This is a genomic window from Paraglaciecola sp. (genome assembly GCF_039943935.1).
Lineage (GTDB): Bacteria > Pseudomonadota > Gammaproteobacteria > Enterobacterales > Alteromonadaceae > Paraglaciecola.
The window spans coordinates 1-88223 of sequence record NZ_JBDUZQ010000019.1 but is presented as its reverse complement, the minus strand read 5'-3'; the positions used below and the strand labels follow the sequence as shown (position 1 = coordinate 88223).

The window sequence follows — 88223 nt, the reverse complement described above, 5'->3', positions numbered from 1 at the left end:
AATGGCAAAGCACTTGGAAATTCAGCCCTCGCAGTTGCGTTTTCAGGAATTTATTTTTCGGGTACTGGTGAATTTAATCAACTCATCAGTTTTGCACCTGCGGCTCTAATCCTAGTTGCTTTGTTATTGAACATCTACCCGTTTTTTTCTATCGCAATAATTTTATTTTTGATCAGTTTACTAGTTGCGATCTCGGTGGGTTTAAAGTCATCGATTACTTCAATTGATATGATTTTTCTGGTGAGTTTAATTTTCTTTAGTGGCTCGACAGTATTCTTCAGTTATAAAATACGGCAAGCCAGTTTTGCAAAAACTCGCAACTAACAAAAAAATAATAGTCGACGCGCAAACAGCGCGCGCGTCATATTCGAAGCGTTAGGTTTCAAAGGGCATTCTGGTGAAAATCAAATTACAGAATAAAACTCAGGTAGAAAAAGGAGTTATCAAATCATATTGGTTTGAAAATGAAAACATAGGATTAGCGAATACGCTTTTTCACAGAATAACTCTTCCTCTTAAAGAGTTCGATTCAGGGTTAGATTATGAAGAACAACCTGTTCAAACTGAAATAGTTTTAGATTGGTATAATTTGGGTTTATCTGAACCTTCAGAATTGGATGGCTTAAATTTGAGCCATTCAAATTATTCAGATGCTGAAGGTTCTGTTTATATTGGTTGTTCTCATAATTGGTGTGATGTTAAAAAATTAAATATTGTCAAAAATATAGACGGTAATTTTGATGTTTCTGGCTCCATATTAATTGAGTTTGAAAACGAGGGGGTAGGCGAAAATGAAGAGTTCACATTTCAAACAAGTTGCGAGTATATTGAAACCTAACAAATGCATTATGGTGGGAATTTTACTCGCTGAAAAAGCGCTCCTAAAATCCCCATATGTTAAGCGTTATGCGTAAAAATCAGACTTCAGGTTATATCTATGCGTCAAAGGGATTTATATCTAGCTAAGTTAAAATCAAAATTGATTAGTTTTCTTAATAGATTTAAGAATAAAATTCAAATAGGTACAAAAATCAAATTAAGTGGCGGCTATGATTTTCAACCAAAGCGGTTGAATGGAGTTGATCATCACTTAGGTACAGTGAGTAAATTCATTTCTGGGCAAAACTCGCAAAAAGCGATGGTGGTTATTCTAGATAAACCTATCAATTTTAATGATGTTAGTGGCAATGTCGTAGTATTAGAGTTGCGGCACCAAGGAGCTTATTGGGTTCACTCTGGCGTTGTACATATTGAGCTTTGTAGTTTTACACCAGAAAATGTAGCATGGAAAAATCGCAAGCAAGGTGTGTGGGTTGAGTCGCACGCATCTTATGACTGCATATAGTTTACGCATAACAAGAGACTATGGCGTCAATAGCTAAATTTAAGATTTTGGCGCTTCCCACATTACCCCATCTCTTAGCATCGAATTTAGTATCACCACCATCTTTCTAATGCAGGCGATAATGGCTACTTTTTTAGGTTTTCCTGCGGCGACTAATCGTTGATATGTGTCTTTAAATACTGGATTACTTTGTATCGCAGACATCATAGCCATGTATAAAACGGTTCTGACTTGATGCCTACCTCCTTGGATTTTTCTTAGTCCCTTATAGCGTCCACTTTCTCGATTTATGGGGGTTACGCCGACTAGCGCAGAGGCTTGTTTGTTGGTCATATATCCTAAACATAATCAAGACACCCGTTTTTAAAGTTAGCTTAATCACAGTTTTGTTCTAAGCCTTGAGGTACTCAAACAACTAAGGATGGTGTGTTATGCCTCAGTCCCGCAAAGCCAAATTAGTCTTGTAGATACTCCCTCTTACCATTGTGTTTCACGTTGTGTTCGCGGTTCTGTTTTATGTGATGAAGGTAAAGTGACGGGACAAAGCTATGAGCACAGATGGAGTTGGGTAGAAGATAGGTAACTGTCGTAATCACCCTTGTTAGAAAAGCTTCCCACTAATGAATACTTAAGTGTCACCTTAGCTCTGTTGGTTTAGAAAAATAATAACCTTGTGCATAGTTGACTCCTAGCTGTTGCAGGGCATCTTTTGTTGCTTCATCTTCTACATACTTTGCAATTACGTCCTGATTAGCTGCCTTAGCTAAATCACAAATAGATTTAACAGCAATGTAATCTAGGGAGTTATCCATCATATTGGAGATTATTGAGCCATTAATTTTTAATGTTTGGGTTGGGAGTTCTTTAAGATTGGTAAACGAAGAATGCCCACTTCCAAAATCATTTAGTGCAAAACTACACCCTAAAGAATTAACTTTATCAATAAATGATCGAGCGTGTTTCATATTGGTAATGGCTACAGTTTCTGTAATTTCGAAGTTTAATTTTTCAGGGGGAATATGCCCATTCTCAATTTTATCTACTAAAAACCTTTCTAACTCACCATCATTCATTGAGTGTCCAGAAATGTTAATAGAAACCTTATAAACATTTTGTAAGTGTTCTTGGTGGGTAAAAAAGTGTTGGAAAACTGCGTTAATTACCCAGATATCTACTCTGCTAGAAAGGCGATAGCGTTCAATTGTTGGGAAAAATTTTGCTGGGCTGATTATTTTGCCATCAGTACTTTTCATGCGTAATAAAATTTCAAAATATTGCCCTGTGCTGTCACTTTGCAGGGCGATAATATCTTGTTTGTATAATACAAAGTGGTTGTTATCTAGTGCATTATTTACTTGATGTATGGGCAGTATATCAATCTGCTCAATTGTGCCTTTTTCATCAGATTTATCGTATACATGAACGGTATTTCGTCCTTCACTTTTGGCTAAAGAACATGCTACATCAGCCGAATGTAACAGCTCAGTGGTAGTGGTGTTATTTTGCTTTTGTGCTATTCCTATGCTGGCACTCAAATGCAGTGTATCTCCATCATGATGGTACGTTAGGCTATGTATACCTTCTCTAATTTTGTGCGCCGTTTCTAGAGCATTGTTAATTGAGGAGTCTTTAATCAAAATTGCGAACTCATCACCGCCTAAACGGGCAGCAATATCTTTTTGACTGACACTGTTATTTAGAATGCTGGCTACCTTAATTAAAATGTCATCGCCTGCTGCGTGCCCACACGTGTCATTTATGGTCTTAAAATAATCTAAATCGACAAAACATAGAAAATAACAATATTCACGGTCTTCTATAATACGGTTTAGATTGAATTCGAAGGCACGTCTATTTTTTAGCTCTGTTAAAGGATCATGAGATGCTTGGTGGAATAGGTTTTCAGTTAAATGTTTAAAGTCGTTACTTAATTCTATTATCTCTTTTGGAGCTTTATCTGGAGCATCAAATCTATGACCAGACAAAACCCCGTTAGATGATTTGACCAAGCCATTTAATGGTTTGCATATACGGTAGTTAGCCCACCACCAAAGAATAATGATTAGCAAAAAGAACACTAGTCTTGTTATCCAACTTATTTGCTTCATCCCTTGTTTTTGTTCACTTAAGAATAGTGATTCTTGTTGAATAAACGTACTGGTTTCTTTAGATAAAATCTGAATATTTCGAGAGAGCTTTAGACTAACTGGATCGTATTCAATTAATAGTTTACTCAGACTCTGCTCTAATTTATTTGAGGGTATGTCGGCAATCGTATCTAGTATTTTATTGATGTTTGAAACTGATGATTGTGCTTCTTGTATTTTAGGTTTGAGTGAGGGAAATTGATTGCTAGCTTCAATAATAGCTAATTCGTTTGCTAGGGAGTCTCCTATATTTTTGGCCCCAAAAATAAGGTAAGTGTTACCTGAGCCAATAACTAAATCAGACGAAATTAAGTACTGCGAAGCTGTGTTTTCTATACGTTGCAAATCTTTAGCCCATAACAGGCTTTCGTTGTGTTTTTCTGCAAGAATTTGGACGCTAGTGAAACGGTACGCTAATACTTGCTCCATTGTGTATGCCCCTAACAAACACGCAAATACTAATAATGCTAAATAACTCCTTATACGCATTTGTTCGTCCTATTAGTGTAGAGATAGGTTTTGAATGTCTTTTTCCCAGCTAATATCTGTAATGGCCAGGGTTTTTAAAGCTGAGCGCAAGGTCAATAGAGCTAAATCTGGGGCCATAGAAAAAGAGTCTCGGCCGAGTTCAGAAAGTTGCTCACCATCCTCACTTAGTAGACTTTTTAATTCTGCAAATGATTTGCCCTTAATCACTTGGCTGATATTTTCAGCCACAACATCGTTACATTGAGGGCTTCTACAGCGCTGAAAATAAAAGCCTTTAAGGGTTCTATCTACATTAATTGCCCAAGCAATTTCAACCAACCCCCATTTGGCCCATTCAGATCTAGCTTGCATAAAGCCGCCTAGTTCATCTTTTGTAAAGAGTACATACAAGGTATGTTTACTAACTTCACTTTGATGGATAGTGAAAGGTAATTCTTCTTTCAGTTGTGCTCTGTCAGCTTCGGTGACATCGGTGACGACAGACTTAAACTGATAGTCTTCAGAGTATAAGGTTTGAATTGCAGATACAGGATCTCTTAACGAGCAAAAAGCCGCTTCAGAACCGAAAGATACTATGAGGAACAAAACACTCGATATCTTAAAGTAAGCTATGAACTTAGATGAATATTTTATGTGCATTATAATCTGTACCTCACTTGCATACTAAAATCGGGCTCTGCACCTAGAGTATCTGTATAACGTTTATATTGTGCACTTAATTCTAACGCATTGTTGTGGTTCCAACTTAGTCCAATAGCCCAATAGGTTGTATTTTGCTTACCTTGGTCTACTTCCAAGCTTTGATGACCTAATTGTAGGTAACTTTTGAATCGTTCTCTTGATTCAAGCCATGAGGCTTCAATAAAACTATTGATGGTGTCGTTTCCTGCGGTTTGCCCAAACGATGATTCAAATAAAAATTGCCACTGATAATAGTAAAACGATGTATCAACACCAATTTTTTTCCGCTCTATCACTCCGTTTTCTGTCAAAACGTCGCCATAAAAGAAAGACAATCCGCCCACTAAGTTTTTATGGCTTGATGTGCCTAAACGCCCAGAAAAAATATACGGATTATGAGTGTTAAGCAATTCGTTCCCAGACCCTTGTGTTAGAGCAACTTCATATTCAAGTTTAGAATAAACTCCATTAATAGACACCCCCCAGTCAGCTTTGATGCCTCTGTCAGAAAATGTGAATTGTCGCAAGGTTCCGTTTGTATCTTCATTTAATTCTAAACCAAAAGGTATTAGAAAGTGCCCTATCTTAATATTCAGTTTACCTTGAGAAAGTGCTGAGTAATTAAAATTTGCAATTCGCCAATTGAGTTGAGTGTCATCACCATTGTCAAAGAAAAAAGGTGGAGCCGATACATTTTTTAATTTTACTACATAGGGTTGAAATGTAAGGGTTCCGATATCTCTTTTATTGCTACTAAAAACTTTGTGAATATCTAATCCAAGAGCATAAGTGTACGCGTTACTGTTAGTCTCAGTTTCATGATTTACTCTAGCTGAAGTGTCTAGAGACCAGCGGCTATTATCTCCTAAAAGTGGAGAGTTTAGAGACTGAGCTAATCCTATGCTTGGAGCGATAAGTATTGCGAAAGCAAAAAATAGTGTAATTGGCAGAAAAATAGCGTTCATTAATTGTTTTGTCTTTTTCTAATTTTATTTAAAGAAGCTTTTGGCTGAATCAATAAGTAAACAAAGGGTTGATTAAATATAGAGATTTATTGTACTACTAATATTCAGTCATAAATTTATGAAACCAGTGTATTTGAAATATCAGAACTTTAAATTATCCCTTGCGATACATAAGGATGGCTTATTGTATCGTGACGATTGGGATAAACGATTTTTCTATAAGTCGCCGTTTTTTAGATTGAAAATTTTATAGCTCTACCACAGACATTTAGTGTCTCGATCTAACAATCTGATGTAAGGATATAAATTTTGCATCCTACGTGGATGTAAATACCAGTTTCTGTTTAAGGGGTATAAACAATCGGTTCGCCGGTTGCGGCATCAATTCTATCTAAAGACGGCCCTTCATAACTATTGTTCAGTAGTTCAACTACCGCATCACCGTATCTAGAAAACCAAAAGTCTCCTAAAGATTTTAAGCGCTTAATATTGGTTTTACTTATGTCGTCCATGGCATCGTCTGGCGCGGTTGTTAGCCCCGGTTGATTGCGCATTTCGGCGTTGACTCTTATGTAGTTTCCGGGCTGGGTAATGGTGATAGCTTGGTATGCCACGACTTTTTCGTCAGATAATAAATCAATCAGTTGGCCTTTCAGCATCCACTGTACTGCACCCCATTTTTGAGAATCAGGGCCATTAATTTTACGAGTGTGCGTACCGGTGCCTATGGTTAACACGCGCTTGTCGAAACTTGGCCACAAGCGGCTTGCTTCAGCATAAGCACACATGGTTGGGTTGTTAGCTACTACTCCACCATCAATTAGCCAGTTTTCTTCGTTTTCGGGCGGTAGTGATAAGCCTTTAGTAGGGAAATAAGTAGGTGCAGCACTCGATGAGTCTGCCACTTGGTAAGACAGTAGTTGTTGGTACTCAGGTTTTGTTGACTTAATCACAAAGGGGCGGCGTTTCTCTACACCATAGGTGACCGCAAGTACGTGTTTCCCGTTAGGTACATCACCTAATTTAGCTGCGCCTAGCTTATCTTTTAAGGTCGAGGCTTTGCCTTTGGCTTCGTATTTTGGGGCATTAATACCATCTAGCTCGAACACGCCTTTGTTGTCGGTAAATATCTTTTTGGCATTGGTGACGTTATATAAATTATTGATATCGTCCATAGACATATCTGTGGTGGCTAAGGCCAAAGCTATGATGCTACCGGTACTAGTGCCTGCATAAAAGTCGACACAGTCACGAACCGACTTTTGATACTTGGCCTGTAGTTGGGTTTCTACACAGCTTAAAAATTGTGTTGTGGCGGCACCGCGAATGCCGCCGCCATCGAGTGATAAAATAAGTTTAGACATACTGAAATCCTTTTAGTAATTAGGTGGTGATTGATAAAGATTAACAGCAATAATAATAGTCAAAAATTAGAAGACTAAAAAGATTGTTTGTTTTTCGTATGCTCAATCCTTGAGCTTTGTCTTAAATTTGCTGTAACCGTTGGGCTATTTCTGGTTCGATTAGCGCTATCACTTCATTTTTTAACTGGTCGCTTTGCTCCGCATAGCTTAGTTGCCCTTGTTCATCTGCTTCTATTAAGCCGTTTTCTTTTAAAGCGTTGATAAAAGTGGCGAGTACTTTTTTGTCGAAAAACTCGGGGGAGTTAATTCCATTTAAAGCCGATAAACGCGCTGCAAATTGAGCGCTTTGTTTTTCTAATTCTTTACGGTTTACTTGCTCTTTTTTGCATAACAAGGTTAACACTAGTGCATAGCGTTGCAGGGTTTCTTGAATGCTGCGGTTTAGTAAATACACAGAATAAAAAGCGTGAGTTGATGGTGAGGCATGTTGAATTTTTTCAGTATGACTAACTAATAACCCCGTACTTAACATTTGTTCTATTAATGATTCGGTATAGATTTGAGCTTGTTGTTGGTCCATGTAAATGAAAAGCTCTTGCTTAAGCAGTGGGTATAGCTTGCTGACTAGATCGACTATTTGTGCTTTGCTCATATTATTATGAGCAAAAACAATTGCCGATATCAGTCCAGGCAGCGCAAACAAGTGCAAGATGTTGTTTCTGTAGTAGGTTTGGGCAACGGCAGTGCTTTCTTTTAACGATATGATTTCACCAAAACTATCTTTGGTAATGTTTAGTTTATTTAGCTTTAAGGTACTTTCGAGGAGTTCTGCTCCTGTGCATTCAGGAATAGTGACTAGCTCACTAAAAGGTGAGCCTTTGAGTAAGGTCATGAAATGATCTATGGCGGTTTCTAACTCTGATCTTGCCATGGCATGTTTATTAGATGACAACAAACATAAAGAACATAAGGCCATACCGTTTACTGCGGCTGCTTGATTTATTCGCCCCATTATCTCGGTAGCAAGGTTATTGACCACAGGGGTTAACCATTGAGGTTTTTTATCGGTGTTAGCTTGTTGCTCATCTCGCCAATCTGGGGCTTGCTGGTCTAAAAAATTAGTCAGATTAATTGGCTCTCCAAAGTTTAAAAAGCCAGTGCCGTAATTTTTAAGCTTTTTGATGGCCGAAAATACTTGGAAGAATGACTCTTTTTGCTTACTTTTACCATTTAGTTCTTTAACGTAACTTGATACCTCCATTACATGTTCGTAACCGATATATACCGGCACTATACTTACTGGACGGTTGATACCTTTTGCCAACGCTTGCATGGTCATAGCCAACATCCCAGTTTTAGGAGGCAGTAAACGCCCTGTTCTGCTGCGGCCACCTTCTGGGAAGTATTTAACTGAATTGCCTTTTTTGAAAAGTAATTCAAGGTATTCACGAAACACAGCCGTATATACTTTATTACCTGCAAAGCTGCGGCGTAGATAGAATGCTCCTGCTTTACGTAAAAAACCGCCCACTGGTGGGAAATTAAGATTAATACCTGCAGCTATATGAGGGGTTACTAATCCTTGGTGATAAATTACATAGGTTAGTAATAGATAATCCATGTGGCTACGGTGACATGGCACGTAAATGATTTCGTGGCCATTTTGAGCTAAGTGTCTGACCTTTTCGGCATGGCGCACTTCAATACCGTTATAGATTTTGTTCCATATTCTGGTGAGCAGCTTTTCACTAAGGCGTATTAGCCCTGGTCGGTAGTCTGCGGCAATTTCATCCACATATTTTTTCGCTTCTTGTTTAGCTTTTTGATGGCTTATACTTTTTGTTCGCGCGCGCTCAACGATTGCTTTTTTTACAGTATCAGAGCCTAAAACCCCGTTGTAGAGTTCATGCTTTTGTAAAATGTTTGGGCCAGTTAATGTTTGCTGGCGACGATGAAAGTGAGTGCCCGCTACCCTAATTAGCTTATGAGCAATAACTTCATCATCACCTTTAAGTTGCGCCATGGCTCTAGAAGAAACGGCCTTGCTATAACAAACAAAGTTGTCTCTACCCAAAAACAACACAATAAAGAATTTTCTTAGCCAACTAGGTGATACTTGATTGGCTATAATGTCAGACCAACTGGATAGAGTTTTGTCGGGCGCGCGACCCCAAAGAATAGAAACGGGTACTATTTGAATGTCTAACTCGGGATTTTCTCTGTGTAATCTAAATAATTCTGTGGCGTCTTCAAGAATATCAGTACTGCTTTTTTTGCGGCTCAATACCGAACGAGGTTTTTGAAGGAATAAGCAAGAAGGGTGAATCTGACCTGCAATTTGTGTTGCATCAATCGGATTCGGTAAGCCAAGGTTTTTAGCTGACATTTTCAACGCTAACTGATCGGTAATCGAGTGTGTACGCAATAAATAAACAATGGTTTTGGACTTATTTATGCCAAGCTCACCTTCGATATCTGTTGGTGTACTGTTGGCTTTTACTAGCCATTTAACAGGAACCGCTATCACTGCAGATAACAATTTATGCAGCCACATTTTTTCTTCTCAACTAATAAATTTTAGGACCGCCAAAGGATATCACAGAGCGTAAGTGGTTGGCTTTTTCTGATTACAATACACTGCAAAAAAATGAGTGGTGCCACTTTATCTTAAGTGAGCCGTGTCTATCGCGTTCTATTTTTGTTTGTATTGTTTGATATACCTTTGTATGCATTAAAATTACTACAATGTAGTTATTAGTTTTGCAATGCTCATCTTTAAAAACTACATTGTAGGAAATATTAGGAGGGTGTGATGAATCAGAAAATGTTAGGTGAATTTGAACAAGTGGTTTTACTCGCATTATTGCGCTTAGAAACTAATGCATATGGTGCGGCTATTCGTCAGCTTTTACAGCGCGAAATAAACAGAGATGTTGTCTTAGGTGCGTTGTACTCAACACTAGAGCGAATGGAGAAAAAAGGTTTAGTCGTCTCTAAACTTGGAGAGGCCACCGCGCAACGTGGCGGTCGACCTAAGCGCTTTTTTTCGGTAACAGCTGAAGGTAAAGCTGCACTTAAACACGCTAAGCAAGCCATGGAAATCATGTGGCAAGACATTGTACTTAACGTAGGGGGTGAGCATGCTTAATATTCATTCATCTCAAAAGCAGCACGCGTTCATGCCCAAGTTAGCGACTTGGTTATTGTCTCGATTAGCAAACCCTGCCTATCGTGACGAGCTGATTGGCGATATGGAAGAAGAATACACAGAGCGCCAAGAGGCCAATCAAGAGGCAAGCTACTGGCTGCTAAGACAAACAACACTGGCAATTTGGGACGGGCAAAAAGCGATGATTAGAACAACAGGTTTTGTAAAAGCATTGAGCATTATTTTATGTGTTCTGGCGTTGCCAACTATTGCCTTATTCGTAGGTTGGCTTTCAAACATGCATATGCCTTCAGAGCATTTGTGGCAGCTTTTGATGGCGGGTGAGGTACATTTTATATTGTTTAATACCGAATACTGGGAGATTGCATGGAACGAAAGTGGTGTGTCTCACCTTGATGTTATGATGTTTATTCATGTTCAATCTATACTCTGGGCTATGGTGTACGCGGTATCAGCCTACTTGTTCTTGAAAAAAATAAAGCCATCAGTTTGGATATTCAGTGCTTTTAGCATGGCTTACATATTAGTGCCTTATCTGTTTGGATATGGGGTGATCAGCCTGTTCGAATTACCGCCTCGAATAGTGGGGCCGATTTTAGCCTTTATGATGCTGGCACCTTTTTTCACTTTACCTATGTCTGTTGGTTTTTTGTTTAAGGGGTTTGCGAATTGCAGTACTTAAATAATTGGGCAGTTCAACGTAGTTAATTCTTATGCTGGAGACAGGCAAGGGCTTTCTAATCGAAGCTGGCGTCAATAACTTTATGCTCGTTAGCGACGCCGTGGTTTCTTGATTAGGGGTTAATCCAGTACATAGTGCTTGAGGTTGAAAGCAGTAGTTGAGCCCCATGTTCTTCTGAGTAAGAGTACCTCATCCCTCTGTGGGTGGGGGTTCCGATAATCGGTGTTCCTTTCCACAACAAGTTAAAGTTTGCATCCAATTCTGTTAGCACATATTGGCAATCGTAGTAGCAATAAGAACTGTATGAGTCTTGGCTCATTAGCACAAAAATAGACTGCTCAGAACTGCTGGATGTATTTACCACAAAGTCCTTTAACTCGTTGCTATAGTCCCTACGATTACCTTCTTGTAAGCTATCGGTGCCTACTGCAAAACTAATAAGACTGTTGTCGTCCAGACATATCAACTCCTGTGTGTTTTCTTGATCCAGGTTTGCAAATTCAACTCTGCCACATTCTTGTTCAATATAGGCGACTTCTGAAAAGGTCGAGCCATTTAGTTGAAGCAAATGCAGGTTATTGTTCGTAGAAACTGCGACAAAATACTCGTTGCCAATTTGAGTAATCGCAAAATCAGTTATCCCATAGTCGAAGCTGTAGTTGGCAATGAGCAACTGATTTTGTACGTCTACAGACTGTAATGTGTTGCCATTGACGTATACGGCATCTTCATATTGATCATTGTTGATGTCATAGGCTTGAATCACACCTATGTCGTCATAGTAGTCACCATCTATCCCCCAATGTAGTGATAGGTCTGAGAGCTGATATACACCAAAAGAACCATTATATGTTTCAGACGTTGGAATGAACACATCATCCATTCCGTCCTTGTTAAAGTCGGCAATGTCACCGTGGTAGCTGTTGTCCCAGTTGGAGGAAATTTCATCTGTTATGGTGACACTGCCTTCTGGGGACAGAGTGGCAATGACACTGCCATCATAGCTACTGCCAGAAGAAGGCACAAAAAACACACCTTCAACGGTGTCGTTATCGTTGCTCCAGCCAAGAGTAGAGAAACTATCTAGTTGCGGGCTGACACTGCTCTCTTTTACTATCATTTCGTCGCTATCATAGTCAGCTACAACAAATGAGTTTTCACCGCTATGGCTTTGTCCTGTCCCCCAATGCAGCTCTAACTGACCATCATTGTCAGAGTCTCCCATCATTACAGACTTAGAACCATGGTCTTGCATGTCTACTTGCCATGCTTCTTCTAGCGCGCTATCAACTAGGTTATAACCGGTGATATTTCCCCATTGGCAATCACCGACTAAAATTTCATCAACGCCATCGTTATTTGAATCAGCAGTATTGAGGGAGCATGTGTTGAAATTATCCATGCTAGTGAGTTGAGCTTTGGTCACTGCAGAATAAACCTTAATGTCCCCCCAGTTATCCGCACCAATAATTTCATCAATATTATCACCATCAAGATCGCCTGCCGCGACCAAAGACGATCCAAATGTAGTACCACTAAACCACTGATTACTCCAGTCACTGCCGTCATATACCAGCCCGTTATTGGTGATTAATTCGAGAGACGAGTCGGCGTCCACATTGGCAAATATTATTTCGATGGCATCACCCACTGAACTATTGATTTCAGTTATTTCACCGGTCGCTGTATCAAACACTTTTAGTGAGTAATCAGAAGAAGAGTACTCACTTGTCGAAGACAGGTAGGCTATTTCAATATTTCCATCTTGGTCACTGTCTGCTGCGGCAATACTCTTTATGTAGTTAGTTTCGGTAAGTAGCTCAGAGGCAATGCCATCGAGCCCATCAATTACACTTATGCCTTGTTCGGTAGCAACCAAAATTTCTTGTTGAGCGTCATTATCAATATTTAACCCAATAATTTGCATTATGCTACCTAGTGTTGGCATGGCGAATGGATACATCCATGATTGCTCGTAACTACCATTATTTTCTTCAAGCAAAAATACGCGCTGGTTTGAATCGGTAGATGCCACTTCATTTAAACCATCGTTATCGAAATCTCCGACCCACATTGAGTAATTGGACGTAGGGACTTCAATACCTGATCTGGCTAGCGGCATTCTGGCATTTGACGTGACGTTAATATCTACAGAAAGTTGCTCTTGGGTATCGTCTTGACTGGCAAAGGTAAAGATAAACATCTGTTCAGGTAACAAAAACTCATGATTGGCGGTATCCCAAGTCACTAAACCATCAGCGTCGATACTTGCGCCAGCAGGCGCAGATGTCATGATAGGAATTTGCTCTTCGTCATCGCCTAGGTCAGCGTCTTCAATAGTTACATTGAATTCGACCAGCTCACCAGCCGTTGTATTTGTAGGAACATTTTCAGTCGATAACTGAGCAGGTGAGTCTAATATGACAACCGATATACTAGAGCTAGCAACCTGATTTATGCCGTCAGATACCAGCATAGTTACACTAATTTTGTCGTCATAAACGGCCAGCTCCGCGGGCAATGATGTACCTGTCACCCCTTCGACTAGCTGACCATTGATAAACCATTGATAAGTAACTATGAGGTCATCATAGTCAGTGTCGGGATCACTATAGCTGCCTTGGTATATTTCAATTGTATCAAGTGTGGTGTAACCAAAATCAACAAAAGAAGGACTGTAACCAATATCTGGCGGCAGAGATAACTGGTCAAGCTCATCTAGAGTTAACTCGCTCCAATTAATGTCATAGTAATCGTAGTCATAACCTAAGTAAGCACCTTGGTCGAAATTACCGTCTCCATCATTATCCACTTGATACAAGACATATCCGCTCTCATTTTCTTCAATATTGACTGTATTTAACGCGCTAAGGGTTGTCGTCTCAAAATAATCATAACCTTCAGTAAAGTCGTAGCTCCAAGTATGGGAGACGTCTACAACGCCATGTTCAGATAAATAAAGTTCTCCAATATGCTCTGCCTCGTAATAATCATTGCCACCTACGAAGCTATACTGATTTGAATTAATAATTTGTGAGTCATCTGATAAGTCAGTTATCAATAGTTGATGTGAAAAAACGGACGTTCTCTCACCTGTTGATTCGGAATTGTCGACAGATATTAATTTGAAAAATCCGGTAACTTCGTAAAGATTCCCATTATAGGAAACTTGAATGTCATCAAAGTAATTGGTCAGATCGCTACTATACTCAGAGATTTCGAATATTTTTGTCGTGGCTTCGCCATCAATTACTACATTTCGCCAAGTAGAATATTCACAGTTATCGTAACTTACTGTATAGGTCGACTCCTCTTCTGTAACTACTCCAGCTGAAATAGTGACCGTTCCACCCGAGAGGCAGGAATGTGTATCGCTAAGATTCGAGGTGTAATCTAACTCGGCTATGAAGAAAGGATTTATTTCGTAAAAGTTCAAATCCAACTCACCAAATAATACATCAAACACTTTCTGACTGATGGCTGGTGTAAGCTCAGGTTCAGAGGTCAACCCAGAATAGCTTGAAAGTATTTTTTCTCTGAGTGCTGTTTCAAGTTCTGTTGCTGTATATAACTCAGGGGAGTCAATAATTTGTTGCGTAGTTGGCCCTGATGATTGTGGCGGAATGTTGCTAGAGCTGCCACCGCCTCCACAGGCAGTTAAGGCCAGGGCAAAAAAAAGAGAAACAGATTGGCGTAACGTCGCTGCCATTATAATCCTTCCTTGTATATTTGATTTTGTTATATAAATGCAACGGCAGAATAACAAAAGTTATTTGCTTAGCATAGAAAAACCAACGTTTTAGGAGGGTGCCAAGGTGGGGCTGTTATCTAGTCTCTAATATCTGGGGTCATAGTAAACTTTAGGTCATTTGGCGGCTGATATTTTAATTACACACATACAAGCAAGCGGATACGGCTTTGTGAAAGCCGTTTTAAATATTGTTTGGTAGAAGCTGACGAATACCTAAAAGTAAATTTTAAGTTGAAAGATCCATTAGGTTTGTAGAGGTATGTAATAGATTTTATATTACATTGTAGAAGTTTTTATCCTAGATATTTAAAATTATCAAAGCGTAATGTTACCCCGCCAGCCAATAACTAATCATCCACTTTAGTTCACTTTAACCATCACCTGCCCCCCGATTAACCCCCTTAAATATCTTCACCTAAATAACCTCTCACTGCTTGCTTAACAATCTCTACTAACTCTTCATCCATATATTGATACTCATCTGGGATATCGAATACGTGAGTCGGTTTATGGTCTAACAGCCTTGTAAATTGCGCCTTGAGTCTGCTTTTGTGTTTTTCTTCCATTACAAAAATTATATCAGCCCATTGAATGTCTTTGACACTTACCGTTCTTTTCGCTTTTGGGCTTGTACCTGCGGACCTAACGTTTAACTCTGGGTGATTCTTCCAAACCTTTTCAGCGGTTGGGCTGCGCCATTGATTACGACTACATATAAACAATATATTTTGCATTTAGAGTTCCTATATGGGCATTTCATTTACTAAATCATGGATAACCTTTATAGATTTCCAATGAGGAATATACCGAGGGAGAGTGTAGGTTGTAATTAATAGCAGGTGAACTCAATGTAAAACAAATTTGAGGTTTATTCATAACTGTATATACTAACACTAACTGTATAGATAAACAGGCTGGTTATGCGTCCATTAACGAAACGACAAGAAGAAGTTTTACAACTCATAAAAGATACTATGGTGGATACGGGCATGCCCCCTACCCGAGCCGAAATAGCGAGAAATTTAGGCTTTAAATCTGCCAATGCTGCTGAAGAGCATTTAAAAGCCCTGGCCCGCAAGGGGGTAATCGAGATTTTACCTGGTACTTCTCGAGGCATTAAGCTTAATACGCCTATTGAAGATCAACTTGAAGATCTTGGTTTGCCTTTGATTGGACAAGTTGCTGCTGGTGAACCTATTTTGGCCCAAGAGCATGTAGAGGGGCATTATCAGGTTGATCCGAGTTTGTTTAAACCTAGTGCTGATTTTTTGTTGAGAGTCAACGGCATGAGTATGAAAGACATAGGTATTTTAGATGGTGACTTGCTTGCTGTGCATCGAACCACTGATGTCCACAATGGTCAGGTTGTTGTGGCTCGTGTAGATGAAGATGTCACTGTAAAACGCCTAGAGAAAAAAGGCAGAGAAGTATTATTGCATGCCGAAAATGATGATTTTGCTCCCATTAAAGTGGATTTAGCGAATCAGCCTTTTAACATAGAAGGCATTGCTGTGGGTGTTATCCGTAATGCCGATTGGATGTAATACTTAATTAATTTTAACATTTATTAAAGCGCAGTTGTCCTGATTGCGCTTTCTCTATCTCATTATCAGCTATTCTATAATCCTTCGATTTAATTAAGCGTAATAAAATCATTTAACATTCAATTGGTTAAAAAATAACCATTAGTTTGTATTTTATACAAAAAAGCTAGACTAAACCCTATTGAATGGTCCATTCTTAACATTAGTGTATCAATATGTAACAATAAATTAACCTTTCATTTACCATTGTTCCGGGTGATTTTTAGCTCATGATGTTTTGGCAATGAATAAATAGAAATACGTTTCCTGTTTGAGAGGTGTCAAAGTGAAGAGAATTTTACCCATGGCTGGAGTATTGCTGTCCTTATTAATGAGCACTCCAGTGTTCGCAGAAGCCACGGAGAACATTGAGCAATATCAGTTAAATTTGACTAAAGGCGTGACTGATATAAGCGCTGAAGTTTATGACATGCATATGTTGATGTTCATTATATGTATCGTTATTGGTGCTGGCGTGTTTATCGCCATGTTCATATCAATGTACTTTCACCGCAAGTCCAGAGGGGCTATACCCGCTAATTTTCACGAAAGCGTGAAGGTTGAAATAGCCTGGACAGTTATCCCTTTTATCATCTTAATTGCGATGGCAGTGCCTGCCATGAAGTTATTAATAGACATGGAAGATGCGAGTGAACCTGGTGTGACGGTATTGGTAACCGGCTCCCAGTGGAAATGGCATTACAAGTATATGGATAATGATGTTGAATATTATTCTAAAATGGCTACCCAAGCGGAACAAATATCAGGAAAGTTTGCTAAAGGAGAAAATTATCTGCTTGAGGTTGATAGGCCTTTAGTCATCCCAACTGGTGAAAAGGTTCGTTTTTTAATTACCTCTGATGATGTTATTCACGCTTGGTGGGTTCCTGACTTTGCTGTTAAACAAGACGCTAACCCCGGTTTTATTAATGATGCTTGGGCGTTAGTTAATGACCCCGGTATTTACCGTGGTCAGTGCGCTGAGTTATGCGGGAAAGATCACGGCTTTATGCCCATTGTTGTGATTGCAAAAGAACCAACCGAGTATAAAAACTGGATAACAGAGCAAGAAAACATTCAGTTAAAAGCAAAACAAGAAGAGCAAAGATTATTGGCCATGAATATGACTATGGCCGAGTCTATGTCCTTGGGTGAAAAAGTATATAACGCTAACTGCGCGGCCTGTCACATGCCAAATGGTGAGGGGTTACAGGGCGTATTTCCTGCTTTAAAAGGCAGTCAAATTGCTATAGCCGACCTACCTAAACATATCAGTATTGTTCTCAATGGCGTATCTGGGACCGCCATGCAAGCTTACGCAAAGCAATTAACCATGTCTGAGCTGGCCGCTGTTATCACCTACGAGCGTAATGCTTGGGGTAACAATACGGATGATTTGGTGCAAGCCAAAGATATTAACGCTGCAATGAACGGACAATAGGAGAGGTGACCATGAATGCAAAAACTAATGACACTCATCATGATGATCACCATGATCATCATATTCCAACAGGTATAAAGCGCTGGTTATACACCACCAATCACAAAGATATAGGCACTTTGTATCTGTGGTTTGCGTTTATTATGTTTTTAACCGGTGGCGCTATGGCTATGGTGATCCGTGCTGAATTATTTCAACCCGGTTTACAAATTGTTGAGCCAAACTTTTTTAATCAGATGACGACTGTACATGGCCTGATCATGGTGTTTGGTGCGGTTATGCCAGCTTTTACCGGTTTAGCTAATTGGTTGATTCCCATGATGATAGGTGCGCCAGATATGGCATTACCTAGAATGAATAACTGGAGTTTTTGGATTTTACCTTTTGCCTTTGCAATTTTGCTGTCTTCATTATTTATGGAAGGTGGCGGACCTGCATTTGGTTGGACATTTTATGCACCACTTTCTACGACATATAGTAGTGATGGTACCGCTTTATTCGTGTTTGCGGTTCATATAATGGGCGCATCGTCGATTATGGGTGCTATTAATGTAATAGTTACAATTTGGAATATGCGTGCGCCAGGTATGACCTGGATGAAAATGCCTTTGTTTGTTTGGACTTGGTTGATTACAGCCTTTTTGCTCATAGCGGTAATGCCGGTTTTAGCAGGTGCTGTGACTATGGTACTTACAGACAAGTTTTTCGGTACCAGCTTCTTTGATGCCGCTGGTGGGGGTGACCCTGTGATGTTCCAGCATATCTTCTGGTTTTTTGGACACCCTGAAGTGTACATAATGATATTGCCTGCCTTTGGCATTATTTCGCAAATCATTCCCACTTTTGCTCGTAAACGATTATTTGGCTATGCCTCTATGGTCTATGCCACTGCCTCTATTGCATTGTTGTCGTTCATCGTTTGGGCTCATCATATGTTCACAACCGGTATGCCGGTGGCCGCTGAGTTGTTCTTTATGTTTGCCACTATGTTGATATCAGTACCAACAGGGGTGAAAGTTTTCAACTGGGTTGCCACTATGTGGCGAGGTTCAATGACATTTGAAGTGCCTATGTTATTTGCCTTGGCGTTTATTGTGTTATTCACAATTGGTGGTTTGTCTGGGTTGATGCTGGCCATTACCCCCGTGGATTTTCAATATCATGATACCTATTTTGTGGTGGCTCATTTTCATTACGTACTAGTTACTGGTGCGATTTTCTCGATTATGGCGGCGGTTTATTATTGGCTGCCGAAGTGGACCGGTAAAATGTTTGATATAGGGTTAGCCAAATGGCATTTCTGGTGTTCGCTTATTTCAGTCAATGTATTGTTTTTTCCTATGCATTTTGTGGGGTTAGCTGGTATGCCTAGGCGAATTCCTGACTACGCCTTACAGTTTGCTGATTTTAATAAATGGATAAGTATCGGAGGCTTCGCTTTTGGTTTATCACAGCTGATCTTCTTAGCCTTATTGATTAAAGCCTGTAAGAAAAAAGGGGAGCCTGTATCAGATCAAGTATGGGAAGGCGCTGAAGGGTTAGAGTGGGAAATTCCCTCTCCGGCACCTTATCACACCTTTGAAACTCCCCCGAAAGTGAAGTAATAACATTAGGGTAATTTTCTATGGATAAGCAGCAAGCACAAAACAAGAACAACAAAATGGTAGTGAAGTTACTCGCTATTGTGCTGGGGATGTTTGGTTTTGGGTTTGCTTTGGTTCCCCTCTATGATGTTTTGTGTGATGCATTGGGTATAAACGGTAAAACATCTGAAGTCGCTGCGGTTTACGAGTCGGTTGAGGTTGATAAAAGTAGACTTATTACCGTGGATTTTATAACTCGTATTAACACTGGCATGCCTTGGGAATTTAAAGCTGAAACCAAACAAGTGAAAGTTCACCCTGGTGAGATGAGCCAAGTGAATTTTTATGTTCGAAATCCTGCTAATTCTTTAATTGTAGGACAGGCTGTACCTTCGGTCTCTCCCGGGCCAGCGGCACTTTACATGAATAAAACAGAGTGTTTTTGCTTTGAGCAACAAACCTTGCAGGCGGGAGAAGAGGTCTTTATGCCAATGAAGTTTTATGTTGATCCACAATTACCAAAAAATATTACTTATTTTACCGTTCAATACACCCTATACAACGTCACATCTTCAGTAGAAGTTGTGGCGATGAATTAAGAGGTTAGGAGAGGAAAATGTCAGAAAAATATGAAAAGTATTATGTACCGGCAGAAAGTCCGTGGCCGTTTATGGGCGCAGTTGCATTATTTCTAATAGCCGTTGGGGCTGGGAATTTTGTCATTGAAATTACCCGAGATAAAGATGGATACGGAGGTTATATTTTAACTGCTGGGTTAATCACCTTGGCGGTGATGCTATTTGGTTGGTTTAGAAATCAAATACATGAATCAATGAGTGGTATGTATAGCTCGCAATTAGGGCGCTCTTATCGTCAAGGAATGGCGTGGTTTATTTTTTCTGAAGTGATGTTTTTTGCCGCGTTCTTTGGCGCATTATTTTATGCACGAGTTATTGCGGTACCTTGGTTAGGAGGGGCATCTAATAATGACATGACGGGTGAAGTCTTATGGCCAGCATTTAATGCAGTTTGGCCATTGATAGAAACTCCAGGAGGTACAAAAACAGAAGCTATGGGCTGGTATGGTTTACCTCTCATAAATACCATTATATTGATGGTGTCTTCAGTGACGTGCCATATGGCCCATGTTGCCTTAGAAGAAAACAAACGAAAAAACCTCAAAATTTGGTTAAGTCTTACTGTCATTTTAGGCTGTATTTTTTTAGCGTTACAAGTTGAAGAGTATGTTCATGCTTATACAGAAATGGGGCTTACTTTAGATGCGGGTATTTACGGTAATACTTTCTTTATGTTGACTGGGTTTCATGGATTCCACGTAACACTGGGAACTGTCATCTTATTTATCATGCTGCTAAGAGTCTTTAAAGGGCACTTTACCCCAGATAATCATTTCGCTTTTCAAGCGGGTAGTTGGTATTGGCACTTCGTAGATGTGGTGTGGGTGATATTATTTTTCTTTGTTTATATCTTGTAAATTGAAGGCTTCGTTAAAGCCAGCTTACTTGGTGTTTTTAATAAGGTGATGGGTTTGGTGTAATCAAACCTGTTGCCATCGCCACTAAAATTAACAGAATGATTAGCGCTGATATCATGACTCTACGGCCAATAAATTTTGTCATTGAAGGTTGCTTAGGATCGTTTTTTAACATGATCATCATTGCTTTGAATAGGTTGAACAACATAAACAACAATAATGCGCCAATGAGAATTTTGATGATCATTCAACTACTCCTAAACATTGATTATTAAAGGGTATGAAAAACGCTAAATTAAATTTTTTATCGGTTGCTAGCTTAGTAACATTTTTTGCAGTTGTCATTATGTTTACGTTAGGTGTATGGCAATTACAAAGAGCACAAGAAAAAACAGACAGGCTGTTATCAATTCAAAAAGCTGAAAACGCAGGTCAAATGACGTTACAGAATCTGCTAAAGGATCACAGAAACAATATGCTAGATATGCCGATTTCAATGAAAGGTGAAGCAGACAGTATTCGGTACTTTTTAGTGGATAATAAAATTCATCAAGGTCGGGTTGGGTATCACGTTTTAGTTCCAATAAAAACTCAGCAGGGTTGGGTTCTGACTAACTTTGGTTGGACTGCCGCTATGAATAGTCGCGAAACTTTGCCACTGGTAAAACTGCCTTCTGAATTAACAGATTACTCTGGGATGATAGCCAATCCAACTAAAAATATAATGGTGCAAGAAACCGCAAAACTTGATGGTGAATGGCCAAAGCTTTTACAACAAGTCGACCTAGAAATTATGCAGCAACATTTGCAACAGGACCTTTTACCTTTTGTAGTGTTGTTAAACCAAGCGCTAGAGTCAGGCTTTGAGCGACATTGGCAAAGGGTTGTTATGGCACCAGAAAAACACCTTGCTTATGCTGCGCAGTGGTTTTTACTAGCCCTAGCTGCAGTTGTAGTATTTGTCGTGGCACATCGTAAAAAACAACAGAGGAATAGTTATGAATCCCGTTAAAAAATCAACGAATAAAAGTACGATTTTTATTTTTATTACAGCTTTTGTATTGCCAGTACTGTTAGCAAAAGTAGCCCTAGATAATAATTGGTTTAATCAAGCTGCTACTAATAAAGGTGAGTTAATTCAGCCTGCCCTCGATATGGCCAGCTTACAAGGCGGAGTTCCAGAGCCTAAATGGAAATTACTCTATGTGATGCCAGAGCAGTGCACCGAAGTATGTGAAAATGCCTTGTATAGTGTTGCTCAAGTTCATAGTGCCTTAGGTAAAGAAAGTGATCGAGCAGAAGTGGTGGTACTTGCTTATGCCCAGAGTGATAAAGAACAGCTTGCATTAATTAAAGAGCAGTCTAATTATCGATTGCTAAATACTAACTTAGACACCTTAAACCAAGTGTTTGATGGTGCGAGTACTCAAGGGGTTTTTATAGCCGATACGTTAAACAATATTATTTTACGCTACCCCTTATACATAAGTACTGAAGATGCCATTTTACATAGTCGTGATATATTGTCTGATATGCGTAAAGTGCTTAAGTTATCCCGTATTGGATAAGAGAGGTATGATGAAAAAGCTAGTAGTTGTGAGTATTTTTTTAGCTTTCGTTGTTATTGTCCTAGGGGCTTATGCTCGTCTTACTGATGCTGGCTTAGGTTGTCCTGATTGGCCTGGATGTTATGGGCATTTAAGCTTTAGTAAAACCACAGAAAACATAGAGATAGCTCAACAAGCTTTTCCTGATAGGCCATTTGAAAAACATAAAGCCTGGAATGAAATGATTCATCGCTATTTTGCTACTGGCCTTGGTTTTATGATTTTAGTTATCTTTGTGACCAGCTTATTTAAAAGAGCAGAAAATACCCCTGTTAAACTCCCCTTTTTCTTGCTGTGCTTGGTGTGCTTTCAAGGTGCATTAGGAATGTGGACTGTGACCTTGAACCTATTACCAGTTGTCGTTATGGGGCATTTGTTAGGTGGGTTTACCTTACTTTCCGCTTTATTTTTACTATATTTGAAACTGAGCTCATATCGAATACCCGGTGGTGACCAGCGTGTCAGAGCGTTTCGAAAGTTTACTATTTTGGGCATTGTTATTGTGACGGTTCAGATTGCTTTAGGAGGTTGGACGTCGGCCAATTATGCCGCTCTAGCATGTACTGAACTTCCAATATGTGAGCAAGGTTGGCTACAAAGATTGGATTTTTCAGGCGCCTTTAGCATTCCCGATGTAGACAATTATGAATATGGGGCACATGACTACAATGAACGAATGACAATGCACATACTGCATCGATTCGGCGCTTTAATTACTTTTTTGTATTTATGCTGGTTTGGCATGCGGCTGTTTGCTCTGGCAAATTCTAAATTGATTAAAAGGTTATCAGTAATAATGGTGTTGGTGTTAGGTGCGCAAGTTATTTTAGGTGTAAGCAATGTGGTTTTCAGTTTACCTGTCGTTATCGCGGTCTTACATAATGCGATGGCCGCTTGTTTGCTGCTGTCATTGGTGGCCATCGCATATACCTTATATCGTAAAATATAGGAGAAGGTTATGAGTAAAGTTATGACTTGGGAACAAAGAATGGTGACATTCAATTTTTATAGTACATGTAAAGATTACTATGAAATGACTAAGCCTAAGGTGGTTTTATTACTGCTGCTTACTGCATTAGTTGGTATGTGTTTAGCTTCTGATTCTTGGGTAGGTTGGCAGGTCTTTACTGCAGGATTAATCGGTATCGGTTTTTTATCTTCGGCAGCGGCAGTAGTTAATCACGTGGTAGACCGCAAAATTGATAGTCAAATGGCTCGAACTTTCAACAGGCCAGTAGTTAAAGGAAAAGTCACTCCCCAAAAAGCTTTAATCTTTGCAGCCCTACTAACAATGGTAGGTTATGTCATTCTAGAATTGTGGGTGAACCGACTTACTGCGGTGTTAACCTTCGCAGGCTTACTCGGCTATGCCGTTGTTTATACTATGTATCTAAAACGAGCGACACCTCAGAATATTGTTATTGGTGGGTTGGCTGGGGCAATTCCCCCCCTCCTTGGATGGACAGCAGTTACCGGTGAGGTTCATGCTAATGCTTTGTTATTAGTTCTAATTGTATTTACTTGGACCCCGCCCCACTTTTGGGCTTTAGCTATTCATCGTGAAAAAGACTATGCGCGAGCACAAGTTCCTATGTTACCTGTTACTCATGGTATAGCGTTCACGAAAACGTCTATATTGTTATATACGGTTTTATTGGGTGTGGTGTGTTTATTGCCCTATTTAATAGGGATGGCTGGCCTAATTTACTTAGCTGGCTCCACTATTTTAAATGCGGGCTTTTTGTATTACGCTTTGAAACTCAAGTTTGATGCTAATGATAAAACTGCCATGGATACTTTTAGATTCTCCATCATTCATTTAATGGTATTGTTTGTTGTGTTATTGGTTGATCATTATGTGCAATTTTAAAAATAGAGTAATGTATAAAGATGAGTAAAATTCAAGCAGGAGTAATTGCCTTAGTCGCTTTGGTAGTGGGGTTGGTCGCTTCTGTTTTTATTGCACCGCCACAAGTGGGGCTGCAAACCCAACATGTTAGTTTGTATCCCCAAGCTCGAGTATTACCTGACTTTGAACTAGTGGCAAATAATGGTAAAAAAGTGACACCACTCACATTAAAAAATCACTGGAGTTTAGTTTTTGTAGGTTACACCTATTGCCCAGATATTTGCCCTACTACATTGGCAGAATTAAAAGGTATTTATCCAGATTTGAAGAAAATCCCTACGGATAACCCCATTCAGATTATATTTATTTCAGTTGATCCTAGACGAGACACCATTGAAAGGTTGAATGAATATATTCACTTTTTTGAACCAGAATTTATTGCAGCTAGTGCTGAGCATGTGCAACTGTTTCCGTTAGTCAGAGCGATGGGGATGATGTATTCAATGTCAGAGAGTACAGACAACCCTAATTACTTAGTAGACCACAGCTCTTCGGTTGTAGTGATTAATCCAAATGCTCAAGTCATTGGGCGCTTTAAACCAGACTTTGAAGTGGGTAAATTGCCAGTTAGTGAAGGCCAAAAAATTCTCGCAGATATGCCGGCGATTATTGCTGGATCCCAATCGTAATTATGAGGAACCGTGGTAATCTAAAAGCAAATATAAAGTGAACATCAGGCAAGCTGCACAATTTGATGCGCAAGCGTTAGCTCCTCTTATTCTTGCTTCTGGGCCTGAAACTCTTGCTGCAATCTTAGATATTAATACCGACCTAACCGCTTTAAAGTTTTTAGCTAAAAGTTTAACTGAGCCTGAGGGACAATATGGTTACCTTAATCATTGGGTTGCTGTGGCTAATCTAGAAACGGTAGCTTGTGTATCTAGTTGGCATAACAAACTTAGTGGGGCTTTTCACCAAGCCACTCTTAGTAGTTTATTGGATTTCTATGGGACTCATCATGTCCATAATATTCTTCGAAATAGTTTAATTACCCAAGATTGTATCCCCAAGCCAGCTGCAAATGAATGGTGTGTTGGTCACTTATCTGTGACACCTAAATATCAAGGCCAAGGCTATGGAAAAGCGTTATTAGACTTCGTTGAGAAACAAGCTGTAAATGCCAATAAGACTTTTTTAAGTCTAGATGTGGCGGTTAATAACACCCAAGCTTTAGAGTTTTATGAACGCCAAGGCTTTGTAAAAAGCACTGAGTCAGGTATCACACCAAGAATGCTTAATTTAGGTCTTGGTGCACATTGGCATTTGATAAAGGAACTTAAAGGTTCTTAATCTAACCATTGTCCATCGGGTGTGGCCATAAATAGAGGCTTTGAAAACCAGTAATATCTTGATGGGGATTTTTTACTAGGTGCAGTACAGTTTATTTTATGTCTGCCTGCTGTGTCTATTGGGTTTTGGGTTAGGATAATGTGCTTATCAATTACGCTTTTAGGTAATACCTTATTGTTTTGAAAGCAATTAATCTGATGAGTATTTAGGTCTGTGATGTCTACGTTAAAGGTTATGCTTTTAGGAGAGGCAACAATAACAGAGTCACTAGGAAATACTTGAGAAACAGGCATGGCTAAGCTATTTAGCTTAACCTTGAGTGTTTTTAGGTTGCTATAAATACCCGCCGCAGGGAATCGGGGTAGTGCTGAAAAATCACTATAAGATGCTATAGCTCCGCTATGCTGAGCAAATCCCACATACCCGAGCTCTGCTAACCCTGTTTTTAACCTGTTATTAAATTCACCATAAGGGTAAGCAAAATATTTAAGGCTATAACCCAACTTTTCAGTTAGGTGTTGTTCGGCTTTTTGCACGTCCTCAATTGATCTTTTTAGCCAAGCGTCTTCAGTTTCATTGATTTCACGGGTCAACATATGAGGATGGTGATTACCATGATTCGCAAAGCTAACACCTTGTGAGGCCATTTCTTTTACTTGTTGCCAATCTAATTGATAATGGGCCTTGCCGATCAGTGGTGGGTTCACAAATATGGTGTAAGGAAACTTAAATTCTTGCATGATTGGGTGAGCATTATCATAAATATTCTCGTATCCATCATCAAATGTAATGGCCACTGCCTTATCGGGTAATTGTTGATTGTTTTGTAGACTCTCTACAATTTGCTGAAGTGGCAACACTGTGTGGTGTTTGTGTAAATAACTCATGTGCTCATGAAACGTTTCAGGCGAGACAGAGGTCACGGGTGGTGTTGAGGTACTGACATGGTGATACACCAAAATGACTGCGTTATCATTTGCCCATAACTGTATGCTAAACAAAGTGAATGTTATGCTGATTAAGAATGATCTTATGTCCATAAATGGGCCCGTAACAAAATGGTGTAAAAATTAAAGCACGTATTCTATCAAATTTCTGGCAGCTAAGCCTGCATAAGCAGATTTTGCTTATCGCGTTTCCGATGATCCTCAGTAATATCACCACTCCATTAATGGGGCTAGTAGATACAGCTGTCTTAGGCCACATGCCGGGTAGTCACTTTTTAGCTGGGGCATCAGTAGCGACTCTTTTGATCACACAAACTTACTGGGTGTGTGGTTTTTTGCGAATGACGAGCACTGGTTTGAGCGCGCAGGCGAAAGGCACTGCTAACGTCTCTAAAATAAACCAATCTTTATTTCAAAGTATCTTAATTGGGCTGATATTAGGGGTGGGGATACTTGCATTACAGAACGTGATTTTAAACCTTGGTTTGAGGTTTTCTGAAGCCACTGATTTAGTTAAGCAGGCAATGACAGAGTACTTTAAAGTACGTATTTGGGGAGCGCCTGCAGCGATGTTAAATCTTGCGCTTGTAGGGTGGATGATAGGTCAACAAAAGACTAAGCAAGTATTGGCAATTCAAGTTCTTGGCAACTTAGTCAATGTGACGCTAAGTCTAAGCTTTGTGTTTGTGTTTAGCTGGGGTGTCGAAGGCGTGGCACTGGCAACTGTTATAAGTGAATATACCATCACTGTGGCGAGTTTATGGCTGGCGGGTAAGCAATTACCTAATTTAGAACTGGATAGACATTGGTTAACTTTTTCACAATTGAAGCCCCTGCTCAATTTGAATGGTAATACATTTTTTCGAAATTTAGCATTACAAGCATGTATTGCATTTTTGATTTTTAAAGGGGTAGGGTTCAGTACTACTAATGCTGCTATTAACGCCATTCTTATGCAGTTTTTCACCTTAATTGCCTTGGGATTAGACGGTGTGGCTTTTGCTGCAGAAGCATTAGTCGGTGAACAAAAAGGCCGTGAATCAAGTGAAGGAATAAAGCAAGTCACCTTACATGGCTTGATTTGGTCTAGTTTGTTAGCGGTTGTTTATAGTTTGATTTTTATTATGTTTGGAGAAGAAATTGTTCGGTTACTGACAGACCAAGAACTTCTGCAAACCGCTATCACCGATTACTATTGGTTTATTTTTAGCTTACCCATTATTGCCCATTGGTGCTTTTTCTTTGATGGGATTTTTGTTGGTTTAACCCGAGCGGCAGCTATGCGAAATAGTATGCTATTTTGTGCATTGGTTGTGTACTTTCCGTCCTTTTATATTTTTTATGAGTGGCAAAATCAAGGGTTATGGATTGCTATGTCTTTGTTTTTATTAGCAAGAGGGCTGAGCTTAGGAGGTTACTTTATTTATCTTTATCGTAATGAGTTTCAGAGTGACCAGGTGGTGATTTAAAGCTGGCTGTCATGCGGTGCGCTAGCATACCAAGGTATCCTTTTATAGCATATAGGCAACCGACTGAGAGGATAAACAAACCCGGAATTTGAACGAGGGCATTATATTTTGCCCCCACTAATATCAATATTGCGCCTACACAGAAAATTCCTAAACCCCGCTTAAACTCATTCCAGCTTTTAGTGGGGTTATTAGCTAGCTGTCGTAACCAGTTAATTGGGATTTCCTTTGGTTATGTGTATTTAGTAATATGAGTGTTCGCCAGCTTGATGTTCTGTGGCATCTTTAACTGCGGTCAGCTCACCAGGAAACTGATCAAGCATTTGTTTTTCTATGCCGTCTTTCAACGTAACGTCAACTTGGGCACAACCATTACAGCCGCCGCCAAATTCAAGAATAGCTTCTTTGGCTTCTGTGATTTCAACTAACATAACTTTACCGCCATGACTGGCTAGTTGCGGATTGATTTCTGATTCAATCATGTAAATCACACGTTCGTTTAGTGGTGCGTCACCGTCGACTTTTCTGGCTTTTGCATTAGGTGCTTTAAGGGTAAGTTGTGAGCCCATTTGGTCCGTCACAAAATCGATTTCTGCTTCTTCAAGGAATGGCGCACTTTCTAAATCGACTACTGCATCAAAACCGTTAAACTCTAAAACAGTGTCAGATGCTTCAACTGCATCTGGTGGGCAATACGATACCCCGCATTCTGCACTAGGCGTACCTGGATTGACCACAAATACACGAATATTGGTGTCTGGTTCTTGTTTCTCAAGAAGTTTGCCAAAATGGACTTGAGCTGTATCAGAAATTGTAATCATCGTACAAATACCTTCAAACTATTAATGATAAGAGGATAACAAAATTACTTGACTAAAACACTCGGGTAATAGCATTTCCTTATGTTAATTTTAACTAAAACGTGCGACCCTTTTCTAAAAACTTCTGCTTTTTCATCGGATCGAACGTTATGAATTTTATACTGCGACTTTTCGCGTTTTCCTTTTTAGTTGTTAGTCATTACGGTTTTGCCGTTGCTGATAATGCCTATTTACCCAGTGATACAGAGTATAACCCTAGTGTTACTTCACCCACACATGCCTTGGGAGCCGAAGTAGGTGAGTGGCATGTTCGCCATGACCAGCTTGCTAGTTATATGAAGTTGTTAGCGAGTCAATCTGACCGCGTGAGTATCGTTGAAACTGGCAGAACTCATGAAAATAGACCGTTGTTCTTACTTGCTTTTACATCACCTGAAAATCAGAAAAACCTGACAGAAATTCAATCTCGGCATATAAAAAATTTAGGTTCTTCATCAAATGCGAATGATCCACTTGTTTTATGGATGGGTTATAGCGTTCATGGCAATGAGCCATCTGGAAGTAATGCCGCTTTACTGATCGCCTATTATTTAGCCGCCGGAAAAAATGAAAGAATAGATAACCTATTAAATAATAATATAGTGTTGCTAGACCCTAGCATCAACCCCGATGGGTTATCACGTTTTGCACAATGGGCAAATATGCATAAGGGTAATGCCTTAGTGTCTGATCCTCAGCATCGAGAGCACCAAGAAGCTTGGCCATCGGGAAGAACCAATCATTACTGGTTTGACTTAAATCGAGATTGGTTGTTGCTTACTCACCCTGAATCAAGAGCAAGAATTACCCAGTTTCATCAATGGCGCCCTCACGTACTAACTGATTTTCATGAAATGGGCTCTAACAGCACCTACTTTTTTCAGCCGGGTATCCCATCAAGACAAAATCCGTGGACACCAAGAAAAAACGTAGAGTTAACGGCTAAATTAGGTGATTTTCATGCTGCAGCTTTAGATAAAACTAAACAATTCTATTTTAGCGGGGAGTCTTACGATGATTTTTATTATGGTAAAGGCTCAACTTACCCAGACGCACATGGCAGTATTGGCATTTTGTTTGAACAGGCGAGTAGTCGTGGTCATGTGCAAGATACAGTAAATGGTGAGTTGTCATTTTCTGATACTATTCAAAATCAAGTGACGACGTCTTTATCGACGTTTGAGGGGGCGTTAGCGCATAAGCAAGCTTTGTTAGACTATCAAGTGGAGTTTCTTGAGCAGACAAATGACTTAGTGAAAGATGATGATTTGGCAGGTTACCTATTGCAGGAAAAGCTTGATAATACCCGCCTAAAGAAGATGCTATCAATATTGGCGGCCCATAAAATTGAATATTGGCCACTGGCTAGAAACACCAAAATAGATGACCAAACGTTTGAAGCACAACATAGTTATTTTGTACCTTTAAATCAACCCCAATACCGATTGATTAAATCCTTGTTCTCGACTCGTAAAAGCTTTGATGACAACACTTTTTATGATGTGTCAAATTGGAATTTACCACTGGCATTTAATATTCAATATGCTGAAGTAGAAAGGGTGCCAAGAGTTAACAAACAAAGTGCCATTGCGTCGCAAACTATTTTTCCTGAGTTGCAACCAAGTGCTTATGCCTATGCATTTTCTTGGGATGATTATAATGCCCCTAAATTGCTACAGCGACTACTTGCTAATAGTGTAAACGTTAAAGTGGCGGGTGCGGCCTTTTATGCTAAAACAAACCAAGGTGGCACAAGTTTCTCTGCTGGTGCGATTATTGTGCCTATGGCACTAAAACAACCAGATAATGTAAAGACTATTATTGAAGAGCAAAAAGAGGGTTTAGGAATTTCGGTTCATTCTATTGCATCAGGTTTAACCACTCAGGGTATAGATTTAGGTAGCCGTAAAATGCTCACTCTACGCCAACCTAAAGTCTTGTTAATTGGTGGAAAAGGTACGTCTCAATATGAAGTTGGGGAGATATGGCATTACCTTGACCAGTATGTTGACATGCCAGTGACCATTACAGATGTATACGAACTTGATTCATTTAACTTAGAACCCTATACCCATATGATCTGGGTTCAGGGCGCATATAATAGCCTATCTGACCGAGTAACGTTAAATATTGATACTTGGCTTCGTAAAGGAGGAGTACTGATTGGGCAAAAATCGGCAGCGGCTTGGTTTTCTAACAAAAATTGGCTTCAAGTTGCGGTAAAAAGCAGTAGCGAGGTTAACTCAGCATTCGCAACAGATGATTTAAGTTATAAAGATAAAGATGCTTTATTAGCTAAGCAACGTATTGCTGGTGCGGTGTTTGAAACACAATTAGATTTAAGTCACCCTCTAGCGTTTGGTTATCATTCTAAAACCTTACCTGTTTTTCGCAATAGTACGTTAGTGTTTCGTCATCCACCCAAACCTTTTGTTTCAGTTTCTAGCTACCCGCAAGCGCCGCTTCTGGCAGGTCATACCGCCAAAGAAATACAAAGTCAAATAGGTGGGAGTGCTGCAGTTGTGGCTCACAATGTTGGTAAAGGAAAGGTGATTGCCTTTGCTAATAACATTAATTTCAGAGGTGTTTGGTATGGCACAAGCCGGTTGATGACGAATGCTATTTATATGGCACCCTTTATCGATGCGCAAGGGTGATACAGATGCACCAGATGTCGATTCGCAAATGCGGATAGGCTGTTTTAAGAGCATGGTAGGCGTAGTTCATTGTGGTACCTGTGGTAAGTACGTCATCAAATAATGCTACATGCTGATATTGAAAAAAATCAGGTTTAGTTGCTATTTGAAAAGCATTTTTTAGATTCTGCCGTCGTTTAGCAGCGCTAAGATTCGTTTGTGCTTGGGTCGCTTTGCTGCGGTACATAATTGATGTCGTTATAGGAATATTTGTTTGTTTATTGATTTGTTTAGCCAACTCTATACTTTGGTTATACTTTCGCTGTAAATATCGATTTTTATGAAGTGGAATGGGCAGTATAAGTTGGGGTAAATTCGTTTGCTCTTTTATACAATGCTCAACAAACAAGTTGGCGAGAGCCTTTGCATTAGGTATATAAGCTGAAAATTTCAATCCTGTAAGTAATTTTGAAAGTGGCCACTGATAATCTCCCAAGGCTACTAGGTGGCTGAAATCTACTTTGGTTAATCCCTTTTTCACTTTTGGGTACAGCATTAAATTAAAGTCAAAGTTTGTCAGTTCAAATAACGCTAAGTCTTCTTTACAATAATGACAAATAAGATTGGTAGACGATTGTTTGCATATAAGGCAATGTTGCTCAAATGGTATTAACATACGGTAACCATCCTTGGTTAATATTTTTAGACTTGAGTTCAGATAACCGCTCTAAACCGAGGCTTCAGTTAAGTTCTAAGTAAGTGTAGAAGAAATATGTCGATTAATTTAAATGTGACAAAGGTTGGGCAAGGCCCTAACTTAGTATTTTTACATGGTTGGGGTGTAAACAGTGGTGTATGGCAGCCTTTGATAGACATTCTTGCTAATGAATACTGTATTACTACTATCGACCTTCCTGGATATGGAAAAAATCACCAGGAGCTACCAGAGCCTTATGATATAGGCTCTGTGTCTAAGCTTATCGCGGCTCATTTACCTGCTGATTGTGTGTTAATTGGTTGGTCTTTAGGTGGGTTAATTGCGCAGCAGGTTGCTTATGATTTTCCTGATAAACTCCAGCGGTTGGTTCTAATATGTTCAAGTCCAAAGTTTGCGAAAGATCTAGGTTGGCCTGGTATTGATAAAGATGTACTGATGCTATTTGCACGTCAGTTATCTTTAGATTTCTCGAAAATGTTAGAACGCTTTTTGATGATCCAAGCAATGGGCAGCGAAAATGCTAAGTTTGATGTAAAAACAATTAAGCAAAATGTTCAACAATATCCGAACCCCTCTGAAACCGCATTGCTGGCAGGCTTGAAAATGCTTGAAAACGTCGACTTAAGACAGCAACTTAGTACGCTAGCGATACCCTGCCATTTGTTTTTAGGGCGCTTAGATAGTTTAGTGCCGGCTGCAATATCTGAGCATCTAGCTGAGTGTTGTCCAGGCGTAAATATTGAAGTAATCGCACATGCTTCACATGCTCCTTTTATTTCTGATACAGATGGCTTTACGAAGCAATTAAAAGCGGTCTTACATCGTTAGATATTTGGCGAGCTATAACTGCTTGATATAATCAGGAACCCTTTCATTTAAACTTAGGCTAAGTAAATACTTTAATTAAAGTGCAAAATGATTAATAATTACACGATTAAGGTTGAGTTGTGGGGACGCACCTGTGAATGTAAGTAACAATATTAATTCTGCTATTGTAAGCGGTACATTAGGTATTCAGACTGCGTCTGATAATATCACGCAAAATGCTTATAATTTGGCCAGTCTTTCGGTTCAGACGCCGTCATCTAGTACACCGCAAGAATTTTTAGCAAACGCTACCATTACTCAATTAAGTAGTGTCAAACAGCTATTGCCAGAGACCTCTTCAGGTATTACTTCAGACCTAGTTGGTATGTCTGTCAGTGCTAGTAACGCACAGGCTTCGGCTAACGTTTTAGACGTTGCGAATGGCACTGTGGGTACTCTTCTAGATATATTCGCTTAGTTAGTCTATAAACTTACAATGAATATTATCCCGCCGGTCCCTACCCCTACTATTTTTAGTGCAGGTACAGTTAATACTGAATCTGTTCGTAGAGATAATGCCCAAAGAGAAACAGTTCCAGCTCTAACTTCAGCTGAAAACTCTGCCGCTGAAACAGGCGTGGGCTCTGAAAAAGATAAAGCTAAAACACCCGGCCAAGCACCACAACCTCTTACCTATGAAAAACCTAGCATACAAATTAGTCAGCAGCTAGATAGTCAAACTAGTGCTAATCAAGATAACGCCCGAGATGAAAGCGCGGGTAAAGAAACCGCAGAAGAAAAACAAAAACAGCAAGCAGAACAGCAAGAGGTTGCAGAGCTAAAAGAAAGAGATGCTGAAGTTCGCACTCACGAACAGGCTCATGCTTCTGTTGGTGGTCAGTATGCAGGTTCACCAAAGTATGAATATGAGATAGGCCCAGACGGTCAGCAATATGCGGTAAGTGGTGAGGTGTCTATAGATGTATCTAAAGAGTCCACACCCGAAGAAACTATTCGTAAAGCACAACAAGTAAAAGCAGCAGCTTTAGCGCCAGCAGAGCCTAGCCCTGCAGATTTACGGGTAGCGGCAGAAGCAGCACAGATAGCCTTAGAAGCTCGTACCGAAATAGCCGCAGAAGGTTCTGAGCAAGCACAGGTAGCCTTTAGGCAATCATCATCTGTAGTTGGTAGTGAAAACAGTGTAGCTGATACGCAAGGCCCTGAGTTAGAAGATATTGTTGATGGTATCGATACAGGCACGGCAACACGCTCACTACAAAATAGTACTTTGCTTGCAGATAATGAAAGTGGCCAGCAAACGTTTGATTTTATTGCCGAGCAAGATAATCAAGCGTTACAAAATAGAAGTTTAGAAATGACTCGTAGAGTATCTGTGATTGAAAGCTTCTATCAACAATCTACTACTCCAAAAGAGCAAGGCTTACAGCTTTCGGCTTGATATTCTTGAATAATAAAAAAGCCCTTTAAAAGGGCTTTTTTACGTTTAGGAAGAGTAAATTAATCCGCCTTATTTTTTGGCCTTTGCAAAAGCGTCAGCAAATGCGTTCCCCATCATTTGATTACCCTGCTTGGCAGGTTTAGAGGAGGTATGATTACCACTTGCTCTGTGATTATTTGGCTTAGGCTTATTGGGTTTAGGTTTGTTATTTTGGTTTGGAGTGTCGCCCATGCGCATAGTGAAAGACACTCGTTTACGATCTGCGTCTACTTCCATCACTTTGACTTTAACTATGTCGCCTGCTTTCACAATCTCACGAGGGTCAGAAATAAACTTATCTGTCATCGCGCTAATATGAACCAGCCCATCTTGATGCACGCCAACATCTACAAACGCGCCAAAATTAGCCACGTTACTTACTACGCCTTCTAAAATCATGCCCACTTTTAAATCTTTAAGCGAATGTACATCATCTTTAAAGTTGGCAGTTTTAAACTCAGGACGAGGATCTCGTCCTGGTTTGTCTAGCTCTTTAATAATATCGGTAACTGTGGGTAAACCGAACTTGTCGGTGACAAAGGCTTCGGGTTGTAATTTTTTAAGTACATCTGAATTGCCCACAATATCGTTTACTGCAATTGATGCATGCTCAATTATTGAATTTACCACAGGGTATGCTTCTGGATGCACAGCTGAGGCGTCGAGTGGGTTGTCGCCATCCATAATTCTTAAAAATCCAGCGGCCTGCTCATATGCTTTAGGGCCTAATCGCTCTACTTTTAGTAAGGTTTTTCTGCCGGTAAAGGCCCCGTTTTTATCACGAAACTGCACTATATTATTTGCTAAGGTGCGGTTTAAACCAGATACATGACTAAGTAAGGCACTAGAAGCGGTATTAATATCTACTCCAACGGCGTTTACGCAGTCTTCAATCACGGTATTTAGAGATTTACCTAAGTTGCTTTGACTTACGTCATGTTGGTACTGCCCTACACCAATGGCTTTAGGTTCTATTTTTACAAGCTCTGCTAGTGGATCTTGTAAGCGTCTAGCTATAGATACTGCCCCTCTTAAAGACACATCCATATCTGGCAGTTCGTTTGATGCAAGCTCAGAAGCAGAATAAACTGAGGCCCCAGCTTCGCTTACTACAATTTTACTTACACCAAGATCTGGATGAGCTTTAATCATTTCAGCAACTAACTTATCGGTTTCTCTTGAGCCAGTGCCATTGCCTATACTGATAAGTTGCACTTTATGCTGTTTGCACAAAGTGGCGATAGTGCGCATTGATTTATCCCACTGGTTTTGGGGAACATGGGGGAAAATAGTACTAGTCGCTAATACCTTGCCAGTTGAGTCAACAATGGCTACTTTTACCCCTGTCCGTAAACCTGGATCTAAGCCCATAGTGATCTTAGGCCCAGCGGGTGCAGCCATTAACAGGTCGTTTAAGTTTTTAGCAAATACGTTGATTGCATCTTGCTCGGCTTGCTCTCGCACTGCACCAAACAGTTCATTTTCCATATGCAGTAAAATTTTCACCCGCCAAGTCCACTGGACAACTGAGCCAAGCCATTTATCGGCAGCTCTATTAGCAAATTTTATATTGAAGTGCTCTGCTATGATTTGCTCGCCGTAAGAGCTTCTATCGTTTTCGTCTTTTTCAGGATCGGCATCTAGGCTAACTTGTAGAATGCTTTCGTTTCTACCTCTGAACATGGCTAGTGCTCGATGAGAAGGCACTTTTTTCAATAATTCAGTGTGAGAAAAGTAATCTTTGTACTTGCTACCTTCTTTTTCTTTGCCTGCGACTAGTTGGCTTTTAATATGTGCCTGCTTATTAAGGTATTGGCGAACTTTTTGTAATAGTTGAGCGTCTTCAGCAAAGCGCTCCATTAGAATATATTTAGCGCCATCTAGGGCTGCTTTTGTGTCAGCAACAGTATCTTTATTTACAAAATGATTGGCTTCAATTTCTGGGTCTAACTGTGGATCATTAAATAATTTGTCGGCTAAGGGTTCAAGCCCTGCTTCAATAGCAATTTGTCCTTTAGTGCGACGCTTGGGTTTGAATGGCAGATAAATATCTTCAAGCTCAGTTTTGTTGTCAGCGGCGAGTAAACTCGCCTTTAAAGCAGGTGTCATCTTTTCTTGATCTTGAATCGATTTGATGATGACCTTTCTTCTGTCTTCTAAATCGCGCAAATAGGTTAGGCGTTGTTCTAGCTTTCTTAAATCTGCGTCGTCTAAACCGTTGGTGGCTTCTTTTCTATAGCGTGCGATAAAGGGAACGGTAGAGCCTTCATCTAACAAAGTTACTGCTGCGCTTACTTGTTGTACTTGCACCTGTAACTCTTGTGCGATTTTTTCCAATATCATATTTGATGACCCTAGTTGCCATTCATTTTTATCTAGGCACTTATATAGGGTTTGCATCGGCAAATTACCAGTATTAAACCGATAAAAAGACAATTTTTACTAACTTAGCTGGGCTTGGGAGGTGTTATTACTCTAATTGTTAGATTTATTGGTAAACGCATCTTTATATTCTATAGAATTGATAAACCATTCTTTTGTTCCGGCTGGAGTGTTAACTTCAAAGATATCGTCTACCGATTTTTTAAGTAATGCTCTAGCCATGGGGGAGTCAATGGATATCGCATTTTTCTCTTCACCATATATTTCTTCTGGCCCAACTATACGGAAAAACATAGTTTCGCCCACGTCGTTTTCGATTTCTACCCAAGCGCCAAAAAACACCTTGCCATCTTGTTGAGGTGAATGATGCACCACCTGCAATTCAGGAAGTAATTTTCGAAGAAAGCGAACTCGTCTATCTATTTGCCGTAATAAACGCTTATTGTATTGGTAATCAGCATTTTCTGAACGGTCGCCTAGGCTGGCAGCCCATGTTACAACCTTAGTTATTTCTGGGCGCTGTTTAGTCCACAAATACTCATGCTCATCATGGAGTTTCTTGTAGCCTTCTGGCGTAATTAATTTTGTTTTCAATATAGTGGTGTTTACGTTAATTGAATTATTGCTAGTGATTCTCTAACGGTTTTGCCATGGCTTCAAGAGGTATCGAGCAGTAGCTTCAAACTGTTAACAATATCCCTAGTTAATATTTTAAAATTTGTAATATTAAGTTGTCATAAGTACTACTTTATTAGCACAATTTATTACAAGAAATGTTGTCATTAAAATTGGTATTAATGGATTGCTCGACTAATCTTTAGAGTAACAAATAGGGGTGGTGAGCAAGTAAATGGTTAAGCTGCCACATGTAGCCAACTCCAACTTGAGGTAAAGTCAGTTATATCTAAAAGATTAGTTTTACAACAGACAAATAGTTGTTTTGATTCACCCGGTTTACTCGGGATTAAATGTCCATTTAAGGGCAATAGTACTGAAGGAATAAGGTTCAGCAAGGAGACTAGCTGATATATCATTGTGATAGTAGTAAGCCGAACATGGCAACATGTTCGGCTTTTTTATTAGGTGCGCATTAGGTTAACCGGCTGGAGTAATTTCTAATAATTCCACTTCAAATATTAAGGTTGAATTACCCGGTATTTTACCAGTACTACGAGCACCATATGCCAACTCTGAAGGTACATAAAACTTAAATTTTGCCCCTTCTTTCATTAGCTGCACCCCTTCAGTCCAGCCTTTGATTACACGGTTTAAAGGAAAACTAGCGGGTTTATTTCGCGCATAAGATGAGTCGAATTCAGTACCGTTAAGTAAAGTACCTTTATATTGGACTTTAACAGTATCAGAGACGAGAGGTGAGCGACCTTCACCTTGCCTAAGTATCTCATACTGCAGTCCAGATTCTGTTTGAATAACCCCAGCACGTTCAGCATTCTCTGTTAGAAAGGCTAGCCCCGCGGTTTTGTTCTCTGCTGTTTGTTTTGCCCTAATCGCTTTGTTTTTCTCTCTCACTTGAGCATCGATTAATTGGTTTAGTGATTTTACTTCTTTATCAGGTAACTGAGATTTACCCTGCATGCCAGCAATAAAACCTTGCACAAGTAATACATGGTCTAGCTCAATTTCTACTGCTTTTTGTTTATTAATCTTATCCTCTACAATATGACCAATGCTGGCACCTAGTGCGTAAGAGCGTTTTTCCAGATCTGACTCAAGGGGAAGCATTTCAACTTCTAACGGATCTCTGGGTGGTTTGGACTGTGGCTGACACGCACTCAAGATGACAAAAGATAGCGTTAGCAGGGTGAAAATAGACTTTTTCATTATAATTCTCGCAAATGTGAATGATTCGCTTAGGTCATGAGCATATACTATGTGCCTCACTAAAAAAGAGAAATCCATTGAAGAAACTCCTTCCCAACCCAAGTGTTATGTTTGTCGTCATTATGTTGTTCATACTGGGTTGCAGTGGGACAAATGATACTCCTGTAAGTTCAGTTAGCCATGCTTCTGGCGGGTCTCATGCTGCCAACATTTCACCTGATAGCAGCCTTGCTGTGGTTTCGAGTATTGATAACGGCATTACCGTTTGGGATTTAACAAACAATAGCCAAAAATATGTGTGGCGTCATCAAGACGACGGTAATAATTCAGTGACCAATATTCATATTGCTTATGATAACTCTTATGTAGTGACTTCAGATAGAGAAGCCTTTGCTTTATGGAATATGGAAATTGGTGAGCCAGAAGGTTTTTGGCGAATTGATGAAGCCAGTATTCGAGACATTGCGGTGTCTAATCAAGGCCGAGGTGTTTTAGTGGGGCGGGGTAATGGAAAGGTTATGTTTTTTGAGCCAAAAACCGGTCGCAGGCTAGAATTTTTAGGTCATCAAGAAAAAATCAACAGTGTAGATATTTCACCTAATGGCTTTTATGCGTTAACTGGCGGTAATGATTATGTCGCTTACTTATGGGATACCCGTACCGCACAAGTTATTCATAAATTTGAGCATTCTAGCCGTGTAACTGAAGTCGCACTTGATGACGAAGGTCGCTATGCTTTTACGGCAGATAGCAAGCGAGCAGCCAGAATTTGGGACTTATCAACCGGAGAAGAGGTCAGCAGCTTAAAATACTTAGCGAGACAAAGAATATTCACCACTGTGATTTTTTCAGCAGATGGAAAATACCTATTAACAGGGTCTCCATCCAGAAGAATTAATCGTTGGGATGTAAAAACAGGGGAAGAATTAAATGAATGGCGCGTTACCCCCAGAGAAGGCAGCAAGCCTGCATCAGCAGTGGTGCACAGCGTTGGTTTTCTCAATGCGACTGAGATTATCTCCGAAAGCAGTAATGGCAAATTAGAAAAGTGGAATACGGAAAATTAATGAGTATATTAGAAGCAGATATAGAACAATTACAAATGAAAGTGGCGTTTCAAGAAGACACCATAGAAAGCTTAAACCAAGCGTTAATTGAGCAGCAAAAACAAATAGACTCCCTGCAGTTTGCCTTCAAACGCCTAGACTCAAAAGTCAGTGCCATAGAGCCAAGCAATATGGCGTCAGAAAAAGAAGAAGCGCCACCTCCTCATTATTAACCCCCCCAATTTTGGCCAGTAAATAGAGTTTTTGTTGAAGTAGTGAGGAGTGTCAAAGTGGTAACCTGTTATCTCAGATATGTAATTGATCCAGAAAAATTAACTGAATTCGAAAAATACGCGAAAATGTGGATCCCATTAGTGAATAAGTTTGGTGGCATTCATAATGGGTATTTCTTACCTTCAGAAGGGGCGAACAACATAGCTTTAGCTCTGTTTACCTTCCCTAGTTTGGCTGCTTACGAGCAATATCGTAACGATTCATTTGCAGATGCAGATTGCATGACGGCATTTCAATATGCAAAAGACACTAGGTGCATTATTAGCTATGAACGTAGTTTTTTCAGGCCGGTTTTTGAGTAGTACTATAAAACAAAGTACCAGTCTGGCTGTTAACTTTACTAAAAACGATATTATATGAATCATAATAACGGAGTTTTTTCGTTTCAATCTAAAAATTAAGGAGTCAGAGTGGATATAAATAACCTCATCACTTTTATTGCAGTGGCGTCACTATTGGTGATATCTCCGGGGCCTAATGGCTTTTTAATCGCTAAAACCGTCCCATTATTTGGGCAAAAAGCAGGGTTTGCCAATGCAGCAGGATTTGTAGGAGCTTTATATATTCATGGAACGCTTTCTATATTCGGCATATCTATTTTACTTGTGCAGTCGGGAACCGCCTTTTTTATCTTTAAAATGCTCGGGGCGGCATATCTAGTATGGATTGGTATTAAAGCGATAAAAAGTGCATTTAGCCAAACACACACAGTGCCCGTTGAGGAACCCCAAGACATTCCAAAAAGTAGTTCTATTCACAATGCGTTTCTTGAAGGGCTGCTCACAAATACCCTTAACCCCAAAGTGTCTATGTTTTACTTAGCTGCCTTTCCTCAGTTTATCTCTCATGGTGACAGTGCCTTAAATGCGTACGTGCTTGTGTCGGCCCATGCCATCGTTAATTTCATATGGTTTTCGACTATGGTCATGGCGCTGGCTCGTGTTAAAAATGTTGCTAACAGTACACGATTTAAAACTTGGTTAAATTCAATCACTGGTGTGGTATTCATAGGCTTTGGTGCAAAATTAGCCTTGCTGAAAAGTAACTAACGAAACAGCTTTTAGCCTGCTGACTTTATTTTTAGGGTTGTAATTTTGGTATTGTTTTTCTATTGGCTAAAACCTTTAACTAATTACGCGTTTGCTACCCTATTTGTTGTAGCATGATCTCTATATTGTCTTGCTGGTTACTACCTTATGAATATTACCCCGTCAGAGCGTTTACATTATAAATTGATGACTAAAGCCGATGCTGAGCTTTTATTTCAGCTTGACCAAGATCCAGAGGTAATGCGCTTTATTAATGGCGGTAAGCCTTCTTCGATGCAGACCATAGACGAGGTGTTTATCCCGCGAATGGAAAGCTATGCCAATGTTCAAAAAGGCTGGGGTTTATGGCAAATCAATATCAGTGCAACCAATGAGTTTATCGGGTGGATATTAGTGCGGCCCATGCAGTTTTTTTCTGATGCTCCAGAGTTTGATAATTTAGAACTAGGCTGGCGGTTTTTGCAATCATCTTGGGGTAAGGGTTATGCCACAGAAGCGGCACTGCATATTAAAAATACCTTAGCTAAAAACAAGGATATTACGCACTTTTCTGCCATTGCCGATGAAGACAACTTTGGCTCGGTTGGGGTAATGAAAAAAATAGGTATGACTTACGTTAAACGCTACCTGCACCAAGACCCGTTATTTGAGTGCGAAGTTGTTTACTATCAAGTAAACAACTGAGCCTGTTAGAATTGAGTTAAGGGGCTTCTTTTAACACGGTTAATCACTGTGAGTAAAAGCGAAGGTTGTTAAAACGTGCTTAATTTTGCTGTATGGCGATGCGGCCTGCTTTAACGGCTTGTTTGACTAGTTTGACTTCGGGAGCGAGTTTAAATAAATCGCCATTTAGACCTGTTAGGCAACGAGGTACATGGCTTTGGCTAGCAATATCGGCATTGGCTTTTAAGTGCTGTGCTTCGCCATGTGTAGGAACGGCTATGTCGGGGCGTACCCAATTGTACATTTGCTTGAGCTCTTCTTGGCATGGGTGCCCAGATGCATGAATTGGCAAAGGGGAGTCTTCGGCAGTTAAGGTGTGAATTTTTCGGGCTTTAAACGCTTTCAGTAGGGTTTCGATGGGCTTTTCGTTACCTGGGATAACAATAGAGCTAAATACAACTAAGTCGCCTTCATCTAACGACACGTCTCGGTATGTGTCTTTTGCCAACTGGTTTAATGCGGCTCGTGGCTCACCTTGGCTACCGGTTGCCACTGCAAGCACTTCTTCGGGTAGTAAGTACCCAGTGTTGAACGCGTCTAGTACAGGTAAATCGTCTGGCCAGTGCCCCGTTGCTTTAGCTGCGCCTACAGTGTTTTGTAATGAGCGACCCAAAAGGGAAAAGTAGCGCCCTGTTTCTTTAGCTATTCTGGCTAAAATAATCAGCCGTGCAATATTACTACTAAAACACCCCACCACCACACGACCCGTTGCCTTGTCTATGGCTTGTTTTAAGCCTTGGTAGCAGGCTTGCTCAGACACCGAATGCCCTGCCTTAGTAGCATTGGTTGAGTCACACACCATGGCTAATATATTTTGTTTAGCTAATGACTTAAATGGATGGGCGTTAAAGGGTTTATCTGTAACTGGGGCTAAGTCTATTTTCCAGTCGGCAGTGTGAAACACATTGCCTGCCTCGGTTCTTATTACAAATGCATGGGGCTCGGGCAGTGAATGGGTAATCAGCATCCACTCTAAGTTAAAAGGGCCAATATCAATGCGCTGACCGCTGTCTATTTCTATAATAGGTATGTTGTCGCCTAGGCCGCCTCTTGATAACTTACGGCGCAGTATTTCAGCCGTGTATTTAGTGGTGTATACCGGGCATTTAAAACGTCGCCATAAATAAGGTAATGCCCCTAGGTGATCTTCGTGAGCATGGGTAATGACTATTCCGGCGAGGTCTTCTTTACGCTGGCTAATGAATGCAGGGTCAGCCGCTACTACATCATGCTTATGTTGGCCCGGTAAGTGGGCCTGGGCCTCTGGGCACAATGGGCTATTAAAGGTAATACCGCAATCTAACATTAACCACTGCCCAGCATGGCCGTATAGGTTCATGTTCATGCCTATTTCGCCTGTGCCGCCTAAAGGCAGAAACCACAGGTCTTTAGCGCTGGGAATGAGAGGTTGAATACTTAACTCCGAAAACTAAAATTGACACCACCGTAGCGGGCGCTTTATGGTTTATTCTGGCTTAAAGACACCAATGACACTTTCGCTGGTACGCGTGGCTTGGGTAACACTTTTTTCAGTTTGAGATTCTGAATAACCACATTGTACACATTCTAGTTTTTCTACATTATTTTCAAAATACAGCATGATAGTGTCTAAGGCTCGGCACTTGGGGCAAGTGGCTCCGGCCACAAAGCGTTTTTTTGTTTTGTTAACCATTGATTTTAACCATATTAGGGATTTTTTCGTGTTGTCATCTTGCTATGATACTCGCAATTAAAATGTAGTGTTATCTCTTGTTTTGACAAAGCTCACATATATTTACGAGCAAAGTAAGCACAAGGACCAATCTTAAACAGGTTTTCATGATTCAATTTTCTGATGTTTCTTTAATGCGTGGCAGCAAAGTGTTGCTACAAGACGCAAATGCTGTGGTGTATCCGGGCCACAAAGCAGGCCTTATTGGGGCCAATGGCTGCGGCAAATCTACCTTATTTGCGTTGATTAAAGGTGAGTTACATACCGAGCAAGGTGATTTTAATATTCCCAAAGATTGGCAGATTGTATCTGTAGCCCAAGAAACCCCAGCTGTTGAACGCTCAGCGCTCGATTATGTAATAGACGGAGACAAACAATACAGGCGATTACAAGCCCAACTGGCTGACGCAGAACAAAGCCATGATGGCGAAAAAATTGCCATCTTACATGGTTTACTCGAACAAGCTGGTGGCTACGATATAGACTCTCGGGCAGCCACTATAATGGCAGGCCTAGGCTTTGCTAACACCGCCATGAAAAATCCAGTCTCAGCGTTTTCGGGTGGCTGGCGTATGCGCTTAAACTTAGCCCAAGCCTTGTTGTGTCATTCTGACTTATTGTTATTAGATGAGCCCACTAACCACTTAGATTTAGACGCGGTTATATGGTTAGAAAAATGGCTACAAAGATATACAGGCACCTTAATGTTGATATCTCACGATAAGTCTTTTTTAGATAGCACAGTTAACGAGATTATCAGCGTAGAGCAGCAACAACTCATTAGTTACACGGGTAACTATGATGCTTACGAAAAACAAAAGGCTGAGCGCTTGCGCCTACAAAGCTTGCAGTATTCAAAGCAACAAGACCAAATTGCTCATTTAGAGTCGTTTATTAATCGCTTTGGTGCCAAAGCCAGTAAGGCCAAACAGGCTCAAAGCCGCGTAAAACAATTAGCCAAAATGGAAGCTATTGCTCCAGTGATGGCGGCATCTGAATTTAGCTTTGCTTTTTTTACTCCTCCTAAATTACCTAACCCTTTGGTGAAAATAGAACAGGTAAAAGTAGGGTACGACAGCACCATCATTTTAGAAAAACTTCACCTAAATCTAGTGCCCGGCAGCCGCATTGGGCTACTAGGTAAAAATGGAGCGGGTAAATCTACCCTTATCAAATTACTCGCCGGCGAAAAGTCACCCATGGAAGGTATTTACGAAACCTCCGCAGGGCTGCGAATTGGGTATTTTGCACAGCATCAATTAGAGTTTTTACGGGGTGACGATACTGCCCTTGCCCATATGCAAAGGCTAGACAACAAAGCCACAGAGCAAAGCTTACGGGATTATCTAGGGGGCTTTGGCTTTAGGGGCGACAACGCATTAAGTAAAGTCGCGCCTATGTCTGGGGGTGAAAAAGCAAGGTTAGTATTAGCCATTACCGTGTACCAAAAACCTAACCTGTTACTGCTTGATGAACCTACCAACCATTTAGATTTAGAAATGCGCCACGCTTTAAACATGGCATTACAAGGCTTTGAAGGCGCCATGGTACTGGTATCTCACGACAGGTTTTTATTAACCTCTGTGTGTGACGACTTTTATCTAGTAGACAGCGGCCAAGTGCAACCCTTTAATGGTGACCTAGACGACTACAAAGACTGGATTTTAAAAGGTGATAAAACTAAAGACAGTAGCGATGAAAAGCCCGCCGCAAAAGTCGATCGTAAAAATATAAAGCGCCTAGAAGCAGAGTTTAGACAAGCCACTAAACCAATACGCAAAACCATAGAAAAACATGAAAAAACCATGGCAGACGCCCAGAAAAAGCTCGCCACACTCGAAGAACAGCTAAGCGATACCGAACTGTATAACGCAGACAACAAAGAGCAACTTAAACAAGTTCTTGCTGACCAAGCCAAGCAAAAATCAACCCTAGAAGATGCCGAAATGGAATGGCTTGACTTACAAGAACAGCTTGAGCAAAAGCAACAAGACTTCGATGCAAGCATGGCCGAATAACTTGGCAAGCTATTAGTCATAAAAAAGGTAAACAGACCCACGCTATGGAACAGCCCATTGTTGGTTATCACAAAGACGAAGTAGATGATTGGGTGGCCAAATTAGCCTGCGGCCACTTTCAACATGTTAGGCATAACCCACCTTGGACCAACCGTCCATGGGTGACTACCAGCGAAGGCAGACAAACCATGCTTGGCCATAAACTCAACTGCAAAAAATGCGACGAAGGCCTACCACCTGATGAGGTGTAGTGACTAATAAGGGAGTGTATCCCTTTGCGTAATGTACGTTAAATCCAGAAAAAGAATCTATATAACCCGTAGATTAGGCTTTAGCCTAAGGAGTAACAAAGACAGTCATTATTAAAAAAGTAAAAAACAGCGTTTTTCATTAAGTCTTTTTCCTGATTAGTTTTAGATTTTTGGTGAGTGTTTTGATGTTTTAAAGGTTGGTTTTTCGATGCTGAAGAGTTTTCTTTGTCATTGGATGTGAAAATTCAAATTTCAGGCGAGTTTACCTCCCAACTTAAGTTGGGCGGTCGTTTTTAGTGCTTAGATAATTCAGGCACTTTTGAGTAAGGCTTTCGCCTTTGCCATCCCTCGTATTCTTTGGTGGTGGGTTTGGTGCTTAAACTGTTGAATCATCTGTTTGCTGTCTACTGCGGAAGCAAAGTGCTGTTCAAATTCTGTAAGATAACAAAGACAGTCATTATTAAAAAAGTAATAACAGCAAGATCTAGGAAATATTCCGTATTTCCCCATGTGCTGAATCAGTCAATGGTAATAAAGTTAACCTGTACAAAGGGTTGCAGGGTATGTTAGAAAAGAGTCATGTAGAAAGGCGGAAAAATTCCGTGTTTAAACACGGAATTTTTCCATCTATTAATACTGTTAGGAAGCCAACAAGGTAATGGAGTTACATATCATCTATACAGATTCAAATGTCGTACTTTCTAAAAAGAAATATGCCAAATGGATTCAAATTCAAGAAGAATTCCCTGATTATAAAGCATCATTAGGTCCTTGGAGTTTTAATGAAGTGATCGACTACCTTGAAGGGGAATACGATAATCTGTTACCTAGTGCAACGATTCAAGTGAAGGCGCTTTCAAATTGTAGTGATAATACAAAAGAATTAACATGGTCTTGAGCCATGGCATTCCTAACAAGGCGTTCAAGAGGGAAAATTTACAGTTGGCTGTTTTCACTCCGTTCAACATTATAGCCAACTTATAAATTTCCCCTTAACGGGGCGTTATACAACTAGGAAAGTTTCATGAAAACACTGTTAATTTTGGCTAGCATAATTGCTTTTTGCGCTGGCTGCTCATCAACCCAGCCACCAAAAATCACTGAATCAAAGCCCGAGTTGAGTCTAGACAAAAAACAACTTAGAAAAAGTTTTGTTGGTAAATGGGAATCTACCCAACCGACCAAAGATGGAAATTCAAAACATGCCGTAATCGAAAGAAGTTCAGATGGCAGGTATGTGGTGGAGTTTAAAATCTATTACCCTGACAAAACCCTTAAGTATCAAAGCAAGGAGTTTGGATTCTGGGGTGTGTCAGGCGGAGTGTACTTCACGATGTTTAGAGGCTGGATAGAAAATGATAACTTTTCTCCTGCGAATCCAAACAATGCTTACTACTATGATGCTTACAAAATAGTCAGTGTCCTGGAAAACGAATTAAGTTATGACAACCTGTCTTCCGGCAACAAATACCTCTACAAACGAGTACTCTAGTTGTATAACAATCGCATTAAACCTCGCTTCGCTCGTGCGGACACCCTCTCGTTGGCTCGCGCTGCGCGCAAGTTTAGCCAACAAGTACGTGCCGTTTATGCGGGTCGGTATACTCTGGTGTTACCCATATGAAGAAGCTTAGTATTTATTTTACGTCCGCAATATTGTTAATAGTATTAATTGGTAGCTTATTACGTACTGAAATAGAAGTACGGTTGCTTGGAAAAGTAACATATGTGGAAATGTCTAATCTTGATATTACATTTGACATTGAAAAAGGTAGATATTGGGAGGGCGATGCAGTGAGTAACGTTCAAAAATGCGATACAGAATCGATTCCCAATTGCATCAAGTTTAATTCAACAATTGTATTTTTACCTCCAACAGAAATATTGGAACAAGCTGACAGACTAGGAATCAGGAGACAATTCAAAGAACAAGGTTTTCAATATGACATTGCAAAATCAGAAATTAATATATTGGGAAAAACTATAAGTGGTTTTTTGATAACAGTTGATGTTCCAATTCGTGCAAAAGTGTATGGCAATTACGTACACAATGGATTTTATGGCAGTTATTTCTATTCCTACAAACAAGGTGTCTTATTCATTGATAATTACAGGAAAATCATTGATTTTAAAACTGGAAAAGAAATTGTTATTTCAAGTGTAATTTGGGCAAAAAATAGGTGTGGATTTTTTGCAAGTAAATCATGTTTAAGCTAAATGAGTAAAACAAGTCAATTTTGAAGGAAAATAATATCGAACAGCGCTACTCTGTCCTCAAATTGAAGCGTTAGGTACAAGGGGTAGGTTTAGTGGTAATTTTCTATGTAGCTCTTTTTTGTATACCTTTCTTGGCTACGTTCTTCATTAGGAAGCGCTTCGGCGGGATAGTCGGTTTTGCTTTATGTACAGTTCTTTCTTTCTCGCTCATAACTACCTCAGTTATAACTATTTGGCTAGCCAATGATTATTTTAACAGGACAGCCCCTTTAATTTCTCTTTGAGCGCCTTCTATCGCTAGTACAAATGCTATCATTTTAGAGCTTGATTTTAATCATAGTTAAGACAGATTCAGTAAGCGGTTTTAGTTGGTTCTGATTTTTTGTGGGTGTTCTCAAGGTTGTCTTTTAGATTCTCTTCAAGGGCTATTTGATTGAGTTCCTCTAGGATGTCAGTTACGTATTGCTGGTCAAAAGGCCCTTCATTTAAACGAGTTTGTGGTTTACTTATCTCCCGTTTGTTTTTGTATTTATGTGTAAACCCTATATCAGCGTTAGCGCATTGAGTGACAAATGTAATGGTCAACATGGCTAAGGGGATTAATGGTTTAGAATAATTCACCAGACCTCTGTTCTTTATTAATGACGGGATAAAAAAGTAGGCTATTGAAAGTTTGATGCCAAGAATGCAAAACATTAATATATAATTTTAAAGGGTTTTTATTGTATTTTAACCCTTTGTTTATTAAGTATATTGTTGCAATTCCATGCTGTAAGAAAACTATAAATAGGTGTAATTGGCAAACAGTGAGCAGTTACAGTGATATGCCTTTTGTATCTATACGAAGACAGCTATAGCAATGTTTTGCGGTATTCTACTTTTATGTAGTTTGCGGTAAGCTTAAGCAACCTTACTTAAACATTTTGTCATAAATGTCTGTACCAGCTCCCCCTTCCGATAAAATCCGTTTTGGTGAAATTGTTGAAAGTGATTTTGTTCCGCCTTGGTGGGCTAAAAATAGACATGTGCAAACTATTTTCCCTCGATTTTTTCAAAAACGCGCCAAAGTAGATCTTCGTAAGGAGAAGCTAACCTTGCCCGATGGCGATTTTGTTAATTTAGTTTGGCTTGGTGATGTTAAAAGGTCTTTAGGTTTAGTTGCTATGTTTCATGGGCTAGAGGGGTCGATACGTTCCCATTACAGCAACGATATGGCGGCCAATTTGGCAAAGCAAGGGTATGCCGTAGTGTTAATGCACTTTAGAGGCTGTGGTGGCGAAATTAACATTAAACCTAGGTCTTATCATTCTGGTGAAACCGAAGATGCATGGTATTTTTTGAGTTGGTTAGAGAAAAAATTTCCCGACACTAAAAAGGCGGCAATTGGGTTTTCTTTGGGGGCCAATATGTTGCTTAAATTATTGAGTGAACACCCTAAGCAACAAATTGTAAAAGCCGCAATGGCCGTGTCTGCACCATTTAAGTTAGATGTTTGCTCTACTAGTATTAATCAAGGTTTTTCAAGGCTTTATCAAGCTTATTTATTGAAAAGCATGGTCAATAACTTACAGTTGAAAATGCAAAAAGTAGACTTTAAAAACATACTCACGGTAAATGAATCTCAAATGGGGGCATTGAAGAGTTTTCGTGAATTTGATGAAAACATAACTGCGCCTTTGCACGGTTTTAAGAGTGCCGAAGATTACTATGAAAAGTCGAGTGCGAGCCGGTTTTTACATAAAATCGCGACGCCTACCTTAGTGATACACGCCAAAGATGATCCTTTCATGCATGAAAGTATTTTGCCTGATGCATCGAGCTTGTCACCCAGTGTTTGTTTAGAAGTAAGTGAAAAAGGCGGGCATGTTGGCTTTATGCAAGGAACGCCTTGGCATCCAAAAATTTGGATGCATCAACGGGCTAATCGTTTCTTCGCGTCGTTTATGTGATTCTCTTTGTTGGCAAACCCCTAGAGAACGACAAAGTAGATTAGTTAATCTGACATTGAAATTAAGCAATTAGTGACTCAGTTGAATGTCTTTCAATAAGACTACTTGTTTGATGAGTTCTTTACCTGTTTCACCTTTGGCGACCAGTTCAATACTGGTATCGAGTAATGTATCTTGCCAGTTAATGTCAATTAATCCGTAGTTGGTGGTGCGGTAAGCCTGCCCAACCCGAAAAGTATTTTTGTCGTTGATGGCTTCTTCTTTTTGAATGAGGCCGCTAGAAGTAAAATCCCACATAGGATATGGCACCTTAGAGCCTAACTGCCCTTTGTCTACCGATATTTCGGTAAAATGGCGGTCGCCACTCATAAAAATCACACCATTTGCGTGAGTGTCTGTAATCAAATCATATAAACGCTGACGTTCGTGGGGAAAGTTCCCCCAACTTTCCCAGCCATGCTGAAATGACACAAGTTGGTAGCTAGTAACAATTAGCCTAATTTCAGCGGGCTTTTGTAATTGCAGTTTTAGCCACTGCCATTGTTGTTCGCCAAGTAATGTTTTATTTGTATCTGAGTGAGGTATAAAGCGACCAGGTAGTGTTTCAACAGGTTTTCTTACTAGATCGTCACGGTGATAACGGGTGTCTAGCATGATGATTTGCACTCGCCTATCGTCGTCGCCAAATATTTTACTATAGTATATGCCCGCTTGTTGATATAGCGGGTCGTTTTTGTCTTTTAACCAAAAATCTAAGAAGGCTTTTTGACTTGCTTGTTTTAGTGGATACGTTGCACCGCCATCATTTTGGCCATAATCGTGGTCATCCCATGTTGCCAGCGTTGTGGTTTGTTCTCGTAACTTAGAAAATCCTGGGTGTTTTCTTAGCTTGTTGTAGGCTTGAGTAAAGTCTTCAGGATCAGTAACAGGGTTACCGACTTCTTTACCATTCACTATTTGCACGTCGGCATATACGTTGTCACCTATCATTAGCATTACGTCAGGTTGATCTTGTTGAATGGTTTGCCAAACAGGTTGTTTTTTTTCGTATTGCTTGGCACAAGATCCAAACGCTATACGTTCAATGGCATAGGCATGGTTAGATATCATCAATAAGAGAAATAAGAACAAGGATAAGATTAATTTCATGGGCGTTATGTAGAGTTTGTTTTCTCTATGATAACTCGCTTGCGTGACATTAATAGGTCAGCTGTTAAAATTTCGATAAAATGGTGTGGCTGGCAGGTGTTGTTTATCTGCAATTAAGCGTGATAATGACAAATTTGTAGAATAATTAGCGTGCTGATTTGGTATAACTACTTTTGAATTTTAGCATCGACGGCATTAACTAAACACTGACTATATGGGTAACGAATATGAAAAATAGCTTTAAGTATTTTCCTTTCTTTTTAGTAGGTATGTTGTGATTATCCCAATTGCTGATGTCGAGTTAGAAACGCTGTTAAATATTATTGAAAGCTTTGTGCTTCGTGAAGGTACTGAATACGGTTCTGTTGATGTGTCTTTAGACGACAAAGTGCAGCAAGTGCATAACCAGTTAAAGTCAGGTGAAGTCTTGCTGGTTTATTCTGAGTTACATGAAACGGTTAACATTATCCCCAAGCAACAGCTTGGGGAATTTGAAGCCGCAGAGGCTAATGAATCTTAGTTTGATTCAAAAATTAGGTTAAAAGTAACAGGAACCGTTAAGCCAATTCCGCTTAATCCTGCTAGCTTCTGTAAAACTTCGATACCTGGTACTAAACCAAAGTCTTTTGCTGATATAAGAATAGGTTTAGTGCTAGTGGCCACTATTCCTCCATCAGATTTGCTAGTAACTTGCACGCTAACTTGAATTTCATTGCTGTGGCCAAATAAGCTTAATGTTGCCGGTAAGCTGACTAAAATGGTTTCACCTTTAGGTAGCGCTAAAACTGCTTTTGGTAATTGTGCGATTAACTTAGCTGTTGGAAATTTGTCTACCATAAATAGTTTTTCACGCATCCGTGTATCGCGGATTTCAATACCAGAATCAATACTCGCTAAATCGATATCAATGGCTAATCTACCATCATCACCAAACGTTCCATCAAGCTTAGTGAATTTTTGAACTTCGCTTATGTGTTGGTTTTTAGTGGATACAAAGTTTACGCTGGATTCATATGATACTAGCTCCCAATTCGCATTGGCGGCGCTACAAAGAAGACTTAGGCTAATAAACGCAGTATTTAAAATTTTAGATTTCATAAGTCTCTCATTTAGCTTGGTTGTTGTTGCCAAATCCTTGCTTGACTATAGTTAGCCAATCAACGTTTTGGTCTCCTGTAATAAAAAAGTCTGGGTTAATGATACTTTCTCTTTTGTTATAGCTTAAAGGTTCAAAATCTCGGGATAAAATTTTGCCTCCTGCTTCTGTCATTATACATTGTGATGCGCCAGTATCCCATTCGCCGGTAACGCCAAAACGTAAGAAAACATCCGCTTTTCCTTCTGCAATAAAACAGGCTTTTAGCGAACAGCTGCCTGCTGGTAGAGTTTGATAAATTCGTTCTGCACTGAGACTAGAGATAACTCTTTCTCTAGGTTGCCTGCGGCTAATCGCTATAATTATTGGGTCGTTATTTGGTTCATCAAGTTTACGAACATGGATAGGTTTGTGTTCAAGTGGGCATTTTTTGAATGCACCATGACCCTTTAGAGCAGAATATAAGGTTTCACCTGAAGGCCAGTAAATTACTCCCATAATTGGGACGTTATTCTCAATTAGTGCAATATTCACTGCAAAGTCACCACTACGGGCAATAAACTCCTGGGTACCGTCTATTGGGTCAATTAGCCAATACCGCGTCCATTTTTTTCTTTGTTCTAAGGTGCCTAAGTCTGTTTCCTCAGACATAATAGGAATATCTGGGGTTTCCCGTTTTAATATATCTAAAATCACTTCATTTGCTTTGTAATCAGCGGTAGTTACAGGTGAGTCGTCGTCTTTCTGATAACTGGTGAAATCACCACTGTCATAAATTTCAAGTACTACTTTCCCTGCCTCTACGGCGGCTCGTTTGGCAATCTCTAATAGTTTTTGGGCGTTTTCGGTGGGCATTACTGTCCTCTCTTCCACTTTTCCGCTAGTAATAAGGCTGCAATACATCTTGCTTCAATAAAGTCTGCACGCGCCATCAATGTGTCTAACTCATGTATCGACCATCTGACTACCTCAAGAGGCTCTGGTTCATCACCTTTTAAACTTTCAGGGTATAAGTCTTCAGCTATGAATATATGCATTTGGGCATTAAAAAAAGCAGTGGCTAGGTTTACTTTTTGTAGTGGATGTAAAACGTTAGCACCGTAGCCTACTTCTTCTTTTAGCTCTCGGTTGGCTGCAATATCAGCCGTTTCTCCTGGGTCAATTAACCCTTTAGGAAAACCTAATTCGTAACTATGTGTACCGGCGGCATACTCACGAACTAACAAAAACTCATGGTCATTAATAAAGGGCACTATCATTACCGCCCCGCGACCACTGCCACACATCCTTTCAAATACTCGCGTTGCACCGTTCGAAAATTCAAGATCAAGTTGTTCAATCTTCATCAATGAACTTTCGGCAACGATTTTGCGTTGATGGATTATTGGTAGTGTTTTATTTTTGTCTATGTTGCTCATTTGATGTTTCAAGTAATATAGCTAACTGCTTCATCATTAAGCAGTTTTAGTTACTTGAATATACCTGTTAAATAGAGGACTTGCCACTTGTCTACGCTTGCTTGGAAAGAAATTAATACTGTTTTATTAGATATGGACGGTACTTTGTTGGACCTACATTTTGATAATCATTTTTGGTTAGAGTACGTGCCAATTAAATTGTCTAAAAAACGGGGCATTTCTATAGAAGATGCAAAAGCGTTTATGGTTGCAGAGTATGAAAAAGTAATTGGTACCTTGAGTTGGTATTGCTTAGATTTTTGGGCTGAAAAGTTAGACTTAGATATTATGGAAGCAAAGCGTGAAATTAATCACTTAATTAGTATGCGAAACGACAGTATTCCTTTTATTGATGCTTTAAAAGCATCGGGGCGGGAGGTGATTCTGGTGACGAATGCTCATCCAGATAGCCTTAGTTTGAAGGTTGAACACACTCAATTAGATGAGCATATTGATCAGCTTATTTCGACCCATGAGTTTGGGGTAACCAAAGAATCTCAAGTGTTGTGGCAAAAACTTCAAAGTAAACTTGGCTTTAACCCTGCCAACACTTTGTTTGTAGATGACAGTTTAGGTATTTTGCAGGCCGCAAAAGACTTTGGAATTAAATACCTACTTGCGGTGAGTAACCCTGATAGTAAACAGCCTAAGCGAGAGGTAACTAATTTTCATGCGGTACAAGATTATCGATATTTATTAGAAGATATCCTTGCTAATCAGATATCTTCTTAACCACCTTTGTAAATATCTGAGTTCAAAATTTAATGGGGTAATAGCCGTTTGCGTCTGGCTTGCCAAAAAAGGCGGCGGCTTGATGAACCTCTTTGGGTAAATTAGCATCAGGCTTAAAACGGCCACTAACTTTAAATTTCATATTGGCTGGAAGCGTGACTTGAGCCGATAAACCAAAACTATTGGGTTCTTTGACATCAACAATGATACTTTCGTTTACACAGTCTAAATCAGCAGTAAAGTTACCTAAATCGATAACCTCTTTTGGCCCTGTAAAGCTAGCGTTTAACCATTGCCCAGTGCCACTTATTACCTGACAGCTATTAGTATATTCAAGCTCTTGTAGTTGTACTTTAAATCGGCCATTTGCTTCTACTGGAATAGGTAAAGGTAGTGTCCGCAACACAAACTCTGTGGGAACATAAACAACTAGATCCTCAGCTTGAATGTTTTGATTAGAGACAACTACAGACCCATCAATGGATATTTGTTCTAAATCACGAATGTTTCCGGCGCTTATTTCTGCGTTAGCCTTCCCTATCAACAGTGGAAAAAAGGATAAAGACCAGCTTACATCGTTTAGAGGGATACCATTCACAATCACTTGCTGCAGTTGGCCTTTCCAAATAGTGCCAGAAACGCCATTTACTTTAATATCTTTACCTAAATCTACTCGTGAAAGCACCTGTGCTGCAGGTAATTTAACAACTAAAAAAATGACATAAACCACTAAAGCAAGGAGGCTCCACTTCAATATTGACTTCATGATTTTCCTAGTTTTAAGCGACGAATTTTAACATGGCCGGGTAAGTCTGATTCAGCGATATCGATATCTAAGATGATGATCCCCATTTTCTCTAAGCTTTGTAACCAACTCAAAACATCATTAAAAGGGGCTTGGTCAACCCAGACCTGAATCTCATTATTTTGAGGTTGCATTCGAGAAATGACAATTTTCAATCTATTAGCTGCTTGGTTTACAGCTTGCGGGAGCGAGCCTGTAAAGCCTTTTACTTGACCTGAGGAACTTCGTAATTGAGCAGCTCTATTGGCATTTTTCTGTACCCAAGTTAATAGGCTTTTTTGGCTAGTTAGTGCAGCCTGCCCTTTTTCTATTGATGTAGTTAAAGGAGACCAAACCCCCCAATAGAATATGGCTACTATTACAAATACAGTGGATAGCAGAACTAGGCGCTTTTCGCGCTCGTTAAGTTGCTGGTAAATGCTTTTTATTTTATCCATATATATTAGCTCCTAACCGATAAGGTGCCGACAACTTGATTGTCTTTTTGGTTGATGGCCCCTTGCTCTACTTCAAAACCTTGAGCTTCTGCTTGGCGCTTAAAAGTGTCTAAAGCATCAAAATTGGCCGCTACCACTTGTATCCTAATTTCTGTGCGCTTCCTATCAAATCGCATAGTTTGTGGTTTAACCTTAGACTCTTCAAAGGCAGATTCAAGTTGGCTAAGCATCACTAACATAGAGGCTCCGCCACCACCTTGTTCAAGGCTTTTCATTTGGCGTGCCATGGTTCGTCTTAAATCACGATAAGCGCCTGAGTTGGGAAACGCTCTCTTGTACTCTTGATCTGTTAGTTCTTTTAGTTGTGTTAATTCTTTAGATATTCTTTGCTGCTCAATGGTTTTGTCGATTAAGGTTGTGCTTAAAGCGATGATGGCTAATACTGCAGCAACACGCCATTTCTTCCATGTCCCAGACTTTTTGTTGTTAACCTTAAACTCACCTTGTAACAAATTAAACTTACTACTTTTAGCTTCGCTAGCAAGCACTTTCATGGGAAGTTCTAAAGGTTGGCTTATGACTTCGAGGTTATCAATATCCGTTAAATCTACGCCCGAATAATCGCTGATATGTAGTGGGCCTTCGTTACGTTTTGCTTGATGGTTTAAGGCCTGTTTTAGCCATCCCATTTCCCCTTGCAACCCTGCCCACTCGTCTTGACGAATTAACAGTTGTTCTCCTAATTGCAGGATAGACCATGTATCTTCATCTGCTCTAGGTAGGGCTAAGATATCTGGCAGCATTTGGTCGCAGTGTAGCCCAGCTGCTTCGATAATGGTCAGCCAAGCTATGATAGTGGCCTTTTGCATTATGGCTACTGCTTGTTTATCGCCTTGCTTTGGGCCTAAAGCAAAAAACTGGTCGTTAATATCGCCACTAATGTCTTCTTCTAACATATACGGGATAGCAGTAATTGCTTTACGACCTGCTTTAGCTGGCAGTGTTACCCATTTAAGTAAAATGTCACTGGTGGGCACTAATGCGCATATAGGTCTGCCTCCAGCTCTGTCAGCTAAAGTGGCAAGATGCTCTGCTGAGGGTAACTCACCCGAAGCAATAATTTCATTTTGTTGGCTGGACCACACTAGCCAATGAATTGACTCTTGTGAGCTGGCGCCTAAACGCACCACTAACTGTTCCATTTGGTTACATTACCTTTCGACTAATTGTGTTAGTTTAACAATTTGAAAATCAGATTATATACTCAAACCAATTCTAACTCGCGCGCTTTGAGTTGGCTTGGGTATATAAGCTTAAAATCCGCTAAATTCTCTACTGACAACACTTACACTGTTATCTTCATTTATTTTTAGCACACTTTGCATTGCAAATGTGGCGTTATTGAATTTGGTTCTTGTGTGCAATTTAAAATATGAAGTTGTGACATCGAACCATTCTTTTTGTTCATCACTTAGTGGCAAGGCTGTAATAGATGGCTCTGCCAAAAAATCGTTAGTGTCTTGATAACCTTCAGGCCCACGGTTTGCTATAACTGATTGGGCATCTGCTAGGCTCAGCCCTGTTGCGGCACCGATTACAGCTGCGTTTTCTTCGGTAACAGTATTGACATTGATTAAAAATAAACTGTCGTTAGGCAGCACACATACCAGTTCGAGTAGTTTTTCTAACCATTGTACTTCAACACCGTGTATTAAACGTAATTCAGATTTATGGGCTAAAAAATTGTTGGCAGGTAAATAAGGAAATTGACGGCTTTCATATTCCCCATCCTCTGCCCCTAGTTGTGTTGATTGGTCATCTTCGTCTAACCAATCCACTAATGAGTCACGGATTGTTTCTACGTTATAGGTGGGAATGTCACCTTCAACTAATTCCAATAGCCTTTGAAAAGCAACAATCCTGTCAGGTAAGTTTGTTTGAGAGTTACTGCCTGAGTTGGTGCCTGTATTTGAATTTGTGCCCGAATTTGATGTGGTATTTGCACCCGCACCTGCACCCGTATTATTATTTGATGTATCACCTGGGTCTCGCAAGGCATTTAGGTTAAAGCAACTTTGCATATCGATTAGCTTAGCTTCAATTCCTCCTCCATCAACAGGGAATACATATTCTTGATTCCAAGCTTGATCTAAATAAATTAAATCCCTGTCATTTTCGGCTAAGTCTCTTATGGACTTACGAGCATATTGTTCAGCACTCATGGCATACCAATAAGCCTGATTATTGTCTTTTATATTGGATGCACGTTTAATTTGTAATTGTAAGCGAGAGCCCATTTCTGTCGCTAGTATACTGACAATTGCGACTATCATCAGCACTATAATAAGCGCTACGCCCTTTTGCTTTGAAGGCTTATTCGTCACTATTCGCGCCCCCTACTAAAAACTCACGACGTATCTCGCCAAAGGTTTTACTCGAAATGGTGACTGATATGGCTAGTGGCAATACCTCACTTGAGTATATCTCTTCCCAGTCTTCGGCATCTTCTACTTTTTCTTCATCGGTCAAAAAGCTAACTTGAAAGTCCTCTATGTCTGACAATAACACCCTAACTTTAGGTTCATAACCAATTACATTGTCAACATAGTTACCATAGACCCGCTGCAATTCTTGTTCTTGTAAACGGTAACCGACACTTTGTAAGGTACTGCGGGGGAGTAACATCTGTGGGTTATGCCACCCTGATCTTACAAACGCTAACCCTCCTGCATCACTAGACATTACATCTTCACCGCCAGAGACGACCACACTGTTTGCTTCACCATTAACTCTCACTGAGCGGTTAGTCATTTGCATAATATCCCGCTCTATGGTTAACATCGCTCGTTGTAATTCTTCTAGCTTTGCGAACCTTTCTTCTGATAATTGATCGCTTTCGATTACCGAGTTTAAAACCCCAGTACTTGCTACCCCAATTAAAGCAAAAATCGCAATGGCAACCAGTATTTCAAGTAGTGTAAAACCTCGGTTGCGTCTTAACTTAGTAGCAGCCATGGTTAGTCTTGTTTCGCTATAAATGTGACGGCTGAGCTAACAATACTTTTGTAGTTTTCGTCTAAACCAACCGATACATCAACCTGAACCATTTCAGAGTCACTGGTTTTTTCTACTGTTTGTTGCCAATACCAAGTGCGACCAGCCATCTCTTGAGAGCCTTTCTTGTTGTTTTTGACGGGCCAAGTTTGATCGATATGCAATTGAGATAAGCGATTATTAGCCACCCAGGTGGCAAAGGTTATATCTTCAATCTGAGAAACAGTCGTTAAATGTTCACTGGCAGCTTTCATTATTGCGGTAGCGGTTAATGCAAATATAAGAAGTGCCACCATAACTTCTAGTAACGTCATGCCAGATGAGCTATGTTTATAGCTCATCTAAAGGGCCTTCCATTTCGATTGGGCTGATATCTTGACCATTCACTCTGAAGTAAACAGGTGGCTCATTACCAAAATCTGCCTCGTAAACCAATGACAAAGAAAAGGGAGTAATTTCACCACTAGAGAAAATAAAAACTTGAGGTGGGTCAAGCGGCTTGTCTTCTTCATTACCAATTTCAGTGCCATCTTCAGAAAGAGAAAAGTCTTCTTCAAATAGTTCGTCATTATTAAATAGACTGCTACTCGTGTCCCAAGGCAAATCAGTGAGAGATAACGCTATGGAAAACTCATCGGGTATAACATGATCACTTAGTACTTTGTCTAACTCGAGTTTTTGCCATGCTTGTTCTTCATCTAAATACATAAAATAATATGTATTTTCGTCTTCTTCTATTCGTAAACCCAGTTGCCTTTGGTTAAGTACAGCAAAGTCTGCAGCCATATTAAAGACGATTTGTAGCCGCTGAGTTTGTTTTTTTAATCTGTCCTGAGCGCTTTCACCAGAATAGTTTAGTACCACAGCCCCTACTGCCAAGCCCATGATAAGCAATACCAGCATTACCTCTATTAGGGTAAAACCAGTTTGCTTTTTGGTATCTATGGGAGACTGAGACATAAAGAGGCGAACTCAAACTGACTAGTTTAAGTAATCGTTTAGGTTCCAGTTACCAATATCATCATCTGTCCCTGGTTCACCGTCTGGCCCGTTTGAAAAGATATCAAATTGGCCTAATTCACCCGGGCTTAATAGCTGATAAGGATTACCCCAAGGGTCGTTAGGTAAACGTGTGATGTAGCCGTTTGCCCTGTAATTACGAGGAATAGGATCGATAGTTGGTTCGCTCACTAAAGCATCTAAACCTTGCTCAGTAGTGGGAAATACATTATTGCTTAACTTATATTGAGTTAAAGCATTTTCTAAGCTTTGAATATCAATCGCTGCGGTTTTCACTTGAGCTTCTTCTTGATTTCCTAATATCTGCGGCGCAATCATACCGGCCATAATACCGATAATTAGCAATACGACCATGACTTCAATTAATGTAAAGCCTTGAGGTTTGCGTAACGTAATGCGTGTAAAATGTTGTTTCATTAGATATTCACCATAGAGTTTAATGCCATAATTGGTTGTAAAATTGCTACGACTATTAGCAATACCACTACAGCCATAGTTACAATTAAAATAGGTTCAAATACTTTGAGTGATACACTCACTAAAGATTCAAATTGTCTGTCTTGATTATCGGCCGCACGGCCTAACATTTGTTGAAGTTCGCCGCTGCGTTCACCCGATGCAATCATATGCATCATCATAGGGGGGAACATTTTTGTTTGTTCTAAAGATGCTCGTAAGCTAGAGCCTTCTTTAACATGAACTGCTGCTGCTTTAATTGCTTCTTTGATATGTAAATTTTCTAACACATCTCCGGCAATTCGCATACTTTCAAGTAAAGGTACGGCACTGGAAGATAAAATACTTAATGTACGAGCAAAGCGAGCGGTATTCAGGCCCTTAGATATTTTTCCTAGCATGGGCATGGCCAAAATCGATTTGTGGTAACGCATTTTCATAGTAGGTTGTTGCAGCACTCGATTAATGATGACTATGATGAGTACCAAAGCGATAAATACAAAGATACCGTACGCCTCTAAGAAATCACTGACTGAAATTAAAGCTTGGGTAATAGTGGGTAAGTCTTGCCCCATGTGCTGAAATTGCCCCACAATTTTGGGTACAACTTGGGTCAATAATAGCAACACAATAGCGAATGCAAAAAACAGCATAATACAGGGGTAAACCATGGCCTGCGTAATTTGGCTTTTGGTTTGTTGACGTTTTTCGGTGTAATCTGCTAGACGGTTTAAGACCGTATCTAGGTGTCCTGATTTTTCTCCAGCCGCCACCATAGCTCTAAACAAATCATCAAACACATGGGGGAATTCTGCCATTGCATCAGCAAGGGTGTGACCTTCAACAACCTTGCTACGAACCGCCATCATCATGTTTTTTTGACGGGGTTTTTCACACTGCTCTGCTACCGCTAATAGTGCTTCCTCTATTGGAAGTGCTGACTCTACTAAAGTTGAAAGTTGCCTAGTTAATAGAGATAAATCAGAGGCTGAAATGGTGTTTTTAAATAAGGAGAATCCTTGTTGAGATTTACGTTCTTTTTCAGCCACCTGGTCAACTTGCATGGGGATTAACCCTTGTTCACGCAACAGTTGCCTCACTTGTCTTGGGTTATCGCCCTCTAACACCCCATTTTTAGTTTTGCCACTTGTTTCCATGGCTTGGTAAGCATAAGCAGCCATTTAGTCTTCCCTAGTCACGCGCAACACTTCTTCAAGTGATGTATACCCTAACAATACTTTATTACAGCCATCTTCTCGGATACTAGGTGTAGACTGGCGAATATATTTCTCTATCGCCTGCTCACCATGGCCGCTGTGCATTAGCTCACGAATACCTTCGTCGACTATTAATAACTCGTGAATACCTGTTCGGCCTCGATAACCGGTTTGATTACAGGCAGCACAACCTTTTGGTGCATAAACATTTCTAGCCTCAGCAGCGGAGCTAATCCCTAAAATTTGGCATTCTTGTTCGCTAGGTATATGGCTGACCTTGCAATCTGGGCATAGGGTTCTGACTAGTCGTTGTGATAACACCGCTAGTAAACTTGATGACAATAAGAAGGGTTCAATACCCATATCTTCTAAACGTGTAATGGCACCGGCTGCGGTATTGGTGTGTAAGGTAGACATTACTAAGTGACCGGTCAAACTTGCTTGAACACTAATTTGAGCAGTTTCTAAATCACGAATCTCTCCAACCATGACGACATCAGGATCTTGCCTTAATATTGCGCGTAGGCCTCTAGCAAAAGTCATATCAACTTTGGCATTTACTTGGGTTTGCCCAATGCCTTGTAAATCAAATTCGATAGGGTCTTCTACCGTCAGAATGTTTCTATCTTTTGAGTTAATTTCACTTAAGCCAGCGTACAAGGTGGTCGATTTACCAGAACCTGTAGGGCCAGTTACCAGAATAATGCCGTGAGGTTTACGAACCAAATTTGAAAAATGATCTCGGTTAATCTTAGTCATACCAAGATCTTCAAGGTTTAGCCTGACATTATTTTTGTCTAATAAACGTAAAACTACGCGCTCACCGTGGCTAGAGGGCATGGTAGACACTCGAACATCTACGGCTCTACCTGCGATTCTTAAGGTTATACGACCATCTTGAGGAACACGTTTTTCAGCGATATCCATCTTAGACATCACTTTTATGCGGGACACCAACATAGAGGCCATTTTACGATTTGGGCGCAAAATTTCTCGTAGTACACCATCAACTCTAAAACGCACCAATAACTGGGTTTCAAAGGTTTCGATATGAATATCAGAAGCGCCCTCTTTGATGGCCTCTCCTAACATGGCGTTGATCAACTTGATGATAGGCGCGTCATCTTCACTTTCGAGTAAGTCTTCTGTATCAGGTAATTCGTCAGCTAGGCTAAACAAGTCTGTTTCGTTGCCAATGTCCTCCATTAACTGCTTTGCGGCAGAAGAGTCTCGCTGAAAAGCATTGGTTAACAAGGATTCAAACTGGTCAACTTCAATTTCTTTAAGACGAAACTCAGCTCCTAAAAAACGCCTGACTTCAGCAAATACTGGAAATTCAGTTTCTACGGTGTGATACAAAATAGCGGGTGTTTCGCCAGTATCTAGCAATACTTGATGCCTTTTTGCAAAACTAAAAGCGAGTTGTTTGTGCTCAGGCTCATCAATGGGCGCATTAATATCAGCGCCCGCTTCTAGTAATGATTGCTCCTCTACTTCTAAAGCACTTCGTCCTAAAGTTTCATCGACATCAGGCATAACTATTCGTCATCCTTTTCTAGATTCTTGTTTTCTATATAGTCGTTAAATGATGGAGGTAAGCTTAATGAGTCATCCCACTCTGGCAACGAAGGCGCATCGCTAAACGGCATTAATGGAATGCCATCGGCTTGATGTTCTAACTGCTGCGCACGAATATACTGATACTTTTTCTTACTTATTTCGTTCATGGTGATGCCATCACGAATTATAGTCGGGCGAATAAATACCATTAGATTACGTTTGTTTTTGCTAGTGGTGGTAGATTTAAATAAATGACCAATAATAGGAATATCTCCTAATAAAGGCACTTTAGAAACACTTTCTTGTACGTCTTCGTCTATCAACCCTCCTAGAACAATCACGCCACCGTCATCTACAATTACAGAGGTTTTAATTTCACGTTTGTTTGTAATGATATCAACACTTGTTGCTCCGCTAAGGCTAGATACTTCTTGTTCTATTAATAACTGAACCGCATCCCCTTCGTTAATTTGCGGGGTCACTTTAAGCTTAATCCCTACCTCTTGACGATCAATTGATTGGAATGGGTTAGCGTTATTAGTGCCAGTTGTTGAACCCGTGATAATAGGCACTTCTTGACCCACAATGAAGTAAGCTTCTTCGTTATCCATAGTAGTTAGGTGAGGAGTAGCTAATATATTGGCATTGGTATCAGAGCTTACTGCTTGTAATACGGCCCCCCAGCCATCAAATACTCCGCCGACTAAAAATCCACTTACACTGCTCAATAAAGAGGCAAGTGTGGTGAAGTCACCATCTTCTGTGGTAGTAAACTCAAATGCATCGCCATCATCATTAAATTGGGTAGTGGTATTAGTAGTGTCCTGTGCTTGTTCGACGCCCACTGCCAAAGAGCCTATGCCCACTACACCATTAGAAAACTGGGTTCCACCGTAATCTTCACTGGCCCATTGTACTCCAAGGGTGGTTCCATCGCCTTCAAAGACTTCAACGATAATGGCTTCTACTTGTACCTGCGCGCGGCGAACGTCTAGTTTACGAATTACGTCTTCTAGTGAGCGCATCATGTCTGGTTCTGCAGTTATCACCAATGCGTTTGAGTCTTCGTGAGAATCTATGCTGACTTCACGATTGCTGCTGGTTTTACCCTTTGTTGCGCCCTTTTCTTCTGCTTGAATACTCGCGCTTACTCCTTGTAAAACTTTGACTAAATCTTCTGATTTTGCATAGTTAAGGAATATGACCCGGGTATTACCACTCGTTTCTAATTCTTGGTCCATTCGCTGAATTAAGTTCACGATACGCTGGCGAGCTTTAACATCTCCACTAACAATGATGCTGTTGGTTCTATCATCGGCCACCACTCTTGGGTCTGACTTACCTGAAGCATTTGCCTTACTTTGTGACTTGTTAATGCTTTCGATAATACGCACTATTTCGGTGGCTGATGCGTATTGTAATTTAACGATTTCTACTTCTTCATCACCGGCCTTATCAACACGTTCAATGATTTCTACTAACCGATTTACAACCGCAGCACGACCGGTAAGCATCATAACGTTTGATGCGTCATGGCTTACGACATTGCCGCCTCCGGCAGTGTCGTTAAGCTGGCGTAATAATGGAGCTAACTCGCGTACAGGTACATTGTATACAGGCATAACACGGGTGATCATTTCGTCACCATTGAAAGGGCTCCCTTCAACTACGGGAATATTAGAAGCTTTTGCGTCTTTGGAACGAATAACTTTAATTACTCCACTGGGCATTGATACTGCAGAGTAGCCATAAACTTGTAATACATTTAGGAAAAACTGGTAGTACTGATCCTCATTTAAGAGATCGTAACTACGTACAGTGATTTTACCTCTTACATTAGGATCAACAATAATGGTTTTTTGTAAGTTCTTGCCCACAATATTAATGAACTCACCAATATCTGTATTTTTGAAGTTTGGAGAGTAATCGGCAGCTGCCACTATGCTAGAGACTGCAAATAAGGCACCACTCATTATAGCGAGTAATACTTTTGATGCAGTTAAGCGATGGCGTTTAATAGACTTCATGTTTATTGTTCCTCTTCCCGTGCGGGTAAATCAAGGTATATGGTAATAAATTCATCTCTACGTAAAACTGTCATTTGTAAAGACTCTGATTCTCTTAATAAATTCATAGCTTCGAGGCCTTGCTGTATATCGGTTAAGTCAAGGCCATTCAGTTCGGTAATAACATCTCCAGATTTTAACCCTACCTCTTTAAATAGAGAAGATTTTTTGCCAGGGCTTACTCGATACCCTGTTAATTGGCCATCTTTTTTGTTTGGAGCGACGGCAATGTAATCTGTAAAGCTAGTCGGTTTTTGCTGTAATTCTCGTCTGGCGTCTAAGGCATCTGATGATAAAGTACGACGGTTTGATGAGCTTTTAGCGGCGGTTGGACGTGACGGCTTAGACGCAGTGCTACTAGACTGTGTATTGTAATCTACACCATCTAACATTAGGGTTTCATTAATGCCATTATTACTAATGATCACTCTATCAACATGAACTTCTTCTAGGGTGGCATTAGTGCCTTCTATTTCATCATTGACGCCGTAAGTTTGTTGTTGATTTCGACTTTCAATAATCGCCGCTCCGTTACCTTCTTCAGTGCTTGTTACTACACCCGTTAGAGTTAACTTTAAACGAGTCACAGGGGCCTCAGTTACTTTTTCTTTCTCTTTGACTGGTTTGGCGGTTAAGTCTCCAAACAAGTTGAGTCGTTTAAGTGCAGCTAAATTTAGTGTTTGTGGGCTATTCGAACGAGTCGATTTTTTCGACAAGGATACGCTTTGAGTATTGCCTTGCTCTGGGTGAGGCCATAAGCGCCAGGTTAACTCAGCCGCATAGGCCAGCAGAAATATACTCAGTAGTATAATCAACACAATATTAATTTTGTGTTGATTTTTAACTAATTGGAGCCATAGTTGATTAACGTTATAATTTGCGACTGTCATTGTCTCTCGGTAGGACGGATTAAAATGTCTAAAAGTGCTTGCTAGACTATTAGTTAAGCAAATAAGCCTTAATAATAGCGAGTAGGGGCCAGCGCTACAACTCTAATCCCTAAACGTTACAAAAAAACGATCAATTCATTATGAAAAAAAATATAGATATCCCTGCAAACGTTCGTTTAGACAAATGGTTATGGGCAGCTCGTTTTTTTAAAACGCGAGCTTTAGCTAGAGATGCGGTGCAAGCAGGTAAAGTACATTACAATGGTCAGCGCAGCAAACCTAGTAAAACTGTAGAGCTTGGTGCTTCGATAAAAGTTCCCCAAGGATTCGATTTTAAAGATGTGGTGGTACTAGCAGTCAAAGAGCAACGTCAAGGGGCTCCTGCGGCACAACTTATGTATCAAGAAACAGAAGAAAGTGAAAAGCTACGTGCAAGTAACGCCGAAGCGCGTAAACTTAGCGCTTTTCATAGTCCAAAGCCTTTAAGTCGACCTGATAAAAAGCAACGACGTCAAATTATTCAATTTAAGCAACAGTAATATTCAAGGTATATATACATGGCATTCGACCAACTTCATCGTTATTTATTTAATCAAGGGAATGTCAGAGGTGAGCTAGTACGTTTGCAGTCTAGCTATCAAGCCATTCTAGACTCATACCCTTATCCCCCAGTGATTCAAAAATTACTCGGAGAGTTGATGGCTGCCACTAGCTTATTGACTGCAACCTTAAAATTTAAGGGAGACATTGCAATTCAAGTGCAAGGCAAAGGGCCGTTAAATTATGCCGTAATAAACGGCACAGATAAGCAGCAGATGCGTGGAGTAGCTAGATGGAACGAAGAATTAACTGAGCTCCCAGAAGCGTTCAATGAGTTAGTACAAAAAGGGGTGTTAGTTATTACCATTACTCCGGAAAAGGGTGAACGCTATCAAGGAATGGTTTCTTTAGATAAACCTACTTTGGCAGAGTGTATTGAGGGGTATTTTCAACAATCTGAACAGTTAGCTACTAAGGTGATTTTACGCACACAGTTTACAGGTGCAGAGTCAAAGGCATGCGGTATGTTTTTACAGGTGTTGCCAACAAGTAGTGCCGCTACCGATCAAGATGACACCGATTTTGGGCATCTAAGCACCTTAACTGAAACCATCAAGGATGATGAGTTGTTTGCATTACCTGTTGCAGATATTTTACACCGTTTATATCACCAAGAAGATATAGAGCTATTTGACCCAACTGAGGTGATTTTTAAATGTAGTTGCAGTAAAGAGCGCAGTGCCCAAGCATTAATCAGTGTTAGCAAAGAAGAGTTATTAGATATTGTGGCCAAAGATGGCGATATTAAAATGAATTGCCAATATTGTCATGCTGAGTATCGCTTTGATGGTATTGATGTTGAAAGTATTCATGCTGGAACCTTTAGTTTACCTGTAGGGCAGAGTTAGCAAAAATGTTAGTTAAATAGCGTTTAACCTAGCAGCACTAATCGATGCAAATCATTATGTTTTTAGCATTATTTGCATCTTTTCCTAAACAGGCATGCCTAAGAAATATTGTTTTAGGCCTTCTTGTTAGTCAACATTTTTAGCTCTTGCTTTGCTAGATAGAAATCCATTTTTGACCGTAATAATTTGTATAGGAGTATTGACCCATCAATCTCTTCTTTACGGTTTGTTAAGCTTTCTATGTTTAACCCTAAAGGTAAATCGTAACTGATCACCGCGTCTAAAATTTGCTGTAAACTGTTACTACATATTCTAATTGACTCATGTAGTGGAGAGTCTGCGTTTAATATTCTTAAGCGAGTTGCTTCTGGTACACTTATTCCTAACCATTCGATAAATTCTAAGGTTTTTTCACTTCCACAGGGTGAAAAGGTAAGAATTATTCGTTGAGGTTTGATGGCAAGTTTTTGGCATTCGATAGCATATCGAGTAAGCAGGTCAATCGTTGCTTGGGGGTTATATATCGCTTGAGAAATAAAAAAGTTGCAACCTTGTTGGTGCTTTTTAATAAGACGTTGATGTTCATCCCCTTTACTCGCATGACGCTCTGCAATGGTTACTCCGCCAATAAAAAAATTATGTTGGCTGTCTACTAGGGTTTGATAAGCCTTTTCTAAGGGGAGTGAGGCTTTCATATCTTTGGAAGGGCTGCCTACTAGCACCACATCTTTTACATTATAGTTTTTCCATGCATCTTCAGCCCAGCCATTGAACGCTTCTTTGTTCGACTGGATTACACTTTTATAGGTAATTACTGGTCGGTTGGATTGCTTATTTAATAATGAAGCATACCACCTAGGATCGTGGGTAGTTTTAAAAGGGAATGGACGAGGCTTACTAATTCTCGAGCCTTCATCTTGAATGTCGTAAACAATCAAACCATCAAAATCAATGTCATTTACACGTTCAAGTAATTTGTGGGCGATGGTTTCAACTTGTTCTGCAGGCGTGTTGCTTTTAGGCGGAGTCGTGCCAATAAAATAAACGCCACGGGTGTGATCGTTATATCGAGTACGTAATTCTGACTCTTGAGCCTGCATAAATTTTTACCTTGGATTATTTCATTTAGATGTATAGCCGTCTAAATAGTTTCTACTAACTCAGCGTCGAAATAAAGTAAAAAGGTGATATTAACTAGACAATATATGTGTGATTTATATCTGAAGTAGATATAGTACTAATATCCACTTAATTTATAAGGGTACTTCACACAAGAAATAGTGATTGAACCCGTAACTTTCCCAGTGGACATTCATCTTAGGACTATATGCTAGATATAATATCAATTTTATTTGTATTGTTTGGATTAGGGTTTCTATTAGCGTCGATTAAACCCACGTACTCCATTTGTAAAGACATTGAGCATAAAGGTTGGTGTGCTTTATTTGTGTTAATTTTAGCCTTTATACTCGGTTACGTTTTCTTTTTAATTGTATTGATACTTAACCCTGTCTCTATAGTTGAGTTGGGCCTCTCGGCTATTTTAGCTGGTGGGGGAGCCTTTGTTGTTATTATTATTCAGCTAAGTTTGCACTCTATTACGACAATAAAAAATGACGCTGCGATGCGTTATTTTGAATCACGCCATGACGCATTAACAAAACTCCCCAATCGTTTGTGTTTCACAGAACAGTTGGCGAAAGCTATCACTGTAAGCAAACCTTTTGCTGTCGTCATGGTTGATCTCAATCGATTCAAAGAAGTAAATGACACATTAGGACACGCAGTTGGCGACAAGTTACTCGTTCAAATTGGGCAGCGTCTGCAAAATAGCTTGGAAGAGCCTAACATTTTGTCGCGTTTCGGGGGGGATGAATTTGCTTTGATATTGCATGATGTAGATGAAGAAACCTGTTTACACGAAACTAAGAAGCTAATGGATTCGCTAGAAGATAGTTTTGTAATTGAAGAGAACTTATTGGTTATCGATATGAGTATTGGAATTGCATTGTTTCCAAATGATGGCATTAATGGTGATGTGTTATTAAAAAATGCTGACATAGCAATGTATCTAGCTAAGCAAAACAAACAACATTTTGTACTATACGATTCGACTAAAGATACCTTGTCCCCCAAACGACTAAATATCATTTCAAAAATACAAAATGCACTGAATCATGATGAATTTGAGCTATATTTTCAGCCAATTGTTGACCCAAAAAACTTAACACTAAGAGGGTTTGAATCTCTGATTCGTTGGCCACAACCAGATGGCAGTATGATATCTCCAGGTGAATTTATCCCATTGATTGAACAGAGTCGGTTTATCGGGAAAGTTACCCGTTGGGTGATACGACATTCTATTCAGCGTATACATGCTTGGAACCAAGGAAAGCTAAGGCTTAATATCAGCGTCAATCTTTCCGCAACCGATATATTGGATAAAGAGCTGGTGCCTTACATCAAAAAATGTTTAGAAACCCACCCCGTTTCTCCAGATTTGCTCTGCTTTGAAATTACAGAAAGTGCAATTATGTTAGATGTGGATAGAGCTAAACATGTTATTGATGACCTCTTTTCTATGGGCATAACCATTGCTTTAGATGATTTCGGCACTGGCTACTCATCTTTGTCTTTATTACGGGAATTACCTGCTCAGATTATTAAAATTGATCAATCGTTTGTTATGCAGATAACCACAAATACAGGTGATTATGCGATTGTAAAGTCTATGGTAGAGTTATGTCACCGTTTGGGTAAAAAAGTGGTGGCAGAAGGGGTTGAAAGCCTAGAAGTGTTGGAAAAGCTAAACGCAGTGGGTTGTGATTTTGTACAAGGTTATTACTGTTCAAAGCCGTTGAGCTACGATGATGCATCTAGTTGGTTATCGCTTTACAAAGAGCGTGGAAATAAAGTGACTGAGTTAGGTTATAAACCACATTTTATTTAGTGTTGTATATATGTCTTAAAAATCCGAGTCTAGTTAACTGCTTTGGCAATTAATAAAGACAGTTGCCACTAGGCCTTTATCTGGGTGGTTCTTTAGCGTTACATGTCCTGAATGCATATCTACAATACGCTTGATAATGGCAAGCCCTAGCCCCGATCCTAAACTTCCCCGTGCTTTATCACCTTGCGTGAAAGGTTCGAACAAACTTTGAATACAATCATTAGGTACGCCTGGTCCAAAATCTCTTACAGAAAAATACAACTGATGATTTTTTTTATCATGGCCTGAACTTATCTCAATATTATTACTGCCATAACGAAAGGCATTTTCGATAAGATTGTCTAACACTCTTTTTAGGGCTACACGTCTAATCAAGACCTTGGGTAATGGCTTTAAATTTAACGTAATATTATGATTTTCTTCAATATTTCTCGCTTGTACTGCTTCTTTTATTAGATCATTTAAATTGCCATTTTCCATACACTCTTGCTGATCTTGACGTACATAATCGATAAACTGATCGATTATTTCGTTCATATCTTCGATGTCATGGACGATGCCTTCTTTTATCCATTCTTGATCTGTGGGTAACATTTCTGATGCTAACCTTATTCGTGTTAAAGGGGTGCGTAAATCGTGGGAAATACCAGCCGTTAATAATGCTCTGTCATCTTCTAACTGTTTAATTCCTTTGGACATTTGATTAAATGCTCGGGTTACTGCAATAAGCTCTATTGAGCCTTCTTCTTTTAAAGGTTTGGGCACCAACCCTTTACCTACTAACAAAGCGGCATCCTGTAAGGCTTGTAATGGCCGGTTAAGTCTCCTCACAAATATTAAACTGCCGCCAACACTTAGAATGCCAATCATTAATAAATATACTAGATGAGGTGAGCCGTCTCCTTGCCCTAGGCCGATCATTGGGACAGTAATCCAAATGGAAGGGTTTTGAGGAGGGTTGATCCAATATAAATAAGGCTCACCTTGGCTGATTCTTACTTGAGCTTCACCCTGCAAAATATCTGACATTTGATTAGACCAAGATTGATAATGAATGGCGTGATCTAACCCTTTTTCTACGGCTTCTTCTTGAGTGTAAATTTGCATGCCAGCCACCTCAAATAGTTGAGGCTGTAGTGCTGAGTTTTTGGAGTCTAACCCAGCGACATTTACCATTTTTATTTGGTTAGCTAGCAAATGATTGATTTGTTTGACGTTTGGGCTGACAAAATAAAAGGTGACGGACACTAAGGATACAATTTGATTAATCAGTAACAGAATGGCAATCAATAATACAGTTTGTCCAAAAGCACTTTTGGGAAGTAACTTCACAGTTTGATTACCAGATTGTTAGACATAGGGATAAATAAGTTCAAATTAGCTAGCACTGCCACCATCGGGTACAAATACGTAACCTAATCCCCACACAGTTTGAATGTATCTTGGACTGGTTGGATCCTCTTCTAACATTCGGCGTAATCTGGATACTTGCACATCAATGCTACGCTCTAATGCGCTATAATCTCGTCCCCGTGCGAGGTTCATTAATTTATCTCGTGACAATGGTTCTCTAGGGTGGGTCACTAGAGATTTAAGCACTGCAAACTCTCCACTTGTCAGTGTCATTGGGGTGTCATCGGCAAGCATTTCTCTTGTGCCCAGATTAAGTGAGTATTTACCAAAGTTTACTATTTGTTCTTCTAACGATGGTGCTCCGGGGGCTTCGGTAGTTTTTCGTCTTAATACTGCTTTAATGCGAGCCAGTAATTCTCTAGGGTTAAATGGCTTAGGTAAGTAGTCATCTGCCCCCATTTCTAAGCCAATGATTCTGTCTACTTCGTCACCTTTTGCAGTTAACATCACAATGGGTATTTGGTGCTCTTTTTGTCTAAGACGGCGGCAAATCGATAGTCCATCTTCACCTGGAAGCATTAGATCTAAGACCAATAAGTGGAAGTTCTCCCGCTCTAATAAACGGTCCATTTGTTCAGAGTTAGCGGCAACTCTTACTTGAAATCCTTGCTCAACTAGATAACGCTCTAATAAACTGCGCAGACGCATATCGTCATCAACCACTAGAATTTTTGTTGTTTCTTGTCCCATAACCTTTCCAGAAAGTGTTACATAATTAAATACACTATATGTGAAAGCCTATGAATTCAAAAGGTTGCAATCATGACTAATCACTATGGATTGTTACAAAGTTTGTCATATGGAGGTGCGTAACCCAAGTCTAAGCCGCAGAGTAATGCTAATTTAACATTCTGTAAAATGAAGGCTAACTTAAACCTCTGACTGAAACTTTGACATTTTTTGCAAAAATGTCAGCGCCTGCTTTGGATTCATATCTGCTGGGGCAAAATCTTTTTGTCCGAGTTCTTTTAACAAGGTTGCAAATTGAGTTGAGCTGGCGGCATACCCCATTTTCCATTGTGGAAAGCTTGGCTGGGTCACTTCGTCATAACTGATAATGACCACTTCATCATGTCTGGCGTCATCTGCAATATCTAAATATAACTCGTTAAGTGCTTTTCGCTCTCCTTCTAATGCTTGCAAAAAATACTGTTTGTCGTAACACAGCATGCCGCAAATATTTAGGTTGCCATTATTACTTCGAGCGGTATCTAACACATCTTTCAAATCAGCTAACGATATTTCTCGAGAGGCTCTGCTGTAATAAAGTAATCTGACTAGCTTCATATATAATCTCCTGCTTAATGTCTATTATTAACAATAACTTGCGGAACAAAAAATCTAATCTAGGCTATATACTCTAGCAGAGTTTTTAGGAACCGTGAGATGGTAGAGGCGAAAAACATAGCTGTTTTGGTGTTTAGTGTAGGTAATTTAGCGCTACATGAAAACGCATTAGGAAGTTGGTGTGACTACCAACACTATGACAGCTTTCGTCAATTTAAAAAGCAATTTAGGCACACTAAACCAGCGTTAATTGTGGCTGGCATTGGTAGCGATAAAGATGAAGCATTATGCAAAGAAGCAACTCTATTTGTGCGAAATGGCTTGGCTAATCAAGACTCTCGTATTGTTATTTTAAGGGACCCTAATTTTGGTCTAGATGAGATACATTGGATGGAATCTTTGCAGGTAAATGCTTGCTTGTCTGCAGAGCCAGAAAAGCAAACCATCAATATCACAACTCTAAAAAGAGAAATAGATACATTTCAATACATTGATAACCATAGGCGTCAACATGATGCTGAAACTGAGATGTTGATGTGTATCACTAAATTTTCTCGAAGTAATGAATCACTCACTAATTTGTTGCAAATGTTCTCCAATTCTTTATCTGCCTTATGTTACGCGTCTTGCGTATTCCATATAAAAATACTCAATGATAGCGAAGGTGAAATTGAATTCTGTGAAAGTAACGCTTTTGACATAAAGAGAGAGCTAAACATAGCGTTAGGTTTACCTAAAATTTCCCACTATTTAAAAAATGCACTAGATGAAAAGCTACCGCAAATTAATTTACTATCAGAGGATATTGACCTTGCGACTATAGAAAATAAATTGTTAGAAAAAGTTGGCAGTTACTTAACTTTCCCTATCATTGTTTACAATAAACCGCTGTATTTACTTGTTTATTTCATTCCTGAGAGTGAAATGGATAAGGTGTCGATGAAGCAAATTAATGTAATTAGTAAGGCATCTGAGCAACTCACTGTGTTGTTAGAGCGTAGGCAAGCTGAAAGTAGTTTAAAAAAGCAATATACAAGATTAAAAAGCACCTTAGTTGAATTAAAGACCACTAAGCAAGCATTACAACACCAAGAAAAAATGGCGAGTATAGGGCAGATGGCTGCGGGTATTGCTCATGAAATAAATAACCCACTGTCTTATGTCATGAGTAACTTTTCTTCTATGGATGATTACCTAGACAGTATTTTACAGTTGCAAGAATTACAGGCAGAATTTCTGAGTTCTATTGAGCAGGGGCAAGACAACAAGGTAGCCCAATTAAAAAACAATATTTCAAAATTCTCTGAAGAGGAAAATATAGCCTTTGTCCTAGAAGATATTCGCGCTGTCATCAGTGACTCTCACAGTGGCTTGAAAAGAGTCAGAGACATCATTACTGATTTGAAATCATTCACTTATAGTCAGTCCACTGAGTTAGAGGTGTGTGATTTAGTCAAAGTAGTCGAAGATACCCTAAAAGTTTTAAGTTATGACCTTGAGGGCACAATTGAAATAGATTCGACGTTAAATGAGTTACCAAAATTTATGGCTCATAATGGCTTGATGCAACAAGTGTTCATTAACTTAATTAAAAATGCCGCGCAAGCACTGTCTGAAGCGGGCACAGTTAACGCCAAAATATCTATTTTTACAGAGACAAAAGAGCAGAGTATTCGTATTGTTGTGCGAGACAATGGACCTGGCATTCCTATTGATGCTCAACAAAAGGTATTTGAACCCTTTTTCACTACAAAAACGGTGGGAGAAGGCACAGGTTTGGGGTTGTCCGTAACTTTTAACATTATTAAAAAGTTGGGAGGTGTAATTAGTTTAAACAGTAAAGAGGGAGAATTTACTGAGTTTGTTATTGTTTTTCCAATTGAAACTTGAGTTGTTTATTTTTCGCTTACCCAGTCCATTTGAAAACCAGCCCGGCGCTTTTTATCAAGTATTTCTTCTAATAGCGGCATTAAAACCAGTTCCATAGCTAGCCCCATTTTTCCACCAGGCACGACTATTGTATTGATACGTGACATGAAAGAGCCATCAATCATTTTCAGTAAAAATGGGTAATCAACATTCTTCATTTCTCGACGAAAACGCACTACGACAAAGCTTTCATCTTGACTTGGGATTTCTCTAGCGCTAAATGGGTTAGACGTGTCAACAGTCGGTACCCGTTGAAAATTAACATGTGTGCGCGAGAACTGCGGTGTAATGTAGTGAAAATAATCGTCTAAGCTACGGACAATACTACTCATGACCGCTTCACGAGAATGACCTCTGTCTGTGGTGTCTCGCACAATTTTTTGGATCCACTCTAAGTTCACTATTGGCACTGTGCCTACCAATAAGTCTACATGCTTTGCCACATTCACTTCATCATTTTTCACGCCACCATGTAAGCCTTCGTAAAAAAGCACATCGGTTTTTTCGGGTAAATCTTGCCAAGGAGTAAAGGTGCCTGGCATTTGATTAAAAGGCACTGCTTCGTCGAATGAGTGGAGATATTGTCGATGCTTACCCATACCCGTTTCGCCATATTCTTTGAATAGAGTTTCGAGCATTTCAAAATCATTAGCTTTTGGACCAAAATAACTAATATGTTTGCCTTGCTCTTGGGCTTTACGAATTTCTACTTCCATTTCTGGTCGAGTAAAACGATGAAAACTATCCCCTGCTACTACCGCAGCATTCACTGATAAATTTCTGAATATATGGCGAATTGCATTTGTGGTAGTGGTGGTACCGGCTCCAGAGGAGCCAGTAATAGCTATAATGGGATGTTTTATAGACATTCAAGATTCTAAGTAAAGAAAAGAGCATCATTTATAAGCAAGCTTGGCTGCGGGGTCAAGTACAACCTAATCCCCTTGTGATTTATTTATGATAAATATAGGCTCCAAAACTGCGGTAAATCAGCAAAAATACATAATAGTTTTAGATTTGCACTGAAATAAAAATCATACTGTATAGGTCTTCAGTGGGCAGTAGTGGTATTAATGCCATTAATATATTTTATCGTTTCAAAATAGGGTTTGTAAAATACCATGAATGTAAAACGCGGAATTCTTGTTGTCCTCATATTAAGTTTGATTGGCGCATTTTTTGTTTTCGATTTAGGGCAATATTTAACCTTAGATAGTTTAAAGGCCAATCAGCAACAGTTAGCAGAATTGATTGAAACAAATTGGTTGCAAGCATTCTTTGGGTATCTTGTTTTGTACGTCATTGTCACTGCACTAAGTTTACCAGGAGCGGCTATTTTAACACTAGGTGCTGGGGCGTTATTTGGTCTGGGATGGGGCTTAGTGTTGGCATCATTTGCTTCAACGATTGGTGCCACTCTCGCCTTTTTAGTGTCACGTTTTCTACTCAGAGAGTGGGTCAAAAATAGTTTTAGTCAAAAAATTGCAGCCATAGATGCAGGTATCGAAAAAGACGGTGCTTTTTATTTACTGAGCTTACGTTTAGTGCCTTTATTTCCATTCTTTATCATTAACTTGGTTATGGGTGTAACAAGCATTCGCACCATAACGTATTACTGGGTTAGCCAAGTCGGCATGTTAGCGGGGACTTTTGTTTTTGTTAATGCAGGTACTCAGTTAGCAAATATTGAATCTTTATCGGGTATTGTTTCACCTAATATTATCTTGTCTTTTGTGTTGTTGGGCGTATTCCCGCTTATCGCTAAGTTAATCTTAAACATTATTCAAGCTAAACGTGTTTATAAAGGTTGGGAAAAACCAAAAACTTTCGACCGTAACATGGTGGTGATTGGCGCAGGATCTGCAGGTTTAGTCACCGCATATATTGCAGCAGCAGTGAAGGCGTCGGTTACGCTTGTAGAAAAACACAAAATGGGTGGCGACTGTCTGAATACTGGTTGTGTGCCGTCTAAAAGTTTACTTCATGCAAGTAAGCTGGCCCATATGCACAAAGGTGCTGAAAAATCAGGTGTGTCTTATCAAGCACCTCAAATCGATTTTAAAGCCGTTATGGGTCAAGTGCATAATGTGATTAAATCAATTGAGCCCCATGACTCAGTAGAGCGATATGAGTCGTTAGGTGTGAATGTGGTAACGGGCAGTGCCACTATTGTGTCTCCTTGGCAGGTTGATATTCAAACCGAAGATGGTGTGCAGTCATTGACGACAAAAAACATCATTATTGCCACTGGTGCGAGTGCGTTTGTGCCGCCTATACCTGGATTGAAAGATGTCGATTATTTAACAGCCGAAAACCTCTGGAACCTAACAGAACAGCCTAAACGTTTAGTGGTATTAGGTGGCGGTCCTATAGGTAGTGAATTATCTCAAGCCTTTGGACGTTTAGGTACGCAAGTCACACAAATCGAAAAGCATGACCAGCTTTTAAGCAAAGAAGACCCAGATGCAGCAGAGCATTTGTATAAGCAGTTAATCAAGGATGGCGTAGATGTGCGTTTAAATACCACAGCTAAAGCGATTGAGAAAACAGCCGAAGGACAAGTTATTGTACTTGAAAAAGATGGTGTAGAGGAGCGCGTAGCCTTTGATAAAATATTGGTGGCTGTGGGCAGGCAAGCAAACTTAAAAGGGTTTGGTTTAGAAAAGCTTGGTATAGAAACCGACAGAACTATAGTTACCAACGAAATGCTACAAACTAAGTATCCTAATATTTTAGCCGCGGGTGATGTGGCTGGTCCTTATCAATTTACTCACACTGCGAGTCATCAGGCTTGGTATGCAGCAGTTAATGCATTATTTAGAGGGTTTAAAACCTTTAAAGTAGACTATCGAGTGATCCCTTGGGCAACGTTTACAGAGCCAGAAATTGCAACGGTTGGCTTAAACGAAACCGCTGCTAAAGAGCAGGGTGTAGCATATGATGTGAGTCGTTATGATATTGGTGGTTTAGACAGAGCGCTTGCAGACGATCATGCAAGAGGCTTTGTAAAAGTATTAACTGTGCCGGGTAAAGACAAAATTTTAGGTGCTACTATTGTTGGCGCACATGCAGGTGAGCTTTTGGCTGAATTTGTATTAGCTATGAAACATAATTTAGGCATGAACAAGTTATTGGGTACTATACATATTTACCCGACTATGGCTGAAGCAAATAAAAATGTGGCAGGGGTTTGGAAAAAAGCCAATGCACCAGAGGGCCTGTTAAAGTTTGTAGAACGTTTTCACAAGTGGAGAAGATCGTAGTGAGTCGAATTTACTTATTAACCCAAAGAGCCCTAAAAAGTTTATTTTATCTGGCAGGATTAACCATGTTATCTAATACAGCACATGGATTTGAGCACCAGCATACCGAATTTACAAGTGTGTTGCAGAAGGTTGTAGTTGTGTCTGAAGACGGTAAGCAAACTCGTGTTAACTACGCTAAGTTGAACGAGCAACCAGAAGTGCTTAATGCATATCTAGATAGCTTATCTGCTGTGACAGAACAGCAATACCAAACGTGGACTGAAGGGCAGCAGTTAAGTTTTTTGATGAATGCATATAATGGCTTCACCTTAAAGTTAATTGTTGATAATTATGACGACTTTTCTTCTGGTAAGGCTGAATCAATAAGAGATTTAGTCAGTATTTTTAAAAGCCCATGGAAGAAAAAGTTCTTTAGTCTGTTAGGGAAGAAACGCCATCTAGATGACATTGAACATAGCATGATCCGAGTGTGGTTTTCGTATCCAAGAATACATACAGCCTTAGTTTGTGCTGCTGTGAGTTGTCCGCCATTACGTAATGAAGCATTTGTAGAAGACAAGGTTATTGCCCAACTTGATGACCAAATGAAGTTGTTTTTGAGTGATGACACGCGAAATACAGTCAATTTGAAAAAAACAAAGGTCTTGCTTTCTCCGGTCTTTAAGTGGTACTCGGATGATTTTGAAAAGGGCTATCAAGGTTTTAATAAGATAGAAGATTTGATACAGGCTTATCGATTAGATATTGCGAACGATCAGCAAGAAGTTGAATTTTTAAAGACTCAAAAATTTACGGTTGACTACTTTGATTATGATTGGCGATTAAATGATATTTCGACGTTTTAGCACTAAGCTAACCGGTTTAATTTTACTGGTAAGTTTGAGCATATCTACTGTTATGGCTGAAGATTTAGTCGTTGAAACGTTAGATGAAGCGGGTGCCAAGTGGCAGCAAACCCTTAAAGTAGCAAAAGGAAAGTCGGTGTACTTTTATGCTTGGGGTGGCTCTAAAGCGGTTAACGAATATTTACGTTGGGCTAAGCGAGAAATAGCAAAGCAATACGGTGTTAGGTTAATTCATGTAAAAGTCACCGACCCAGGTGAAGCGGTGGCTCGCTTGAAAGCTGAAAACGGCCGTACTAGTGCTATTGATTTAACCTGGGTGAACGGTGAAAACTTTGCCTATTTAAAACAACATGATCATTTACTGGGTAATTTATGGTCTAGCATTCCTAATGTCGAAAATTTAGCCATAGACACCTTGCCTATTACTGTTGATTTTGGGGAGTCTATGGATGGTTATGAAGTGCCTTGGGGCATTGGCCAGTTTAATTTAATCGCTGAAGAAGCGGTGTTCTCTAATGCTCAGTTTAGTGCCAATGATTTATTAACTATCGCTCGCAATAACCCTGAAACCGTGACGTACCCCAGACCCCCTGAGTTTCATGGTTCTACCTTTTTAAAGCAGCTTTTGGTGAATTTAACCCAAGGAGATGGGCGTTTATATATTGCAGCTACTGAGGTTGCACAAAACGATTTATTACCAAAACTTTGGGCCTACTTGGATGCGTTACATCCATACTTATGGCAGCAAGGGAAGGCGTTTCCTACATCGTCTTCAGAGCAGCTTTTGTTATATCAACAAAAGAGTCTGTCTATGGCAGTGTCTTTTAACCCTAATCAGTGGATAAAAGAAAAAACCACCAAGCAGATACCAGATTCAAGTGTTAGGCGCTCGTTTAGCGATGGCGCGATTACTAACAGCCATAACCTTGCCATTCCCAAGTTTTCGCCTAATCCAGAAGCTGCAAAAGTCGTGATTAACTTTATGTTAAGCGAATTAGCACAAAAGCGAAAGTTTGCGGGTGAATGGGGCGACCCATCAGTGCTCAAATCTTTGCTTGATAGCCGTTCGTCATTACCTGCCCACCCAGAGCCTCATAGTTCGTGGCAGCTAATTATTGAGGATGCATGGCAACAACGTTACGGCGGTTAAGTCGAGTATTAGGCTGGTGGCTTATTATATGTATTGCCAGTTTACCTGTGTGGGGTATTTTATTTGGACTTTGGCCTGATGAAGACACCTCTATTGCTGACCTTTCAAGGTTACTCGCTTATCAAGGGTTAGGGTTATCACTTTGGCAGAGCATGCTTAGTGCACTGTTTAGCAGTCTTTTGTCTTTGTATCTGGCTTTTTTAATTTACAGCCAATACCAGTCTCATTCAAAAGTCGGCGGCCGATGGCTTGAAAAATATCTCTCGCCGTTACTGTCGTTACCTCACTTAGCTATTGCACTGGGGTTAGTTTTTTTATTTAGCGAATCAGGTGTATTTTTTGTAAATGGTGATATTGGTTTGCCTCGCAAAGGGCTCTCTACCTTTATCATGGCCATTATCATAAAAGAAGTGCCATTCTTTCTGCTTATTTTGATTGCTGTGGGGCGTCAACTTCCCTTGCACGGCTGGTTATTGCAAGGACGTGCTCTAGGCTACGATACAAGCACAAGCTGGTGGTTGTTGGTTTTCCCAAATATATTAAAACATATGCGTTTAGCGTTACTCGCCGCCTCTGCCTATACCTTGTCTGTGGTCGATATGAATTTACTGGTTGGCCCGAATATTCCTGAACTGTTTGCCGTGTCTGTGTATCGCTGGCAAGGCAGTTTTAGTGAGGGTGATCAAGCCTTAGGATTTTGGGCTAATTTACTCTTGTTAGTACTGTTGGGTGTATCCATTATTTTTTTATACTGCCACGAAAAACTGGTCATCAAAGTATTACAGCATTGGGCGGTTTTGGGACGACGCATTCGTTTAGGTTTTGTAGATACTCTAGGCCGTGTCTGGCTGCCTGCTTCAGGGTTATTAATTTTGCTTATGGTGCTGGTGTTTACTCTTTGGTCTTTGGGGTTCAATTGGCACAGCGATACCTTTAGTTTACGTAATTTGAATACTCAGTTATGGCAAGACGAATGGTTGTTTGTTGCTTTACCTCTTCAAAATGCCCTACTCATTGGAGTAAGCGCTGCAATACTGGGTATTCTGTTTACTTTGTTAGCCCTTGAATTACAGCGACAAAAGGGCCGTTATTTACCAGACTACATTTGGTTATTAGGTATTTTACTACCGCAACTGAGCATGGTGCTGGGGTGGCAGGTGTCGCATATTTGGTTAGAAGGTGGATATCATAGTGGCTGGGTTGTCTTTGCCCATTTACCTTTTACCTTTGGTTATGCTTATTTGGTATTGAAAGGGCCGTTTCAATCAATTGACGCTAACTATGAGTTAATAGCGGCAAGCTTTGGATATTCGCCTTGGCAACGCTGGTGGAAAATACGTTTTAGACTATTATTACCAGCTATTTTGTCAGCGTTTGCTATTGCCTTTGCGGTAAGTATTGCCCAGTACATACCTACACTAATGATAGGGGCCGGTCGAGTCACTACTATAACAACAGAGGCCGTTGCTATTGGCACAGGCAGCCAACAAGATGTGGCTGCACTTTATATTTTGTTGCAATCTTTATTGCCTTTGGCAGCTTTTATAATGGCTGCACTCTTGTCTAGTAGGATTGCAGGGCCAAAACATTCAACATTGGGAATTTCTAGATGTTAAGTATTAAAAATTGCCTAATTGAAAGTGAAACCTGGCAAATCAAGTTTCCAGATATCCAACTAGACCTAGATGATTTATTAGTAATTATTGGCCCTAGTGGTATTGGAAAGTCTACATTTTTACATTGGTTGTTAGGTAATCAACCTAAACATGTAAACATCAGCGGGCAGATTTTTATTGATGGGCAAGATGTTAGTCAACTTACTGTAGAAAATCGCCATATTGGGTTACTTATGCAAGACGTTTTTTTATTTCCTCATTTAAGTGTTGAGGATAATATTAGTTTTGCTTTACCTAAAAGCCCTGATTTTCATTCAAAAAAGCAGCGCCGTACTAAATCTCACAGTATGCTTGAGCAAATTAATTTAGAACATCTCAGTAAGCGTTACCCACAATCTTTAAGTGGTGGAGAGCGCTCCCGGGTTGGCCTAGTGAGAGCGCTAGCGAATCAACCTAAAATAATGTTGCTCGACGAGCCTTTTGCTGCTCTTGATCCAAGTAATAGAGAAAAAATTGGAAAATGGACGTTTCAACAATTAGCACATCAAGCTATTCCTAGCATAATGGTGACCCACGATCTTAACGATATACCTACCTCTGCTAAACAACTTAATTTGGCTGACTATTACCAGTCAAAAGACACACAATAGAGTAACGACTTTATGATAGATCCATTGTTAAATAAACTGCTAAGGCCACCCTTAGCGTTAGTGGTTAAACCTTTAATTGCCTCGGGTATCACCGCAAATCAGGTAACAGTAGCTGGGTTTATTTTAGGTATGTTAGCTGTGCCAGCGATTATTTCTGAGTATTTTACATTGGCTCTAACTTTGATTTTAATTAATCGAATTTGTGATGGATTAGACGGAGCAATAGCAAGGCAAACTGAAGCCACCGATGCTGGAGGCTTTTTAGATATCAGCTTAGACTTTATATTCTACTCGGCCATTGTGTTTGCTTTTGTGGTGAGTCACCCTGAGCAAAATGCCATTGCAGGTTGCTTCTTAATGCTTTCGTTTACGGCTACTGGCAGCTGCTTTTTGGCGTTTGCTTCAATGGCTTGTAAATACGATATGCAAAATCCTGAGTACCCTAACAAAAGCCTCCATTACATGGGTGGCCTAGCAGAAGGTTTCGAAACCATAGTCGTGCTGTGTTTGTTTTGTATTTTCCCTCAATTTTTTGTCCCTATTGCGACTGTCTATGCCGCCATGTGCTGGGTAACCACAGGGGTGAGAATAGTCACTGGGTATAAAACACTTAAGAAAGTTCACTTAACTGAATCAAATTGAGTGTATTGATTGAAACTGGCAGCCGAGTTATTTTCAACTTTCTAAGCTTATCCCAACCCATATATTATGTGCGCTGGTTTTACGTTATTTAAAAGAGAAGTAGTTTTGAGTCATAGCTTTCCCAGATTGTTCCTTCTTATGTGTTTGCTAACTGCTTGCGAGCGGAGGCAGTTTAAAGACTATGTGACACTGGCTTATGGTCTGCCTGATAAAAGCGTTGAATACCAAGGGTCAGTTAAGCGGGATGCTAAAGAATTAAATGGTGAGCAACTCTATAACCGTGCTCTTACGTTATGGGATGTTCCCTATCGCGAATTAAGCTTGCCTACTACAAATGGTAATGCCCATGTTTTAGTTTCAGGGCCAGTGGATGGTAAATCCATTGTTTTACTCCACGGAATGAGCGTAGATTCTACTATGTGGTACCCCAATATCAAGGCGTTGTCAGAGCGCTATAGGGTCTATGCAATTGACGATATTTGGGGCGCAGGTAAATCCAAACCTAGCCATAAAAATACAGACATAAAGGCCCTAGTTACTTGGTATTTTGAAGTGTTTGAGCTACTTAAATTGCAACAAATAAACTTAGTCGGAGCATCACAGGGAGGCTGGATTGCCACAAACTTAGCTCTTAGTCATCCAGAACGATTTGATAGTTTAATTTTACTTAGCCCTGCTCAAACTATCACTTGGCTTGAACCGAGTTTAGATATTCTTGCCAATATGTGGTTTAAATTAAATCCTGACCGCGATGGGCTTCGGGCTAATTTAAAAACTTTGTATAGTCGTGTAGGTAATATCGATATTCTGTATAAGGATCGATTTTTTAGTAACATTAAAAACGAACCAAGATCGCCAATCCTCATGGATATGGAGCCTTTTAGTGAGGCAGAATTGTTAACCTTAACTATGCCAATATTATTTTTAGTAGGCGATGATGACTTGGTTAACGACATAGACACTGTAAAGCAAGCCAATAAAATACTGCCAAATGTTCAAGCCGAACTAATTAACGAAAGTGGCCATTTTATTAACGCTGACCAAGCAGGTTTAGTAAATAAAAAGATCCAAATCTTTTTAAAGAATAGCACTTAATAACTGGGATTCGTATCTAGCTATAGTCTCTATCCGTATATATGCAAAATATCGCATTTTCATATGGGTATCTTTTAGAATTCAGAAAATTCCTATTCATTGCAATAACTTAGTTTATAAGCCTAAATTAGATTATCTCGATGTATCAGGTAAAGAGTAAATTAAAGTAGTTAACGAGTTTTGGGTTGTTTCAAAAAGAATAGAGCCTATATATCCAACTTCAGCTGTAAAGAATAATATATCAGGCTGTGTAGATTTAATTGTTGGAATTGACCAAAATGGAAATGGCAGTCTACAAATCATAATGCTGAAAACCAGCCAGTTCTAACTTCTATTCGCATGGATTTTAAAACTAGCAAAAACCTTATTGAACCGGAATACTTAGCAAACTGCCCTAAGCGCGAAGTCTAGCCCTAATAAGAGCCTATACTCGCTCGCAAACTAGCCTTTTATGCGGTGTTATAGATTTATTAAGGATGAATTATGAGATCAATATTTTTAATGTTTTTGCTTTGCCTTTCTGCGTGTTCACCAAAAACTAGAGATCTAGCATCTTTGGCAAGTCAGCAATTAAGAGAAAGCAACGAAAGAGAAGAGTCTTGGTTGCATGACGGTAAACTGCATTTTTCCACTGCATTAGAGTGGCAAAAAGCTTCTTTTCAAAATAAGCGCGCTACTTCTTCAGACTTCCTATTGGCGCTTAATGCACAAGGGCGTCTGGCCATAGATATTTCTGCTAACGAAAGCTTAAAAACTCATAGCGAAGAGCTTGCTCGTAAAATTAACAAGGAATTCGAAATTATTGGTCCGGCAGTTGATAATAGAGAGAAGTTCGAGAACCAAAAGGTTAATGACGCGGCAGTATTAATAGCATCTCAAAGTGGTTGGCTTAAAAACGTTATGTGAATGGAGTCATAATTATCATCTGTACCTAAAAACAAAGAGCAGTTACAAAATTCGATTTCGGTAGCTTTAGATAAGATATTAGCAGACTACTCGTCAATTCTTTCTGAAGGTTCACGAAAAGTAGGTCTGGTCGGTAATATCAAAGGTACTGAGATTAGTGTTAGTGATACTGTCGCTTATCTCATAGGTTGGGGCGAGTTAGTTTTAAAATGGTACCAATTGAAGTCTAATAACAAACCTGTTTGCTTTCCTGAAACTGGATATAAATGGAAGGAGTTAGGTCAATTGGCCCAACACTTTTTACCTACAATACAGTGATTGGTCTTATGATGACCTTATTACTAAATTTACTGTTACTACTTCTAATATTTTGACATTAATAGAGTCTTTAGATGATCAAAAACTCTATGGTGAAAATTGGTATGAAAAATACACATTAGGCAAAATGATTCAATTTAATACATCATTCACCAATGATTAATATGCGTGGAAAAGTAAGAAAGTATAAAAAGTTAAACAATATTAAATAGAAAGCTTTGTGGAACAAGGGCTGAGTTTGTAGCTCTTAAGTTATTTTATTGATTACAGAAAGTGAGAACAAACAGATAGAATGATAAATAGAAGGAGCAGAGTCACACCCTGCTCCTAGATATTTCAACAATTTATCTTAAATGTTCGTCGAAAAAATCCTTCATCAATTTCATCGCATTAATACGATTTGTGGCATCGTCTAAATAATGAGTACCGTATTCAAATTCTTTGTAGGTAACGTCAACGTCCTCTGATTTTAACTGGTCGTACATCGAACTAGACTGACGGTAACTAACCCGAGTGTCCTTTTTGCCGTGTATAAGTAGTACAGGCTGCTTAAATTTATCAGCGTGGTAGTAAGGTGAAACCGCCTTAATATCGGTGTCATCATCACTTACCGCATTATCAATATAATCAAAATAGCCTAATCTTCGCCACATGGTCATTTGATTATTTAAGTCTGAAACACCTGCAATACTAACAATACAATCAAATAACTTGGGGGTTTGGTAACCGGCCACTAAAGCCGCGTAGCCACCATAACTGGCACCGGCTATACAGGCTTTATCTTTATGTACTAATTCCGTTGCTAATAACCAGTCGTAAGCATCTAATAGGTCAGTTTGCATGGCTTTGCCCCATTGATGGTAGCCACTTGTCATGTATTTATTACCGTAACCCGTTGAGCCGCGGAAATTAACTTGCAACACTGCATACCCTTCATTTGCCATCATTTGTACGTAGGGGTCAAAATATTGATAATCTCTGGCATATGGCCCTCCGTGAGGAAATACAATAACAGGGGGCTTTTCGACACCAACGGGTAAAGTGATGTACCCATAAATTTCCATACCATCTCTAGCATTGAAAGTGATGGGAGTAACATTGGCTAGGGATTTTCCTTCAAGATAAGGAAACTGACTAAACCAAAGAGCTAAACTTTTTTTAGTCTTATCAAATAAGTAATATTTTACTGGACTCGTGTCACTCAAGGCAGAAATGATGTAGCGGTTTTCGTCCAGGCTATAATCATAAATGTTACTTTGCAGGCCACTTTTAGACAGTAATTGTGCCAATTGCTCACCGATGTTTTTTTGCTCTGAGTCCCAATAAACACGGCGAACAAAGTTATCGACATAGGAATAGCCAATGACATTCATTTCAGTGTGGCTGGGCTTAAAGATGACATTGGTAATATCAAATTTTCCAGGCGCCTCTGCTACAAGTTCAGAAAATTGATTTTTTTCAATGTCGAATCGCCATAAGGCGGTTTTATTTAATTGATGATCAGATAATAACAACAGAGAATTGGTTTCTTTTTCATACATGATGGGGTCGAAGGTTTCTGATTCAAAAGGGGTGTACTGCTTGATCAGCTTCCAATCAGCCTCTTGATTTTCTCTGACGTAAACGTATTTTGTTTCGTTGCGAGCCCTATCACTACCGCCAATTGCCAGTAATATTTCACCATTTTTATCGGTTATCCAATTGGTGATCCTGTTGCTATTAGCAATATGCTTCTCAAACTTTCCATCATTCACATTCACTTTGTAAACGGAAGCGTAGTTGCCATCCCTTGAGTCTCTGGTGGTAACCAAAATGTGATCTGCGTCATTAGGTAAAATATTTAGTAAATTGGGACTGTTATAATAAAAGTCTAATTCGGTCGTTTGGGTGCTAACTCGGGCGTTGGTTGAACGGCGCATTTCAAATACGTTTTTACCCTCAATATCTGCAGAATATAAATGGGTCGTTCTTAATTTTAAGCCATTAAATTCATAAGGTTGACTGACGTTAATCAGTAACTTTTTGTCATTTGCCCAATCAATACGCTCGATTCGATATTTTTCACTTCCCAAAGTAACCAATGCTTTAAGATCTTGTGAACCAAAAGGCATAACTACTACTTGGGTGTTGCTGTTACTGTTATAAATACCCGCTAACTGTTCACCGTTTGGTGAAATAATAGGTTGTTGCAGCATAGGCATTTGGTTGAAATATTCTATTGGTAGTGGTTCAGCATGTAATGAGCTGATTGGCAGAAGTAAAATTAATGCGATGATAAACTTGTTGTACATATCCTTTGAAATTCTCCGTATTATCATTTTTATTTAGGTGTGTTTTTATACAATCTATTGATAATAAAAACTTAATCAATCTTGTGGGCATACGATACTATCGGCAACGTTTAATTGACAATTTTATGGGAATATACGTGAAAATTCTTAATAAATACAGTTGCTTTTGGCGAATGGTTACTGTCAACATTGTTATTTATCTAGGCAAGTTTGGGAGATTAAAAAGTTGAATCAGTTAACTCCAAAATCTATTGGGTGCCCCTATTGTGGTGAAACCATCAAAGTTTTACTCGATGCATCTGATGTAGCCGAACAGTATATCGAAGACTGTCAAGTGTGCTGTAGACCAATTAACTTTTTGGTGTATGAAACCATGGATGGCGAGCTAGATGTTAATGTGTATAGTGAAGATGATGTGTTGATCTTCACCCGATAAAATGGACACCTTCCACGTTTCAAATAACTGCCGATTCAAACTCAGCAGGTGATTTATATCCTAAACTCGAATGCAATCTCTGTCTATTGTAAAAATAGTTTAGGTAACCCTTTAATTTTGAATG

The 88223-nt window shown here is 39.8% G+C and carries 87 protein-coding genes and 4 pseudogenes; 49 read left to right on the top strand and 42 right to left on the bottom strand.

Going from position 1 to position 88223, the window contains the following annotated elements:
- The 3 genes from ABJD71_RS10440 to ABJD71_RS10430 form a co-directional block, all read left to right on the top strand.
- Positions 1 to 324, top strand: a 324-nt coding sequence (locus ABJD71_RS10440) for a hypothetical protein (protein ID WP_348168495.1), incomplete at its 5' end; no start/stop codon positions are given.
- Between the two features lie 73 nt (positions 325 to 397).
- The gene (locus tag ABJD71_RS10435; protein WP_348168492.1) at positions 398 to 838 is read left to right on the top strand and encodes a hypothetical protein; all 441 of its coding nucleotides are present in this window, start codon (positions 398 to 400) and stop codon (positions 836 to 838) included.
- Positions 839 to 937: 99 nt separating this feature from the next.
- Positions 938 to 1345, top strand: coding sequence for a hypothetical protein (locus ABJD71_RS10430; protein WP_348168489.1), 408 nt, complete (start codon positions 938 to 940; stop codon positions 1343 to 1345).
- Between the two features lie 39 nt (positions 1346 to 1384).
- On the opposite strand, the pseudogene ABJD71_RS10425 reads toward ABJD71_RS10430, so the two are convergent.
- Positions 1385 to 1687: pseudogene (locus ABJD71_RS10425) on the bottom strand (transposase); the annotation flags it as partial.
- Positions 1688 to 1766: 79 nt separating this feature from the next.
- Here ABJD71_RS10425 and ABJD71_RS10420 point away from each other — a divergent pair.
- Positions 1767 to 1925 (top strand): annotated as a pseudogene (locus ABJD71_RS10420) (Type I secretion system protein TolC); the annotation flags it as partial.
- A gap of 55 nt (positions 1926 to 1980) precedes the next feature.
- Here the strand turns inward: ABJD71_RS10420 and ABJD71_RS10415 are convergent.
- The 5 genes from ABJD71_RS10415 to plsB form a co-directional block, all read right to left on the bottom strand.
- A complete protein-coding gene (locus tag ABJD71_RS10415; protein ID WP_348168486.1) occupies positions 1981 to 3981 on the bottom strand; it encodes an EAL domain-containing protein in 2001 nt (666 codons plus the stop codon).
- Positions 3982 to 3993: 12 nt separating this feature from the next.
- On the bottom strand, positions 3994 to 4620 hold the full coding sequence (locus ABJD71_RS10410; protein ID WP_348168483.1) for a hypothetical protein: 627 nt from the start codon (positions 4618 to 4620) through the stop codon (positions 3994 to 3996).
- The gene (locus ABJD71_RS10405; RefSeq protein WP_348168480.1) at positions 4620 to 5627 is read right to left on the bottom strand and encodes a hypothetical protein; all 1008 of its coding nucleotides are present in this window, start codon (positions 5625 to 5627) and stop codon (positions 4620 to 4622) included. Before ABJD71_RS10405 ends, ABJD71_RS10410 begins: the two co-directional genes overlap by 1 nt.
- Positions 5628 to 5971: 344 nt before the next feature.
- On the bottom strand, positions 5972 to 6991 hold the full coding sequence (locus ABJD71_RS10400) for a patatin-like phospholipase family protein (RefSeq protein WP_348168477.1): 1020 nt from the start codon (positions 6989 to 6991) through the stop codon (positions 5972 to 5974).
- 121 nt (positions 6992 to 7112) lie between these two features.
- On the bottom strand, positions 7113 to 9545 hold the full coding sequence (gene plsB / locus ABJD71_RS10395) for a glycerol-3-phosphate 1-O-acyltransferase PlsB (RefSeq protein ID WP_348168474.1): 2433 nt from the start codon (positions 9543 to 9545) through the stop codon (positions 7113 to 7115).
- 258 nt (positions 9546 to 9803) lie between these two features.
- Here plsB and ABJD71_RS10390 point away from each other — a divergent pair, with 258 nt between their 5' ends.
- Together ABJD71_RS10390 and ABJD71_RS10385 are read left to right on the top strand one after the other, a co-directional pair.
- A complete protein-coding gene (locus ABJD71_RS10390; protein ID WP_348168471.1) occupies positions 9804 to 10139 on the top strand; it encodes a PadR family transcriptional regulator in 336 nt (111 codons plus the stop codon).
- A complete protein-coding gene (locus ABJD71_RS10385) occupies positions 10132 to 10842 on the top strand; it encodes a hypothetical protein (RefSeq protein ID WP_348168468.1) in 711 nt (236 codons plus the stop codon). The genes ABJD71_RS10390 and ABJD71_RS10385 overlap by 8 nt, the downstream gene beginning before the upstream one ends.
- 112 nt (positions 10843 to 10954) lie before the next feature.
- On the opposite strand, the gene ABJD71_RS10380 is transcribed toward ABJD71_RS10385, so the two are convergent.
- Both ABJD71_RS10380 and ABJD71_RS10375 read right to left on the bottom strand, forming a co-directional pair.
- The gene (locus ABJD71_RS10380; RefSeq protein WP_348168465.1) at positions 10955 to 14551 is read right to left on the bottom strand and encodes a hypothetical protein; all 3597 of its coding nucleotides are present in this window, start codon (positions 14549 to 14551) and stop codon (positions 10955 to 10957) included.
- Between the two features lie 443 nt (positions 14552 to 14994).
- Positions 14995 to 15327 carry a phosphotyrosine protein phosphatase gene (locus tag ABJD71_RS10375; protein WP_348168462.1) on the bottom strand — a complete coding sequence of 111 codons (333 nt, stop codon included), beginning with the start codon at positions 15325 to 15327 and terminating at the stop codon, positions 14995 to 14997.
- A 186-nt stretch (positions 15328 to 15513) separates the two neighbouring features.
- On the opposite strand from ABJD71_RS10375, the gene lexA reads away from it, so the two are divergent.
- The 5 genes from lexA to ABJD71_RS10350 all read left to right on the top strand — a co-directional run bounded on the left by lexA (position 15514) and on the right by ABJD71_RS10350 (position 20695).
- Positions 15514 to 16137: a transcriptional repressor LexA gene (lexA, locus tag ABJD71_RS10370; RefSeq protein ID WP_348168459.1), complete on the top strand. Its 624-nt coding sequence runs from the start codon at positions 15514 to 15516 to the stop codon at positions 16135 to 16137.
- 370 nt (positions 16138 to 16507) lie between these two features.
- The gene (gene coxB / locus ABJD71_RS10365) at positions 16508 to 17617 is read left to right on the top strand and encodes a cytochrome c oxidase subunit II (RefSeq protein WP_348168515.1); all 1110 of its coding nucleotides are present in this window, start codon (positions 16508 to 16510) and stop codon (positions 17615 to 17617) included.
- 11 nt (positions 17618 to 17628) lie between these two features.
- Positions 17629 to 19221 carry a cytochrome c oxidase subunit I gene (gene ctaD / locus ABJD71_RS10360; protein WP_348168456.1) on the top strand — a complete coding sequence of 531 codons (1593 nt, stop codon included), beginning with the start codon at positions 17629 to 17631 and terminating at the stop codon, positions 19219 to 19221.
- Positions 19222 to 19241: 20 nt separating this feature from the next.
- Entirely contained in the window at positions 19242 to 19799 is a 558-nt protein-coding gene (locus tag ABJD71_RS10355; protein WP_348168453.1) for a cytochrome c oxidase assembly protein, read from the top strand.
- Between the two features lie 17 nt (positions 19800 to 19816).
- Entirely contained in the window at positions 19817 to 20695 is an 879-nt protein-coding gene (locus tag ABJD71_RS10350) for a cytochrome c oxidase subunit 3 (RefSeq protein ID WP_348168450.1), read from the top strand.
- A gap of 37 nt (positions 20696 to 20732) precedes the next feature.
- Here ABJD71_RS10350 and ABJD71_RS10345 read toward each other — a convergent pair whose 3' ends face one another.
- Positions 20733 to 20942 (bottom strand): DUF2909 domain-containing protein, encoded by a 210-nt coding sequence (locus ABJD71_RS10345; RefSeq protein WP_348168447.1) that lies wholly within the window; start codon positions 20940 to 20942, stop codon positions 20733 to 20735.
- A gap of 33 nt (positions 20943 to 20975) precedes the next feature.
- Between ABJD71_RS10345 and ABJD71_RS10340 the strand changes: the two genes are divergently transcribed.
- The 6 genes from ABJD71_RS10340 to ABJD71_RS10315 are packed head-to-tail and all read left to right on the top strand — an operon-like array spanning position 20976 to position 25501.
- The gene (locus tag ABJD71_RS10340; protein ID WP_348168443.1) at positions 20976 to 21707 is read left to right on the top strand and encodes an SURF1 family protein; all 732 of its coding nucleotides are present in this window, start codon (positions 20976 to 20978) and stop codon (positions 21705 to 21707) included.
- Positions 21694 to 22263, top strand: coding sequence for a hypothetical protein (locus ABJD71_RS10335; RefSeq protein ID WP_348168440.1), 570 nt, complete (start codon positions 21694 to 21696; stop codon positions 22261 to 22263). The genes ABJD71_RS10340 and ABJD71_RS10335 overlap by 14 nt, the downstream gene beginning before the upstream one ends.
- A 10-nt stretch (positions 22264 to 22273) precedes the next feature.
- Positions 22274 to 23251 (top strand): COX15/CtaA family protein, encoded by a 978-nt coding sequence (locus ABJD71_RS10330; RefSeq protein ID WP_348168512.1) that lies wholly within the window; start codon positions 22274 to 22276, stop codon positions 23249 to 23251.
- A gap of 9 nt (positions 23252 to 23260) precedes the next feature.
- Positions 23261 to 24172, top strand: a complete 912-nt coding sequence (cyoE, locus tag ABJD71_RS10325; protein ID WP_348168437.1) for a heme o synthase — start codon at positions 23261 to 23263, stop codon at positions 24170 to 24172.
- 20 nt (positions 24173 to 24192) lie between these two features.
- Positions 24193 to 24840 (top strand): SCO family protein, encoded by a 648-nt coding sequence (locus ABJD71_RS10320; protein WP_348168434.1) that lies wholly within the window; start codon positions 24193 to 24195, stop codon positions 24838 to 24840.
- Between the two features lie 37 nt (positions 24841 to 24877).
- Entirely contained in the window at positions 24878 to 25501 is a 624-nt protein-coding gene (locus ABJD71_RS10315; protein WP_348168431.1) for a GNAT family N-acetyltransferase, read from the top strand.
- Here the strand turns inward: ABJD71_RS10315 and ABJD71_RS10310 are convergent.
- Positions 25498 to 26541: a polysaccharide deacetylase family protein gene (locus ABJD71_RS10310; RefSeq protein WP_348168428.1), complete on the bottom strand. Its 1044-nt coding sequence runs from the start codon at positions 26539 to 26541 to the stop codon at positions 25498 to 25500. The genes ABJD71_RS10315 and ABJD71_RS10310 overlap by 4 nt on opposite strands.
- A gap of 101 nt (positions 26542 to 26642) precedes the next feature.
- Here ABJD71_RS10310 and ABJD71_RS10305 point away from each other — a divergent pair, with 101 nt between their 5' ends.
- Positions 26643 to 27917 (top strand): MATE family efflux transporter, encoded by a 1275-nt coding sequence (locus tag ABJD71_RS10305; protein WP_348168425.1) that lies wholly within the window; start codon positions 26643 to 26645, stop codon positions 27915 to 27917.
- A 242-nt stretch (positions 27918 to 28159) separates the two neighbouring features.
- Here ABJD71_RS10305 and nfuA read toward each other — a convergent pair whose 3' ends face one another.
- Complete coding sequence (gene nfuA / locus ABJD71_RS10300) at positions 28160 to 28738, bottom strand: Fe-S biogenesis protein NfuA (RefSeq protein ID WP_348168422.1); 579 nt, start codon at positions 28736 to 28738, stop codon at positions 28160 to 28162.
- A gap of 149 nt (positions 28739 to 28887) precedes the next feature.
- Between nfuA and ABJD71_RS10295 the strand changes: the two genes are divergently transcribed.
- Positions 28888 to 31434: a M14 family zinc carboxypeptidase gene (locus tag ABJD71_RS10295; RefSeq protein ID WP_348168419.1), complete on the top strand. Its 2547-nt coding sequence runs from the start codon at positions 28888 to 28890 to the stop codon at positions 31432 to 31434.
- Here ABJD71_RS10295 and ABJD71_RS10290 read toward each other — a convergent pair.
- Positions 31415 to 32089 (bottom strand): ComF family protein, encoded by a 675-nt coding sequence (locus tag ABJD71_RS10290; protein ID WP_348168417.1) that lies wholly within the window; start codon positions 32087 to 32089, stop codon positions 31415 to 31417. The two genes, ABJD71_RS10295 and ABJD71_RS10290, sit on opposite strands and share 20 nt — an antisense overlap.
- A gap of 96 nt (positions 32090 to 32185) precedes the next feature.
- Here ABJD71_RS10290 and bioH point away from each other — a divergent pair, with 96 nt between their 5' ends.
- The 3 genes from bioH to ABJD71_RS10275 all read left to right on the top strand — a co-directional run bounded on the left by bioH (position 32186) and on the right by ABJD71_RS10275 (position 34397).
- Positions 32186 to 32959: a pimeloyl-ACP methyl ester esterase BioH gene (bioH, locus tag ABJD71_RS10285; protein WP_348168414.1), complete on the top strand. Its 774-nt coding sequence runs from the start codon at positions 32186 to 32188 to the stop codon at positions 32957 to 32959.
- A gap of 133 nt (positions 32960 to 33092) precedes the next feature.
- Positions 33093 to 33416, top strand: a complete 324-nt coding sequence (locus tag ABJD71_RS10280; RefSeq protein ID WP_348168411.1) for a hypothetical protein — start codon at positions 33093 to 33095, stop codon at positions 33414 to 33416.
- Positions 33417 to 33434: 18 nt separating this feature from the next.
- Positions 33435 to 34397, top strand: coding sequence for a putative metalloprotease CJM1_0395 family protein (locus ABJD71_RS10275; protein ID WP_348168408.1), 963 nt, complete (start codon positions 33435 to 33437; stop codon positions 34395 to 34397).
- A 69-nt stretch (positions 34398 to 34466) separates the two neighbouring features.
- Here the strand turns inward: ABJD71_RS10275 and ABJD71_RS10270 are convergent, their stop codons facing one another.
- From ABJD71_RS10270 to ABJD71_RS10260, 3 genes are all read right to left on the bottom strand, one after another.
- Entirely contained in the window at positions 34467 to 36779 is a 2313-nt protein-coding gene (locus ABJD71_RS10270) for a Tex family protein (protein ID WP_348168509.1), read from the bottom strand.
- A 132-nt stretch (positions 36780 to 36911) separates the two neighbouring features.
- Entirely contained in the window at positions 36912 to 37412 is a 501-nt protein-coding gene (gene greB / locus ABJD71_RS10265; RefSeq protein WP_348168405.1) for a transcription elongation factor GreB, read from the bottom strand.
- 501 nt (positions 37413 to 37913) lie between these two features.
- A complete protein-coding gene (locus tag ABJD71_RS10260) occupies positions 37914 to 38660 on the bottom strand; it encodes an FKBP-type peptidyl-prolyl cis-trans isomerase (protein WP_348168402.1) in 747 nt (248 codons plus the stop codon).
- Positions 38661 to 38767: 107 nt separating this feature from the next.
- Between ABJD71_RS10260 and ABJD71_RS10255 the strand changes: the two genes are divergently transcribed.
- The 5 genes from ABJD71_RS10255 to ABJD71_RS10235 all read left to right on the top strand — a co-directional run bounded on the left by ABJD71_RS10255 (position 38768) and on the right by ABJD71_RS10235 (position 41733).
- Positions 38768 to 39727, top strand: a complete 960-nt coding sequence (locus tag ABJD71_RS10255; protein WP_348168506.1) for a hypothetical protein — start codon at positions 38768 to 38770, stop codon at positions 39725 to 39727.
- Positions 39727 to 39939, top strand: coding sequence for a SlyX family protein (locus ABJD71_RS10250; protein WP_348168399.1), 213 nt, complete (start codon positions 39727 to 39729; stop codon positions 39937 to 39939). The genes ABJD71_RS10255 and ABJD71_RS10250 overlap by 1 nt, the downstream gene beginning before the upstream one ends.
- A gap of 57 nt (positions 39940 to 39996) precedes the next feature.
- Entirely contained in the window at positions 39997 to 40302 is a 306-nt protein-coding gene (locus ABJD71_RS10245) for an NIPSNAP family protein (protein WP_348168396.1), read from the top strand.
- Positions 40303 to 40410: 108 nt separating this feature from the next.
- A complete protein-coding gene (locus tag ABJD71_RS10240) occupies positions 40411 to 41049 on the top strand; it encodes a LysE family translocator (protein WP_348168393.1) in 639 nt (212 codons plus the stop codon).
- Between the two features lie 147 nt (positions 41050 to 41196).
- Complete coding sequence (locus ABJD71_RS10235) at positions 41197 to 41733, top strand: GNAT family N-acetyltransferase (RefSeq protein ID WP_348168390.1); 537 nt, start codon at positions 41197 to 41199, stop codon at positions 41731 to 41733.
- A gap of 79 nt (positions 41734 to 41812) precedes the next feature.
- Here the strand turns inward: ABJD71_RS10235 and ABJD71_RS10230 are convergent, their stop codons facing one another.
- Positions 41813 to 43111, bottom strand: coding sequence for a ribonuclease J (locus ABJD71_RS10230; protein WP_348168503.1), 1299 nt, complete (start codon positions 43109 to 43111; stop codon positions 41813 to 41815).
- Positions 43112 to 43237: 126 nt separating this feature from the next.
- The gene (locus ABJD71_RS10225) at positions 43238 to 43444 is read right to left on the bottom strand and encodes a YheV family putative zinc ribbon protein (protein ID WP_348110850.1); all 207 of its coding nucleotides are present in this window, start codon (positions 43442 to 43444) and stop codon (positions 43238 to 43240) included.
- A gap of 146 nt (positions 43445 to 43590) precedes the next feature.
- On the opposite strand from ABJD71_RS10225, the gene ABJD71_RS10220 reads away from it, so the two are divergent.
- Positions 43591 to 45501 carry an ATP-binding cassette domain-containing protein gene (locus ABJD71_RS10220; protein ID WP_348168387.1) on the top strand — a complete coding sequence of 637 codons (1911 nt, stop codon included), beginning with the start codon at positions 43591 to 43593 and terminating at the stop codon, positions 45499 to 45501.
- A gap of 44 nt (positions 45502 to 45545) precedes the next feature.
- Positions 45546 to 45752, top strand: coding sequence for a DUF3565 domain-containing protein (locus ABJD71_RS10215; protein ID WP_348168384.1), 207 nt, complete (start codon positions 45546 to 45548; stop codon positions 45750 to 45752).
- Between the two features lie 309 nt (positions 45753 to 46061).
- Here ABJD71_RS10215 and ABJD71_RS10210 read toward each other — a convergent pair.
- Positions 46062 to 46190 (bottom strand): annotated as a pseudogene (locus tag ABJD71_RS10210) (transposase); the annotation flags it as partial.
- 220 nt (positions 46191 to 46410) lie between these two features.
- On the opposite strand from ABJD71_RS10210, the gene ABJD71_RS10205 reads away from it, so the two are divergent.
- The 3 genes from ABJD71_RS10205 (at position 46411) to ABJD71_RS10195 (ending at position 47969) form a co-directional block, all read left to right on the top strand.
- Positions 46411 to 46650, top strand: a complete 240-nt coding sequence (locus ABJD71_RS10205; RefSeq protein WP_348168381.1) for a hypothetical protein — start codon at positions 46411 to 46413, stop codon at positions 46648 to 46650.
- Between the two features lie 126 nt (positions 46651 to 46776).
- Positions 46777 to 47244, top strand: a complete 468-nt coding sequence (locus ABJD71_RS10200) for a hypothetical protein (protein ID WP_348168378.1) — start codon at positions 46777 to 46779, stop codon at positions 47242 to 47244.
- A 128-nt stretch (positions 47245 to 47372) separates the two neighbouring features.
- The gene (locus tag ABJD71_RS10195) at positions 47373 to 47969 is read left to right on the top strand and encodes a hypothetical protein (protein WP_348168375.1); all 597 of its coding nucleotides are present in this window, start codon (positions 47373 to 47375) and stop codon (positions 47967 to 47969) included.
- A gap of 351 nt (positions 47970 to 48320) precedes the next feature.
- On the opposite strand, the gene ABJD71_RS10190 is transcribed toward ABJD71_RS10195, so the two are convergent.
- A complete protein-coding gene (locus ABJD71_RS10190; RefSeq protein ID WP_348168372.1) occupies positions 48321 to 48590 on the bottom strand; it encodes a hypothetical protein in 270 nt (89 codons plus the stop codon).
- 311 nt (positions 48591 to 48901) lie between these two features.
- Between ABJD71_RS10190 and ABJD71_RS10185 the strand changes: the two genes are divergently transcribed.
- The gene (locus ABJD71_RS10185; RefSeq protein WP_348168369.1) at positions 48902 to 49918 is read left to right on the top strand and encodes a hydrolase; all 1017 of its coding nucleotides are present in this window, start codon (positions 48902 to 48904) and stop codon (positions 49916 to 49918) included.
- Between the two features lie 69 nt (positions 49919 to 49987).
- Here ABJD71_RS10185 and ABJD71_RS10180 read toward each other — a convergent pair whose 3' ends face one another.
- Positions 49988 to 51067: an alkaline phosphatase D family protein gene (locus ABJD71_RS10180; protein WP_348168366.1), complete on the bottom strand. Its 1080-nt coding sequence runs from the start codon at positions 51065 to 51067 to the stop codon at positions 49988 to 49990.
- A 274-nt stretch (positions 51068 to 51341) separates the two neighbouring features.
- On the opposite strand from ABJD71_RS10180, the gene ABJD71_RS10175 reads away from it, so the two are divergent.
- Complete coding sequence (locus tag ABJD71_RS10175; protein ID WP_348168363.1) at positions 51342 to 51587, top strand: YheU family protein; 246 nt, start codon at positions 51342 to 51344, stop codon at positions 51585 to 51587.
- Here ABJD71_RS10175 and ABJD71_RS10170 read toward each other — a convergent pair.
- The 3 genes from ABJD71_RS10170 to nudE are packed head-to-tail and all read right to left on the bottom strand — an operon-like array spanning position 51584 to position 53581.
- The gene (locus ABJD71_RS10170; protein WP_348168360.1) at positions 51584 to 52165 is read right to left on the bottom strand and encodes a YceI family protein; all 582 of its coding nucleotides are present in this window, start codon (positions 52163 to 52165) and stop codon (positions 51584 to 51586) included. The two genes, ABJD71_RS10175 and ABJD71_RS10170, sit on opposite strands and share 4 nt — an antisense overlap.
- Before the next feature lie 7 nt (positions 52166 to 52172).
- Positions 52173 to 53018: a 3'(2'),5'-bisphosphate nucleotidase CysQ gene (gene cysQ / locus ABJD71_RS10165; protein ID WP_348168357.1), complete on the bottom strand. Its 846-nt coding sequence runs from the start codon at positions 53016 to 53018 to the stop codon at positions 52173 to 52175.
- Positions 53018 to 53581 carry an ADP compounds hydrolase NudE gene (gene nudE, locus ABJD71_RS10160; protein WP_348168354.1) on the bottom strand — a complete coding sequence of 188 codons (564 nt, stop codon included), beginning with the start codon at positions 53579 to 53581 and terminating at the stop codon, positions 53018 to 53020. Before nudE ends, cysQ begins: the two co-directional genes overlap by 1 nt.
- Before the next feature lie 87 nt (positions 53582 to 53668).
- Between nudE and yrfG the strand changes: the two genes are divergently transcribed.
- Positions 53669 to 54352, top strand: a complete 684-nt coding sequence (gene yrfG, locus ABJD71_RS10155; RefSeq protein ID WP_348168351.1) for a GMP/IMP nucleotidase — start codon at positions 53669 to 53671, stop codon at positions 54350 to 54352.
- Positions 54353 to 54374: 22 nt separating this feature from the next.
- Here yrfG and ABJD71_RS10150 read toward each other — a convergent pair whose 3' ends face one another.
- From ABJD71_RS10150 to gspC, 12 genes are all read right to left on the bottom strand, one after another.
- Complete coding sequence (locus ABJD71_RS10150; RefSeq protein ID WP_348168348.1) at positions 54375 to 55118, bottom strand: type II secretion system protein N; 744 nt, start codon at positions 55116 to 55118, stop codon at positions 54375 to 54377.
- Entirely contained in the window at positions 55115 to 55594 is a 480-nt protein-coding gene (locus ABJD71_RS10145) for a type II secretion system protein M (protein ID WP_348168345.1), read from the bottom strand. Before ABJD71_RS10145 ends, ABJD71_RS10150 begins: the two co-directional genes overlap by 4 nt.
- Before the next feature lie 5 nt (positions 55595 to 55599).
- Positions 55600 to 56796, bottom strand: a complete 1197-nt coding sequence (gspL, locus tag ABJD71_RS10140) for a type II secretion system protein GspL (RefSeq protein WP_348168342.1) — start codon at positions 56794 to 56796, stop codon at positions 55600 to 55602.
- 111 nt (positions 56797 to 56907) lie between these two features.
- A complete protein-coding gene (gene gspK, locus ABJD71_RS10135) occupies positions 56908 to 57978 on the bottom strand; it encodes a type II secretion system minor pseudopilin GspK (RefSeq protein ID WP_348168339.1) in 1071 nt (356 codons plus the stop codon).
- On the bottom strand, positions 57968 to 58609 hold the full coding sequence (gspJ, locus tag ABJD71_RS10130; RefSeq protein WP_348168336.1) for a type II secretion system minor pseudopilin GspJ: 642 nt from the start codon (positions 58607 to 58609) through the stop codon (positions 57968 to 57970). Before gspJ ends, gspK begins: the two co-directional genes overlap by 11 nt.
- Positions 58610 to 58611: 2 nt before the next feature.
- Positions 58612 to 58989 (bottom strand): type II secretion system minor pseudopilin GspI, encoded by a 378-nt coding sequence (gene gspI / locus ABJD71_RS10125; protein WP_348168333.1) that lies wholly within the window; start codon positions 58987 to 58989, stop codon positions 58612 to 58614.
- Complete coding sequence (gspH, locus tag ABJD71_RS10120; protein WP_348168330.1) at positions 58979 to 59608, bottom strand: type II secretion system minor pseudopilin GspH; 630 nt, start codon at positions 59606 to 59608, stop codon at positions 58979 to 58981. The genes gspI and gspH overlap by 11 nt, the downstream gene beginning before the upstream one ends.
- Before the next feature lie 21 nt (positions 59609 to 59629).
- Complete coding sequence (gene gspG, locus ABJD71_RS10115) at positions 59630 to 60085, bottom strand: type II secretion system major pseudopilin GspG (RefSeq protein WP_348168327.1); 456 nt, start codon at positions 60083 to 60085, stop codon at positions 59630 to 59632.
- Positions 60085 to 61305 (bottom strand): type II secretion system inner membrane protein GspF, encoded by a 1221-nt coding sequence (gene gspF, locus ABJD71_RS10110; RefSeq protein WP_348168324.1) that lies wholly within the window; start codon positions 61303 to 61305, stop codon positions 60085 to 60087. Before gspF ends, gspG begins: the two co-directional genes overlap by 1 nt.
- Positions 61306 to 62877: a type II secretion system ATPase GspE gene (gspE, locus tag ABJD71_RS10105; protein WP_348168321.1), complete on the bottom strand. Its 1572-nt coding sequence runs from the start codon at positions 62875 to 62877 to the stop codon at positions 61306 to 61308. It lies immediately after the preceding gene.
- Positions 62878 to 62879: 2 nt separating this feature from the next.
- The gene (gene gspD / locus ABJD71_RS10100; protein ID WP_348168501.1) at positions 62880 to 64874 is read right to left on the bottom strand and encodes a type II secretion system secretin GspD; all 1995 of its coding nucleotides are present in this window, start codon (positions 64872 to 64874) and stop codon (positions 62880 to 62882) included.
- Between the two features lie 56 nt (positions 64875 to 64930).
- On the bottom strand, positions 64931 to 65857 hold the full coding sequence (gspC, locus tag ABJD71_RS10095) for a type II secretion system protein GspC (RefSeq protein ID WP_348168318.1): 927 nt from the start codon (positions 65855 to 65857) through the stop codon (positions 64931 to 64933).
- A gap of 140 nt (positions 65858 to 65997) precedes the next feature.
- On the opposite strand from gspC, the gene hslR reads away from it, so the two are divergent.
- Together hslR and hslO are read left to right on the top strand one after the other, a co-directional pair.
- Positions 65998 to 66396: a ribosome-associated heat shock protein Hsp15 gene (hslR, locus tag ABJD71_RS10090; RefSeq protein WP_348168315.1), complete on the top strand. Its 399-nt coding sequence runs from the start codon at positions 65998 to 66000 to the stop codon at positions 66394 to 66396.
- 18 nt (positions 66397 to 66414) lie between these two features.
- Positions 66415 to 67305: an Hsp33 family molecular chaperone HslO gene (gene hslO / locus ABJD71_RS10085; protein WP_348168312.1), complete on the top strand. Its 891-nt coding sequence runs from the start codon at positions 66415 to 66417 to the stop codon at positions 67303 to 67305.
- A gap of 113 nt (positions 67306 to 67418) precedes the next feature.
- Here hslO and ABJD71_RS10080 read toward each other — a convergent pair whose 3' ends face one another.
- Positions 67419 to 68405, bottom strand: coding sequence for a hypothetical protein (locus ABJD71_RS10080; RefSeq protein ID WP_348168309.1), 987 nt, complete (start codon positions 68403 to 68405; stop codon positions 67419 to 67421).
- Between the two features lie 227 nt (positions 68406 to 68632).
- On the opposite strand from ABJD71_RS10080, the gene ABJD71_RS10075 reads away from it, so the two are divergent.
- Complete coding sequence (locus tag ABJD71_RS10075; protein ID WP_348168306.1) at positions 68633 to 70255, top strand: bifunctional diguanylate cyclase/phosphodiesterase; 1623 nt, start codon at positions 68633 to 68635, stop codon at positions 70253 to 70255.
- A gap of 33 nt (positions 70256 to 70288) precedes the next feature.
- On the opposite strand, the gene envZ is transcribed toward ABJD71_RS10075, so the two are convergent.
- From envZ to ABJD71_RS10060, 3 genes are all read right to left on the bottom strand, one after another.
- Entirely contained in the window at positions 70289 to 71587 is a 1299-nt protein-coding gene (envZ, locus tag ABJD71_RS10070; RefSeq protein WP_348168303.1) for a two-component system sensor histidine kinase EnvZ, read from the bottom strand.
- 45 nt (positions 71588 to 71632) lie between these two features.
- Positions 71633 to 72358, bottom strand: a complete 726-nt coding sequence (gene ompR, locus ABJD71_RS10065; protein ID WP_348168300.1) for a two-component system response regulator OmpR — start codon at positions 72356 to 72358, stop codon at positions 71633 to 71635.
- Positions 72359 to 72538: 180 nt separating this feature from the next.
- Positions 72539 to 72955 carry a BLUF domain-containing protein gene (locus tag ABJD71_RS10060; RefSeq protein ID WP_348168297.1) on the bottom strand — a complete coding sequence of 139 codons (417 nt, stop codon included), beginning with the start codon at positions 72953 to 72955 and terminating at the stop codon, positions 72539 to 72541.
- 99 nt (positions 72956 to 73054) lie between these two features.
- Between ABJD71_RS10060 and ABJD71_RS10055 the strand changes: the two genes are divergently transcribed.
- Positions 73055 to 74845 (top strand): ATP-binding protein, encoded by a 1791-nt coding sequence (locus ABJD71_RS10055; protein WP_348168294.1) that lies wholly within the window; start codon positions 73055 to 73057, stop codon positions 74843 to 74845.
- Between the two features lie 5 nt (positions 74846 to 74850).
- On the opposite strand, the gene ABJD71_RS10050 is transcribed toward ABJD71_RS10055, so the two are convergent.
- Complete coding sequence (locus ABJD71_RS10050) at positions 74851 to 75753, bottom strand: phosphoribulokinase (protein ID WP_348168291.1); 903 nt, start codon at positions 75751 to 75753, stop codon at positions 74851 to 74853.
- A 252-nt stretch (positions 75754 to 76005) separates the two neighbouring features.
- On the opposite strand from ABJD71_RS10050, the gene ABJD71_RS10045 reads away from it, so the two are divergent.
- The 9 genes and pseudogenes from ABJD71_RS10045 to ABJD71_RS10005 all read left to right on the top strand — a co-directional run bounded on the left by ABJD71_RS10045 (position 76006) and on the right by ABJD71_RS10005 (position 85584).
- Complete coding sequence (locus ABJD71_RS10045) at positions 76006 to 78147, top strand: FAD-dependent oxidoreductase (RefSeq protein WP_348168288.1); 2142 nt, start codon at positions 76006 to 76008, stop codon at positions 78145 to 78147.
- Positions 78148 to 78212: 65 nt separating this feature from the next.
- On the top strand, positions 78213 to 78995 hold the full coding sequence (locus tag ABJD71_RS10040; protein WP_348168285.1) for a DUF547 domain-containing protein: 783 nt from the start codon (positions 78213 to 78215) through the stop codon (positions 78993 to 78995).
- Between the two features lie 52 nt (positions 78996 to 79047).
- Entirely contained in the window at positions 79048 to 80145 is a 1098-nt protein-coding gene (locus ABJD71_RS10035) for an ABC transporter substrate-binding protein (protein ID WP_348168498.1), read from the top strand.
- Positions 80121 to 81761 carry an ABC transporter permease subunit gene (locus tag ABJD71_RS10030; RefSeq protein ID WP_348168282.1) on the top strand — a complete coding sequence of 547 codons (1641 nt, stop codon included), beginning with the start codon at positions 80121 to 80123 and terminating at the stop codon, positions 81759 to 81761. Before ABJD71_RS10035 ends, ABJD71_RS10030 begins: the two co-directional genes overlap by 25 nt.
- Positions 81755 to 82411 carry an ATP-binding cassette domain-containing protein gene (locus ABJD71_RS10025; protein WP_348168279.1) on the top strand — a complete coding sequence of 219 codons (657 nt, stop codon included), beginning with the start codon at positions 81755 to 81757 and terminating at the stop codon, positions 82409 to 82411. Before ABJD71_RS10030 ends, ABJD71_RS10025 begins: the two co-directional genes overlap by 7 nt.
- Before the next feature lie 12 nt (positions 82412 to 82423).
- Positions 82424 to 83053: a CDP-alcohol phosphatidyltransferase family protein gene (locus ABJD71_RS10020; RefSeq protein WP_348168276.1), complete on the top strand. Its 630-nt coding sequence runs from the start codon at positions 82424 to 82426 to the stop codon at positions 83051 to 83053.
- 105 nt (positions 83054 to 83158) lie between these two features.
- On the top strand, positions 83159 to 84148 hold the full coding sequence (locus ABJD71_RS10015; RefSeq protein ID WP_348168273.1) for an alpha/beta hydrolase: 990 nt from the start codon (positions 83159 to 83161) through the stop codon (positions 84146 to 84148).
- Positions 84149 to 84631: 483 nt separating this feature from the next.
- On the top strand, positions 84632 to 85054 hold the full coding sequence (locus ABJD71_RS10010; RefSeq protein WP_348168270.1) for a hypothetical protein: 423 nt from the start codon (positions 84632 to 84634) through the stop codon (positions 85052 to 85054).
- A gap of 54 nt (positions 85055 to 85108) precedes the next feature.
- Positions 85109 to 85584 (top strand): annotated as a pseudogene (locus tag ABJD71_RS10005) (ClbS/DfsB family four-helix bundle protein).
- 132 nt (positions 85585 to 85716) lie between these two features.
- Here ABJD71_RS10005 and ABJD71_RS10000 read toward each other — a convergent pair.
- On the bottom strand, positions 85717 to 87663 hold the full coding sequence (locus ABJD71_RS10000) for an alpha/beta fold hydrolase (protein ID WP_348168267.1): 1947 nt from the start codon (positions 87661 to 87663) through the stop codon (positions 85717 to 85719).
- Positions 87664 to 87889: 226 nt separating this feature from the next.
- On the opposite strand from ABJD71_RS10000, the gene ABJD71_RS09995 reads away from it, so the two are divergent.
- Positions 87890 to 88099, top strand: a complete 210-nt coding sequence (locus ABJD71_RS09995; RefSeq protein ID WP_348168264.1) for a CPXCG motif-containing cysteine-rich protein — start codon at positions 87890 to 87892, stop codon at positions 88097 to 88099.
- Positions 88100 to 88118: 19 nt separating this feature from the next.
- On the opposite strand, the gene ABJD71_RS09990 is transcribed toward ABJD71_RS09995, so the two are convergent.
- On the bottom strand, positions 88119 to 88223 hold a 105-nt coding region (locus tag ABJD71_RS09990; protein WP_348165344.1), incomplete at its 5' end, for an IS3 family transposase.

Coding starts and splice junctions, on each gene's coding strand:
- ABJD71_RS10430 (WP_348168489.1), top strand. CDS start 938: ATGCGTCAAAGGGATTTATATCTAGCTAAGTTAAAATCAAAATTGATT.
- ABJD71_RS10415 (WP_348168486.1), bottom strand. CDS start 3,981: ATGCGTATAAGGAGTTATTTAGCATTATTAGTATTTGCGTGTTTGTTA.
- ABJD71_RS10410 (WP_348168483.1), bottom strand. CDS start 4,620: ATGCACATAAAATATTCATCTAAGTTCATAGCTTACTTTAAGATATCG.
- ABJD71_RS10405 (WP_348168480.1), bottom strand. CDS start 5,627: ATGAACGCTATTTTTCTGCCAATTACACTATTTTTTGCTTTCGCAATA.
- ABJD71_RS10400 (WP_348168477.1), bottom strand. CDS start 6,991: ATGTCTAAACTTATTTTATCACTCGATGGCGGCGGCATTCGCGGTGCC.
- plsB (WP_348168474.1), bottom strand. CDS start 9,545: ATGTGGCTGCATAAATTGTTATCTGCAGTGATAGCGGTTCCTGTTAAA.
- ABJD71_RS10390 (WP_348168471.1), top strand. CDS start 9,804: ATGAATCAGAAAATGTTAGGTGAATTTGAACAAGTGGTTTTACTCGCA.
- ABJD71_RS10385 (WP_348168468.1), top strand. CDS start 10,132: ATGCTTAATATTCATTCATCTCAAAAGCAGCACGCGTTCATGCCCAAG.
- ABJD71_RS10380 (WP_348168465.1), bottom strand. CDS start 14,551: ATGGCAGCGACGTTACGCCAATCTGTTTCTCTTTTTTTTGCCCTGGCC.
- ABJD71_RS10375 (WP_348168462.1), bottom strand. CDS start 15,327: ATGCAAAATATATTGTTTATATGTAGTCGTAATCAATGGCGCAGCCCA.
- lexA (WP_348168459.1), top strand. CDS start 15,514: ATGCGTCCATTAACGAAACGACAAGAAGAAGTTTTACAACTCATAAAA.
- coxB (WP_348168515.1), top strand. CDS start 16,508: ATGAGCACTCCAGTGTTCGCAGAAGCCACGGAGAACATTGAGCAATAT.
- ctaD (WP_348168456.1), top strand. CDS start 17,629: ATGAATGCAAAAACTAATGACACTCATCATGATGATCACCATGATCAT.
- ABJD71_RS10355 (WP_348168453.1), top strand. CDS start 19,242: ATGGATAAGCAGCAAGCACAAAACAAGAACAACAAAATGGTAGTGAAG.
- ABJD71_RS10350 (WP_348168450.1), top strand. CDS start 19,817: ATGTCAGAAAAATATGAAAAGTATTATGTACCGGCAGAAAGTCCGTGG.
- ABJD71_RS10345 (WP_348168447.1), bottom strand. CDS start 20,942: ATGATCATCAAAATTCTCATTGGCGCATTATTGTTGTTTATGTTGTTC.
- ABJD71_RS10340 (WP_348168443.1), top strand. CDS start 20,976: ATGAAAAACGCTAAATTAAATTTTTTATCGGTTGCTAGCTTAGTAACA.
- ABJD71_RS10335 (WP_348168440.1), top strand. CDS start 21,694: ATGAATCCCGTTAAAAAATCAACGAATAAAAGTACGATTTTTATTTTT.
- ABJD71_RS10330 (WP_348168512.1), top strand. CDS start 22,274: ATGAAAAAGCTAGTAGTTGTGAGTATTTTTTTAGCTTTCGTTGTTATT.
- cyoE (WP_348168437.1), top strand. CDS start 23,261: ATGAGTAAAGTTATGACTTGGGAACAAAGAATGGTGACATTCAATTTT.
- ABJD71_RS10320 (WP_348168434.1), top strand. CDS start 24,193: ATGAGTAAAATTCAAGCAGGAGTAATTGCCTTAGTCGCTTTGGTAGTG.
- ABJD71_RS10310 (WP_348168428.1), bottom strand. CDS start 26,541: ATGGACATAAGATCATTCTTAATCAGCATAACATTCACTTTGTTTAGC.
- ABJD71_RS10305 (WP_348168425.1), top strand. CDS start 26,643: ATGATCCTCAGTAATATCACCACTCCATTAATGGGGCTAGTAGATACA.
- nfuA (WP_348168422.1), bottom strand. CDS start 28,738: ATGATTACAATTTCTGATACAGCTCAAGTCCATTTTGGCAAACTTCTT.
- ABJD71_RS10295 (WP_348168419.1), top strand. CDS start 28,888: ATGAATTTTATACTGCGACTTTTCGCGTTTTCCTTTTTAGTTGTTAGT.
- ABJD71_RS10290 (WP_348168417.1), bottom strand. CDS start 32,089: ATGTTAATACCATTTGAGCAACATTGCCTTATATGCAAACAATCGTCT.
- bioH (WP_348168414.1), top strand. CDS start 32,186: ATGTCGATTAATTTAAATGTGACAAAGGTTGGGCAAGGCCCTAACTTA.
- ABJD71_RS10275 (WP_348168408.1), top strand. CDS start 33,435: ATGAATATTATCCCGCCGGTCCCTACCCCTACTATTTTTAGTGCAGGT.
- ABJD71_RS10270 (WP_348168509.1), bottom strand. CDS start 36,779: ATGATATTGGAAAAAATCGCACAAGAGTTACAGGTGCAAGTACAACAA.
- ABJD71_RS10260 (WP_348168402.1), bottom strand. CDS start 38,660: ATGAAAAAGTCTATTTTCACCCTGCTAACGCTATCTTTTGTCATCTTG.
- ABJD71_RS10255 (WP_348168506.1), top strand. CDS start 38,768: ATGTTTGTCGTCATTATGTTGTTCATACTGGGTTGCAGTGGGACAAAT.
- ABJD71_RS10250 (WP_348168399.1), top strand. CDS start 39,727: ATGAGTATATTAGAAGCAGATATAGAACAATTACAAATGAAAGTGGCG.
- ABJD71_RS10235 (WP_348168390.1), top strand. CDS start 41,197: ATGAATATTACCCCGTCAGAGCGTTTACATTATAAATTGATGACTAAA.
- ABJD71_RS10230 (WP_348168503.1), bottom strand. CDS start 43,111: ATGAACCTATACGGCCATGCTGGGCAGTGGTTAATGTTAGATTGCGGT.
- ABJD71_RS10225 (WP_348110850.1), bottom strand. CDS start 43,444: ATGGTTAACAAAACAAAAAAACGCTTTGTGGCCGGAGCCACTTGCCCC.
- ABJD71_RS10220 (WP_348168387.1), top strand. CDS start 43,591: ATGATTCAATTTTCTGATGTTTCTTTAATGCGTGGCAGCAAAGTGTTG.
- ABJD71_RS10215 (WP_348168384.1), top strand. CDS start 45,546: ATGGAACAGCCCATTGTTGGTTATCACAAAGACGAAGTAGATGATTGG.
- ABJD71_RS10205 (WP_348168381.1), top strand. CDS start 46,411: ATGGAGTTACATATCATCTATACAGATTCAAATGTCGTACTTTCTAAA.
- ABJD71_RS10200 (WP_348168378.1), top strand. CDS start 46,777: ATGAAAACACTGTTAATTTTGGCTAGCATAATTGCTTTTTGCGCTGGC.
- ABJD71_RS10195 (WP_348168375.1), top strand. CDS start 47,373: ATGAAGAAGCTTAGTATTTATTTTACGTCCGCAATATTGTTAATAGTA.
- ABJD71_RS10185 (WP_348168369.1), top strand. CDS start 48,902: ATGTCTGTACCAGCTCCCCCTTCCGATAAAATCCGTTTTGGTGAAATT.
- ABJD71_RS10180 (WP_348168366.1), bottom strand. CDS start 51,067: ATGAAATTAATCTTATCCTTGTTCTTATTTCTCTTATTGATGATATCT.
- ABJD71_RS10170 (WP_348168360.1), bottom strand. CDS start 52,165: ATGAAATCTAAAATTTTAAATACTGCGTTTATTAGCCTAAGTCTTCTT.
- cysQ (WP_348168357.1), bottom strand. CDS start 53,018: ATGCCCACCGAAAACGCCCAAAAACTATTAGAGATTGCCAAACGAGCC.
- nudE (WP_348168354.1), bottom strand. CDS start 53,581: ATGAGCAACATAGACAAAAATAAAACACTACCAATAATCCATCAACGC.
- ABJD71_RS10150 (WP_348168348.1), bottom strand. CDS start 55,118: ATGAAGTCAATATTGAAGTGGAGCCTCCTTGCTTTAGTGGTTTATGTC.
- ABJD71_RS10145 (WP_348168345.1), bottom strand. CDS start 55,594: ATGGATAAAATAAAAAGCATTTACCAGCAACTTAACGAGCGCGAAAAG.
- gspL (WP_348168342.1), bottom strand. CDS start 56,796: ATGGAACAGTTAGTGGTGCGTTTAGGCGCCAGCTCACAAGAGTCAATT.
- gspJ (WP_348168336.1), bottom strand. CDS start 58,609: ATGGCTGCTACTAAGTTAAGACGCAACCGAGGTTTTACACTACTTGAA.
- gspI (WP_348168333.1), bottom strand. CDS start 58,989: ATGAGCTATAAACATAGCTCATCTGGCATGACGTTACTAGAAGTTATG.
- gspH (WP_348168330.1), bottom strand. CDS start 59,608: ATGTCTCAGTCTCCCATAGATACCAAAAAGCAAACTGGTTTTACCCTA.
- gspG (WP_348168327.1), bottom strand. CDS start 60,085: ATGAAACAACATTTTACACGCATTACGTTACGCAAACCTCAAGGCTTT.
- gspF (WP_348168324.1), bottom strand. CDS start 61,305: ATGGCTGCTTATGCTTACCAAGCCATGGAAACAAGTGGCAAAACTAAA.
- gspE (WP_348168321.1), bottom strand. CDS start 62,877: ATGCCTGATGTCGATGAAACTTTAGGACGAAGTGCTTTAGAAGTAGAG.
- gspD (WP_348168501.1), bottom strand. CDS start 64,874: ATGAGTGGTGCCTTATTTGCAGTCTCTAGCATAGTGGCAGCTGCCGAT.
- gspC (WP_348168318.1), bottom strand. CDS start 65,857: ATGACAGTCGCAAATTATAACGTTAATCAACTATGGCTCCAATTAGTT.
- hslR (WP_348168315.1), top strand. CDS start 65,998: ATGAAAAAAAATATAGATATCCCTGCAAACGTTCGTTTAGACAAATGG.
- hslO (WP_348168312.1), top strand. CDS start 66,415: ATGGCATTCGACCAACTTCATCGTTATTTATTTAATCAAGGGAATGTC.
- ABJD71_RS10080 (WP_348168309.1), bottom strand. CDS start 68,405: ATGCAGGCTCAAGAGTCAGAATTACGTACTCGATATAACGATCACACC.
- ABJD71_RS10075 (WP_348168306.1), top strand. CDS start 68,633: ATGCTAGATATAATATCAATTTTATTTGTATTGTTTGGATTAGGGTTT.
- ompR (WP_348168300.1), bottom strand. CDS start 72,358: ATGGGACAAGAAACAACAAAAATTCTAGTGGTTGATGACGATATGCGT.
- ABJD71_RS10060 (WP_348168297.1), bottom strand. CDS start 72,955: ATGAAGCTAGTCAGATTACTTTATTACAGCAGAGCCTCTCGAGAAATA.
- ABJD71_RS10055 (WP_348168294.1), top strand. CDS start 73,055: ATGGTAGAGGCGAAAAACATAGCTGTTTTGGTGTTTAGTGTAGGTAAT.
- ABJD71_RS10050 (WP_348168291.1), bottom strand. CDS start 75,753: ATGTCTATAAAACATCCCATTATAGCTATTACTGGCTCCTCTGGAGCC.
- ABJD71_RS10045 (WP_348168288.1), top strand. CDS start 76,006: ATGAATGTAAAACGCGGAATTCTTGTTGTCCTCATATTAAGTTTGATT.
- ABJD71_RS10040 (WP_348168285.1), top strand. CDS start 78,213: ATGTTATCTAATACAGCACATGGATTTGAGCACCAGCATACCGAATTT.
- ABJD71_RS10035 (WP_348168498.1), top strand. CDS start 79,048: ATGGCTGAAGATTTAGTCGTTGAAACGTTAGATGAAGCGGGTGCCAAG.
- ABJD71_RS10030 (WP_348168282.1), top strand. CDS start 80,121: ATGGCAACAACGTTACGGCGGTTAAGTCGAGTATTAGGCTGGTGGCTT.
- ABJD71_RS10025 (WP_348168279.1), top strand. CDS start 81,755: ATGTTAAGTATTAAAAATTGCCTAATTGAAAGTGAAACCTGGCAAATC.
- ABJD71_RS10020 (WP_348168276.1), top strand. CDS start 82,424: ATGATAGATCCATTGTTAAATAAACTGCTAAGGCCACCCTTAGCGTTA.
- ABJD71_RS10010 (WP_348168270.1), top strand. CDS start 84,632: ATGAGATCAATATTTTTAATGTTTTTGCTTTGCCTTTCTGCGTGTTCA.
- ABJD71_RS10000 (WP_348168267.1), bottom strand. CDS start 87,663: ATGTACAACAAGTTTATCATCGCATTAATTTTACTTCTGCCAATCAGC.